Annotated in this window: 96 protein-coding genes and 1 riboswitch (2 of these 97 only partly in view); of the genes, 41 read left to right on the top strand and 55 right to left on the bottom strand. The window is 72.7% G+C overall.

Translation table 11 applies throughout. The annotated features are described in order from the left end of the window. The 3 genes in view from ACIOWN_RS19275 to ACIOWN_RS19265 are tightly spaced (at most 32 nt apart) and all read right to left on the bottom strand, a layout consistent with a single transcriptional unit that may run on beyond the window. Window positions 1-403, bottom strand: partial view of an N-acetylneuraminate synthase family protein gene (locus ACIOWN_RS19275; protein WP_362346428.1) — the beginning only. 536 nt of this gene lie to the left of the window's left edge; 403 of the gene's 939 nt are visible here — the first part of the coding sequence; the start codon lies at window positions 401-403; its stop codon lies off the left edge, out of view. 14 nt (window positions 404-417) lie between these two features. After that, the gene (locus ACIOWN_RS19270; RefSeq protein ID WP_401982864.1) at window positions 418-1,704 is read right to left on the bottom strand and encodes a cytidylyltransferase domain-containing protein; all 1,287 of its coding nucleotides are present in this window, start codon (window positions 1,702-1,704) and stop codon (window positions 418-420) included. A gap of 32 nt (window positions 1,705-1,736) precedes the next feature. Beyond that, on the bottom strand, window positions 1,737-3,080 hold the full coding sequence (locus tag ACIOWN_RS19265) for a DUF6716 putative glycosyltransferase (RefSeq protein WP_362346432.1): 1,344 nt from the start codon (window positions 3,078-3,080) through the stop codon (window positions 1,737-1,739). Between the two features lie 199 nt (window positions 3,081-3,279). Between ACIOWN_RS19265 and ACIOWN_RS19260 the strand changes: the two genes are divergently transcribed. The 7 genes from ACIOWN_RS19260 to ACIOWN_RS19230 all read left to right on the top strand — a co-directional run bounded on the left by ACIOWN_RS19260 (window position 3,280) and on the right by ACIOWN_RS19230 (window position 13,014). Next, on the top strand, window positions 3,280-4,257 hold the full coding sequence (locus ACIOWN_RS19260) for a glycosyltransferase family 2 protein (RefSeq protein ID WP_362346433.1): 978 nt from the start codon (window positions 3,280-3,282) through the stop codon (window positions 4,255-4,257). Next, window positions 4,257-5,600 (top strand): polysialyltransferase family glycosyltransferase, encoded by a 1,344-nt coding sequence (locus tag ACIOWN_RS19255; protein WP_401982863.1) that lies wholly within the window; start codon window positions 4,257-4,259, stop codon window positions 5,598-5,600. Before ACIOWN_RS19260 ends, ACIOWN_RS19255 begins: the two co-directional genes overlap by 1 nt. Window positions 5,601-5,814: 214 nt before the next feature. Then, window positions 5,815-7,071, top strand: a complete 1,257-nt coding sequence (locus ACIOWN_RS19250; RefSeq protein WP_401982862.1) for a hypothetical protein — start codon at window positions 5,815-5,817, stop codon at window positions 7,069-7,071. Continuing rightward, complete coding sequence (locus ACIOWN_RS19245) at window positions 7,068-9,317, top strand: polysaccharide pyruvyl transferase family protein (protein ID WP_401982860.1); 2,250 nt, start codon at window positions 7,068-7,070, stop codon at window positions 9,315-9,317. The genes ACIOWN_RS19250 and ACIOWN_RS19245 overlap by 4 nt, the downstream gene beginning before the upstream one ends. A gap of 90 nt (window positions 9,318-9,407) precedes the next feature. Then, a complete protein-coding gene (locus ACIOWN_RS19240) occupies window positions 9,408-10,373 on the top strand; it encodes a glycosyltransferase family 2 protein (RefSeq protein ID WP_362346440.1) in 966 nt (321 codons plus the stop codon). A 3-nt stretch (window positions 10,374-10,376) separates the two neighbouring features. Then, the gene (locus tag ACIOWN_RS19235; protein ID WP_401982859.1) at window positions 10,377-11,729 is read left to right on the top strand and encodes a polysialyltransferase family glycosyltransferase; all 1,353 of its coding nucleotides are present in this window, start codon (window positions 10,377-10,379) and stop codon (window positions 11,727-11,729) included. A gap of 202 nt (window positions 11,730-11,931) precedes the next feature. After that, window positions 11,932-13,014 carry an acyltransferase gene (locus tag ACIOWN_RS19230; RefSeq protein ID WP_401982858.1) on the top strand — a complete coding sequence of 361 codons (1,083 nt, stop codon included), beginning with the start codon at window positions 11,932-11,934 and terminating at the stop codon, window positions 13,012-13,014. 119 nt (window positions 13,015-13,133) lie between these two features. On the opposite strand, the gene leuE is transcribed toward ACIOWN_RS19230, so the two are convergent. Together leuE and ACIOWN_RS19220 are read right to left on the bottom strand one after the other, a co-directional pair. Then, window positions 13,134-13,787 (bottom strand): leucine efflux protein LeuE, encoded by a 654-nt coding sequence (gene leuE / locus ACIOWN_RS19225; RefSeq protein ID WP_362346446.1) that lies wholly within the window; start codon window positions 13,785-13,787, stop codon window positions 13,134-13,136. A 99-nt stretch (window positions 13,788-13,886) separates the two neighbouring features. Further along, entirely contained in the window at window positions 13,887-15,467 is a 1,581-nt protein-coding gene (locus ACIOWN_RS19220) for a methylmalonyl-CoA mutase (RefSeq protein ID WP_401982856.1), read from the bottom strand. A gap of 234 nt (window positions 15,468-15,701) precedes the next feature. On the opposite strand from ACIOWN_RS19220, the gene ACIOWN_RS19215 reads away from it, so the two are divergent. Then, a complete protein-coding gene (locus tag ACIOWN_RS19215) occupies window positions 15,702-16,553 on the top strand; it encodes a L,D-transpeptidase family protein (protein WP_401982855.1) in 852 nt (283 codons plus the stop codon). 236 nt (window positions 16,554-16,789) lie between these two features. Here ACIOWN_RS19215 and ACIOWN_RS19210 read toward each other — a convergent pair whose 3' ends face one another. The 6 genes from ACIOWN_RS19210 to ACIOWN_RS19185 all read right to left on the bottom strand — a co-directional run bounded on the left by ACIOWN_RS19210 (window position 16,790) and on the right by ACIOWN_RS19185 (window position 22,794). Continuing rightward, window positions 16,790-18,091, bottom strand: a complete 1,302-nt coding sequence (locus tag ACIOWN_RS19210; protein ID WP_401982854.1) for an extensin — start codon at window positions 18,089-18,091, stop codon at window positions 16,790-16,792. Continuing rightward, window positions 18,091-18,753 (bottom strand): RNA polymerase sigma factor, encoded by a 663-nt coding sequence (locus ACIOWN_RS19205; protein ID WP_362346452.1) that lies wholly within the window; start codon window positions 18,751-18,753, stop codon window positions 18,091-18,093. Before ACIOWN_RS19205 ends, ACIOWN_RS19210 begins: the two co-directional genes overlap by 1 nt. Before the next feature lie 331 nt (window positions 18,754-19,084). Beyond that, window positions 19,085-19,681 (bottom strand): RNA polymerase sigma factor, encoded by a 597-nt coding sequence (locus ACIOWN_RS19200; RefSeq protein WP_362346453.1) that lies wholly within the window; start codon window positions 19,679-19,681, stop codon window positions 19,085-19,087. A gap of 129 nt (window positions 19,682-19,810) precedes the next feature. After that, window positions 19,811-20,206, bottom strand: coding sequence for a hypothetical protein (locus ACIOWN_RS19195; RefSeq protein ID WP_362346455.1), 396 nt, complete (start codon window positions 20,204-20,206; stop codon window positions 19,811-19,813). Between the two features lie 154 nt (window positions 20,207-20,360). Beyond that, the gene (locus ACIOWN_RS19190) at window positions 20,361-20,963 is read right to left on the bottom strand and encodes a hypothetical protein (protein ID WP_401982853.1); all 603 of its coding nucleotides are present in this window, start codon (window positions 20,961-20,963) and stop codon (window positions 20,361-20,363) included. Between the two features lie 211 nt (window positions 20,964-21,174). Further along, window positions 21,175-22,794, bottom strand: coding sequence for a glycoside hydrolase family 20 protein (locus tag ACIOWN_RS19185; RefSeq protein WP_362346459.1), 1,620 nt, complete (start codon window positions 22,792-22,794; stop codon window positions 21,175-21,177). Between the two features lie 96 nt (window positions 22,795-22,890). Between ACIOWN_RS19185 and ACIOWN_RS19180 the strand changes: the two genes are divergently transcribed. From ACIOWN_RS19180 to ACIOWN_RS19160, 5 genes are all read left to right on the top strand, one after another. Further along, window positions 22,891-23,478, top strand: a complete 588-nt coding sequence (locus ACIOWN_RS19180) for a 2-oxo-4-hydroxy-4-carboxy-5-ureidoimidazoline decarboxylase (RefSeq protein WP_362346461.1) — start codon at window positions 22,891-22,893, stop codon at window positions 23,476-23,478. Between the two features lie 148 nt (window positions 23,479-23,626). Beyond that, window positions 23,627-24,007: a succinate dehydrogenase, cytochrome b556 subunit gene (sdhC, locus tag ACIOWN_RS19175; RefSeq protein ID WP_100569866.1), complete on the top strand. Its 381-nt coding sequence runs from the start codon at window positions 23,627-23,629 to the stop codon at window positions 24,005-24,007. A gap of 5 nt (window positions 24,008-24,012) precedes the next feature. Further along, window positions 24,013-24,492, top strand: a complete 480-nt coding sequence (locus ACIOWN_RS19170; protein ID WP_100569865.1) for a succinate dehydrogenase hydrophobic membrane anchor subunit — start codon at window positions 24,013-24,015, stop codon at window positions 24,490-24,492. Window positions 24,493-24,517: 25 nt separating this feature from the next. Continuing rightward, the gene (gene sdhA, locus ACIOWN_RS19165) at window positions 24,518-26,272 is read left to right on the top strand and encodes a succinate dehydrogenase flavoprotein subunit (RefSeq protein ID WP_362346462.1); all 1,755 of its coding nucleotides are present in this window, start codon (window positions 24,518-24,520) and stop codon (window positions 26,270-26,272) included. Further along, complete coding sequence (locus ACIOWN_RS19160) at window positions 26,272-27,033, top strand: succinate dehydrogenase iron-sulfur subunit (protein ID WP_141359142.1); 762 nt, start codon at window positions 26,272-26,274, stop codon at window positions 27,031-27,033. The genes sdhA and ACIOWN_RS19160 overlap by 1 nt, the downstream gene beginning before the upstream one ends. Before the next feature lie 93 nt (window positions 27,034-27,126). On the opposite strand, the gene ACIOWN_RS19155 is transcribed toward ACIOWN_RS19160, so the two are convergent. From ACIOWN_RS19155 to ACIOWN_RS19145, 3 genes are all read right to left on the bottom strand, one after another. Further along, entirely contained in the window at window positions 27,127-27,390 is a 264-nt protein-coding gene (locus ACIOWN_RS19155; protein ID WP_100569862.1) for a TM2 domain-containing protein, read from the bottom strand. Window positions 27,391-27,643: 253 nt separating this feature from the next. Next, complete coding sequence (locus ACIOWN_RS19150; RefSeq protein WP_362346464.1) at window positions 27,644-28,057, bottom strand: DUF2752 domain-containing protein; 414 nt, start codon at window positions 28,055-28,057, stop codon at window positions 27,644-27,646. Then, window positions 28,050-28,535, bottom strand: coding sequence for a TM2 domain-containing protein (locus tag ACIOWN_RS19145; RefSeq protein WP_401982851.1), 486 nt, complete (start codon window positions 28,533-28,535; stop codon window positions 28,050-28,052). Before ACIOWN_RS19145 ends, ACIOWN_RS19150 begins: the two co-directional genes overlap by 8 nt. A gap of 236 nt (window positions 28,536-28,771) precedes the next feature. Between ACIOWN_RS19145 and ACIOWN_RS19140 the strand changes: the two genes are divergently transcribed. The 5 genes from ACIOWN_RS19140 to ACIOWN_RS19120 all read left to right on the top strand — a co-directional run bounded on the left by ACIOWN_RS19140 (window position 28,772) and on the right by ACIOWN_RS19120 (window position 31,652). Further along, complete coding sequence (locus ACIOWN_RS19140) at window positions 28,772-29,179, top strand: VOC family protein (protein ID WP_362346468.1); 408 nt, start codon at window positions 28,772-28,774, stop codon at window positions 29,177-29,179. A 101-nt stretch (window positions 29,180-29,280) separates the two neighbouring features. Then, window positions 29,281-29,688 carry a hypothetical protein gene (locus ACIOWN_RS19135; protein WP_362346470.1) on the top strand — a complete coding sequence of 136 codons (408 nt, stop codon included), beginning with the start codon at window positions 29,281-29,283 and terminating at the stop codon, window positions 29,686-29,688. Between the two features lie 5 nt (window positions 29,689-29,693). Then, window positions 29,694-30,188, top strand: coding sequence for a DCC1-like thiol-disulfide oxidoreductase family protein (locus ACIOWN_RS19130; protein ID WP_362346666.1), 495 nt, complete (start codon window positions 29,694-29,696; stop codon window positions 30,186-30,188). Between the two features lie 9 nt (window positions 30,189-30,197). Further along, complete coding sequence (locus tag ACIOWN_RS19125) at window positions 30,198-30,953, top strand: TetR family transcriptional regulator (protein WP_362346471.1); 756 nt, start codon at window positions 30,198-30,200, stop codon at window positions 30,951-30,953. 90 nt (window positions 30,954-31,043) lie between these two features. Beyond that, a complete protein-coding gene (locus tag ACIOWN_RS19120) occupies window positions 31,044-31,652 on the top strand; it encodes a Uma2 family endonuclease (RefSeq protein WP_362346473.1) in 609 nt (202 codons plus the stop codon). Here ACIOWN_RS19120 and ACIOWN_RS19115 read toward each other — a convergent pair. Further along, complete coding sequence (locus ACIOWN_RS19115; protein ID WP_401982936.1) at window positions 31,624-34,056, bottom strand: MMPL family transporter; 2,433 nt, start codon at window positions 34,054-34,056, stop codon at window positions 31,624-31,626. The two genes, ACIOWN_RS19120 and ACIOWN_RS19115, sit on opposite strands and share 29 nt — an antisense overlap. 156 nt (window positions 34,057-34,212) lie before the next feature. Here ACIOWN_RS19115 and ACIOWN_RS19110 point away from each other — a divergent pair, with 156 nt between their 5' ends. Continuing rightward, on the top strand, window positions 34,213-34,917 hold the full coding sequence (locus ACIOWN_RS19110; RefSeq protein WP_401982848.1) for a response regulator transcription factor: 705 nt from the start codon (window positions 34,213-34,215) through the stop codon (window positions 34,915-34,917). Continuing rightward, complete coding sequence (locus ACIOWN_RS19105) at window positions 34,914-36,368, top strand: HAMP domain-containing sensor histidine kinase (protein WP_362346477.1); 1,455 nt, start codon at window positions 34,914-34,916, stop codon at window positions 36,366-36,368. Before ACIOWN_RS19110 ends, ACIOWN_RS19105 begins: the two co-directional genes overlap by 4 nt. Before the next feature lie 3 nt (window positions 36,369-36,371). Here the strand turns inward: ACIOWN_RS19105 and ACIOWN_RS19100 are convergent, their stop codons facing one another. The 3 genes from ACIOWN_RS19100 to ACIOWN_RS19090 all read right to left on the bottom strand — a co-directional run bounded on the left by ACIOWN_RS19100 (window position 36,372) and on the right by ACIOWN_RS19090 (window position 40,053). Further along, a complete protein-coding gene (locus ACIOWN_RS19100) occupies window positions 36,372-37,913 on the bottom strand; it encodes an ABC transporter substrate-binding protein (protein WP_362346479.1) in 1,542 nt (513 codons plus the stop codon). A 184-nt stretch (window positions 37,914-38,097) separates the two neighbouring features. After that, window positions 38,098-39,735 (bottom strand): metallophosphoesterase, encoded by a 1,638-nt coding sequence (locus ACIOWN_RS19095; protein WP_401982847.1) that lies wholly within the window; start codon window positions 39,733-39,735, stop codon window positions 38,098-38,100. 78 nt (window positions 39,736-39,813) lie between these two features. Continuing rightward, a complete protein-coding gene (locus ACIOWN_RS19090) occupies window positions 39,814-40,053 on the bottom strand; it encodes an SCO4848 family membrane protein (RefSeq protein WP_234375641.1) in 240 nt (79 codons plus the stop codon). Window positions 40,054-40,144: 91 nt separating this feature from the next. Here ACIOWN_RS19090 and ACIOWN_RS19085 point away from each other — a divergent pair, with 91 nt between their 5' ends. Next, window positions 40,145-41,404: a D-alanyl-D-alanine carboxypeptidase family protein gene (locus ACIOWN_RS19085; protein WP_401982846.1), complete on the top strand. Its 1,260-nt coding sequence runs from the start codon at window positions 40,145-40,147 to the stop codon at window positions 41,402-41,404. On the opposite strand, the gene ACIOWN_RS19080 is transcribed toward ACIOWN_RS19085, so the two are convergent. Beyond that, window positions 41,352-42,314, bottom strand: coding sequence for a YihY/virulence factor BrkB family protein (locus ACIOWN_RS19080; protein ID WP_362346484.1), 963 nt, complete (start codon window positions 42,312-42,314; stop codon window positions 41,352-41,354). The genes ACIOWN_RS19085 and ACIOWN_RS19080 overlap by 53 nt on opposite strands. A gap of 86 nt (window positions 42,315-42,400) precedes the next feature. Here ACIOWN_RS19080 and ACIOWN_RS19075 point away from each other — a divergent pair, with 86 nt between their 5' ends. Beyond that, on the top strand, window positions 42,401-43,165 hold the full coding sequence (locus tag ACIOWN_RS19075) for a decaprenylphospho-beta-D-erythro-pentofuranosid-2-ulose 2-reductase (protein WP_401982843.1): 765 nt from the start codon (window positions 42,401-42,403) through the stop codon (window positions 43,163-43,165). Between the two features lie 54 nt (window positions 43,166-43,219). Here the strand turns inward: ACIOWN_RS19075 and ACIOWN_RS19070 are convergent, their stop codons facing one another. The 3 genes from ACIOWN_RS19070 to ACIOWN_RS19060 form a co-directional block, all read right to left on the bottom strand. Continuing rightward, on the bottom strand, window positions 43,220-43,801 hold the full coding sequence (locus ACIOWN_RS19070) for a 2'-5' RNA ligase family protein (RefSeq protein WP_401982842.1): 582 nt from the start codon (window positions 43,799-43,801) through the stop codon (window positions 43,220-43,222). Window positions 43,802-43,964: 163 nt separating this feature from the next. Next, the gene (gene trpS, locus ACIOWN_RS19065; RefSeq protein ID WP_362346489.1) at window positions 43,965-44,978 is read right to left on the bottom strand and encodes a tryptophan--tRNA ligase; all 1,014 of its coding nucleotides are present in this window, start codon (window positions 44,976-44,978) and stop codon (window positions 43,965-43,967) included. Between the two features lie 300 nt (window positions 44,979-45,278). Beyond that, the gene (locus ACIOWN_RS19060; RefSeq protein ID WP_401982840.1) at window positions 45,279-46,733 is read right to left on the bottom strand and encodes a glycine hydroxymethyltransferase; all 1,455 of its coding nucleotides are present in this window, start codon (window positions 46,731-46,733) and stop codon (window positions 45,279-45,281) included. Between the two features lie 30 nt (window positions 46,734-46,763). Next, window positions 46,764-46,852: riboswitch (ZMP/ZTP riboswitch) on the bottom strand. Between the two features lie 136 nt (window positions 46,853-46,988). Here ACIOWN_RS19060 and ACIOWN_RS19055 point away from each other — a divergent pair. Beyond that, window positions 46,989-47,843 (top strand): hypothetical protein, encoded by an 855-nt coding sequence (locus tag ACIOWN_RS19055; RefSeq protein WP_362346670.1) that lies wholly within the window; start codon window positions 46,989-46,991, stop codon window positions 47,841-47,843. A gap of 30 nt (window positions 47,844-47,873) precedes the next feature. On the opposite strand, the gene ACIOWN_RS19050 is transcribed toward ACIOWN_RS19055, so the two are convergent. Then, window positions 47,874-49,292: a PLP-dependent aminotransferase family protein gene (locus ACIOWN_RS19050; protein WP_362346493.1), complete on the bottom strand. Its 1,419-nt coding sequence runs from the start codon at window positions 49,290-49,292 to the stop codon at window positions 47,874-47,876. A 47-nt stretch (window positions 49,293-49,339) separates the two neighbouring features. Between ACIOWN_RS19050 and ACIOWN_RS19045 the strand changes: the two genes are divergently transcribed. Next, complete coding sequence (locus tag ACIOWN_RS19045; RefSeq protein ID WP_401982839.1) at window positions 49,340-49,870, top strand: carboxymuconolactone decarboxylase family protein; 531 nt, start codon at window positions 49,340-49,342, stop codon at window positions 49,868-49,870. A gap of 40 nt (window positions 49,871-49,910) precedes the next feature. Here the strand turns inward: ACIOWN_RS19045 and ACIOWN_RS19040 are convergent, their stop codons facing one another. The 7 genes from ACIOWN_RS19040 to ACIOWN_RS19010 form a co-directional block, all read right to left on the bottom strand. Further along, the gene (locus tag ACIOWN_RS19040) at window positions 49,911-50,819 is read right to left on the bottom strand and encodes a hypothetical protein (protein ID WP_362346494.1); all 909 of its coding nucleotides are present in this window, start codon (window positions 50,817-50,819) and stop codon (window positions 49,911-49,913) included. 7 nt (window positions 50,820-50,826) lie between these two features. Then, window positions 50,827-51,180: a hypothetical protein gene (locus tag ACIOWN_RS19035; protein ID WP_362346496.1), complete on the bottom strand. Its 354-nt coding sequence runs from the start codon at window positions 51,178-51,180 to the stop codon at window positions 50,827-50,829. Then, complete coding sequence (locus ACIOWN_RS19030; protein ID WP_401982837.1) at window positions 51,164-52,888, bottom strand: hypothetical protein; 1,725 nt, start codon at window positions 52,886-52,888, stop codon at window positions 51,164-51,166. The genes ACIOWN_RS19035 and ACIOWN_RS19030 overlap by 17 nt, the downstream gene beginning before the upstream one ends. Window positions 52,889-53,099: 211 nt before the next feature. After that, window positions 53,100-54,089: a malate dehydrogenase gene (locus ACIOWN_RS19025; protein WP_362346500.1), complete on the bottom strand. Its 990-nt coding sequence runs from the start codon at window positions 54,087-54,089 to the stop codon at window positions 53,100-53,102. A gap of 443 nt (window positions 54,090-54,532) precedes the next feature. Beyond that, a complete protein-coding gene (locus ACIOWN_RS19020; RefSeq protein ID WP_401982836.1) occupies window positions 54,533-55,945 on the bottom strand; it encodes a DUF2690 domain-containing protein in 1,413 nt (470 codons plus the stop codon). Between the two features lie 462 nt (window positions 55,946-56,407). After that, window positions 56,408-56,905 carry a DUF3017 domain-containing protein gene (locus tag ACIOWN_RS19015; RefSeq protein WP_362346503.1) on the bottom strand — a complete coding sequence of 166 codons (498 nt, stop codon included), beginning with the start codon at window positions 56,903-56,905 and terminating at the stop codon, window positions 56,408-56,410. Then, entirely contained in the window at window positions 56,895-57,749 is an 855-nt protein-coding gene (locus ACIOWN_RS19010) for a bifunctional methylenetetrahydrofolate dehydrogenase/methenyltetrahydrofolate cyclohydrolase (protein WP_326803750.1), read from the bottom strand. The genes ACIOWN_RS19015 and ACIOWN_RS19010 overlap by 11 nt, the downstream gene beginning before the upstream one ends. 254 nt (window positions 57,750-58,003) lie before the next feature. Here ACIOWN_RS19010 and ACIOWN_RS19005 point away from each other — a divergent pair, with 254 nt between their 5' ends. From ACIOWN_RS19005 to ACIOWN_RS18990, 4 genes are all read left to right on the top strand, one after another. Continuing rightward, window positions 58,004-58,663 (top strand): RDD family protein, encoded by a 660-nt coding sequence (locus ACIOWN_RS19005; RefSeq protein WP_401982834.1) that lies wholly within the window; start codon window positions 58,004-58,006, stop codon window positions 58,661-58,663. A gap of 132 nt (window positions 58,664-58,795) precedes the next feature. Further along, entirely contained in the window at window positions 58,796-59,542 is a 747-nt protein-coding gene (locus ACIOWN_RS19000) for an FHA domain-containing protein (RefSeq protein WP_362346507.1), read from the top strand. Then, a complete protein-coding gene (locus tag ACIOWN_RS18995; RefSeq protein ID WP_401982833.1) occupies window positions 59,539-61,128 on the top strand; it encodes a serine/threonine protein kinase in 1,590 nt (529 codons plus the stop codon). Before ACIOWN_RS19000 ends, ACIOWN_RS18995 begins: the two co-directional genes overlap by 4 nt. A gap of 134 nt (window positions 61,129-61,262) precedes the next feature. Continuing rightward, window positions 61,263-61,619 carry a hypothetical protein gene (locus ACIOWN_RS18990; RefSeq protein WP_362346511.1) on the top strand — a complete coding sequence of 119 codons (357 nt, stop codon included), beginning with the start codon at window positions 61,263-61,265 and terminating at the stop codon, window positions 61,617-61,619. Between the two features lie 74 nt (window positions 61,620-61,693). Here the strand turns inward: ACIOWN_RS18990 and purH are convergent, their stop codons facing one another. Next, entirely contained in the window at window positions 61,694-63,256 is a 1,563-nt protein-coding gene (gene purH, locus ACIOWN_RS18985; protein WP_362346513.1) for a bifunctional phosphoribosylaminoimidazolecarboxamide formyltransferase/IMP cyclohydrolase, read from the bottom strand. Further along, complete coding sequence (purN, locus tag ACIOWN_RS18980) at window positions 63,253-63,882, bottom strand: phosphoribosylglycinamide formyltransferase (protein ID WP_401982831.1); 630 nt, start codon at window positions 63,880-63,882, stop codon at window positions 63,253-63,255. Before purN ends, purH begins: the two co-directional genes overlap by 4 nt. A 383-nt stretch (window positions 63,883-64,265) precedes the next feature. On the opposite strand from purN, the gene ACIOWN_RS18975 reads away from it, so the two are divergent. Further along, window positions 64,266-65,057 (top strand): hypothetical protein, encoded by a 792-nt coding sequence (locus tag ACIOWN_RS18975; protein ID WP_362346515.1) that lies wholly within the window; start codon window positions 64,266-64,268, stop codon window positions 65,055-65,057. Here the strand turns inward: ACIOWN_RS18975 and ACIOWN_RS18970 are convergent. Continuing rightward, complete coding sequence (locus ACIOWN_RS18970; protein ID WP_362346517.1) at window positions 65,047-66,876, bottom strand: DUF6350 family protein; 1,830 nt, start codon at window positions 66,874-66,876, stop codon at window positions 65,047-65,049. The two genes, ACIOWN_RS18975 and ACIOWN_RS18970, sit on opposite strands and share 11 nt — an antisense overlap. A gap of 96 nt (window positions 66,877-66,972) precedes the next feature. Here ACIOWN_RS18970 and ACIOWN_RS18965 point away from each other — a divergent pair, with 96 nt between their 5' ends. After that, window positions 66,973-67,872, top strand: a complete 900-nt coding sequence (locus ACIOWN_RS18965) for an RNA polymerase subunit sigma-70 (protein ID WP_362346518.1) — start codon at window positions 66,973-66,975, stop codon at window positions 67,870-67,872. A gap of 140 nt (window positions 67,873-68,012) precedes the next feature. Here ACIOWN_RS18965 and sucD read toward each other — a convergent pair whose 3' ends face one another. The 6 genes from sucD to ACIOWN_RS18935 all read right to left on the bottom strand — a co-directional run bounded on the left by sucD (window position 68,013) and on the right by ACIOWN_RS18935 (window position 76,559). Continuing rightward, window positions 68,013-68,897 carry a succinate--CoA ligase subunit alpha gene (gene sucD / locus ACIOWN_RS18960; protein WP_362346520.1) on the bottom strand — a complete coding sequence of 295 codons (885 nt, stop codon included), beginning with the start codon at window positions 68,895-68,897 and terminating at the stop codon, window positions 68,013-68,015. 21 nt (window positions 68,898-68,918) lie between these two features. Beyond that, the gene (gene sucC, locus ACIOWN_RS18955) at window positions 68,919-70,100 is read right to left on the bottom strand and encodes an ADP-forming succinate--CoA ligase subunit beta (RefSeq protein WP_100569831.1); all 1,182 of its coding nucleotides are present in this window, start codon (window positions 70,098-70,100) and stop codon (window positions 68,919-68,921) included. Between the two features lie 430 nt (window positions 70,101-70,530). Next, on the bottom strand, window positions 70,531-71,589 hold the full coding sequence (locus ACIOWN_RS18950) for a hypothetical protein (RefSeq protein ID WP_401982830.1): 1,059 nt from the start codon (window positions 71,587-71,589) through the stop codon (window positions 70,531-70,533). A gap of 105 nt (window positions 71,590-71,694) precedes the next feature. Then, window positions 71,695-72,879, bottom strand: a complete 1,185-nt coding sequence (locus tag ACIOWN_RS18945; RefSeq protein ID WP_401982829.1) for a VWA domain-containing protein — start codon at window positions 72,877-72,879, stop codon at window positions 71,695-71,697. Further along, complete coding sequence (locus ACIOWN_RS18940) at window positions 72,876-75,293, bottom strand: DUF5682 family protein (protein ID WP_362346526.1); 2,418 nt, start codon at window positions 75,291-75,293, stop codon at window positions 72,876-72,878. The genes ACIOWN_RS18945 and ACIOWN_RS18940 overlap by 4 nt, the downstream gene beginning before the upstream one ends. 114 nt (window positions 75,294-75,407) lie before the next feature. Further along, on the bottom strand, window positions 75,408-76,559 hold the full coding sequence (locus tag ACIOWN_RS18935; RefSeq protein WP_362346527.1) for an AAA family ATPase: 1,152 nt from the start codon (window positions 76,557-76,559) through the stop codon (window positions 75,408-75,410). A gap of 133 nt (window positions 76,560-76,692) precedes the next feature. Between ACIOWN_RS18935 and ACIOWN_RS18930 the strand changes: the two genes are divergently transcribed. After that, entirely contained in the window at window positions 76,693-78,048 is a 1,356-nt protein-coding gene (locus ACIOWN_RS18930; RefSeq protein ID WP_401982827.1) for an SWIM zinc finger family protein, read from the top strand. Between the two features lie 254 nt (window positions 78,049-78,302). Next, window positions 78,303-79,928, top strand: a complete 1,626-nt coding sequence (locus ACIOWN_RS18925) for a DUF5691 domain-containing protein (protein WP_401982825.1) — start codon at window positions 78,303-78,305, stop codon at window positions 79,926-79,928. Window positions 79,929-80,035: 107 nt separating this feature from the next. On the opposite strand, the gene ACIOWN_RS18920 is transcribed toward ACIOWN_RS18925, so the two are convergent. Then, entirely contained in the window at window positions 80,036-80,452 is a 417-nt protein-coding gene (locus tag ACIOWN_RS18920) for a cobalamin B12-binding domain-containing protein (RefSeq protein ID WP_100569825.1), read from the bottom strand. 491 nt (window positions 80,453-80,943) lie between these two features. On the opposite strand from ACIOWN_RS18920, the gene ACIOWN_RS18915 reads away from it, so the two are divergent. Both ACIOWN_RS18915 and ACIOWN_RS18910 read left to right on the top strand, forming a co-directional pair. Next, window positions 80,944-81,810 (top strand): alpha/beta fold hydrolase, encoded by an 867-nt coding sequence (locus ACIOWN_RS18915; RefSeq protein ID WP_362346532.1) that lies wholly within the window; start codon window positions 80,944-80,946, stop codon window positions 81,808-81,810. A 191-nt stretch (window positions 81,811-82,001) separates the two neighbouring features. Beyond that, a complete protein-coding gene (locus ACIOWN_RS18910) occupies window positions 82,002-83,453 on the top strand; it encodes a M23 family metallopeptidase (RefSeq protein WP_401982824.1) in 1,452 nt (483 codons plus the stop codon). 17 nt (window positions 83,454-83,470) lie between these two features. Here the strand turns inward: ACIOWN_RS18910 and pcrA are convergent, their stop codons facing one another. After that, window positions 83,471-85,960, bottom strand: a complete 2,490-nt coding sequence (gene pcrA, locus ACIOWN_RS18905; RefSeq protein WP_401982823.1) for a DNA helicase PcrA — start codon at window positions 85,958-85,960, stop codon at window positions 83,471-83,473. Between the two features lie 260 nt (window positions 85,961-86,220). Here pcrA and ACIOWN_RS18900 point away from each other — a divergent pair, with 260 nt between their 5' ends. Both ACIOWN_RS18900 and ACIOWN_RS18895 read left to right on the top strand, forming a co-directional pair. Further along, entirely contained in the window at window positions 86,221-87,603 is a 1,383-nt protein-coding gene (locus ACIOWN_RS18900) for a C40 family peptidase (protein WP_401982821.1), read from the top strand. 102 nt (window positions 87,604-87,705) lie between these two features. Then, window positions 87,706-88,668 carry a tellurite resistance/C4-dicarboxylate transporter family protein gene (locus tag ACIOWN_RS18895; RefSeq protein ID WP_401982820.1) on the top strand — a complete coding sequence of 321 codons (963 nt, stop codon included), beginning with the start codon at window positions 87,706-87,708 and terminating at the stop codon, window positions 88,666-88,668. A 3-nt stretch (window positions 88,669-88,671) separates the two neighbouring features. Here ACIOWN_RS18895 and ACIOWN_RS18890 read toward each other — a convergent pair whose 3' ends face one another. Beyond that, the gene (locus ACIOWN_RS18890) at window positions 88,672-89,025 is read right to left on the bottom strand and encodes a hypothetical protein (RefSeq protein ID WP_362346541.1); all 354 of its coding nucleotides are present in this window, start codon (window positions 89,023-89,025) and stop codon (window positions 88,672-88,674) included. 386 nt (window positions 89,026-89,411) lie between these two features. Between ACIOWN_RS18890 and ACIOWN_RS18885 the strand changes: the two genes are divergently transcribed. Beyond that, window positions 89,412-90,488 carry an NlpC/P60 family protein gene (locus ACIOWN_RS18885; RefSeq protein ID WP_401982818.1) on the top strand — a complete coding sequence of 359 codons (1,077 nt, stop codon included), beginning with the start codon at window positions 89,412-89,414 and terminating at the stop codon, window positions 90,486-90,488. Between the two features lie 90 nt (window positions 90,489-90,578). On the opposite strand, the gene ACIOWN_RS18880 is transcribed toward ACIOWN_RS18885, so the two are convergent. Both ACIOWN_RS18880 and ACIOWN_RS18875 read right to left on the bottom strand, forming a co-directional pair. Further along, window positions 90,579-91,298, bottom strand: coding sequence for a response regulator transcription factor (locus tag ACIOWN_RS18880; RefSeq protein ID WP_362346543.1), 720 nt, complete (start codon window positions 91,296-91,298; stop codon window positions 90,579-90,581). Then, the gene (locus ACIOWN_RS18875) at window positions 91,298-92,587 is read right to left on the bottom strand and encodes a PspC domain-containing protein (protein WP_362346544.1); all 1,290 of its coding nucleotides are present in this window, start codon (window positions 92,585-92,587) and stop codon (window positions 91,298-91,300) included. Before ACIOWN_RS18875 ends, ACIOWN_RS18880 begins: the two co-directional genes overlap by 1 nt. Window positions 92,588-92,809: 222 nt before the next feature. On the opposite strand from ACIOWN_RS18875, the gene ACIOWN_RS18870 reads away from it, so the two are divergent. Both ACIOWN_RS18870 and ACIOWN_RS18865 read left to right on the top strand, forming a co-directional pair. Continuing rightward, the gene (locus tag ACIOWN_RS18870; protein WP_362346546.1) at window positions 92,810-94,297 is read left to right on the top strand and encodes a PspC domain-containing protein; all 1,488 of its coding nucleotides are present in this window, start codon (window positions 92,810-92,812) and stop codon (window positions 94,295-94,297) included. Then, the gene (locus tag ACIOWN_RS18865) at window positions 94,284-94,523 is read left to right on the top strand and encodes a hypothetical protein (RefSeq protein WP_100569817.1); all 240 of its coding nucleotides are present in this window, start codon (window positions 94,284-94,286) and stop codon (window positions 94,521-94,523) included. The genes ACIOWN_RS18870 and ACIOWN_RS18865 overlap by 14 nt, the downstream gene beginning before the upstream one ends. Window position 94,524: 1 nt before the next feature. On the opposite strand, the gene ACIOWN_RS18860 is transcribed toward ACIOWN_RS18865, so the two are convergent. From ACIOWN_RS18860 to ACIOWN_RS18850, 3 genes are all read right to left on the bottom strand, one after another. Then, window positions 94,525-95,061, bottom strand: coding sequence for a DoxX family membrane protein (locus ACIOWN_RS18860; RefSeq protein WP_401982817.1), 537 nt, complete (start codon window positions 95,059-95,061; stop codon window positions 94,525-94,527). A gap of 210 nt (window positions 95,062-95,271) precedes the next feature. After that, window positions 95,272-96,543, bottom strand: a complete 1,272-nt coding sequence (locus ACIOWN_RS18855) for a hypothetical protein (protein WP_362346549.1) — start codon at window positions 96,541-96,543, stop codon at window positions 95,272-95,274. Between the two features lie 216 nt (window positions 96,544-96,759). Next, entirely contained in the window at window positions 96,760-97,560 is an 801-nt protein-coding gene (locus ACIOWN_RS18850; protein WP_401982816.1) for a class II aldolase/adducin family protein, read from the bottom strand. A 217-nt stretch (window positions 97,561-97,777) separates the two neighbouring features. Here ACIOWN_RS18850 and ACIOWN_RS18845 point away from each other — a divergent pair, with 217 nt between their 5' ends. Next, window positions 97,778-98,251 carry a pyridoxamine 5'-phosphate oxidase family protein gene (locus ACIOWN_RS18845; RefSeq protein WP_362346551.1) on the top strand — a complete coding sequence of 158 codons (474 nt, stop codon included), beginning with the start codon at window positions 97,778-97,780 and terminating at the stop codon, window positions 98,249-98,251. A 12-nt stretch (window positions 98,252-98,263) separates the two neighbouring features. On the opposite strand, the gene guaA is transcribed toward ACIOWN_RS18845, so the two are convergent. Continuing rightward, entirely contained in the window at window positions 98,264-99,844 is a 1,581-nt protein-coding gene (gene guaA / locus ACIOWN_RS18840; protein WP_362346553.1) for a glutamine-hydrolyzing GMP synthase, read from the bottom strand. Between the two features lie 376 nt (window positions 99,845-100,220). Between guaA and ACIOWN_RS18835 the strand changes: the two genes are divergently transcribed. After that, window positions 100,221-100,532 carry a chorismate mutase gene (locus ACIOWN_RS18835; RefSeq protein WP_362346555.1) on the top strand — a complete coding sequence of 104 codons (312 nt, stop codon included), beginning with the start codon at window positions 100,221-100,223 and terminating at the stop codon, window positions 100,530-100,532. Window positions 100,533-101,002: 470 nt separating this feature from the next. Here ACIOWN_RS18835 and ACIOWN_RS18830 read toward each other — a convergent pair whose 3' ends face one another. The 7 genes from ACIOWN_RS18830 to ACIOWN_RS18800 all read right to left on the bottom strand — a co-directional run. Further along, window positions 101,003-102,799 (bottom strand): GMC family oxidoreductase, encoded by a 1,797-nt coding sequence (locus ACIOWN_RS18830; RefSeq protein WP_362346557.1) that lies wholly within the window; start codon window positions 102,797-102,799, stop codon window positions 101,003-101,005. Window positions 102,800-102,892: 93 nt separating this feature from the next. Continuing rightward, complete coding sequence (locus ACIOWN_RS18825; protein ID WP_362346559.1) at window positions 102,893-104,506, bottom strand: succinic semialdehyde dehydrogenase; 1,614 nt, start codon at window positions 104,504-104,506, stop codon at window positions 102,893-102,895. A gap of 124 nt (window positions 104,507-104,630) precedes the next feature. Beyond that, entirely contained in the window at window positions 104,631-106,337 is a 1,707-nt protein-coding gene (locus ACIOWN_RS18820) for a serine/threonine-protein kinase (RefSeq protein ID WP_362346561.1), read from the bottom strand. Between the two features lie 54 nt (window positions 106,338-106,391). Beyond that, on the bottom strand, window positions 106,392-108,044 hold the full coding sequence (locus tag ACIOWN_RS18815; RefSeq protein ID WP_401982815.1) for a serine/threonine-protein kinase: 1,653 nt from the start codon (window positions 108,042-108,044) through the stop codon (window positions 106,392-106,394). An 84-nt stretch (window positions 108,045-108,128) separates the two neighbouring features. Beyond that, window positions 108,129-109,763, bottom strand: a complete 1,635-nt coding sequence (locus tag ACIOWN_RS18810) for a serine/threonine-protein kinase (RefSeq protein WP_362346675.1) — start codon at window positions 109,761-109,763, stop codon at window positions 108,129-108,131. Between the two features lie 162 nt (window positions 109,764-109,925). Then, complete coding sequence (locus ACIOWN_RS18805; protein ID WP_401982813.1) at window positions 109,926-112,556, bottom strand: protein kinase; 2,631 nt, start codon at window positions 112,554-112,556, stop codon at window positions 109,926-109,928. A gap of 177 nt (window positions 112,557-112,733) precedes the next feature. Next, window positions 112,734-114,006 carry the 3' portion of a serine/threonine-protein kinase gene (locus ACIOWN_RS18800; protein WP_401982811.1) on the bottom strand. Its footprint extends 851 nt past the window's final position, so the window shows 1,273 of its 2,124 coding nt (coding positions 852-2,124); the start codon falls outside the window, past its right edge — the gene reads right to left on this strand; its stop codon occupies window positions 112,734-112,736.

Raw genomic sequence — 114,006 nt, 5'->3', positions numbered from 1 at the left:
AGGCCACCTTGTGGGCGGGCACGTCGAACTTCTCCAGGAAGGCGACGGCCTCGGTGTCCCACGGGGAGGCGAACCAGGCGATGCCCTTCTCCCGGCAGTACTCGTCGATCCGGCGGTACTCGTCCTCACCGAACTCCACGCGGTGGCGGTAGTCGATGTAGGTCATCCGGCCCCAGGGGGTGTCGCGCTCGATGTCCCACTGGTCGCGCGGGGTGCAGATCTCGGGCGTGCGCTTCTGGAACTTGACGGCGTCGCAGCCGGCCTCGGCGGCGGCGTCGATCAGCTTGAAGGCGTTCTCGATGTCACCGTTGTGGTTGATGCCGATCTCACCGGTGACGTAGACCGGGCGGCCGGGGCCGGCCTCGCGCGAACCGAAGGCGCGGATGCGGGAGTTGGTGCTCATGGCAGGAGATGTCCTTACTTGGTGAGGGAATCGAGAGAGGGGCCGAGGATCCAGCTGGCGATCTCTCGGATCGCGCCGTCGCCACCGGGGACGGTGGTGACCGCGCGTGCGGCGCCGCGTACGACGTCGTGGGCGCTCGCGACCGCCACGGGCCAGCCCACGAGGGAGAAGCACGGGAGGTCGTTGACGTCGTTGCCGACGTAGAGCACGCGCTCGGGCGCGATGCCCTGCTCCTCGCACCACTGCTTCAGCGCGAGGTCCTTGCGGTCGATGCCGTGCAGTACCGGAAGCCTGAGCTTGCGGGCGCGGGCGGCGACGACCGGGTTCTGCTCCGTGGACAGGATCAGCATCCTCAGGCCGCCGTCGCGCAGCGCCGCGATGCCGAGGCCGTCCCCGCGGTGCACGGAGACGAACTCCCGTCCGTCGGAGTCGATCAGCACCCTGTCGTCGGTCTGGGTGCCGTCGAAGTCGAGTACGACCGCGTCCACGTCGGCGGCGGTCGGCAGCGTCCCCGGACGGCCGGCGTCGAACAGCGGGGCCAGCGCACGCGCCCGCGCCAGGTCGTGCGGGTCGTCGATCTCCAGCACCCGCGCCGGGTCGGTGCGGACCAGTTCGGTACGGCCGAAGAAGCGGTGCCGGTGCGTGCGGAACCCGGACGCCGCCATGGCGTAGGCGGCGCCGGTCTCCAGCAGGTCCTGGGGGCGGTCCTGGCGGCGCGGGCGGGAGGACTTGTCGTGGTTGACGCCGTAGCCGCCCTCGGTGGCCGGGGAACCGGCGGCAGCCTCGTCCGGCGGCGTGCCGTCGGTCACCGGGTCTTCGGCGGCGTCCCGCCACACGAAGCCGTGGAAGGGCGCCACGGTCACCGCGGTGTCGGCGCCGGCCTCGACGACCGCGCCCGCGACCCCGTCGACGTCCTCGCTCGTCAGGAACGGGCTGGTGCACTGCACGAGCAGCACCACGTCCACCGGGGCGCCGCGCAGTTCCTCGTACGCGTCCATGGCGTGCAGCACCGCGGCCTCGGAGGTGGCGGTGTCACCGGCGATGGCGGCGGGCCGCAGCACCACCTCGGCGCCGGCCTGGCGGGCGGCGGCCGCGATGGCCTGGTCGTCGGTGGAGACCACCACGTCGGTCACCAGCCGGGCCGCCCGGCACTCGCGCACGGCACGGGCGACCAGCGGGACACCGCCGACGGGGGCGAGGTTCTTCGCGGGTACGCCCTTGGAGCCGCCGCGCGCGGGTATCACCGCGAGCACGCGGCGCGCCGGGGCGCCGGGTCCCGCGTCCGGGTGGACGTCGGTCATGGGCTGCACTCCTTGGGGTGGGATGCGGTCGCTCACAGCTCCCCCATCCGCCGGATCACGGGCGCCACGCGCTGCACGCCGTGGCGGTAGGCGCCGCGGGCGGCCTGGCGGAAGATCCGCCGCACCGGGCCGGGCGCACGGTCGGCGGCCGGCGCGCCCGGCAACGGGCCGCCGTCGGGGGCGAGATGGTGGCGGGCGAGGATGCCGGGCAGATAGCCGGGGGCGGTGACGGGCGTGTAGTAGGGCTTCAGCGGCGGGAGTTCACCGGCGCCGAGCAGTTCGTCGACGCGCTGGCGGGCCCTGTCGAAGGCCGCCTCGTACGTGCCTCCGGTGGCGACGCCCTGGCGGGCCACCCACCGCGGGTCCGGTTCGGGCTCGTACCCGTCGTCGAGCTGGTCCCAGGAGGCCAGGCAGCCGGAGCCCACGAAGTGGTGGTTGCCGTACGCCTCCCGAACCCCGAGGTCGGTCAGGACGACGGTGGGGACGCGCCGGTGCAGGGACTCCAGGGCGGCGGTCGAACTCACCGTGACCAGCAGGTCGGTGCGGTCCAGGACCTCGCCCATGTTCCCGTACACCAGACGGAGGTTGGCGGGCAGGTCCTTGCGCTGGGCCAGCTTCTGGTACGGCAGTTCCTCGATGTGCGTGGTGTGCTCGCCCGGCTTGGAGCGGAGCTTGAGCAGCACCTCGCGCCCGGGGTGCCGGCGGGCGTGCCGGATCAGCCGGTCCAGCAGATAGGCACGGTCCTGGCGGCTCTGCGGCACAGAGGGCTGCGCGGCGAAGACGACCGTGTAGGGGGCGTCGTCCTCCTTACGGTCCGCGGAGTGCGCGGCGCCGCCGAGGAACGGCAGCGCCACCTCGGTCACCGACGAGGCGTCGGCGCCCACGCCCTCGTAGACGGCCCGGAAACGGTCCGCGTCCTGACGGGAGTTGGCCAGGACGAGGTCGGCGCCGTGGCGCAGCAGCAGGCCGTCGGTGAGCTTCTCGTAGACGACGCCGACGTAGCCGGTGACGACCACGGGCCGCTCGGTGCGCCCCTGCCAGGCGTGCGCCAGTCCGTGCAGCATGGCCTGGACCCCGCCGCCGACGAGGGCGAGCACGAGGACGTCGTACGGCTCCCGCGCCATCTCGCGCAGGAACTCGGCGGCGGTGACCTCGCTCAAGCGGTCGGCGCGGACGCCGACCTCCTCGAGCTGGCGGGGGGTGGGGGTGGCACGGCCCCGCAGCAGATAGCCGTCGAGGCGGATGTCCGGTTCACCCGAGTCGGGGGAGACACCGGCGGAAACCAAACGGTTCGCCGTGAGCGCACCCCATTTCCACCGGGTGTCGGAATCCGCGAGAACGGCGATTCGCCGGGACTTCTTCGCACTGGCTGGCACGCCGACGACCGTAGGAAGGCATTTCTAGGAACCGCCCAACCCGAACGCAACAAACGGTTAACAGCACATCGCCGAATGGCGAACCAGGCCGTCGGCAGCCCACGACAGCGACTGGTTAACGGCGCCGCCATACGTCGTTCACCCAAGCTCAAGGTGGAGGTAAAGATGGCGGGAGGGGCCGCGTCCTAACGTCACCTGCGTGGTCAAGCTCTCCGTCATCGTGCCGTTCTACAACGTCCGGCAATACGCGTCCGACACCTTGAAGAGCCTGCGCGCGAACGCCCGCGAGGACTTCGAATTCATTCTCGTGGACGACTGCTCGCGCGACGAGACGCCGGACATACTCGCCCGCGCGGAAAGCGAACTGCCGGGGGCGGTGTACGTCAGACACGAGAAGAACGGCGGGCTCGCGACCGCGCGCAACACCGGCATCGACCGGGCGCGCGGCGAGTACCTGACCTTCCTGGACGGCGACGACTGGCTGGCCCCCGGCCACTACCCGCGACTGGTCGCCGCGATCGAGGACCTGGGCTGCGACTTCCTCCGCACCGACCATGTGCGGTGCACCGCGCGGGCCCGCACGATCCAGCGTGTCCCGCACGGCCGGCGGGGCGAGGTGATGGACCCGCGGCGGGCGATCCTGCCCGCCGACCGCACCACCTCCGTCGACTACCCCTACGCCTGGGCGGGCGTCTACCACCGCCGGCTGGTCGACCGGGGGCTGCTGCACTTCACCGACGGTCTGCGCACCGCCGAGGACCGGCCGTGGATCTGGCGGCTGCACCGGGAGGCGGAGTCGTTCGCCGTGGTGGGCCTGCTGGGCGTCTTCTACCGGCGCGGTGTGGCCGGCTCCCTCACGCAGATCGGCGATGTGCGCCAGCTCGACTTCATCCGCGCCTTCGACCAGGTGATCGAGGAGACCGCGGCCGACCCCGAGGCCGGCCGGCTGCTGCCCAAGGCGGTGCGCACCTACTGCGCGATCATCGCCCACCACCTGTCGGAGATCGACAAGTTCGAGCCGCCGGTGGCCAGGCAGTTGCGGACCATGAGCGCCGCGGCGATCAAGCGGCTGCCGCAGGAGCTGCTCACCGACGTCCTCGACACCATGGACCTGAACCGTTCGTCCAGGCTGCGCCGACTCCGCCGCCGGGTCTCCGTAGCGAAGGCGGCCTCCTGATGCCCCGCACCACCCAGATCTTCTGCGCCTCGACGCTGTACGGCGCCGCCACCCTGGCCGCCGCGATCGAGTCCGACTGCTTCCCCGAGGCGGACCGCCGCCTGCTGCTGGTGTGCAACAACGCCGCGACGCCGGAGGTCACCCCGGCCGTCGACGAGATGCCGGGCTTCGCACCGCTGCGGGAGCACTTCGACGGCGTGCTGTCGTGGAACGAGGCCATCAGCCCCTACCACCCCGGGGCCTGGTCGCCGCGCCCCGACGACTGCCCGCTGTTCGAACGCCATCTGCGGCTGCTGTGGGACCTGGGCGACGACCGCGTGGCCCTGGTGCTGGAATCCCTCCAGGTCAGCCCGGCGCTGGCCATCGCCCAGTCGTTCGCCGAGGCGCCCATCGACGTCTACGCCGACGGGCTGATGAGCTACGGCCCCACGCGCAACAAGATCGACCCGCTGGTCGGCACGCGTGTACGGCGGCTGCTCCACCTGGACCTGGTCCCCGGTCTGACCCCGCTGCTGCTGACCGAGTTCGACGTGCCCGCGCAGGCCGTGGCGACCGACGCGTTCATGAAGGTGCTCAGCCGGATCGGCGACGCCGTGCCGCGGCTTCCGCCGCTGCCCCGGCACGCCGCCGTCCTGCTCGGCCAGTACCTGTCCGCGCTGGACATCCTCTCCGCCGAGCAGGAGGAGGACCTGCATGTGCGAATGCTGCGGGGCGCGGTGGCCCGCGGGCACCGCTCGGTCGTCTTCAAGCCGCACCCGACCGCTCCGGCCCGCTACAGCCGGGCGCTGGAGACCGAGGCCGAACGGCTCGGCGTGGACCTCACCGTCCTGGACCTGCCCGTCCTCGCCGAGGTGCTGTTCGAGAAGGCCCGGCCCGCGCTGGTCGTCGGTTGCTTCTCGACCGCCCTGTTCACCGCCTCCGCGTTCCACGGCCTGCCGGTGGCCCGGGTGGGGACGGGCCTCGTCCTGGATCGCCTGACGCCGTACCAGAACAGCAACCGCGTCCCCGTCGTCCTGGCCGACGCGCTGCTGCCGGACCTGGCGGACGGAAAGGAGGACGGGCAGGGGGAGGCCGCTCTCGCCGCCGACCTGCTGACCGGGCTGGTCACCACCGTCGGCTTCGTCATGCAGCCACAGATCCACCCGGGCCTGCGCCCGGCAGCCGGGCGCTTCCTCTCCCAGCACTTCGGACCGCGCACCCAGCGCTACTTCAAGCGCCGCAGGCTCACCTCGCTGGGCCTGCCGGGCGGCATCCCGGAGCGGCTGGCGTTCCTGCCCCGCAGCGCCACGGCGCGCCGGATGGTGCGGCGGGCGCGGGCGCTGAGGAACGCAGTACGGCGCTGAGGCCCGGATGCGCCGCCCGGTGCGGGCGGCGCATCCGGGCCGTGAGCCTGTTGCGGGTACGGCGGCCCGCCGGTGGACGACCCGTTCCTCGCCGGGCGACGTCATCCCGCCGACCGCCGAACCGGGACTGTTTACCGGCCGTCCACCAGGGAGACACTCCGCACCCGTCGCACTGGGGCACGATGCGTCCTTCGATCGGAGGACGGTGGAACGGATGACGAAGCCCCTGGCGGGATTGTTCAAGGCACGGCAGAAGGAGGCCGCCAGGCTGGAACTGTTCGCCCGGAGCGTGCGCCTGTGCGGTGAGTACCTCGCGGCGCGGAGCGAGACGCCCTCTCCCCGGCACGTCCGCCTCACCCGGGCGATCGGCGACTTCGCCACCTCCCTCGACACGCCGTCGGCCGATTCGTTCGACTCCCTGCTCAAGGTCGGCGAGCGCGCCCTGGAGGCCGGCGGGGACAGCGGGCTGGCCCTCGCCCTGGGCGTGGCCGAGGCCTCGACCCGGATCCGGCAGCGGTCCAGGGGGGCCTGGCGGCTGCACGGCCTGGCCCTCGACGGGCTCGGCCGCGAGGCGGAGGCACTGGAGTGCTACGAGCGCCACCTCACGCTGGCGCAGGACAACGGCGCGGCGAAGGAGGTCGTCCGCAGGATCGACACCCTGCGGCGCCGACGGGCGTGCCTGGAGGAAGCCGACGCGCTCTTCCCCCGGGCCGGTTCCCCGCTGCGCGGCCTGCTCGGACAGCCCACCGCGGTCACGGCCCCGCAGTTCGCCGCCTTCGTACAGGCGCGGGTGGCCGAGCACGGCGCCGGGGACCCCGCGGTGCGGCGTCTGCTGAAGCTGTACGGGACGTACCGGCGGCTGGTCGAGCGGTCCGCGCTGTCCGACCCGCTGCTCGGCGGGAGCACCCCGATCGGCGTCGGCGGGCTGCGCGGACTGATCGAGGGGCGGACGGTGTGCCTGGTCTCGGGTGCCGACGACGCAGCCGGGAGCGCGCCGGGCGCCGAGCTCGACGGCTACGACCTGGTGGTGCGCTGCGACTCGTTCGTGGTCCGCGCGGGGGCCACCGGCGAGCGCACCGGTCTGCACGCCGTCTCGTTGCGGGGCGAGACCCCGTGGAACGGACCCGCCTGGACGCAGCCGGCCGGCATCCGGCTGGTGTTCGGCGCCCCGGCCGCACCATGGCGCCGCGCCACGCGGCAGCGGCTCGTGCCCGGAGCGCAGGAGCACGTCGGTGACGCGTCCCTGCGCGCGCCCCTGGCCGACCCGGCGCTGATCGGCGAGGACGACTGGGAACCGGCCACCACCACCGCCTTCACCGTCCTGCGGCTCCTGGACTTCCTGGATGTCAGCCCCCGCCTGGACCTCATCGGCTTCGGCCTGCCCGGCTTGCTGCGGCCGAGGGAAGCCGAGTGGGTCATGGACCGCGCGACACACGCCGACAACAGCAAGATGAGGATCGCCCTGCGATGACCCACTCCTTGGCGGACGACCGCAGCACCGTCACCGGCAGACGCCGCATCGCCTTCGCCGTCCACACCGACAGCGACCGCCTGCCCGCTCTGGCCACGCTGCTGCGCAGTCTGGTACTGACCAACCCGGGCGTGTGCGAGGACTTCGTGGTCCTGCACGCGGAGCCGGACGACACCTCGTTCGACGCCCTGCACCGACTGCACCCGCGTGTCGTCACCCGCCGGGCGGAAAGCCGCACGGACCTCTTCCGGCTGGAGGGTTATGACACGGTCATCGCCCTCAGCCCGGACATGGTGGTGCTGGGGGACCTCGGTGAGCTGCTCAGGATGCGCCACGGTGTGGGCGCCGTCCCGCAGGCGCTGTACGACGGGGAGGGCGGGGAGCGGCACGCCGTCCTGCCCGGCGGCCTCCTGGTGATCCAGCGCGCCGACGTGGACGACGCCCTGGCGGCCCGGCTCTCCGGCGACGGCGGCCCGGGCCTCTCGTCGGCGGACGTCCTGGTTCCGGTGGACGCGCGGTACGACTTCCTCACCCACCGGCTCCCGGGCGACTCGCCGGTGCCCGCGAACGTCGCCGTCCTCCACTTCACCGGCCCCTCCGACGCGATCGGGGACGGTCCGGCCGCCGAGGCGCGGCGCCGCTTCGAGATGAGCGACGAGGAGTTCCGGGCGGCCTACTGCGCCCTGCCCGGCGACAAGCACATCGGCCTTCTGGCGCACTGCGCGCCGCCGCTGCTCGAGTCGCGTCCCTCCCTCGGTCTCGCCCGTACGGTGGCCGATGTGTACCGTCGGCAGGGCCGCTACGACGAGGCCGTCGACGTCCTCGCCCCGGTCGTGGGCGACCGGCTGGACGCGCCCCGCTGCCAGGAGACGCTGGGCGTCTGCCTGATGGCGCTGTCGCGCTACGCCGAGGCCGAGGCGCATCTGCTCCTGGCGGCGGCCTCACCCGATGTCGCCCCGCGCGCCTTCGCCCAGCTCGCCCGTCTGGCGTGGCTGTGCGGGCGGGAGGAGGACGCGCACGCGTACGCCCGCGAGGGCCTGGACGCCGATCCCACCGACGCCGGTTGCCACAGCTGGTATGTGCGCACCCGCCCCGAGGGACCGGAGCCGGAGCAGCCGGACGCCGCCGGACGGCAGCTCGCGCATGTCGCGTTGTTCGCCGAGGGCCAGGAGAACGCCGGGGACAAGGTCCTGCCCGAGGCCGTGCGCATGTGCTTCGGCACCGACACAGGCCCGCGCCGCTGGTACCCGCAGCCGGTGCACCGGCTGGTCGACGAGGCGGCGCTGGAGCAGCTGAACGCGCGGCGCGGAGTGATCGTGGGCGGCGGCGGGCTCTTCCTCCCGGACACCTCCCCCAACGGCAACAGCCACTGGCAGTGGAACGTCCCGGACGAGCTCCTGGCGCGGATCACCACGCCCCTGGCGGTGTTCGCGGTCGGCTACAACGTGTTCGACGGACAGCTCTACCGCCGGAGCCGGTTCGCCGAGAGCCTGCGGGTGCTCGTCGAACGGTCGGCGTTCTTCGGGCTGCGCAACCACGGCTCGATCGAGCGGGTCCGGGAGCTGCTCCCCGGGGAGCTGCGCGACCGGGTGCGCTACCAGCCCTGCCCGACCACCGTGGCGCGGTACCTCGCCCCGGGTCGGTTCGATCCGGCCGAGAGATCCGAGACCGTCCTGGTCAACTGCGCCTACGACCGCGCGGGGCTGCGCTTCGGCAACGACTACGGCCACTTCCTCGCCCAGATGGCCACCGCGCTCCGGGGACTGCGGGACCGGGCCGATGTGCGGTACGCGGCCCACATGCCCGCCGACGAAAGGTTCGTGCACGACCTGCGCCGGGAGCACGGCCTCACGCTGCCCGTCGAGCAGCTCTACGACATGTCGAACGACGGCATCCGTGAGCTGTACGGCCGGTCGCGGCTGGTGATCGGCATGCGCGGGCACGCGGGCATGATTCCCTTCGGCTGCGGCACCCCCATCCTCAGCCTCGTCTCCCACCCGAAGCTCGCCTATTTCCTGTCCGACATCGGACGCGAGGAATGGGGGCTGTCCGTGCACGACCGGGAACTCGGCTCCCGGCTCACGGAACGGGCCACGGCGATCCTCGACGACCACGCGACCGCCGTGGCGGAGGTGCGCGACGCGCAGAAGCTCCTCTGGGAAACGACCCGGTCGAACATCGACGAGCTCAGGAAAACCTTTGGCCAGGCGGAGAACATCGATCGTTCACCGATGATTCGAACATAATTCATCTCTCCCTACCTCGGGCGACACTGCACCCGTCGGGAGCATCGTTAGCCTGTTCCAATCCCCGACCTTCGAGCGTGAGAGGCCTCTGTGCCGAAACTGTCTGTTGTCGTCCCCATGCACAATGTGGGAGCGTTCGCCGAGAGCACGCTGCGAAGCCTCGCCAACAATGCGAATCCCGATGTCGAGTTCCTGCTCGTGGACGACTGCTCCACGGATTCCACCCCCACGGTCATCGACCGTTGGGCGGAGAGGCATCCGGGCGCCAAGGTGATCCGGCACGAGAAGAACATGGGCATAGCCCAGGCGCGCAACAGCGGTATCGACGCGGCGAGCGGTGAGTACATCACCTTCCTCGACGGCGACGACTGGTACGGGCCGGGTCACCTCGCCGAACTGGTGTCCGCCATGGACGAACTCGGCTGCGACTTCGCCCGTACCGATCATGTCCAGGCCACGGGCATCGAGCGGGTGGTCCGGCGGCCCCCGGCCCCCGTGCGCAACCTCGTGATGGATCCGCGCGACGGAATAGCGCCGGCCGAATCGGAGACGATGGTCGACTACCCCTTCGTCTGGGCGGGGATCTACCGTCGGCACCTCTTCGCCGACGGGGGCATGCGCTTCGCGACCGAACTCCGCACCGCCGAGGACCGGTTGTGGATCTGGCGCCTGCATCTGAAGGCCAGGACGTATGCCTCCCTCGGTGTGCACGGCGTGTTCTACCGGAGGGGCGTCGCGACCTCGCTCACGCAGATCAAGGACGCGCGTCAGCTGGACTTCATCCCGGCCTACGACGCGCTGCTGCAGGACGTGCTGCAGGACTCGGAGACCGAACGTTTCCTCCCCAAGGCCGTACGGACCTACTGCGCCATGATCGCCTTCCACATCGGCAAGGCGAACGAGTACGAGCCCTCGACGGCCCAGCGACTGCGGCGCGAGGCGAGAGCCGCACTCCACCGCATGCCCGAGCGAACGCTCGAGGAGACCCTCACCACTATGGACAGCACTCGGAGCAGGTTGCTCAGCCGCCTGCGTGACGGGCGGAAGGCTGCCTGAACCATGCCCCGAAAGACTCAGATCTTCCAGGTCTCGACCCTCTACGGAGCGGCCACTCTCGCCGCGGCGCTCGACGCGGGCCTGTTCGGCCCGCGCCACGAAGCCCGGCGCATCCTGCTGGTCTCCAACAACGCCGCCATACCGGAGACGGCCCTGCGCCTCGACGAGATGCACGGCTACGCACGCATAGCCGGCCGCTTCGACTCGGTGGTCAGCTGGAACGAGGCGATCAGCCCCCACCACCCCAGCGCCTGGGGTCCGCGGGGCAACGACACGGTGTTGTGGCAGCGGGCGCTCCGTCTGCTGTGGGGCATCGACGAGCGGGACCTGATCGAGCTCGCCGTCGAGTCGATCCAGGTCAACCCGGCCCAGGCCTTGGCGGCGATCTTCTCCGAGAGCGCCGTCCATGTGTACGCCGACGGCCTCATGAGCTACGGGCCGACCCGGGACAAGCTGCCGCTGACCATCGCGCGCCGCATCCGGCGGCTGCTCCACCTCGACCTGATTCCCGGTCTGAAGCCGATGCTGCTGTCCGAGTACGGCGTCGAGCCCGAGCTCGTCCCGGACGAGGCGTTCCGCGGCGTGCTCGACGAGATCTCCCGGGACGCGGCGGACGACCCGCGGCTGGCGCCCGTCCTGGAGGAGGCGCCGACGGCCGTGCTCCTGGGCCAGTATCTGGCGGCGATCAACATCCTGAGCGCGCAGGAGGAGGAGGACCTCCATGTCCGCATGCTCACCGGGGCCGTGCGCGCCGGGCACCGTTCCCTGGTCTTCAAGCCCCATCCGACGGCACCCGCCGACTACTCGACCGCGCTGAGCAAGGCGGCGGCGGACGCCGGCGTCCGCCTCACCGTGCTGGACGCACCGCTGCTGGCCGAGACGCTGTACCACCACTGCCGTCCCGCACTCGTCGTCGGCTGTTTCTCGACGGCCATGATGACCGCCTCCGCCTACTTCGACGTGCCCGTCGCACGGATCGGGACCGCGCTGGTGACGCGGCGCCTCCAGCCCTACCCGAACAGCAACCGCGTGCCCCTGGCCGTGGTCGACCACCTGGTGCCCGATCTGGAGCGCGAGGAGACCCCGGCTCTCGTCGGCACCGCGCCCGAAACCTTGTCACCGCTGGTCCGGGCGATCGGCTTCTGCATGCAGCCCAAGACGTACCCGCGGCTGCGGGAGTCGACGGCGGACTGGCTGCGGAGCAATCTGGCCGGCAGCCCCGGCCACTACTTCCCCGAACTGCGGCTGGCCGAGCTCGACCTTCCCGGCAGCCACCCGCGGTCGCGCGCGAAGATCCAGGTGCGGCGCGCGAAGCGCGTGGTGCGCAGGGCGGTGCGACGCGGCGTGAGGCGATGACGCGGGGGGCGGTGCGCCCAAGGCGACGGCGTCCCGCCCGGCCGGGCCGGCCGACGGGCGGGCCCGGGTCCGCCGAAGAACCCGTCTCCCCTGCGGCGACCTGCGCGTTCATCCGTCCCGGACGGCCAACCGAGGCCCAGCGGCCACGGGGGAGCCGCCGGCCCTTCAACTCCCGTACACCGAGCAGCAAGAGGGTTACCCGGTGCCGAATGACATAGCCGTACGCCTGCCGCAGCAGGGCAGCGTTCCGTCCGAACAGGCCGCCGCACCGCGGGAACACCGCCACGACATCGATCTGATGCGGCTGATGTGTTCCGCCACCGTGATGCTGGGGCATGTGGGCGCCCAGTTCATCCACGCCACCGGCAACAACCCGGCCAAGGGTTCAGGGTCGTACTGGGCGGGACACGTCGCCGAGGCGATCAATCCGTTCGCCGTTCCCATGTACTTCGCCATCGCCGGCTGGGCCGTGCTGGTCGGCGCGCCCCCGCGCGACAGCGCCCGGATGTGGCAGAGGATCGTACGCAACACGGTTCCGCTCTTCGCGTGGACGGCCATCTACCTGGCCTGGGCCTGGCTGCGGGACCGCAACGACCGGCCCATGACCGAGCTGGCGACGGACTCCCTCTTCGGCTCGGTACGGCCCGCCTACCACCTGTGGTTCATGTACAACTACATCCCGATCATCGCGCTGCTCGCCTTCGCGATGATGGTCAGGGCGGGGAAGCGGCCCTGGGGGCTCGGAGCGGCACTGTTCGGCATCGCGGTCCTGCCGAGCGTGCTGACCACTCTCGGGGAGGTCACGGATCACCGGATGCCGTCGGTCGCCTGGGGGTTCGGCACCTATTCGGTGGTGTACGCGGTCGGGGGCGCGATGCTGTTCGCCCTCCCCGCCGGCGTCGTACGGTGGCGTCGGCCGCTGTTCGTCCTGCTGCCGCTCACCATGGCCGGGTGTCTCTGGTACAACACGCAGATCCACTATGTGATCCCCAACGCGCACCTGTTCGTCGGCGTCATGTGCGTCTGCGTGCTGCTCCTCGTCAGCCGGATCCGGATTCCCGAGAAGTGGCGGCCCCTGCTGCAGAAGCTGGCCGGTGCGGCGCTCGGCGCGTACATGGTCCATGTGCTGTTCCTCGAGGAGGTCGTCGCACCGCTGGTGTCGGCGGACCTGAGCGGACCGATGGCGGGGCTGCTTCTGGCCGGTCTGGTGGTCACGGTCATGGCCCTCTCGTTCGCCGCCAGCCTGCTGTGGGGCAAGCTGAACCTGCGGCGGCTGCTCGGCTGACCCGCCGGACACGACGGCGCGACAAGCCCCTTGGGACAGAAGTGGGCCCCGGAACGGATACGTTCCGGGGCCCGTGCCGTCTGCGGTCCCTGGGCGAGGGGCGGCTGCCGGGCCGGTGACTACACGCTCGCCAGCGACAGCTTCACCGCGAAGCCCAGGAACAGCACGCCCGCCGCGGAGGTCGCCGACGCCGACAGGCGCTTGCGGCGGCGGAAGGCGGCGGCCAGCTTCATGCCTCCGAATATCAGCGCGCTGAGGTAGAGGACGCTCGCGAACTGGAGGAAGGCGCCGAGGATGACGAAGGACAGCGCCGGATAGGCGTAGGCCGGGTCGACGAACTGCACGAAGAAGGCGATGACGAACAGGATCGCCTTGGGATTGACGAGACTGACGACGAGAGCGCGGCGGAACGGCCGCTCGCCGGCGGCCACCGGGGCGGAGTCCTCCTCCAACGCGGCCTTCTCCCGCCGGGCCCGCCACATCCCCCAGCCGGTCCGCAGCATGCCGATCGCGATCCAGGTCAGATATCCGGCGCCGGCGTACTTGACGATCCCGAACAGCACGGGGTTCGCCTTCAGCAGGGAGGCGGCCCCGGCCGCTCCCAGCGTCATGAGCACGGTGTCCCCGCACCAGACACCCGCGGCGGCGGTGTACCCGGCGCGTATCCCGCGCCGGGCGGCGACGGACAGCACGTACAGCGAGTTGGGCCCGGGAAGCAGGACGATGAGGACGAGCCCTGCCAAGTAGGTGGGGAGGTGGATGACTCCGAACATGGCAAGGAGTGTCGCACGGCGGTACGACGCTCAGTCTCCGGGTTCCGGGGGACGAGACGGGCGGCCCGGCCGCCCTCTCGGCGCGGGGGCCGCCGTCGCTCAGAACACGTCGCTCGGCACGTAGTTGCCCCACACCTCGCGCAGCGCGTTGCAGACCTCGCCCACCGTCGCCCGCGCCCTCAGCGCCTCCTTCATCGGGTAGAGGACGTTGTCCTCGCCCTTGGCGGCCTTCCTCAGGGCGGACAGGGCCGTGTCCACCGCCGTCCGGTCGCGCTCGGCGCGCAGCCGGGCCAGGCGTTCGGCCTGCTGGGCCTCGATGGCGGGATCGACGCGGAGCGGCTCGTAGGGCTCCTCCTCGTCGAGTCCGAAGCGGTTGACGCCGACGACGACCCGCTCGCCGGAGTCGGTCTCCTGGGCGATGCGGTAGGCGCTGCGCTCGATCTCCTGCTTCTGGAAGCCGTGTTCGATCGCCGAGACCGCGCCGCCGAGGTCCTCGACCTTCCGCATCAGCGCGACGGCGGCCGCCTCCACGTCGTCCGTCATCCTCTCGATGACGTAGGAGCCGGCGAAGGGGTCCACCGTCGCGGTCACGTCCGTCTCGTACGCCAGGACCTGCTGGGTGCGCAGGGCCAGGCGCGCGCTCTTGTCGGTGGGCAGCGCGATCGCCTCGTCGAAGGCGTTGGTGTGCAGCGACTGGGTTCCGCCGAGGACCGCCGACAGGCCCTGGACGGCGACCCGGACCAGGTTCACCTCGGGCTGCTGCGCCGTGAGCTGGACCCCCGCCGTCTGCGTGTGGAAGCGCAGCATCAGCGACTTGGGGTTCTTCGCGCCGAACTCCTCCTTCATCACACGCGCCCAGATCCGGCGGGCCGCGCGGAACTTGGCGACCTCCTCCAGGATCGTCGTCCGGGCGACGAAGAAGAACGACAGGCGCGGGGCGAAGTCGTCGACGTCCATGCCGGCCGCGACCGCCGTGCGGACGTACTCGATGCCGTCGGCGAGGGTGAACGCGATCTCCTGCGCGGGGGACGCGCCCGCCTCGGCCATGTGGTAGCCCGAGATCGAGATGGTGTTCCACTTGGGGATCTCGGCCCTGCAGTACTTGAAGATGTCCGCGATCAGCCGCAGGGACGGCTTGGGCGGGAAGATGTACGTCCCGCGCGCGATGTACTCCTTCAGCACGTCGTTCTGGATCGTGCCCGTCAGGCTGTCGGCGCCGACCCCCTGCTCCTCCGCCACCAGTTGGTACAGCAGGAGCAGGAGTGCCGCTGGGGCGTTGATCGTCATCGACGTGGACACCTTGTCCAGCGGGATCCCTCCGAACAGCACCCGCATGTCGTCGACCGAGTCGATGGCCACGCCCACCTTGCCGACCTCGCCGTGCGCGATCGGCGCGTCGGAGTCGTGGCCCATCTGGGTGGGCAGGTCGAAGGCGACGGACAGGCCCGTCGTGCCGTTGGCGATCAACTGCTTGTAGCGGGCGTTGGACTCCACCGCCGTGCCGAAACCGGCGTACTGGCGCATGGTCCAGGGGCGGCCCGTGTACATGGTGGGGTACACACCGCGGGTGAAGGGGTAGGCCCCCGGCTCGCCCAGCTTCTCGGCCGGGTCCCAGTCCTTCAGGGCGTCCGGCCCGTAGACCGGCTCGATGGGCAGCCCCGACTCCGACTCGCGCGTCATGGTGTGTGCCTCCGCGTTCCTTGTCGCCCGCCAGTTGTCCGCCCGTGCGACCCGCTGTCGCCGCGGACCGCGGCGGCGGCCGAGGCGTCGGGCAGTGCCCGCCGCGGGGAGCTGTCCCACGGGCCGGACCGCTCGTTCATGTCCCCACCTTGCCCCGTGGTTCGCCGTCCGTCACTCGCGGGGAGACATTCCGGTGTACCGGCGACGGACGCCGGTGGGACAGCGGGGGGCGCCATGCGTACCGGGGCCATGAGGAAGGCGGGCGCCGCCGTCGCCGCGGCCGCGGCACTGGCCGCCCTGAGCGGCTGCACCGTGCAGCCCACGGGCCCGGACGGCCGGCCGCGCACGCCGGTGCACATCGAGATCCCGGACGGCACCCGGCAGCCCGGTGCCCGTACCGGCGACCCCGGCGACGCGAGACCGGGCGGGACCCCGCGCCCGGTCCGCACCACCGCCCAGGTCCTGTGGTCCCGCGGCGACAGCGGCCCCGCCGTACGGGAACTCCAGGCCCGGCTGCGCCAGATCGGCTGGCTGTTCGACGGGCCCACCGGCTCCTACGACGACCTGACCGAGCAGGCCGTCCAGGGCTTCCAGGGAAAGCGCGGGCTGCCGCGGACGGGGCGGACCGACACGGTCACCTGGCGGCGCCTGCTGGCGATGACGCACGAGCCGGGCCGCTGGGAGCTGTACCTGATGGGCGGGCAGCCGGCCGGACCGCCGGACGGGCGCTGCCTGACCGGCCGGGTGCTGTGCATCGACAAGACCAGCCGGACGCTGCGCTGGATGGTGGACGGACGAACGCTCTCGACGATGGCGGTGCGGTTCGGAAGCGAGTACACACCCACCCGAGAAGGTGTGTTCCAGGTCTACTGGAAGTCCCGGCACCATGTGTCGACGCTCTACGACTCTCCCATGCCCTACGCGCTGTTCTTCAGCGGCGGGCAGGCCGTGCACTTCTCCTACGACTTCGCGGCGCGCGGCTACGCGGGCGGCTCGCACGGGTGCGTCAACGTACGCGACGAGGCGGCGATCTCACGGCTGTTCGCGCAGGTGCGGGTCGGCGACCGGGTCGTCGTGCACTGGTGACCCGCGAGGAACGAGAAGGGCGAGGGAGAGGGAAGAAAAAGGGAGAGGACGGGGGCGCGGGCGGGACCGGGGGAACGTGTCCCGCCCGCGCCGAAATGCACGAGCCGTGGGTACGGGGGGAACCCCGGCTCTGTGCGGCGGCCGATGACCAGTCGGCTCACTCACTACTGCGCCACCGCCGCGGAAAACGTCACACCCCCGGGGGAACAGTCTTCCCTGTGCCACGAACCCGCAGGTCAGAGCGGTGGCAAGGGCGGGATCAGGAGGGGCCGCGGGTGGGGCCCGGCAGCCGGCGCCGAGGGCGAGGCGGGCCGTTCCGGGTCCGACGGGGAGACGTCCGGGAGCGGCGGGGCGAACATCGTCGGTGCGAGGCCCTTGCGGAGGCCGCGGCCGTTGCCGCCGCGGCCGTCTCTGTCCCCGTCTCCGTCCCCGTCTCCGTCCCCGGCTCTGTCGCCGCCCTGGTCGTCGCCCTGGCCGTCCTGCGAACCCTGGTCGCCCTGGCCGCCGCGGTTCTTCCCGCCGCTCTTGCCGTTCTGGCCGCCGCCCTCGCTCCCGCCCTGGTCGTCGCGGCCCGCGTCGCCGGAGCGGCCGTCGACCGTCTTCAGGACACCCCGGCAGTACGACCACACGCGCGCGGAGCCGCCGGCAGCCGTCTCCAGGTCCCGCCGGCGGTCGGAGTCCAGGCGCTTGCCGTCGCGCAGGTCGCGGCAGGACGACACCAGCCGGTCCCAGCTCTCGGGGGCGCCCTGGTCGTCGCCGGAACCGGCGGTGGCGGTGGCGGTGGCGTCGTCCCCGGGGGCGGCGCCGCCCTCGCGCGCGCTGCTCCCGGCGTCGCGTTCCGCGGCGGCGGTCGTGGCGCCGCCGGGCGCCGGCGTGCCCGGACCGCCGCCCGTGGTGCGGCCGGGCGAGGGCGTCACCAGCGGGTGCTCCGGGGTCGCCGGGACGGAGACGGAGGTGCCGGGCGCGGGCTCGTCGCGGCCGAACGGCGTCGGCAGCACGCCGGTGGTGGCCGCCGCCGCGACCCCGCCGACCGCGCCCACGGCCAGCGCGGCCGACAGCGCGAGGCGTACCGGCCGGCGCCGGCGCCCCGGCCCGGCATGCCGGGAACGCCCTCCCGTACCGCCACGCGCGTGCGTGCCGACCCGGACGAGCCCGACGTCGTCCAAGACCCCGGAACGCGGACGGGAGTGCGCCGCGAGGGCCGCGCCGAAGGCGTCGGTGCCCTCCGCGGCCCGCTCACCGGACCGTTCGGCGCGTGCCTTGCGGAAGGCGGCCAGCGCGGCCGCCTCACCGGGCAGTGCCTCGTCGGCCTCGCCGGGACACGCCGAGGCCGACGAGGAGGCGGAGAGGGCGGCCCGGTCCTGGAAGGCACGGACGGCCGGAGGAAGCGGGGACGACTCGGCGGACAGGGCGCCCAGCGCCTTGGCGAGCCGTTCGGCCTGATCACGGACGGTGATGTCGACGGTGTCCAGTGGCTCCCCGCGCAGCAAACGCTCCGCGGTGTCGTGGTCCAGCCACCTGTGCTGCTCCTCGGCCATCACATGTCCTTCTGCGTCCGGGCACGCATATGCGTCACACCGGCGGACGTCACCGCGCGTCCCCTCGGTTCTCGCGGAGGCGGCAGCGCGTCGAGCGCGTGGGGGGATTGCGGAGCGTCACCGAGGAGTTCCGCGAGCCGTTTCAGACCGCGGTGCGCGGCGGTGCGCACGGCACCGGGGCGCTTGCCGAGCGTCTCGGCCGCGGTCTTCGCGTCGAGACCCACGACCACCCGGAGCACCACGGCCTCGGCCTGGTCCTGCGGCAGCCTGGCGATGAGGGAGAACGTGCTTCCGGTGGCCAGGGCCTCCATGGCCTCGCCCGCGGTGTCGGACTCCGCGGCCCGGCCGGCCAGCTCCGTCTCGTCACCGCCGATCGCGGGGCGGCGGCCGCGCATGCGTATGTGGTCCAGGGCGCGGTTGCGGGCTATCCGGGCGGCCCAGCCGCGGAACCGGTCGGCGTCCCCGCTGAACCGCTGCAGGTCGCGGGCGATCTGGAGCCAGGCCTCGGACGCCACGTCCTCGGCGTCCGGCTCGCCGACCAGCGTGCGTACGTATCCGAGCAGCCGCGGCTGCACGGCACGGTACACAGTCCGGAACGCGGTCTCGTCCCCGTTCTGCGCCGCAAGCACCGCGGCGGTCAGCTCCGCGTCGTCCCCCAGCACCCGTGGTGCCCTTCCTTGCCACTGAACCGGCACCGCTGGCACGGACCGGGCTCTCGCCGTCGTGGTTCCTCAGTTGATGGTTGCGGTGTTCGAGGCGGCAGATCGTTGCGGTGTCCATGCCCGCCGCGCCTCGGCGCGAAAGGCACGTTACGGCCTGAAACCGCCTTCCGTCCATGACCGTACAACGCGCAACCAATCGGAGCGGGGGCGAGGTGTGACAGAAACCGCTCCCTCGGCGCTGTAATGAGTACGGGCCGCGCGGCCCGTGCCGCGCGACGGCCGGGGCCTCTCCTGTGGGGGGTGGCGGCCCCGGCCGTTGCCTCGGTGCCCCTCACTCTCCCGCCGCGCCCCGGGCCTCCTCCTCGAGCTGCCGCGCCAGCCGTTTCAGACCCCGGTAGGCCGCGGTGCGCACCGCGCCCGGCCGTTTGCCGAGGACGCGCGCGGCGGCGGGGCCGTCGAGACCGACCACGACCCGCAGCAGTACGGCCTCGGCCTGGTCGCGGGGCAGCCCGCGGACGAGGTCGAGAGCGCGCTCGGTGGTCATGGCCTCCAGGGCCTGGTCATGGGTGCTGTGCGGACCGGGCAGCTCCAGGACGTCCTGCTCCAGCGTGGTGCCGCGGGGCCGCACCCGTTTCCGGCGCAGATGGTCGAGCGCCCGGTGCCGGGCGATGGTCGCCGTCCAGCCGCGGAAGCCCGCCCCGTCGCCCCGGAACCGGCCGAGGTCGCGTGCGATCTCCAGCCAGGCCTCGGAGGCCACGTCCTCCGCGTCGTCGCCGACGAGACCGCGCAGATACCCGAGCAGCCCGGGCTGCACCAGCCGGTACGCGACGGCGAAGGACTCCTCGTCGCCCTCCTGGGCCCGCGCGACGGCCGCACCCAACTCCCCGTCGTACGCCTGCGCGCGGCGGGGTTCCCCTCCGTGGCCCAAGAACCGTCCTCGTCCGTAGCGAGTCCCCAGGCGTGCGCACCGCCCACCGGCCGTGTCCACGCCCCCACGGTCATCAGCGTCGGCTTCCACAGAAGTGTCACAGCTCGTCAGCGGCCCACCGGCCACGGCTCAGATCCGCTCGGCCCCCATCGCGTCCCGGCACAGCAGCCGCAGCGAGCCGTGGCCCGTGAAGCAGCGGCCGGCCTCCTCGATGGGGTCCCACAGCCGTCCGTCCGCGGTGCGCACCCAGTGCTCGCCGCCGCTCGCCCACCACTCGGCCCCGCCGCCGTGACGGACGATCACCTCGCCCGCGTACGCGCCGAAGCCGCGCAGCACGCTCCGCACGGCGGCGTGCGGCGTGCCCTCGCGCCGTATCTCCTCGATGGTCCGGTCGACGCGCCACAGGCTCTGCGCCGAGTAGTCCAGGCGCAGCCGAGCGCCCTCGCGCATCGCCGTCACGGTGTCCGCCGCCCACCGCACCGGTTTGGTGGCGGCCTGCGGCCTGCCCTGCTGCTGAGTCGTCACATGCTGGACTGTCACATAGGGAAGAGCGCGCTCAGCCCGCGGTTCGTCACCCGCCACCGCGGACTTCCCCACAACCGGCGCAGGACCACCGCACCGTGCCCGCAGGACGCTCACAGATGCCCGTCGCGCGCCCGGTCCGTCCGGGGCCCCGGGCTCACACCCGGCCGCGGGCCCGGCGGGACACCACCGCCCGCAGGACGCGGCGCCCCTCCGTGGAGACCTCCAGGGCCTGGCGGAGTCCGGCACGTCCGTGCCCGGCGACCAGTTCCAGGACGGTGATCTGGCGGCGCAGTTCACCGGCGACCAGCGGCGACATGCCCTCGGCGGGCCCCGGGGCGGGGCTTCCCCCGGCGCGCACGGAGTCGAGCGCCTCGGGGAGGGTGCCGGCGGGAGCGCCGTCCTCGGCCGGGTCGAGGAGCTGGTGGATCCGGAGCGAGGCGACCGAGCAGGCGTCCGCCCACTGCCGCACCTCGGCGGCGGACCGGGCGGCCGGCGCGGCGGACAGCATCCGGCGGGCCAGCAGCACGGCCTCGTCGTCCTCGTCGCCCATCGCCTCCAGCGCGCCGCGTGCCTTCTCGAGCCGCTCGGCCCAGTCGCCGTCCGAGGAGTGGTCGCCGTCCTCGGCGAGGCTCCCCCACAGCGGCCGCAGGACCTCGTCGTCGCCGCCGAGCAGGGGCACGCACCGGTCCAAACAAGCCAGCCCGCCGGCTGCCAGCCCGCGCTCGTCGGCCTGCGCGAGCAGTTCCACCAGACTCATCCACGCCTCCTCAAAGGGCGCCGACGTCCACGGAGCCCGCACTTGCCCGTACTGCGTGCGATCGGCCGGTAGTGTCACACGGGTCGCACACGGAGTCGAGCGAGTTGGCATAAGAAAGGTTTCGGCCAATGAGCGGGACGGAAGGCCGGCGGACGGGAAACGGGACCGGGCCGCGGTCGGCGGGGGGCCCGGCGCCCTTGCTGATCCGGCGTCAACCCAGCTTGCCGGCAAGCTCCTTGAACTCCGTCCAGGACATCTCCGGTTTCCGTGCGTCCCACAGTTTCTGGACGGTCGCCCGCAGCGGCATCCGGATACCGGCCGCCACCTGGTCCTGGGTCTGGGAGTTCGCCAGGTCGCACCATACGGCGAACGAGCCGCCGAGTATCTGCGCGTCGTACTTGCCGGGCACCGCCTCGGTGCCGCGCAGCACGCGCGGGGTCCACTGCTCGTAGATCCGCCGGCCGGTCGGGTAGACGAAGGTCTGCGGCTCGCCGAGGACGTAGTACAGGAACTCGTCGTTGTAGTTGAGCACCTTGCGGCCGGCGTCGAGGTACTCGAGCGGCTGCCGGGCGCCGTACTCCTTGCCCGTCCAGTAGGCGACCTCGATGTCCCGGGCGGGCGGCACCGACGAGCTCCGGAAGAATCCGTCGTTCCAGGCGCGCGGGGTGCGGTCGTGTGCGCGGACGGCGGCGGCGCGGTCGTTCAGCCAGCCCGTCGTCAGGTCGGCCACGTTGCCGCCGGAGCCGTGGGCCTTGCGCGCGGCGGCGGCCAGCTGAGGGTAGGCCGCCTGGGGGTCGCGCGCGGTCAGCGCCTGGTACTCGTCGCCGCCGAGGTGCCAGAAGCCACCGGGGAAGAGGCCCGCGTACTCGTCGAGCAGGTCGTCGAGGATCGCGGCCGACCGGGGCACGGAGATGTCGATGGCGCCGCGCGTCGGTACGCCCTGCCCGTTGCGCAGCTGCGTATCGGGGTGGGCGGCGATCACCGCGCTGAGGTGGCCGGGCGAGTCGATCTCGGGGACGACGGTGATGTGCCGGCTCGCGGCCAGGTCGACCATCCGCTTGACCTGGGCCTTGGTCAGGTGGTCCGAGGAGACGATCTCCGGGTGCGTGCCGGACTCGATGCGGAAGCCCTGGTCGTCGGAGAAGTGCAGGCCGAGCTCGTTGAACTTCAGGTCGCCGAGCTCCCGTATGCGGTCCTCCAGCCAGGCGGCCGTGAACGGCTTGCGGGCGATGTCCAGCATGAAACCGCGCCGCGGCTTGGCGGGCGCGTCCTCCACGACCCCCTCGGGGGCCGTGCCGCCGCCGTGCACCTCCTGCTTCAGGGTGCGGGTGCCGTAGAAGACCCCCGCGTCGGCCGGTCCGCTGATGAGCACGCGGCCGTCGCGCACGGTCATGGTGTACGACTCCGGATTGCCGCCCGTGCCGCCCTTGCCCAGCGCCAGCCGCAGGTCCCCCGGGCGGTCGTCGTCGCGCCGGCCGACGTAGGCCAGACCGAGTTCGCCCGCGATCAGCTTGCCCTCGTCGGCGAGGGACTCGTCGCTCACCACGACCCGGGAGCCGGACTCCGGGCGCCAGCCGGGGCCGTGGGCCGCGGTGTGGGAGCGCACGGCGGGGATGGTCCGCGGCGCCTGCGACAGCGGGTAGCTGCGGGTGGGGCCGGGAGTCGCCGGACCGGAGGACGCGTCCGAGCCGTCCGACGGGGAGCCGTCGCCCCCGAAGGACCACGCGGCCACTCCCACGCCCAGTACGGCGACGGTGACCAATGTGCCCACGACGGCGGCCCGCGTGCGTCGCGGCTTGCGTGCCGGAGCCCGGCGCCTGTGCTTGCTCACACGGCCAACCTAACGGCCCATGACCACCGCACGTGTCCACCGCACGTTCTCAAACTCTCCCGTCCGAGTGAAATTCAGTCACCCGTCGAACACGTCATGAGCACACCCGATAACGTACGGCACATCTCTCACGGATTTCCCCGCCGGCGTCCCCGTCGGCACCCTGCCGACCTCCCAGCAGACCTAGGACCCAAGCTGCCCGCGCAGACCCTGGAGCGCTTCAACACCGCCCCCGCCGCCGAGGCCCACAGGACCCTCCTGACCTGCCTGCACAGCCCCCGCTGGGCCCACCGCGTCGCCGCCCACCGCCCGTATCCGGACCTGCCGTCCCTGCTGGCCGCGGCGGACGAGGCGACGTACGACCTGGGCCCCGAGGAGCTGGCCGGGGCGCTGGCGGAAGAACCCCTGCCCAAGCTGCCCGCCCACACGTACGCGGCCGCCTCCACGGCCCTGAGCGCCGCCTACGCCGCCTATGAGGCGAGATTCGGCCACACCTTCGTCATCTGCCTGGACGGCACCGCACCGGACGAGGCCCTGGACCGGGTCCTGCCGGCGATCCGGTCACGGCTGACCAACGATCGGGAGGACGAGCGCGTCGTCGCCCGCGAGGAGCTGCGGGGGCTCGCGCACGGGCGGCTGCGGGGCCTGCTGGGCGCGGCCACTGAGCCGTCCGTGCACCTTTGAGAGCGGGCTCGATCACACGGGCGGACCCCCCGTAAGGCCCCCGTCAGCCTCTCGGTACGATACTGGGGGCCGGTGGACCGTACCCGGCCGGGCCCGACCGACAGTGAAGCCGGCGCGGCCCTAGTCCCCGCTCCCGGAGGGTTCTTCCGTGCCGGCTGGAACGCTGTACCGCGGCCGGGAAGGAATGTGGTCCTGGGTGGCTCACCGAGTCACCGGCGTCCTCATCTTCTTCTTCCTGTTCGTCCATGTGCTGGACACCGCACTCGTGCGTGTGTCTCCGGAGGCCTACGACAAGGTCGTGGCCACCTACAAGACGCCGATCGTCGCCCTGCTCGAGTACGGGCTGGTCGCCGCCATCCTCTTCCACGCTCTCAACGGCCTGCGTGTCATCGCCGTCGACTTCTGGGCCAAGGGCGCCCGGTACCAGAAGCAGATGCTCTGGACCGTGGTCGGCGTATGGGTCCTGCTCATGATCGGGGCGATCTACCCCGTCCTCGGCCACGCCGCTCGTGCAGTATTCGGGAGCTGACGCACATGTCCACTGAAACCACCGCTTCCGGCATCGGCCCGGTCGAGGGCGGCTCCGTCTACGGCGTGGACAACCCCGCCCCCCTCATCGAGGCCCCGCGTCAGCGCACCCGGAAGACCCCGAAGTCGACCCGCGGCAACTTCGAGATGTACGGCTGGCTGTTCATGCGGCTGTCCGGCATCGTCCTGGTCGTCCTCGTCATCGGCCACCTGCTGATCCAGCTCGTCCTGGACGGCGGCGTCTCCAAGATCGGCTTCGCCTTCGTGGCGGGCCGCTGGGCCTCCCCCTGGTGGCAGGTCTGGGACCTGCTCATGCTGTGGCTGGCGATGCTGCACGGCTGCAACGGCCTGCGCACGGTCATCAACGACTACGCGGAGCGCGCGAACACGCGCCTGTGGCTGAAGGGTCTGCTGTACACCGCCACGGTGTGGACCATCCTGCTGGGCACGCTGGTGATCTTCACCTTCGACCCGAACATCCGCTAGGCCCCGGGACCGAGGTATTTTCCTGATGAAGATCCACAAGTACGACACCGTCATCGTCGGCGCCGGTGGCGCCGGTATGCGGGCCGCCATCGAGGCGACCAAGCGCAGCCGCACCGCGGTCCTGACCAAGCTCTACCCGACCCGCTCCCACACGGGCGCCGCGCAGGGCGGCATGGCCGCCGCGCTGGCGAACGTGGAGGAGGACAACTGGGAGTGGCACACCTTCGACACGGTCAAGGGCGGTGACTACCTGGTCGACCAGGACGCCGCCGAGATCCTGGCGAAGGAGGCCATCGACTCCGTCCTCGACCTGGAGAAGATGGGCCTGCCGTTCAACCGGACGCCCAACGGGACGATCGACCAGCGGCGCTTCGGCGGGCACTCCCGCAACCACGGCGAGGCCCCGGTCCGCCGCTCCTGCTACGCGGCCGACCGCACCGGCCACATGATCCTCCAGACGCTGTACCAGAACTGCGTCAAGGAGGGCGTGGAGTTCTTCAACGAGTTCTACGTCCTGGACCAGCTGCTCACCGAGGTCGACGGCGTCAAGAAGTCGGCCGGCGTGGTGGCCTACGAGCTGGCGACCGGCGAGATCCACGTCTTCCAGGCGAAGTCCGTGATCTACGCCTCCGGCGGCACCGGCAAGTTCTTCAAGGTGACGTCGAACGCGCACACCCTGACCGGCGACGGCCAGGCCGCCGTCTACCGGCGCGGGCTGCCGCTGGAGGACATGGAGTTCTTCCAGTTCCACCCGACCGGCATCTGGCGCATGGGCATCCTGCTCACGGAGGGCGCCCGCGGTGAGGGCGGCATCCTGCGCAACAAGGACGGCGAGCGCTTCATGGAGAAGTACGCGCCGGTCATGAAGGACCTCGCCTCCCGCGACGTCGTCTCCCGCTCCATCTACACGGAGATCCGCGAGGGCCGCGGCTGCGGTCCCGAGGGCGACCACGTCTACCTGGACCTGACCCACCTGCCGCCGGAGCAGCTCGACGCCAAGCTGCCGGACATCACCGAGTTCGCGCGGACCTACCTGGGCATCGAGCCGTACACCGACCCGATCCCGATCCAGCCGACCGCGCACTACGCCATGGGCGGCATCCCGACCAACGTCCAGGGCGAGGTGCTCGCGGACAACAGCACGGTCGTGCCGGGCCTGTACGCGGCCGGCGAGGTCGCCTGCGTGTCCGTGCACGGCGCCAACCGCCTGGGCACCAACTCGCTGCTGGACATCAACGTGTTCGGCAAGCGGGCCGGCATCGCCGCCGCGGAGTACGCCGAGAAGGCCGACTTCGTGGAGCTGCCGGAGGACCCCGAGTCCCTCGTGGTCGAGCAGATCGAGCGGCTGCGGACCTCCACCGGCACCGAGCGGGTGGCGATCATCCGCCGGGAGCTGCAGGAGACCATGGACGCCAACGTCATGGTGTTCCGCACCGAGCAGACGATCAAGACGGCGGTCGAGAAGATCGCCGAGCTCCGGGAGCGCTACAAGAACGTGGCGATCCAGGACAAGGGCAAGCGGTTCAACACGGACCTCCTGGAGGCCGTCGAACTGGGCAACCTGCTGGACCTGGCCGAGGTCATGGCGGTTTCCGCCCTGGCCCGCAAGGAGTCCCGCGGTGGTCACTACCGCGAGGACTACCCCAACCGCGACGACGTCAACTTCATGCGCCACACCATGGCGTACCGCGAGGTCGGCGCCGACGGGTCCGAAACCGTCCGTCTCGACTACAAGCCGGTCGTCCAGACCCGCTACCAGCCGATGGAGCGTAAGTACTGATGGCAACCCCCGTTCTGGACAAGGTGGAGGCGGAGTCCGCCGCCTCCCCCTACATCACCGTCACTTTCCGCGTCCGCCGGTTCAACCCGGAGGTCTCGGCCGAGGCGACCTGGGAAGACTTCCAGCTGGAGATCGACCCCAAGGAGCGCGTCCTCGACGGTCTGCACAAGATCAAGTGGGACCTCGACGGCACCCTGACCTTCCGTCGGTCCTGCGCGCACGGCATCTGCGGCTCGGACGCCATGCGGATCAACGGCAAGAACCGTCTGGCCTGCAAGACGCTGATCAAGGACATCAACCCCGAGAAGCCGATCACGGTCGAGCCCATCAAGGGCCTCACGGTCCTGAAGGACCTGGTCGTGGACATGGAGCCGTTCTTCCAGGCGTACCGGGACGTCATGCCGTTCCTGGTCACCAAGGAGACCAACGAGCCGACGCGGGAGCGCCTGCAGTCCGCGGAGGACCGGGCCCGCTTCGACGACACGACGAAGTGCATCCTGTGCGCGGCCTGCACCTCGTCCTGCCCGGTCTTCTGGAACGACGGCCAGTACTTCGGCCCGGCGGCCATCGTCAACGCCCACCGGTTCATCTTCGACAGCCGTGACGAGGCCGGTGAGCAGCGCCTGGAGATCCTCAACGACAAGGACGGCGTCTGGCGCTGCCGCACCACCTTCAACTGCACCGACGCCTGCCCGCGCGGCATCGAGGTGACGAAGGCGATCGCGGAGGTGAAGCGGGCGCTGATCACGCGCCGCTTCTGACCTTCCCTCGCACGCGACGACGAGGGCCCCGTTCCGTCCGGAACGGGGCCCTCGTCGTGCTGTGCCCGGCGTCGTCGCCGGATGCGCGGACGGTCAGCCGCGCAGGACGCGACCCTGCGAGTCCGTGCGGTCGTTGCTCGTGAAGAAGAGGATGGCGTCGATCAGGGCCCAGAAGCCCAGACCGCCGCAGGTCAGCAGCTGGGCGATGCCCACACCCACGGAGCCGACGTAGAAGCGGCCGATGCCCAGGCCTCCGAGGAAGAGCTGGAGGATGCCGGCGACGATCTTCGACTTGTCGGAGTACGGGCGGCCCTGCGGGTCGTAGCCGTAGGGGGCGTCAGGGGTGGGGACAGTCATGGCTGGTGCTCCTGGGGAGTGGTGACAACAACCGGAGTGGGAACCTCCGGCGCCAGGGAGCCCGACTGCCCGGTCACCCGGCATCCGTGCGCGACCGCGTGAGCGTCGACGCGCGTCGACCGGATGCGGCCGTCCCCCCTGCGCCCTGGGAGCATAAAGATCCTGTAGGTCGGCACGGGAGGGGGTTCGAAGGAAAGTTCCCGTTCCGTGATCAAATTCGGCCAACTTGCAAGCATTTGAGTCCGGAACGGCGCTAGACGATATTGCGGACCACGGTCCACGCCACCGCCACCAGCAGCACCGCCGCCTGCGTCCGGGTGCTCGGCCGGGGGTGCCAGCGGCGCCCGCGCAGCCCCTCCAGGGCCCAGGTGCCGAGCATCGCCAGCGCGAACGGTGCGGCGAGCAGCAGCATCCTGTTGTCCAGCCAGGCCTGGGTGAAGCGGCCGTGCATCAGGTCGTACACCATGCGCGTGCCGCCGCAGGCGGGGCAGAGCAGCCCGGTGACGTACCGGAAGGGGCACTGGGGCAGCAGGTGACCGGGCTGGTGCGGGTCGGTGACGTAGAGGTACGCGGCGCCCGTAACCCCGGCACACAGCACCGCGAGCGGAGCCGTGGCCGGATGCCGCAGCAGCCGGCCGCGCACCGCGCCGGGCGCCGTGTCAGCCACGCAGGATCCGGCCCTCGGCGTCGGTGTTGTCGTTGCCCGTCAGCAGCATGATGCCGTCGATCAGGGCCCAGATGCCGAAGCCGCCGCAGGTGAGGAGCTGGGCGATGCCGATCCCGACGTGGCCCATGTAGAAGCGGCCGATGCCGAGGGTGCCCAGGCTGAGCTGGAGGACACCGGCGACGATCTTCGACTTGTCGGAGTAGGGGCGGCCGTAGGGGTCGTAGCCGTAGGGGGCGTTGGGGTCGTACTGCATCCCCGGCGGCGGGTAGCCACCGGGGGGCGCGTAGCCACCGGGAGGCGGCGGGTACGCGCCGGGAGGCGGCGGGTACGCGCCGGGGGGCGGCGGGTACGCGCCGGGGGGCGGCGGGTACGCGCCGGGGGGCGGGTAGCCACCGGGGGGCGGCGGGTAGGCGCCGGGCTGCTGGTTGGGATATCCGTATCCCGGGGCCTGGTTGGGCTGCTGCGGCTGCTCGGACACGGTGGCTCCACTCATCGACTGCCTGTGAACTGACGGTCATATTGCAGGAAGACCGGCCGAAACGAAACATCGGGGTGCCGCCCGGCGTCCGGCCCGTCCAGCCCTCCAACCCTCCGGCCCTCCCTCCAACCCTCCAGCCCTCCAACCCTCCAGCCCTCCGGCCCGAACGAGTGACCCGGCGACCGCTCCGCGCTCGGCCTCCCGGTCCCGGCGGATCGCCCACCTAATCTGATGGCATGTCAGATGACGAGTCGTACGAGCTGCTCGGGTTCGACAACGTGCTGCTGCCCGTCGGGAATCTGAGCGAGGCCGTGGGGTTCTACGAGCGGGCCGGGTTCGCGGTGGCGTTCCACCTCCAGGAGGCCGGCATCGCACTGCTGAAGGTCGGGGGCGAGACGCCGGGGATCCTGCTGCGCGAGGAGGAGTCCGGGCACCGTCCGCCGCCGTGGCCCTCGCCGCGGGTGTGGCTGGAGGTGCCGGACGCGCGGACGGCGGCGCGCGCCCTCATGAGGGCAGGGATCGACCTGCTCGACGAGCCCTTCGCCGTGGCGACCGGCTGGACCGTCGAGATCGCCGACCCCTGGGGCAACGTCCTCGGCTTCACCGACTACGGCAAGCGGCCCGAGCTGGGCCGCAGACCGTAGGCGGAACCCTTCTGCGCCGAGTGTGTTGAACGCGTTCAAAAACAGGTCTAGAGTCTGTCACGCCAGCATTTTGAACGCGTTCAAAAGAAGGGGTGGGGGGCATGGACCGCACGGTCATCGCCTACGTCATCTATCTGCTCGTCAGCATCGGCCTGACCGTCTGGGTGGCCCGCACGCTCAGCAGCAACGGGCGGATCTTCCTCGCCGACGTGCTGCACGGCGACGACAGGCTCGCCGACGCCGTCAACCACCTGCTGGTGGTCGGCTTCTACCTCGTGAACCTCGGCTTCGTCGCGCTGTACCTGAGCGGCGACCAGCACATCGACGACACGCGCGGCGTCTTCGAGGCACTGTCGACGAAGCTCGGCGTGGTGCTGCTGGTGCTCGGCGCGATGCACCTGGGCAACGTGTACGTGCTCAACCGGATTCGCCGCCGCGGGGTGCTGGAGCGCGAGCAGGTGCCGCCGGTCGCGCCGCAGGACTGGGCCGCCCCCTCGGCCGGGGCGTGAGCGCGATGCCGGCCGCCGCCGGCCGGGACCGGGACGCCTCGGTGGGCGTCCCGGTCCGCGGGCTCACCGTCCTGTACGACGCCGAGTGCGCACTGTGCGCGTCCGTGCGCGACTGGCTCGTCAGGCAGCCGCAGTTGGTACCGCTGGAACTGGTCCCGGCCGGCTCCGAGCAGGCCGCGCGGCGTTTCCCGGCCCTCGACCACGGCTCCACCCTGGACGAGGTCACGGTCGTCGGCGACTCGGGCCAGGTCTACCGGGGCGCCGCCGCCTGGATCGTCGTCCTGTGGGCGCTGCGCGAGCACCGGCCGCTCGCCCACCGGCTCAGCACCCCGGCGGGCGCACGGCTCGCCCGGGGCGCGGTGCTGGCCGCCGCCAAGTGGCGCGGCGGGCAGTGGGGCGGGGCCGCGTACCGGCGCGGGGACGGGTGGACCTACGACCCCCGCCTCGGCTGGACCTACGACCCACCCGGCTGCGACGGCGGCGCGTGCGCCACTGGCTAGGCTCTGTGCGTGCCCCCGAAGAACGACGACGACGGCCCCGGTGAGGGCGTGCCCGCCAGCAAGTCCGAGCAGACCCGCGCGCTCATCCTGGAGACGGCCATGCGGCTGTTCCAGGAGCGCGGCTACGACAAGACGACCATGCGGGCCATCGCCAAGGAGGCCGGGGTCTCCGTCGGCAACGCGTACTACTACTTCGAGGGCAAGGAACACCTGATCCAGGGGTTCTACGACCGGATCGCCGCCGAGCACCGGGAGGCGGTCCGGGAGGTCCTGGCCCGGGAGAGCGACCTGGAGGCACGGCTGGCGGGCGTGCTCACGGCGTGGCTGGACATCGCCACGCCGTACCACGAGTTCGCGGTGCAGTTCTTCAAGAACGCCGCCGACCCCGACAGTCCGCTCAGCCCCTTCTCCGCCGAGTCGGAGCACGCGCGCGCGGAGGCCATCGACATCCACAAGGAGGTGCTGTACGGCGCGCGGACCAAGGTCCCGGCGGACCTGCGGGAAGTACTGCCCGAGCTGATGTGGCTCTCCCAGATGGGGCTCGTCCTGTACTGGATCTTCGACCGCACGGAGGGCCGCGAACGCAGCTACCGGCTGGCCGAACGAGGCGCCCGGCTCACCGCCCGCGGGGTGTCCCTGGCCCGCTTCCGCGTCCTGCGCCCCCTGGTGCACGAGGTGCACGACCTGTTCAAGGACTTCCTGCCGGGCATGACGAGGACGATGCCGGATCCGGCGGGCAGGGGCCGGAACACTGCGGCCGAGTGATCACCTTCGGGTGAACGGGCGCGAAGGGGACACCCGGCGCGCGGCCTGCCTACGATGATGCTCTCGACACCAGCCCCTGGGAGGCACGCGATGTCCGCCGCATCCGTCGAGCAGTCCCATGGCGACCGTCCGTTGATCGCGGAGGCCAACCGGCTCATGGACCGCAATCCGGGGTACCGCGTCGAGATCATCGGAGGCCAGATCCTCGCGTCCCCGCCGCGCAACGCCGCTCATGCCCGTGCTCTGTCGAGGTTGAGGGCGGTCTTCATCGCCTCCGGTCTGGGCGACGGTGAGAGCGAGGTTTTCGAAGGCATCGGGCTATGGCTTCCCACGGGAACCGAGGACTACGCGATCCCCGACCTGGTGGTCGTCGATGCCGATATCGACGACCACCTCGTCGAGAACAACTGCTACGCCCCCGTCTGCTTCCGCCTGGTCCTCGAAGTCACCTCCAGCAACTGGAAGACCGACCTGCGGAACAAGGTCAAGGCCTATGCAGGCGCCAAGATCCCGGTCTATGTGATCGTCGACCGCAAACACCAGCGCCTCCATGTCCTGACCGACCCCGTCGGCGACGGCTACGAGAACCACCGCCCGTACTCCCCCGGCGAGGACGCCACCCTGCCCGCCGTCATCGGCGCCGAGGTCACTCTGAGTGTCGACGAGATCCTCAAGGCCGGCCAAGTGCGGATGGGTTGACCGCGTCGGCCTCCTCCTCCGTCAGTTCCACGTCGTGGACCAGGGGGCCGTCGGTCACGACGACGTGGTGGGCGCGGGAGCCGTGGGGGGAGGCCGTGGCCGCCAGCAGGTAGGTGCCCGGGGCCGGGACCGCGACGATGTACGAGCCGTCGGCCAGGGACGTCACGCGGTCCAGTTGGCGGCCGCCCTTGGACAGCAGGGTCACGGCCGCGCCGTGGACCGGCTCGCCGTCCTCGGTCCGGATGAAGCCGTGGACCACCGAAGCGGGGCCCGGACGCGTCACAGGTGCCTCCTCGGGCTCCTCCGCCGGCTCCACCGCCAGATGCGGCAGACGGCGTTCGAGCCACGCCGGCAGCCACCAGTTGGCCCGGCCGAACAGATGCATCGCCGCCGGCACCAGCGCGGTCCGCAGCACGAACGCGTCCAGCGCGACCGCCGCCGCGAGGCCCACGCCGGCCATCGCCGCGCCCTGGTTCCCGCTCAGGACGAAGGCGAGGAAGACGCAGACCATGATCAGGGCCGCGGAGTTGATGACCCGGCTGGTCTCCGCGAGGCCCACCCGGACCGCGCGGGCGTTGTCCCGCGTGTGCACCCATTCCTCGTGCATCCGGCTCACCAGGAAGACCTGGTAGTCCATCGACAGGCCGAACAGCAGGGACAGCATGATGACCGGCAGGAACGCCTGGATCGGCCCCTCCTTGCCGAGGCCCAGCAACTCCAGGCCCCAGCCCCACTGGTAGATCGCCACCAGGACGCCGAACGACGCGGCGGCGGCGACCAGGTTCATCACGGCCGCCGTCAACGGCACCAGCAGCGACCGGAAGGCGACCAGCAGGAGCAGGAAGCCGAGGCCGACGATGGTCGCGACGAAGTACGGCAGCCGGTCGCCCGTGACGGACGCGAAGTCCTTCGAGACCGCCGTGACACCGCCGACGTGCGCCCGCACGCCGGCCCCGGGGATCACCTCGTCGCGCAGGGTGTCGATGAGCCGGTCCGTCTGCTCGGACTGCGGCAAGGTGGTCGGGACGACCTGGATGACGGTGACGCCGTGCGCGGGCGGCAGCGGTACCACCCGGGCCACCCCGCGGGTCCCGGCGATGCCCTTGACCAGCGCGGTGGTGTCACCGTCGGCCGAGACCACCTGGAGCGGCCCGTTGAAGCCCGGTCCGAATCCCTCGGCCAGCAGGTCGTACGCCCTGCGGGTCGTCGTCGAGGCGTCGTCGTTGCCCTGGTCCGTGGCGCCCAGACGCAGCGACAGCACCGGCAGCGCGAGAAGGACCATGACGACCAGCGCCAGGCCGGCGATCCAGGCGGGACGCCTCTGCACCGTGCCCGACCAGCGGGCCGCGAGCGAACTCGCCCGCTCCTCCCGCGCGGGGCCCTCGGCCGCGAGCCGCCGCCGCTGGCGCCGGCTGAGCACCCGCGGCCCGAGGAACCCGAGCAGCGCCGGCAGCAGCGTGACGGCCGCGAGCACGCTCAGCACCACCGTGAGCGAGGTGCCGATGACCACACCGTCCAGGAAGCGCAGGTTCGTCACCAGCATCCCGGCGAGCGCGATGCACACCGTGCCGCCCGCGAACAGCACCGCACGGCCTGAGGTGTTGAGGGCGACCGCCGCCGACTCCTCCGGTTCCAGACCGCGCAGCAGGCCCCGCCGGTGCCGGGTGACGATGAACAGCGCGTAGTCGATGCCGACCCCGAGGCCGATCAGCGAGGCCAGCAGCGGCGCGATGTCGGGCACGTCCGTGACATGGCTGATCAACTGGGTGGAGAACAGGCCGATTCCGACGCCGAAGACCGCAACCGCGATCGGCAGGAGCATCGCGAAGAGCGAACCGAAGGCGAGGAACAGCACGAGCGCCGCCGCCGCGAGACCGACCAGCTCGGACAGGCCCGTCGGCGGCCCCTGGATACGGGTGATCGCCTGGCCGCCCAACTCGACCCGCAGATCGCTGCGTTCGGCTGCCCGAGCGGTGTCGACCACATCCTGCACGAGCTGCTTGGGCACCTCGTTCGCCCGCTGGGTGAAGGTGAGCTGCGCGTACGCGATCGTCCCGTCCCGGCTGATCTGCGTCGCGCCCCGGGCGCCCGCGTAGGGGCTGCTGACCGCGCCGACCCCCGGCATCCGGCCGATCTCCTCCAGGGCGGGCTCGATCCGGGCACGCACCGACGCGTCCCGGACCGATCCCCCGTCGACCTTCCACACCACCGTGTCGGTGTCGCCCGCGGCCTTCGGGAACGCCTTCTCCATCAGGTCGAACGCGGACTTGGAGTCCGTGTCCGGCAGGGAGAAGACGTTCGAGTAGGCCGTCCCCCCGGCGGACGCCCCCGCGCCCACCCCGATCAGCGCCACCACCCACAGCAGCAGGACCAGCAGCCGGTGCCGGTAGCACCACCGCGCCAATGTCGTCACTCTCTCCGCTCCTTCATCCGGGTCCCCCGGGTCCTGGACACCAGCATCCGCAGCGGCGGGCGCGGACGGGCACGTGCGGCCACGACTCTCAGGGAACTCCAAAGCTCCGGCGGCCCCGCCGCCGGTCCCGCCGCGGATACTGGGGACATGACCGTCAACGAGGCAGCGCACGAAGCGGCGACGGTCCTCGTCGTCGAGGACGAGGAGTCCATCGCGGACGTCCTCGCCATCGCCCTGCGCTACCACCGCTTCCAGGTGATGACCGCGGGCACCGTCCGCGAGGCGTGCGCGCTCGCCGAGCGCACCCGGCCCGACGTGGCCCTGCTGGACGTGATGCTGCCGGACGGGGACGGCCGGGCGCTGGGCCGCGAGCTGCGCGCCCGCTGCCCCGGCCTGGCGCTGGTCTTCGTCACCGCGCGGGACGCGCCCGCGGAGATCGTCGGCGCGCTCGGCTTCGGCGACGACTACATCACCAAGCCGTTCAACATCGACGAGGTGGTCGCCCGGGTCCGCGCCGTGCTGCGCCGCACCGGCTCCGCCGACGTCCTCCCGCAGCGCCCACGGCTGCGTTACGGCGACCTGGAGCTGGACGAGACGACGTACTCGGCGCACCGCGCGGGCCGTACGGTCGAACTCACCCCCACCGAGTACGCGCTGCTGCGCTTCCTGGTGCGCAACGGCGGCCGGATCGTGCCCAAGGACCAACTCCTCAGGCACGTCTGGCAGTACGAGCACGCACCGTCCGAGTCGACCGTCGTCGAGACCTACATCAGCTATCTGCGCCGCAAACTGGACGCGCTCGGACCGCCGTTGATCACGACCCGGCGGGGCGTGGGATACGGGCTGGCATGAGGCCGCGCAGACCGCTTTCGCGGCGCCGCCGGCACGGGCTCCACTCCCTGCGCGGCAAGCTCACCCTGACCAACGTCGGGCTGCTCGCCGTGGGGATCGTGGTGGCGACCGCCGCGAGCCTGGTGGGCATGCGGCACTACCTGCTCGGCCAGATCGACAACCAGCTGATCAAGACCCGTGACTCCGTGGTGGACTCCCGGCTCACCATGCGGCAGATCGACTCGCTGGCCGCGCTGACCCTCATCCGGGACCACTTCGTACAGCCCACCGTCAACAGGCCACGCCCGGAATCCGTGTTCACCGCCGTCGGCGGCGGGGGCGAGGCCATGCCCATCGCCGGTTTCGTGCCGACCGACGCCCAGCGGTCGCTGGCCGCCGCGATCGGCGACCCGCGCGCGCTCGCCGCCGGCCGCGCACCGCACGAGGTGACGCTGCACGGCGCCACCTACCGGGCGACCGCCGCCCGTCTGACCGACGGCAACTACCTTCTGTTCGCCACCTCCACCGACGCGCTGCACCAGGGCATCGCCAAGGCCCTCAGACTGGACCTGGGCGTCGGCACGCTGCTGCTGGCGCTCCTGGCCTGCCTGACGATGTTCAGCGTGCGGCTCCGGATGCGCCCGCTGGAGGACATGGTGGAGACCTCATCGGCCATCGCCGAGGGCGACCTGACCCGGCGCGTGCCCTCGAGTCACCATCCCACCCAGGAGGTGGAACAGCTGCGCGTCGCGCTGAACTCCATGCTGCACCAGGTGGAGTCGGCGTACCGCACGCGCGAGCGCAGCGCCGCCCAGCTGCGCCGCTTCGTCGCCGACGCCTCGCACGAGCTGCGCACCCCGCTGTCGGCGATACGCGGCTACCTCCAGCTCTACGACAAGGGGATGCTGACCGAGCCCGGCGAACGCAGGCGCGCCTGGGACCGGATGAACGCCGAGGCGGACCGCATGGGGCGGCTCGTCGACGAACTGCTCACCCTGGCCCGCCTGGACCAGCGGCCCCAGCTGCGGCTGCGGAACGTCGACGTCGTCCGGCTGGTGCGGGACGCCGCCCAGGACCTGCGCGCACAGCAGCCGGAGCGGCCCTTGACGGTCGGCGCCGAGGGCGTACTGCTCGTGCACGCCGACGAGTCGGGGCTGCGGCAGGTGCTCGGCAACCTGGTGGCCAACGTGCGCGTCCACACGCCCGCCGACGTCCCGGTACGGCTCACCGCGGAGCGCGCCGACGGTGCCGTACGGCTGTGTGTCCAGGACAAGGGGCCCGGGCTGGCGGAGGAGGACGCGGCACGCGTCTTCGACCGCTTCTTCCGTGCGGGCGGCGGTGCGGGCAGCGGACTCGGCATGGCCATCGTCCAGGGGGTGGCCGAAGCACACGGCGGGCAGGTGGCCGTCCGCACCGACCCCGGGGAGGGGTTCGCGGTGACGGTCACGCTGCCCGCGCAGGCCCGTTCGTAGCGGTCAGATCCAGTCGAGCTTCCAGAGCCGGAAGCTGCCCGTGCCGTCCGACAGGTACTGGCCGCCGCCGACGTCCTCGTTGCTGACCACGTACTCCTTGCGCTGCCACAGCGGGATCAGCGGCACATCGGCGGCGACGTTCGCCTGGAGGCTGCGGAAGTCCCCGGCGATCCGGCCCCGATCGGCGTACTGCTGGGTGTCCCGGATGAGGCCGTCGACGGCCTTGCTGCTGTAGCCGGTCCTCATCGTGCTGCCGGTGCCGACGAGGGCGCCGCCGAACGTGTCGGGGTCCGGGTAGTCGGGCACCCAGCCGACCGCGTACGCGTCGAGCTTGCCGCCCGCCCAGAGCTTCTGGAACTCGGACCACTCGTAGCCCTTGAGGTCGACCTTGAACAGGCCGCTCGCCTCGAGCTGCCGCTTGAGCTCCGCGGCCTCCTCGCCGGCGGCGCCGCGCCCCTGGCCGTAGCCGTAGGTGAAGCGCACCGGGACGGACACGCCGGCCTCGGTCAGCAGCTCGCTGGCCTTCTGGGCGTTCTGCGTCGGGTAGGCGTCGAAGAAGGACGTGTTGTGGCCCGTGATGCCGGCCGGGATCAGCGAGTACAGCGCGTCCACGGTTCCGTCGTACACGCCGCCGGCCAGCTTCTCGCGGTTGATCAGCCAGGCGATGGCCTGCCGGACGCGGACGTCGTGCAGCGGCGAGGAGGCACGGGTGTTGAGGTACAGGTTGCGGGTCTCGGAGCTGTCGGACACCGACAAGCGCATCTTGGGGTCGCTGGGGTTGAGTCCGGCGAGGAGCTTCGGGGGCAGGTTGCGCGTGGCGACGTCGACCTGCTTGCCCGTCCAAGCCTTCTCCAGCTCGGCCGGGCTCTCGAAGTAGCGCAGCGCGACCGGTCGTCCGATGCTGCTGATGGCGCCCTTGTAGGCGTCGTTCGGCTCCAGGTCGGCGCGCTTGTCCTTGGCGTACCCCTTGAGCCGGTACGGCCCAGTGCCGTCGGCCGCGGTGCCGGTGCGCAGCCCGCTGGCCGGGTAGCGGGTGCGGTCGACGATGGAGCCGGCGCCCGTGGCCACCTTCAGCGGGAAGGTGGCGTCCGGGGTCGACAGGTGGAATGTGACGGTCATGCCGTCGGCCTCCACCGAGCGGAGGGTCGACATCAGCGCGGAGGGGCCGACGTCGGCGTTGATCTTCTTGATCCGGTCGAAGGAGAACTTCACGTCCTCGCCGGTCATCGTGCGCCCGCTGGGGAACTCGATGCCCTCGCGCAGTTCGCAGCGGTAGGTGCGCAGTCCACCGCCGGTGAAGTTGCAGTCCTTGGCCGCGTCCGGCACGGGTGTGACACCACCCGGCTCGAAGGTCAGCAGGGACTGGAACACGTTGCTGTACAGCGCCCAGGAGCCGGCGTCGTACGCTCCCGCCGGATCCAGCGACGTGACCGCGTCCGTCGTGCCCACGACGATCGCGTTGCCCTTGTCGTCCTTCGACGGCAGCAACTGCCAGCCGCCCACCCCCACGACCGCCAGCACGACCAGCGTCGTGAGGATCCGCATGCGAACCGACCGCATCCGTACCCTCCCCAGACCCCTTTTGGGCCCTTATGCACAAACCACACACCTGAGTGGCGCCCGTTACCTAATCACACGCATTTCGGCAGGCGGAAACCGGGTCTGGGGAGAATGCGAAGAAGTTACGAAGACTTGTTGTTCGAGCGTTTCGGGGAGGGTTACGCGGTCTCTACGCCTGCCTGGAGGCGAGCTGGACGACGGTGATGTCGGAGGGGGCGCCGACCCGTGTGGGCGGGCCCCAGGCGCCCGCGCCGCGGCTGACGTACAGCTGGGTGTCGCCGTAGCGCTCCAGGCCCGCGACGGTCGGGTTGGCGGCGGCCGCGAGGATGCTGCCGGGCCAGAGCTGGCCGCCGTGGGTGTGGCCGGAGAGCTGGAGGTCCACACCGTGCCGGACGGCCTCGTGGATCTGCACCGGCTGGTGGGCGAGCAGTACACACGCGCGTGCTGTGTCCCGGTCGCCGAGCGCCCGCTCGAAGTCGGGGCCCTGCCCCTCGCTCTCGCCCCGTACGTCGTTGACTCCGGCCAGGTCGAAGGCGGGCAGCTCGGTGCGCGCGTTCTCCAGAGGGAGCAGGCCGAGACGGCGCACCTCCCGCACCCACTGCTCGGCGCCGGAGAAGTACTCGTGGTTGCCGGTGACGAAGTACGCGCCGTGCCGCGCCCGGAGCCCGGCCAGCGGTGCCGCCGCCGGTCCGAGGTCCTTCACGCTGCCGTCCACCAGGTCCCCGACGACGGCGATGAGGTCGGGCTGGGTCGCGTTGACCGTGTCGACGACCTTCTGCGCGAAGCCGCGCCCGAGGACGGGTCCGAGGTGGACGTCGCTGACGACGGCGATCCGGTACCCGTGCGCCGCCCGCGGCAGCTTCGCCAGCGGCACGGTCACCCGCTTCACCCGCGGCCCGCGCAGCACCCCGTAGGTCCCGTACCCGACGGTCCCGAGAGCCACCGCCGCGGCGCCTCCCCCGACGACCCGTGACACGAACAGCCGCCGGCCGGGAAGGCCGCGCGGAGCCGACGAGGCGGCCACCGGGGCCCGGCCCGGACGGCCGGGGGCCGAAGGGGCATCGGTCGCGGCGGGATCAGCGGCTCCCGGCGGCACCTCGGTCGCGACGGCGGCCGCCTTCGCCGCGGGCTCCGCCTCGCCCCCGGGCACGAGCGCCCGGCCGGAGGCCGAAGGTGCCTCAGGTGCGGACCGATCGCCCGCCCCGGCCCCGGAACGGGGCACCGACGGGCCGCCGAGCATCGGCTCGGCGGCGGACGACGCCTCCACGGCGGTGGCCGGCTCGCGGACGGAAGCCGGCACATGGGCGGACACCGGCCCGTCGGCGGACCGCCGGACGGCGGCGGATGTCTGCACGGTGGCGGGTTCCTGCACGGTGGCGGGTTCCTGCGCGGTGGCGGGTTCCTGCGCGGTGGCGGGTTCCTGTGCGGTGGCGGGTTCCTGTGCGGCAGGCCCCGGGGTGCCCGGGTCCGGTGCGGCCGTCCGCGGCCCGGTGGGCAGGAGGCGGCGCAGGAGGGGGCGGAGGGGCTCCGCCGCCAGGGTGGCCAGGAGCAGGTACAGCACCAGGGCGAGCCAGAGGAAGCCGGGCCAGGCCAGGGTGCGCTGGAGCCAGAAGGGGGCGCCGGCCTGCTCGGTGACGAGGGCCCCGACGGCCAGCACCCAGCCGCCCGCGATCAGGACCGCGCCCGCGCGGCGTACCGGACCGGGTCCGCGGGTGGTGTCGCGGAACAGGCGGCGCCACAGATACCAGTTGGCCGCCACCACCCCGCTGAGCACGAGCAGCGCCACGAGCACGAAGACGACCACCATGCCGTCCGTTCCTTCCGCCTGATGCCTGGTGTGCCGGCCCCCGCCCCCGCGCAAGGCCCCGTGGAGCTGTCCGGAACGCTATGACGTCCGGCGCAGTGCGCGCAGTCCCCGCAACCCGATGCCCCCGATGACCGTCCCCAATACGAAGGAGACGACGGCCAGCGCCAGATGCACCCAGAAGTACGCCGTCGGGTGCCCGTGGTCGAACGCCAGACCGCTGCCGTCCTTGATGAGATTTTTAACGAAAGTGACCCAAATGACCCAACTCCACACCCCGAAGGCGAGCAGGAACCAGGAGACGGGGCGGCTGAGCTTCATACCTTCAGTATCGCCGTCCGGAACCGGGCTCCGCGTCCGGGGTGGGAGGGCGGACGGCACGCCACTGCCCGCGCCCGGTACGTTTCCGACCGTGCCCGCACCCAATAAGATCATCAGCCGATCACTGGTGATCACCTCCGCCGCCCTGCTGTCCGCCTCGCTGGCCGCGCCCGCCGCTCTCGCCGCGCCTGTCCCCTCGGCCACTCCCCCGGCCCGGATGTCCGCCGTCGGCGGCGCCCGCCTGGGCCTGCCCGGCACACAGGTCGATCTCGGCAACGGCGCCCCCGTGCTGCCCAAGGACCTCACCGCCCGCTCCTGGATCGTGGCCGACGCAGAGTCCGGCGCGGTGCTCGCCGCGCACAACGCGCACTGGCGGCTGCCTCCGGCCAGCACGCTGAAGATGCTGTTCGCGGACACCGTGCTGCCGAAGTTCCCCCGGACGCAGACGCACAAGGTCACCCCGGCCGACCTGGCCGGCGTGGGCGCCGGTTCCAGCCTGGTCGGCATCAAGGAGAACGAGACCTACACGGTCCACGACCTGTGGCTGGGCGTGTTCCTCCGCTCCGGCAACGACGCCGTGCACGTGCTGTCCGCGATGAACGGCGGCACAAAGCCGACCGTGGAGGACATGAACGCGCACGCGCAGGAACTCCAGGCGCTCGACACCAACGTGGTGAGCCCGGACGGCTACGACGCCGACCACCAGGTCTCGTCGGCGTACGACCTCACACTGTTCGCCCGTTCGGGGATGCAGAAGAAGGACTTCCGCGAGTACTGCTCGACCGTGCGGGCGTCGTTCCCGGGCGAAACCAGGAAGAACAAGAAGGGCAAGACCTCCCGCGGCTCCTTCGAGATCCAGAACACCAACCGGCTGCTGAGCGGTGACTACGACATCCCGGTCTACCAGGGCATAGCCGGGGTGAAGAACGGCAACACCACCCACGCGGGAGCCACCTTCACCGGCGTCGCCGAGCGCGACGGCCGCGTGCTGCTGGTGACGGTGATGAACCCGAGCAAGCCGGACCACAACGAGGTCTACAAGGAGACCGCCAAGCTCTTCGACTGGGGCTTCGCCGCCCTGGGCAAGGCGCGCCCGGTGGGCGAGCTCGTGCCGCCCAGGAGCGCCGCCGAGGCGAAGGCGGAGCCGGGCGCCGAGCCCTCCGCGAGCCGGACCGACGACGGCTCGTCCTCCGCGGCCATGGCGCACGCGTCCGTCCAGAACGGCTCCCGCGGGGCGGGGATCGCCCTGGGAGTCGCCGGTGGCGTGCTGGTGCTGCTCGCGGCCGGGGCCTTCCTGGTCAACCGCCGCTGGCCGCTGCCGGACCTGATGCGCCGGCGGAACCGCCCCTGAGATCGACGGCCCGGCCGCCGTCGCCGCCCCCGTCCTCGTCGGGCGCACCGCTCCCGTCGTCCGCACCGCTCTGCGTCGCCGTCCAGGCGGCGCAGTACAGGACCAGCTTGGACGTGAAGTTGATCCACAGCAGCAGGGCGACGGGGACCCCGAAGGCGCCGTACATGCTCTTCGCCGCCACGCCCTGGATGTAGCCGCTCAGCAGCAGCTTCAGCAGTTCGAAGCCGACCGCGCCGAGCAGCGCGGCGACCAGCAGCCGGTGGCGCGGCGGCTCGACGCCGGGCAGCAGGGTGAGGACGTACAGCAGGACCAGGAAGTCGGCCAGCACGGCGACCGCGAACGCGACGATCCGCAACACGACGCTGCCCCAGCCGTGTTCGGCCAGCCCGATCTCCCGGGAGACGTAGCCGACGGCGGCCGAGGCGATGGTGGACACGACGAGCGTGACCAGCATCGCGCCGCCGAGGCCGATCAGGACGCCCGCGTCCTTCACCTTGCTCATCAGCGGGTTCTCCTCCGGGTCGGGCAGCTCCCAGACGGCGCGCAGGCAGTCCCGCGTCTGGGCGACCCAGTTGACGCCGGTCAGCAGCAGGGCGGCACCGGCGATGAGCCCGACCGTGCCGGCGTTCTGCACCAGGGCACTGATGTCCAACTGCTGCCCCAGGCCCGGGAACTGCTGGACGATCTTGTTCTGGAGCGTGTGCTGCCGCTGCGGACTGAGCGTGGCCGCGCCGACCGCGGCGGCCACCGTCAGCAGCGGGAACAGCGCGATGAAGCTGATGAACGTCATGGCGGCGGCCAGTCGCGACCACTTGACCCGGTCCAGACGTTCGTACGACCGCCACGCGTGCGTGGTCATCAGGCGGGCCACCCACGGCCCGACGACGGGAAGCTTCTTCAGCCAGTCCATGATTCGCACTGTGCCCGCTCCGCGGCAACGTGAACACCGCGTTTCTGCGTCAAAACACGCATAACCGGACGATACAGTCGTCTGCCGTGAAGGATGCCCCCGGTCTCTCGCGTCTTCCCCGGTCACTGCTCGTCCTCGGCGGCACATCCGAGATCGCCCTGGCCACCGTGCGCCGCCTGATCGCCCGCCGCACCCGGACCGTCTGGCTGGCGGGCCGCCCCTCACCGGCCCTCATGGAGGCCGCCGCGCATCTGCGCACCCTGGGGGTGGAGGTGCGCACCGTGCCCTTCGACGCACTGGACTGCGCCTCGCACGAGACGGTCCTCGGCAAGGTCTTCGCCGAGGGCCGTATCGACATGGTCCTGCTGGCCTTCGGCGTCCTCGGCGACCAGGCGTACGACGAGCGGGTGCCGCTGAACGCGGTCCGGGTCGCGCAGACGAACTACACCGGGGCGGTGTCCGTGGGCCTGGTGGCCGGGCTGGGGCTGCAGAACCAGGGGCACGGCTCGCTGGTGGTGCTCTCCTCGGCCGCGGGCGAACGCGCCCGCCGCGCGGACTTCATCTACGGCTCCAGCAAGGCCGGCCTCGACACCTTCACCCAGGGCCTGGGCGACGCGCTGTACGGCACCGGGGTGCACGTCATGGTCGTACGGCCCGGATTCGTGCGCTCCTGGGCGACCGCCGGCCGCGAGGCCGAACCCTTCACCGTCACCCCCGAGCAGGTCGCCACCGCCGTCGAACTCGGCCTGCGCAGGCGCTCGGAGACGGTGTGGGTGCCCGGTGTGCTCCGGGTGGTGACGACCGTGCTGCGGCATCTGCCGCGCGCGGTCTACCGGCGGCTGCCGCTGTAGCGGTCCGGGCGGTGTCCGTTCGCAGCCGTGCGGCAAGGCCCCGGGGGGAGGTGCCTACCGGGCGGGCAGCGTGCGGCGGTCCACGGGGGCCGCCTGCGAAGGCACCACCGCACTGCCGCCGAAGCCGAACTCCCGCAGCTTGCGCCACACCCCGTCGGGACCCTGTTCGTGCAGGGCGAACCCGGTGCACGCCCACTCGGCCTCGTACCCGGCCAGCTCCTCGAAGGCGCGGTCCATCGCCGCGTCGTCGATGCCGTGCGCCACCGTCACGTGCGGGTGGTAGGGGAACTGGAGTTCGCGCGCCACCGGCCCGGAGGGGTCGCGGACCTGCTTCTGCAGCCCTGCGCACGCCTCGGCGCCCTCGACGACGCGCACATAGACCACCGGGGACAGCGGCCGGAAGGTGTCCGTGCCGGACAGCCGCATGGTGAAGGGACGCCCGGCCGCGGCCACCTCCGTCAGATGGGCCTCCACGGCCGGCAGCTCCGCGGAGTCGACCTCCGTCGGCGGGAGCAGGGTGACGTGCGTGGGGATGCCGTGAGCCGCGGCGTCGCCGAAGCCCGCGCGCCGCTGCTGGAGCAGGCTGCCGTGGGGCTCCGGGACCGCGATCGACACGCCGATCGTTACGGTCCCCACGTCGTCTCCTTCGTCGTGCCGGATGTGTTCTTCTGTTTCGTTCTCAGCCGTTTCATCACCGCCGTCCGGCTATGACTGTACGACCACCGCACCGTTGTGGGCAGGCGCAGCCGCAGTGATGTACAGCGCTATGCCCCGCGGTGCGCGTGTGCGGTGGTGCGCCTCAGTGCTTGGCGGGCAGGAAACCCACCCGGTCGTACGCCTGGGAAAGGGTCTCCGCCGCGACCGCGCGCGCCTTCTCCGCGCCCTTGGCCAGGATCGCGTCCAAGGTCTCCGGGTCGTCCAGGTACTGCTGGGTCCGCTCCCGGAACGGCGTCACGAACTCCACCATGACCTCGGCGAGGTCCGTCTTGAGCGCACCGTAGCCCTTGCCGGCGTACTTCTCCTCCAGTTCGCCGATACCCGCCCCGGTTAGCGTCGAATAGATCGTCAGGAGGTTGCTGACGCCCGCCTTGGTCTCCGGGTCGTAGCGGATGACGGTGTCGGTGTCCGTCACCGCGCTCTTGACCTTCTTGGCGGTGGCCTTCGGGTCGTCCAGGAGATTGATGAGGCCCTTCGGCGTCGACGCCGACTTGCTCATCTTGATCGTCGGGTCCTGGAGGTCGTAGATCTTCGCCGTCTCCTTGAGGATGTACGCGTCCGGGACGGTGAAGGTCTGGCCGAAGCGGCCGTTGAAGCGCTCGGCGAGGTCGCGGGTGAGCTCGATGTGCTGGCGCTGGTCCTCGCCGACCGGCACCTCGTTGGCCTGGTAGAGCAGGATGTCGGCGACCTGGAGGATCGGGTACGTGAACAGGCCGACGGAGGTCCGGTCGGTGCCCTGCTTGAGGGACTTGTCCTTGAACTGGGTCATGCGGCCGGCCTCGCCGAAGCCGGTGAGGCAGTTCATGACCCAGGCGAGCTGGGCGTGCTCGGGGACGTGGCTCTGGACGAACAGTGTGCAGCGGGCCGGGTCCAGACCGGCGGCCAGCAGCTGGGCGGCGGCGAGCCGGGTGTTGGCCCGCAGCTCGGCCGGGTCCTGCTGGACCGTGATCGCGTGCAGGTCGACGACCATGTAGAAGGCGTCGTGGGTCTCTTGAAGGGCCACCCACTGGCGTACGGCGCCGAGGTAGTTGCCGAGGTGGAACGATCCGGCGGTGGGCTGGATTCCTGAGAGCACGCGGGGTCGGTCAGTCGCCATGCTCACCATTCTCTCAGGTAAGGGGGCCCGATCCGGAACCGGCCGGAAACTGGTGGGAACCGGATCCCGGCGCGCGGTGCGGCAAGGCTGTGACAACGCGGGACGGGGCCGCGGCGTCGGTGAGGCCGCGGTGACCGCCCGCAGGGATGAGACGGGGAACACTGTGCACGCCGCGGATATGCCGCGCGGCGGCCCGGCGCTGTGCCGGACCGCCGCGGGAGGAACCACGACAGGAGCCGATCGAGCTGTGAGCCCCGTGATCCGCGGATCCCGTGATCCTTCGTCCCCCGTGGGCGCGGGTCAGCCGAGGTCGATCTCCGGGTAGAGCGGGAAGCCCGCCACGAGGTCCGTGGCCCGGTGGGAGATCTCGTCCGCGATCTTGGGGTCGAGGACGTGCTGGGCCTTGGAGGGGGTGCCCTTGCCGGTGGTGCCGGGCTCGGTGGCCGTCAGGACACGGTCGATCAGGCCTGCGACCTCGTCCATCTCGGCGGTGCCCAGACCGCGGGTGGTCAGCGCGGGGGTGCCGATACGGATGCCGGAGGTGTACCAGGCGCCGTTGGGGTCGGCCGGGATCGCGTTGCGGTTGGTGACGATGCCGGACTCGAGCAGCGCGGCCTCGGCCTGGCGGCCGGTGAGTCCGTAGGAGGAGGCGACGTCGATCAGGTTGAGGTGGTTGTCGGTGCCGCCGGTGACGAGGGTGGCACCACGGCGCGTCAGGCCCTCGGCGAGCGCGCGGGAGTTGTCGACGATGCGCTGGGCGTAGTCCTGGAAGGAGGGCTGCCGGGCCTCGGCCAGGGCGACGGCCTTGGCGGCCATGACGTGCGGGAGGGGACCGCCGAGGACCATCGGGCAGCCCCGGTCGACCTGGTCCTTGAGGGAGTCGTCGCACAGGACCGTGCCGCCGCGCGGGCCGCGCAGGGACTTGTGGGTGGTGGTGGTGACGATCTGGGCGTGCGGGACCGGGTCGAAGTCGCCGGTGAGGACCTTGCCGGCGACCAGGCCCGCGAAGTGGGCCATGTCGACCATGAGCGTGGCGCCGACCTCGTCGGCGATCTCACGCATGATCCGGAAGTTCACCAGGCGCGGGTAGGCGGAGTAGCCGGCGACGATGATCAGCGGCTTGAACTCGCGGGCGGAGGCGCGCAGGGCCTCGTAGTCGAGGAGGCCGGTGGCCGGGTCGGTGCCGTAGGAGCGCTGGTCGAACATCTTCCCGGAGATGTTCGGGCGGAAGCCGTGGGTGAGGTGCCCGCCGGCGTCCAGGGACATGCCGAGCATGCGCTGGTTGCCGAAGGCCCGGCGCAGTTCGGCCCAGTCCGCGTCGGAGAGGTCGTTGACCTGGCGGACCCCGGCCTTCTCCAGGGCGGGTGCCTCCACGCGCTGGGCGAGGACGGCCCAGAAGGCGACGAGGTTGGCGTCGATGCCGGAGTGCGGCTGGACGTAGGCGTGGCGGGCGCCGAAGAGTTCCCTGGCGTGCTCTGCGGCCAGCGACTCGACGGTGTCGACGTTGCGGCAGCCGGCGTAGAAGCGGCGGCCGACGGTGCCCTCGGCGTACTTGTCGCTGAACCAGTTGCCCATGGTCAGCAGGGTGGCCGGGGAGGCGTAGTTCTCGGAGGCGATCAGCTTGAGCATCTCGCGCTGGTCGGCGAGCTCCTGGCCGATGGCGTCGGCCACGCGCGGCTCGACGGCGCGGATCACGTCGAGGGCGGCACGGAAGGCGGTGGACTCGTTGGACAGGGGCGCGGTGTTCTCAGGCATCGGGACCTCCGGACGTGGCATCGGCGTTCACGTTACGGCCCAGGCGCACGGCACACTTTCCGTTCGGGCCGCTCCCCGATGGTCGGTCCCATCCCAGCGCGCCAGTCACGGCCCGTCGTCAGCCTACCGGGCCCACCTCACGGCACCGTTCCCGTGTCCGCCATGCGAGCGAGGAACGGCTGCTGGACCGCGGGGTCCTGGATCGGGCGACGCCCGGACACCCTGCTCCCCTAGAGTCGCCTCGTGTTCTTCGGAATGGTGTGCGCGCTCGGCGCGGCGGTGTGTTTCGGGACGGCGACGGTGCTCCAGGCCATCGCCGCGCGCGCCGCGGCGGACACCGGCGGGGGCGGGGAGGCGGCGCTGCTGCTGCGGGCGGTGCGGCAGTGGCGGTATGTGGCGGGCCTGGGCCTGGACGGCCTCGGGTTCCTGCTCCAGATCGCGGCCCTGCGCTCACTGCCCATCTACGTGGTCGGCGCGGCCCTCGCCGCCAGCCTCGCGGTGACGGCGGTGACCGCGTCCCGGCTGCTGCGGGTGCGGCTCAGTTCGCTGGAGTGGTCGGCGGTGGGCGTCGTCTGCGCCGGTCTGGCCATGCTGGGCCTGGCCTCGGGCACGGAGGGCCACGAGGACGGCTCGGCGGCGCTGAAGTGGGCGATGCTCGGCGCGGCGCTGGCCGTGCTGCTGCTCGGGGCGGTCGGCGGCCGTCTGCCCGAGCGCGTGCGTGCCCTGCTGCTCGGCCTGGGAGCGGGCTTCGGCTTCGGCGTGGTCGAGGTGACGGTGCGGCTGATCGACTCGCTCGCCCCGTCGGTGCTGTTCACCAACCCGGCGGCCTACGCGCTGCTCATCGGCGGTGGAGCCGCCTTCCTGCTGCTGACCTCGGCCCTCCAGCGCGGTTCGGTGACCACGGCCACCGCGGGCATGGTCATCGGCGAGACGATCGGCCCCGCGGCTGTCGGAGTGGTGTGGCTGGGCGACCGCACCCGCGAGGGCCTGGCCTGGCTCGCGGTGCTCGGCTTCGCGGTGGCGGTGGCGGGCGCCCTGGCGCTGGCGCGGTTCGGGGAGGCACCGGTCGAGCAGGGGCCGGTCGAGGAGCTGCCTGCCACGAAGGCGTGAGCACCGCCCGACGGGCCGTCCGACGGGCCGTCAGGGCAGCACCCGGCACAGGGCGTCCAGGGCGGCCGCCCACGCGTGGTCCGGTGGGGTGCCGTACCCGACGACCAGCGCGTCCAGCGGTGCCACGGCGGCCTGCTCGTGGCGGAAGCGGGACAGTCCGTGCAGGGCGAGGCCCTGCCAGGCGGCTGCCTGGACCACCGCCGGTTCGGTGCCGGGCGGCAGGCGCAGCACGGCGTGCAGACCGGCGGCGATGCCGGTGGGGCGGACGTCGGGCGCGCGGGTGGCGAGGGCCCCGACCAGGGCGTCACGGCGGCGCCGGTAGCGCAGCCGGGCCGAGCGCACATGACGGTCGTAGGCGCCGGAGGTGATGAACTCCGCGAGCGTCAGCTGGTCCAGCACCCCGCAGGTGTCGGAGGGGCCCTTGGCCGCGGTGGCCTCCTCCATGAGGGACGGGGGCAGGGCCATCCAGGCCAGGCGCAGTCCGGGGGCCAGGGACTTGCTCGCCGTGCCCAGGTAGACCACACGGTCGGGGTCAAGGCCCTGGAGCGCGCCGACGGGCTGGCGGTCGTAGCGGAACTCGCCGTCGTAGTCGTCCTCCAGGATCAGGCCGCCGGTGCGCCGGGCCCAGTCGGTCACGGCCGCGCGCCGGCCGGGGTGCAGGGGCACGCCCATCGGGAACTGGTGGGCGGGGGTGAGCAGGACCGCCCCGGGTCCGGCCAAGTCGCCGGTGACGGTGCCGAGTCCGTCGAAGGGCAGGGGACGGGTACGCAGGCCCGCGCGGGCGAGGATGTCCCAGTGCACGTCGAGGCCGTACGACTCGACGGCGACCGTGGTGACGCCGCGGGCCCGCAGCACCGTGCCGAGGATCCGCAGTCCGTGCGAGAAGCCCGCGCAGACCAGCAGGTGGTCGGGGTCGGTGCGGACGCCCCGGACCCGGGCGAGATGCCCGGCCAGGGCGGTGCGCAGTTCCGGGCGGCCGCGCGGGTCGCCGTAGCCGAGGGCGTGGTGGGGCGCGGTGGCCAGGGCGCGGCGGGCGGCCTTGAGCCACTGCGTGCGGGGGAAGGAGGCGAGGTCCGGGGTGCCGGGGACGAGGTCGTGGACGGGGCGGGGGCGTTCGCGGGGCTGCCGGGCCGCGCCGGCCCGCCGGGCGTCCGCGCTCGGCGACGGCCCGAACGGCGAGGAGGGTGCCACTCTGGCCACGCGGGTGCCGGAGCCCTGGCGGGCGGTGAGCCAGCCCTCGGCGACCAGGTCGGCGTAGGCATCGGCGACCGTGTTTCGGGCGATGCCCAGGTCGGCGGCGAGGCTCCGGGAGGAGGGCAGCCGGGTTCCGGGGGCCAGACGGCCGCCGCGGACCGCCTCGCGCAGCGCGTCGGTGAGGCCGCGGCGCACGCCGGGACCGGCCGGTTCCAGATGCAGGTCCAGGCCCGTAGTGGCCCATGATTCCGCCATGGAAATGGACCATACTCCTGGGCTGCTTCGCTCATAGGGTCGGACGTATGGCTACGACGACGAACACCGGCGAACCCACGAACACCGCCGAAGGCGCCCCCGCGTACGCGCCCGAGCACGAGCCCCGTATGCAGTGGGCCAAGCACGCCCCCGAGGTCTACAAGGCAATGGTCCGGCTGGACGCGGCCGCGGGCCAGGGCCTCGATTCGCGGCTGCGGGAGCTGGTCAAGATCCGTGCCTCGCAGCTCAACCACTGCGCGTTCTGCCTGGACATGCACACGAAGGACGCGCTCGCGGCCGGCGAGAGCGTGGAGCGGATCGTGCAGCTGGCCGCCTGGGAGGAGTCGCGGCACTTCTATTCGGAGAAGGAGCTCGCCGCGATCGAGCTGACGGAGGCCGTCACCGTCCTCACCGACGGCTTCGTGCCGGACGAGGTGTACGAGAGGGCCGCCGCGCACTTCGACGAGGCCGAGCTGGCGCAGTTGATCGCCTCGATCACGGTGATCAACGCCTGGAACCGGTTCGGTGTGACGACCCGCGCGGTCCCGGGCCACTACACCCCCGGCCAGTACAAGTGACCGCTCCGCCCCGGGGGCCGGCCCCCGGGGCGGCGGTGGGTCAGTCCTCGCAGGCGGCGGAGGAGGGGCAGAACCAGTCCAGCGCCGTGCCGAGGACCTCCTGCTCGTCGTGGCGGCCGTCGGATTCGGGCCCGTAGGAGGCGAGCGCGTACAGCCTGCCGTCGGCGGCCTCGAAGCGTTCGTCCACGACGTACCAGGTGCCGATGTCCGGCTCGCCCTTGAGGGAGTCGGCCAGGTACTCCAGCCGGGAGCCGGTGAAGTCGCCGCTGTCCAGGTTCACCCGGGAAAGTTTCCGGAACCCCGGGGGCTTGGGCACCTTCGCGGACAGGTACAGGTCGAACGACTCGTCCGGGGAGGACTCCTGCACCTCGTACACCTGGAGCCGGTGACGGCCCGTGGCATCACGGTAGTTGACGATGTCCATGCCGTACTGGGAGGGCACGGTGGACCGCTGGTGCTGCCAGCCGTCGGGCACGGCGATGCGGAACCCCTCCGGATCGTCGTAGGCGGTGTAGCCGTCCGGCGGCTCGTGGGCCGACGGCGACGGCGTCCCGGTATCCGGTTCCGGTGCGGCGTACGTGGTGGGGGGCGGTTCGGACACGCCCGGCGTGCCGCTCGTCGTGGTGGCCACCCGGTTGCCGTCGTTCCCTCCGCCGCCCAGGCCGAGGGTCACCACCAGAGCGACGGCGACTCCCGTGGCGGCGGCCGCGCCGATCACCGTCCAGGCGGTGCGGCGGCTGTGCCCGCCGGGCACGGGGGGCGGCGGCGGGGCCGCCGCGGGCCAGGTGCCGGTGGGTGCGCCGGCGTCGGGATCCCGGACCTCGCCCGGCGGCCATGCCGGCGTGTGCGCCGGCCGGGCGGGCGGTGGCGGGCTCGCCCGCGCCACGTCCCGGGCGCCGTCCTCCCAGCGCTGGGTCTCCTCGTTCCAGTGGCGCTGTCCCCCGCTCATCGCGCTCTCACCCCAGCAGTCCCGCCACGGCACCCGCGGAGGCGAGGACGTTCAGCAACGACTGGGAGTCGGCGAGCAGCGCGCGCAGTCGCTCACGCCGGGACGGGCCGGCCTGGCCGGTCGTGTTGATGTCTTCCTCCGTATCGGCCAGTTCGGCGTCCAGCGCGGCGGTCTGCTCGGTGCCGCGCACCCGGGTCAGGTCGGCGCGCAGCTCGCGCACCGCGGCCAGCAGCTGCTCGGTGGCCTCGTCGCGCTGCGGTCCCGCGCCGTGGTGGCCGACCGCGCTGGCGTGGCTGCCGATGGCGAAGGTGCTGCCCGAGACGTTCCCCATGGTCACGTTCGGCTCATGCCGGTCGGTCATCGCTGCCCGTTCCCTTCCGCGGCTCGGTGCCGCTGCTCGCGGTCGCGTGCGAACCGACGGCGAAGGTGGAGCCCTCCACCGAGTCGATGTTCACGCCGCCGTTGCTGATGTTGACGATCTTCTGGACGAACTCGCCGGTCTGGTAGCCGGCGTCGGCGAGCGCGGCGCGCACGCCGTGCGCGATCCGGTCCTGGATCGTGCGCAGATAGCGGTCCACGTCCATCTGCTGGAACAGCGACCCGTCCGGCGCCGACCCCAGTTCACGCACCGACAGGGCGGGGCCCTCCGGCAGCGCGCCGGCGTTGCCGGACGTCAGCAGCCGCCAGCCGAGCCGGATCATCCGTCCCAGGCCGAACAGGGCGATGCCCGGGGACACCGGTACCCGTGGCACGGCGTAGGCGGCCTTGCCCAGCAGGTTGTTGCGGTTGTAGCGGTGAGCGGTGCGGTCGGCGTCCTTGAACTCCTGGCGCACCGGGTTCAGTACGTGCGGGGCGACTTCCAGCATGAGCATCCGGCCCTGGGTGTGCACGCGGACGAAGACGGTGACGACCAGCTCCCCCTCCCAGCCGTCGACCCGCGCGCACAGGAAGTGCCTCCGTTTCTCGGCGCCTTCCTCGGCCGCGCGCATCCGGTGGGTCTCGAAGGCCTGCGGATCGTACGGGGCGTCCTCGCGGCGCAGCATTCCCTCGACGGGTAGGAAGACGCACTCGCCGATCTCCAGGCGGCGCAGCCGGTCGCGCACGGGGAACGCGGCGGTCGTCGCCGATTCGCGGAGCTGTTCCAGCAGGGGGCGGACGGTCTCCAGGACCGCCCTGTTGCTCAGCGGTCGCTGCTTCTTCATGCCGTCGGGGCGCAGTTCGACGGCGAGCACCCAGGTGTCGTGCGCGGTTCCGGCCCCGCAGAAGGGGCGGGCCTCGTGATACATGGTCAACTGCTGGTGCTGTTCCGCGCGGACGCGCCCGGCCAGCCGCTGGAACCGTCCGCCCTCGGCCCGCAGCGCCGGATCGCTCGCGGCGTCCGGGAAGCGCTGAGGGGAGAGTTCCGCCGTCAACGCCCGGGTGACCTGGCCGCGACGGGCGGCGAGGCAGAGGGCGATGAGCGCGAGGACGGCGATCGAGAACCATGCCTGCGGACGGCCGACCCCGGCCTCGACCGGGGAGAGCAGGTCGGTCGGTGAGCCGCTCGACGTCCCGTACTCGCTGTAGTACCGCGACGATCTCGAGGAGGCGCCACCACCGAACAACGCGACGCCCAAGGTCAGCAGAGAGAACCAGGCCAGACCGATACGGCTGTACCACCGCAGGAACCAGGCCGGTACGCGCCGGTAGAGCGGCGGGTTGTCGCTCCTGCCCCTGACCAGGGTGGCGACGGCCAGTTGGACGCCCAGGCCGAGGAAGATCAGCAGCCAGTACCCGCTGAGCACGGCGCCCACCACCCACAGCCCGAGAATGGCTCCGTCCCAGGCCAGTTCCAGACGTCGCGCGCGCAGGGCGTGGGCCAGGACCCGCGCGGCGTCGAAGCCGAACGAAGGAGCACAGAGCCGCTGCTCGTTGAGGTACAGCTCGTCGATGACCCGGTCCCGGTACTCGCTGTCCAGGTAGGTACCCGCGCACAGCAGCCGGGTGGCCTCACTGGCGTACGGCGGCACGGGCGGGGACGCGTCCGGGGGCGTCGGCTGCGATTGCTGCGGCACGGATAAGGTGCTCACGCGACTCCCCCGAGGTGTGAACGGTCCCCAGTTCGACAGAACTGATGGCCCATCAGCATAGGGGCGCGGGAAGCCGCGCGGGAAGCGGTTTGTCAGGTGGGCACCACGGTGACACGAGCCGCACCGGCGGCACCGGCGTACGCGGGCACGAACGCGCAGGGCCCCGCTCCGGCCGGAACCGGAACGGGGCCCTGCGGACGGGCGCGGTGACTCAGATGAGGCCGAGGGAGCGGACCGCGTCGCGCTCCTCCTCCAGCTCCTTGACGGAGGCCTCGATGCGGGCGCGGGAGAAGTCGTTGATCTCCAGGCCCTGGACGATCTCGTACGCGCCGTCCTTGCAGGTGACCGGGAAGGACGAGATGAGGCCCTCGGGGACGCCGTAGGAGCCGTCCGACGGGATGCCCATGGAGACCCAGTCGCCGTCGGCGGTGCCGTTGACCCAGGTGTGCACGTGGTCGATGGCGGCGTTGGCGGCGGAGGCGGCCGACGAGGCGCCGCGGGCCTCGATGATGGCCGCGCCGCGCTTGGCGACGGTCGGGATGAAGTCCTCGGCCAGCCACTTCTCGTCGTTCACGACCTCGGCGGCGTTCTTGCCGGCGACCGTGGCGTGGAAGATGTCCGGGTACTGGGTCGCGGAGTGGTTGCCCCAGATGGTCAGGCGCTTGATGTCGGCGACCGTCGAACCCGTCTTCTTGGCGAGCTGGGTCAGCGCGCGGTTGTGGTCCAGGCGGGTCATCGCGGTGAAGCGCTCGGCGGGCACGTCCGGGGCGGCGGCCTGGGCGATCAGCGCGTTGGTGTTCGCGGGGTTGCCGACGACCAGGACCCTGACGTCGTCCGCGGCGTGGTCGTTGATGGCCTTGCCCTGCGGCTTGAAGATGCCGCCGTTGGCCTCCAGGAGGTCGCCGCGCTCCATGCCCTTGGTGCGCGGGCGGGCGCCGACGAGGAGGGCGACGTTGGCACCGTCGAAGGCGACGTTCGGGTCGTCGCTGATGTCGATGCCCTGAAGCAGCGGGAACGCGCAGTCGTCGAGCTCCATGGCCGTGCCCTCGGCGGCCTTCAGCGCCGGCGTGATCTCCAGGAGGCGCAGTTTGACCGGCACGTCCGCGCCGAGCAGCTGGCCGGAGGCGATGCGGAAGAGCAGGGCGTAACCGATCTGGCCGGCCGCGCCGGTGACGGTGACGTTCACGGGAGTGCGAGTCATGGCGTTCTCCGTAGGACAGCTGGCGGTGGGGCGTCCCTGCCCCGGGGTGCGGGATCCCGCCGCCGGCCGCTGACCGGCGGCGCCGCGATGACCGATCACTCAACGGATGATCGATCTCTTGGCGTCAAGAGAGATCCAGCCGTCAGGCTATCGCCTCTCCGGGATCTCGGACGGCCGGGCCCCTGTGGCCCGGCCCACAGAGCGGCCCGGTGACGTGGGAGAGGCGGCCGCCCGTCCGGGAGAGGAGGGACGAGGGCGGCCGCCGTATGGGGGTTGCCGGAAAACCGGACTCCCGTGGGGGTACTGTCCGCGTGCCCGGTTCGGCGGCCCCCACACCTGTCCCGTACGACTTGCCATCCGGACGGCCTCCACCGCCACTGCGGTCTCCCTGGTGCTGCGACCGGAAAGGTTCACTGGCTCGGCAAACCTTTCCGGTCACAGCACTAGCCGGTGCACCCCGTCAGTCCCGACGCCAGCGTCACGCACGCCTTGGCCTGCGTCGCGTCCCGCACCGCGACCATGGGCGTGTACGCGATCGTCTCGCCGTCCGCCGCGAGGGTGCCGCGCTCCGTGCGCGAGCCGACCGTGACCCGGACCTCGTCCCCCTGGACGGCCCGGGTGATGCGGGCCCAGGCGGCGCCGCAGGTCTTGCTGTAGCGGACCTCGACCAGGGTCGCGCCGACGGTGACGCTCTCGGCCGTGCTCACCAGGTTGCCGCTGCACCCCATGGCCTCGGCGTCCTTGCCGGTGCAGCCGTCCGCGACGCACTTGACGCCGGGCGGCAGGCTGACGTCGGCGGAGGGGGAGGGCGACTTGGTCGCGTCCGCGGCCTTCTTGCCGTCCCCACCGCCGGTGAGGAAGAAGACGGCGCCGACCACGGCCAGGGAGCTGACCGCGCCCGCGAGGAACATCAGCGCCTGCCGCTTCCGCCCCCCGCCGCCGGAGGCAGCGGGGCGCTGAGAGCGCGGGGGCTCGCCGTACGGGCCCGGTGAAGCCGGGGTGTACGGGCCGCCGGGGTCGCTCGGGGCGTGGGAGCCGGAGGAGACCACGGGCTGCGGGCTCGTGAGTCCGGCGGCCGGCCCGGCGCCGCCGACGGCGGGCGCCTTGGCCTCGGAGGCGCGGCCGCCCGTGCGGGACGGGCCGCGGTAACCGGCCAGCCCCCAGGAGTTGCCGCCCGTCGACGCCAGGGAGCCGGAGGCGGAGCCGGAACCGGCTCCGGTGGCCTTGCCGGCTCCCGCGGCCGAGTCGGGGCGGGCGTCGGAGACGTCCGGACCCGCGCCGGGAGCGGCGGGCCCCGGCGCCGTGGCCGGGAGGTAAGCCGTCGGCACGGCGTCCTCCGGGGCCGGCGGCGCCTTTCTCGCCGTGCCCTCACGGGCGTCGGCGTCGGACGCCGTCGGCTGCACGGGTACCGCGGGGGACGCGCCCGCCGGGCCCGCGCTCCCCGGGACCGCCGTGGCGGTGCCGTTCCTGCGGGCGGCCTTGCCCCCGCCCGCCTCGGCGCCGGACGCCTCCGCGCCGGCCTCCCCGAGCGCGACCCGCGCCTGGGCTATGCGGACGGCCTCCATGGTCCGGTCGTGGCGCATCTCCGCACGGCTCCAGGCCCGTTCGGCCAGCTCCCACATGGTGGTGAGGTGGACCGGATTGGTGCCGGTGACCTCGGCGAGCGCGACGACCGCGCCCTTGGGCGCCAGGAGCCGTCCGTTGAGATACCGCTCCCAGGACGTCTTGCTGTAACCCGTGCGATCGGCAAGCGCGGCGATGCTCAGACCGCCGCGGTCCACGAGCCTGCGCAGCTGACTCGCGAACTCCCTGATCTGCGGATCGAGTTCATCGGGCAAGGCCTTCCAACGAGGCATCGCTTCCCCTTCCCCCCGGTACGTGCTGGTTGTTCCCCGCGCGTGACGCCTGTGCCGATTCCCTGTTCACACTGCCCAGTTCTCGCTACCCACAGGAGCGCGCCCCGTCAGGATCTCAGGTCCCGCCCCCAGGGGCGCACGGAAGCACTCGGGCCGACGCTCGCGCCCGGTGCGACTGCCCACGCTAGCCCGACGGGCGGACGGTCTCAGCCGCGCGGCGGGATCTGTCGACACTTCGCCACATCCCGGATCCCGGCGTGACCTCGCGCGTCGCAGCGGCCCCCGGCTCCTCGGCCGGGGCCGGGTCCGAGGTCCTGTGGCAGAGCGCGGACAGCGTGGCGGAACGGTCACTTCCGTGCCACAGCGCACGGACAGGCGTTGAACAGCCCGCTCACCGTGCAGGAGGGTTGGTCCCGGCGGCGGCCCGTCCTGACTCGGGGGAGAGGACGGGCCGCCGCGTGCTCAGCCGTTGCGGACCGTGAAGTGCAGCGCGTCGTCCAGGAACGGGATCTCCAGCCAGGGCCTCGGCTGGGCCATCAGCGCCAGCAGGACGATGGCGCAGCCCAGTACGGCGAAGGTGACGATGTCCGTGAAACGGGAGCGGACCGCGAGCATGCCGACCCGGGGCAGGAACCAGCGCAGCGCGGCCCCGCCGAGCAGCGCGAGGCCGATCAGCAGCAGACCGACCCTGAAGGCGTCGAGGGCGGTCACCAGCAATCCGAGCCCCACCGTGCCCAGCACGGCCAGCAGCGGCCACTGCCGGGCGGGCGCCGGGGCGCCGCCGGCCGCGGCCCGGCCGCCGCCCTCCGGCCGGGCGGTGTCCCGGGTGAACAGCGGAAAGCGCCGTGTCCCCCGGCGCGCCCTGCCCGTGGCGTCCACCACGCCGACCGGGTCACGCACCTCTGTCTCCGGCTCCGCGGGAGCGGCCTCCCGCCCGGTGCCCTCCACGTCAGCCGACACTGCGCTCCGCCGCCTCGACCACGTTCACCAGCAGCTGGGCGCGGGTCATCGGGCCGACCCCGCCCGGGTTCGGGGACAGCCAGCCGGCCACCTGGGCCACGTCCGGGTGGACGTCGCCCACGATCCGGCCCTCGGCGTTGCGGGAGACACCGACGTCGAGGACGGCCGCGCCGGGCTTGACGTCCTCGGCGCGGACCAGGTGCGGGGAGCCGGCCGCGGCGACGATGATGTCCGCCCGGCGCAGGTGCGCGGACAGGTCGCGGGTACCGGTGTGGCACTGGGTCACCGTGGCGTTCTCGCTGCGCCGGGTGAGCAGCAGCGGCATCGGACGGCCGATGGTCACGCCGCGTCCGACGACCACGACCTCGGCGCCCTTGATCTCCACGCCGTGGCGGCGCAGCAGCGTCAGCACGCCGTTGGGGGTGCAGGGCAGCGGAGCGGGCTCGTTGAGGACGAGCCGGCCGAGGTTCATCGGGTGCAGGCCGTCCGCGTCCTTGTCCGGGTCCATCAGCTCCAGGACGCGGTTCTCGTCGATGCCCTTGGGCAGCGGCAGCTGGACGATGTAGCCGGTGCAGGTCGGGTCCTCGTTCAGCTCCCGGACGACCGCCTCGATCTCCTCCTGGGTCGCCGTGGCCGGCAGTTCCCGCTGGATGGAGGCGATGCCGACCTGGGCGCAGTCACGGTGCTTGCCGGCGACGTACTTCCGGCTGCCGGGGTCGTCCCCGACCAGGATCGTGCCGAGGCCGGGCGTGACGCCCTTCTCCTTCAGCGCCGCCACGCGGGCGGTCAGATCGGTTTTGATCTCGGCTGCGGTGGCCTTGCCATCGAGAATCTGGGCGGTCATGTCCTTATCCTCGCGGATGACCGGCTCCGGGTTCCAATCCGGGAGGCCCGTGGGCTCTTCCGGGCGTCCGCACACATGATCGGCGATGTTGCACTTGCACAACACATGGCTCCCCGGGCTGGACAAAATCTCGCCCCGCCTAGAACGATGAACGCCGCAACATCGCGGGTCGGGTTCGGGGGGCAAACCGCTCAGATCGTGTCGTTCCTCCGCGCAGTCCGCGTCGTCCCCGCAGTTCAACGGAGGAACCGGCCATGAGTTTCGGCTCGCCCAACGATCCTTACGGAGCGCCGCAGAACCCGCAGCAGGGCTACGGCCAGCCCCAGCCGCAAGGCCAGCCCGGCTACGGCTACCCGCAGGCGCCCCCCATCCCGCCCCAGCAGGGTTACGGCTACCCGCAGCAGCCCAGCCACCCGGGCGGCGCCGGCCCCCGCGTCGCGTCCATGGGGCGCCGCTTCGGTGCCCGTCTGATCGACGGCGTCATCTACGGCGTCATCTACGGCATCCTCATCGCCGCGGGTGCCTCCAGCTTCATCGGTGCGGCCAAGGACTGCGATCCGAACGCCGCCGACTACAACACCTGCATCGACAACGCGAGCGCCGACTTCGTATCCAAGTTCGGCGCCATCATCGGCACTCTGATGCTCGTCGTCCTGCTCTACGAGTGGCTCATGGTCGGCCTGGTGGGCCGCACCCTGGGCAAGATGGCCGTCGGCCTGTACGTGGTGAACGCCGAGACGGGCGGCAAGCCGGGACTGGGCAAGGCGTTCATCCGCTGGATCATCCCGGCGGTGGGCAGCGTCGCGTGCGGTATCGGCCAGCTGCTGGTCTATCTGTCCCCGTTCTGGGACAAGTCGGGCCGCCAGCAGGGTTGGCACGACAAGGCCGCCGGCACCATGGTCGTACAGAACTGACACACGCCGCGCAAGAGAACACTTCGCGCCATTCATTCTCAAGGGCCGTGTCCCATCCCGTAAGGGGGGACACGGCCCTGGTGCGTCGCCCTAGTCTGGATTCCGTAGCCGTCAGGCACGGGGAGACTCACCTTGTACAGCATCATCGTGGTACCTCCGCCGTCCACGGGGGACGGACGACACAGCACCCAGTTCCGGCTCGCGCCCTGCGAGCGCCTCGCCTTCGGGCGCTCCGCCCCGGACAACGACCTGGTGATCGCGCACGACGGGGTGTCCCGCCGCGCCGGTGAGATCACCGCGCACGGGGCGTTCTGGATATTGAGCAACCTCTCCGCCCGCCACACGTACGTCGTGGAGAACCCGGAGGGCGCGGGCGAGCACATCAAGGTCGCACCGGGGCGGCTGGACGCGCCGGTTCCCTTCGAGTTCTCCCGGATCGTGCTGCCCGCGGCCGGGGACCTGCTGCCCATCGAGGTGTGGGCGCCCCGGCACGACTATCTGAGCGGCGCGGACGGAACCGACGGCGACCCCACGACGCCCGCCTTCTCCGTGGACCGCAGCAAGCGCTACTTCGCGGTGCTCGCCGCCCTGTGCGAGCCGCGGCTGCGCGGGGACCCGCACGCCGCGGCGCCGACCGTCGACCAGGTGGTCGAGCGGCTGCGCCCGGCCTGGCCGGCCGCGTCGCGCACCTCGGTGCAGTGGAACATCGACTACCTGGCCGTGAAGCTGCGGCTCAAGCCCGGCCCGGAGACCGCCGAGACCGGTCCCCGGCTCAACGGGAAGAAGGAGTCGCTGGTCTCCCTGGCCCTGCGCTTCGACCTGGTGCGCGAGGACGACCTGGCCGTCCTCGCGGGCCGGCCGAGCCGGGTGCCGCGGTGACCGAGCCGTACGCCGTGCCGGTGCCCCGCGGGTACCGGGTCGGCGTCTGGGAGGTGCGCAGTCCCATCGCCACGGGCGCCTTCGGCAGCGTCTACGAGGGGCGCCGCACCGGAGGCGACGGGACGCTGCCGCGCACGGCCGCCCTGAAGTTCCTGCCCACCGGCACCGGCACCCCGCGCCGGCTCACCCATCTGCGGGAACTCGTGGAGCGCGAGGTCGCGTTGCACCGCAGGCTGCGCCGCCCGCGGCTGATCAGGATGTACGAGACCCTCACCGTCGACGACCCGGCCCACCCGGACCTGGACGGTGCCACCGTGCTCGTCCTGGAGAAGGCCCGGGGCTCGCTGGCCGCCCTGCTCGACGCCGGGCCCGCACCCGCCACGGGACCCGTGCTGCTGGCGCAGATCTGCGAAGGGCTCGCCCAGCTGCACCGGGCGGGCTGGGTGCACGGGGACCTGAAACCGGCCAACGTGCTGCTGATGCCGGACGGTTCGGTGCGCCTGGCCGACTTCAACATGGCCGCCGAGCTGGAGGGCACCCACGCCTACACCCCGGCCTTCTGCACCCCCGACTACACCCCGCCCGAACTGCTGTGGTCCGAGATCGGCGAGCGCGGGCGCCGGATCCGCCCGTCCACCGACGTATGGGCCTACGGCGTCCTCGCCCATCTGGTCCTCACCGGCGCCTTCCCGCTGCCCGGCGCCACCCCGAGACTGCGCCGGGACGCGGCCGCCGCCTACGCCGGCGGAGCGCAGGAACTGCGTCTGTCCCCTGGACTCCCGGAAGCCTGGCGGGAAATCGTCGGCGGCTGCCTCGCCCGTACGCACGAGGACCGCATCGGCACCGAGGCCCTGCTGCGCCGGGTCGCGGCAGTGGCCGGGACGGCCCGCCCGCCCCGCATTCCGAAGGCCCCCCGGCTTCCCCGGCTTCCCCGGATGGTCCGGCTTCCCGGAGCCCGTCGCCGGCGTCGCGCGGTCGTCCTGGGCGCGGCGCTCACCGCGGCGGCCACGCTCATGCTCGTCCACACCTTCGGCACCCGCGCGGACCGCACGCCCGACGCCGAGGAAGCCGCACAGGCGGCGACGCCCGCCGCATACGGTTACGGCGCCGCCGAACTCCGCACCGACCGGGGCGTCCCCGTCGTCTACCGGCGGCTGATCATCGACGCCGCGCACCACTGCGCGCAGCCGGACGTCACGCCCGCGCTGATCGCCGCCATGCTGAAGGTGGAGAGCGACTTCGACCCGGGCCTGTCCGACCCTGCCGAGGACGAGTACGGCATCGCGCGCTGGACACCGGCGGTGCTGCGCTGGTGGCTGCGGTCCGACGGGGAGCCGGTGCGCTCGATCCCCCGCCCTCCCTTCTCCCCCGACGTCTCCGTCCCGGCCATGGGCCGTTACCTGTGCTTCATCGAGCCGCGGCTGGCGGCCGGACTCGCCGGCGACCGGCGGGTGCTGATCGCCGTCGCCTACCGGACGTCGTACCGGAAGGTGAACGGGGCGGGCGGAGTCCCCCCGGAGTACCGCGACTACGGCGACCGTGTCGCGCACTACCTCAAGGAGTACACGCCGCCGGGCGGGAAGTGACCCTGGGACGTCCGAGGTACCGCGGCCGCCCTGCCCGCGGCACGGTGGAGCCGTCCACCCCACGGGGTGGCAGGACCTCGACGAGGTCCTCGACCCGGACAGGAACATCAGGCAGGAACAAGGGGGAAACAGTCATGACCATCATCCGCAGGGCACTCGCCGTGTGCGCCGCCACCGTCACCGCCGGCGCAGCTCTCGCCCTCGGCGTCGCGGGCAGCGCCCAGGCGGCGTCGCCGTGCTGGAAGAGCGGCTCCGTCTGGTACTGCAACAACGCCAGTGGCGCCAACGTCTACAAGAGCACCAACACGGGGACCGTCGTGGGCCGCATGTACTCCAACCCGTCCTGGTTCGTCTGCAAGTTCGACGGCGGGCAGAACCACGGCGGCCCGCACCCCACCCGCTGGGTCTGGACCCAGGCGGACAACGGGGCCTGGGGCTGGATGAGCGACAACAACATCGCCTCGGAGACCAACCCGCTGCCCACGTGCTGACGCCGGCGTGAGCGCGGCCTCCGGCTCTCTCGTGGAGAGGGCCGGAGGCCGCGGTCGTCAGGGGCGTCCGCCGATCAGTGGAAGAAGTGGCGGGTCCCGGTGAAGTACATCGTCACGCCCGCCTTCTGCGCGGCCTCGACGACCTGCTCGTCGCGGATCGAGCCGCCCGGCTGGACGATCGCGCGGACACCGGCGGCGATGAGGATCTCGGGGCCGTCCGGGAACGGGAAGAACGCGTCCGAGGCGGCGTAGGAGCCGTCGGCCCGCTCGGCGCCGGCCCGCTCGACCGCCAGCTTGCAGGAGTCGACACGGTTGACCTGGCCCATGCCGACGCCGACCGAGGCGCCGTTCTTGGCGAGCAGGATCGCGTTGGACTTGACCGCCCGGCAGGCCCGCCAGGCGAAGGCGAGCTCGGCCAGCTCGTCGGCCGGCAGCGCCTCGCCGCTGGCGAGGGTCCAGTGGGCCGGGTCGTCGCCGTCGGCCTGGAGCCGGTCGGTGGCCTGGAGCAGCACGCCGCCGTCGATGTGCTTGGCCTCCACCCGGCCGCACGGGCCGTTCGGGGCCTTCAGCACCCGGATGTTCTTCTTCTTGGCCAGGGCCTCCAGCGCGCCGTCCTCGTAGTCCGGCGCGACGATGACCTCGGTGAAGATCTCCGCGACCTGCTCGGCCATCTCCTTGCTGACCGGGCGGTTGACCGCGATCACCCCGCCGAACGCGGACAGCGGGTCGCAGGCGTGCGCCTTGCGGTGCGCCTCGGCGACGTCCGCGCCGACCGCGATGCCGCACGGGTTGGCGTGCTTGATGATCGCCACGCAGGGCTCGTCGTGGTCGTACGCGGCACGGCGGGCGGCGTCCGTGTCCGTGTAGTTGTTGTACGACATCTCCTTGCCGTGCAACTGCTCGGCCTCGGCGAGTCCGCCGACCGGGCCGCCGGTGTAGAGGGCGGCGGGCTGGTGCGGGTTCTCGCCGTAGCGGAGGGTGTTCTTTCGCGCGTAGGTGGCGCCGAGGAAGTCGGGGAAGGAGGACTCGTCGGCGGGCGCGTAGGAGGAGGCGAACCAGGAGGCGACGGCCACGTCGTAGGCGGCCGTGTGCTGGAAGGCCTCGGCGGCCAGCCGCTTGCGGGTGGCGAGGTCGAAGCCGCCGTCCCGCACCGCGGCGAGGACGTCGGCGTAGCGGTCCGGGCTGGTGACGACGGCCACGGACGGGTGGTTCTTGGCGGCGGCGCGGACCATCGAGGGGCCGCCGATGTCGATCTGCTCGACGCACTCGTCGGGCGAGGCGCCGGAGGCGACGGTCTCGCGGAACGGATAGAGGTTGACCACGACGAGGTCGAAGGGCTCGACACCCAGCTCGCCCAGCTGCCGCCGGTGGTCCTCCAGGCGCAGGTCGGCGAGGATGCCGGCGTGCACCTTCGGGTGCAGGGTCTTGACCCGGCCGTCCAGGCACTCGGGGAAGCCGGTGAGGTCTTCGACCTTGGTGACGGGCACGCCGGTCGCGGCGATCCGGGCGGCGGTCGAGCCGGTGGAGACGAGTTCGACGCCGGCTTCGTGCAGCCCGCGCGCGAGCTCCTCCAGGCCGGTCTTGTCGTAGACGCTGACGAGCGCGCGCCGGATGGGCCGCTTGTTCTCGGCGGTCACTGGATAACTACCTTTCGTCCCTCGATGCGATAGCCGTTGCGGGCGAGCCGCCCCACGACCTCGACGAGCAGCCTTCGCTCGACTTCCTTGATGCGCTCGTGCAGCGCGCTCTCGTCGTCCTCGTCCCGGACCTCGACCACGCCCTGGGCGATGATCGGGCCGGTGTCGACGCCGTCGTCGACGAAGTGGACGGTGCAGCCGGTGACCCTGGCGCCGTACGCGAGCGCGTCCCGCACACCGTGGGCCCCGGGAAAGCTGGGCAGCAGGGCGGGGTGCGTGTTGACGAACCGCTCGCCGAACCGCGTGAGGAACTCCTTCCCCACGATCTTCATGAACCCGGCGGAGACGACGAGGTCGGGCGCGTGGGCGGCGACGGCCTCGGCCAGCGCCGCGTCCCACTCCTCGCGCGTGCCGTAGTCCTTGACCCTCCGCACGAAGGTCGGCACCCCGGCACGCTCCGCGCGCGTCAGCCCCTCGATGCCGTCGCGGTCGGCACCCACGGCGACGATCTCGGCGCCGTAGGCCTCGACTCCCGTCTCGGCGATCGCGTCGAGGAGCGCCTGAAGATTGGTGCCGGATCCGGAGACCAGCACGACGAGGCGCTTGGCCACGGGCTTGGCGGCCACGATGGGGCCCTTTCTCGGGAAGCTGTTTTGTACGGTCGTACGAATGCTTCGCGCTTCCGGATACGGGGAAGCCTACGAAGCGGCCGACCGTCAGCAACGATACCGGCACATCGGACGGCCCCCATGGGACGGGGGCGTGGCCGGAAGGTAGCGTCTGGGGGGAGCTGGTACGGGAACGCACCGCACGCACCGCACGTTGACGCGGTGAGAGACCCCGGACCGTGGGCACCCAGCGCACTCGGGGGGACGCTCAGCACCGGAAGGATCCGTGCCCGCGCGGTCGTGCCGGACCATCCGTGCCCGATCGGACGTGCCGGACCTGTCGTGCCAGATCATTTCGTGCCAGACCATTCGTGACTCACCAAGGGGAAGACGCTCACTTGATGCCGCACCGCAGCCTGCGACTCTCCACGCTCCCTCCGCAGCCGGCGGGAGGGCGGCGCGGTGCCGTATTGCTGCGGGAGCGCCCGTCCTCGCCTCCGGACGCGTCCTCGGAAGGACGGTCCCCGGACGGGCGGGACGGCGCCGGGCGCGGCAGCGCCACCCCGGACGACAACCCCTTCGCACCGCCGCCGGAGGGCACCCCCGACCGCCCGTGGCAGCCCCGCCCCCAGTCCGGCGGTGACGGCTCGTCCGAGGGCGGGTCCGACGGGTCCGGCGACGGCGGCCACTGGGGCAGCCAGTGGAGCGACCGCCAGCCCGGGCGCTCCCCCAACGGCTTCGGCGAGCGCCCGCAGCGGCCCGGCGGCCCGCAGAACCCGGGCGGCGGCCCCGGCCCGCGCTGGGACCCCACCGACCCCGCCCAGCGCCGCGCGCGGTACGCCCTGCTGTGCGGCATGTGGGCCTTCTTCTTCGCCCTGTTCAGCTGGCCGTACGTGGCCCTGCTGCTGGGCGCGCTCTCCCTGCACTGGGGCATCAGCTCGCTGCGCGCCAGGCCCCGCGGGCAGGACCCCGACAGCCCGGCCACCGGGGGCCGCCCGCAGACGACGGCCGCGGTCAGCGGTCTGGTCACCGCGTCCCTGGCGCTCGCGCTGGTCGCCGTGAACTTCACGGCGCAGATCGTCTACCGCGACTACTACTCGTGCGTGAACGACGCCCTCACCAACGAGGGCAAGCAGTCCTGCGACCAGCATCTGCCGCAGGAGTTGCGGGGCGTGCTGGGGATCAGCGACTGACGGGGGCGTCCGGCGCGGGGGGTTCCTCCGCGCCGGGGTCCTGTGCGCAAGGCTCCCACCGGGCGGGCGGAGCGACCGGGTTGCCCTGACCTGGGGCCGGAGGTGGATCCACCGGCGTCGCGGTTCCCCTCGGCCTGGTGCTCTCTTCCCCCTCCGCGGCCTCCCCCGGTGCCACCGCGCCCGCCGCCGTCTCCTTCGGAGAGGTCAAGCGGGCCTGCCGGGCTGCTTCCTCGTGCCGGGAGGGGGCTCCCGGCACCGGCGGGTCGAGGTGCAGGACGTCGTACGGCTCGAGGAGGTCGTCAAAGGGAACGGGCACCGGTGCGGGCTGCGGGGACCGGGGCTTCGGGGTCTTCGCCCGCAGGAGCAGGCCCCACCTGCTCACCCGCGCGCGCACGGCTTCGGCGGCCGACGGCCGCGGCACCGTGACGGCGGCGCCCGCCCCGGCCCCGCCGGTCTTCGGCCGGGGCGCGCCGCCCGCCTGCACCCGGACCGAGCGGCAGCGCCACGCCCACAGCGCCACCGCCGTCGGAACGGCCCCCAGCGAGGTCCACACCAGTGCCGCCGCGCCCACCTGCCACCCCACCGGCCCGAACCGGGCGAGCGCGGCGTCCCCGAGCGGGCCGCCGGCCAGCGCCGCGAGTGCCCCGAGGACCGTCGCGCACAGCAGGCAGGCCAGCCCGGCACCGGCCACCGTCCGCCGCCACGACCAGGCCCGCAGGCCGGTGCGTGCCTCCCCGCCGTCCCGCTCCCGGTCGCCCCGCTCCTCCCGTACCGCCGCCCCGGCCACGAACCAGCCCATCGTCAGCCCCGCCGCCACCGGCACCGACGCCGTCGCCCAGTTCAGCTCGGTGCCGGGTCCGGGGTCCGGTACCGCGGCGAGCAGCGGGAAGGACGGCAGCAGCGGGGCCGGAGCGGAGGACAGCGGGCCGACGACATGACCGGCGCCGAGCACGAACCCGGGCCCGGCGCAGTACGCCGCCGCCCACAGCACCGCGTTCGGCAGCAGCGCCAGGCACAGCAGCAGCACGGCGAACCGCCCCGACCAGCCCTCGGTCAGCTCCAGGAAGGCCCGCTGGACCGTCCCGGCGTGCGCCACCAGTGACACCGCGAGCACCACGGCCCCGCCGCCGGCGAACACCATGGCCCCGGCGCCCGCCGCCCGTGCCGCGGCACCGAGGCGCGCCCGCGGGCCGGGTCCGAGGAGCAGCCGCCGAGCACCGCCCGGCAGCAGGCGCAGCGCCCGCTCCAGGGGCGCCCGGGGGCAGCCGTACGCCGTCCACACACCACTGCCCGCGGCCGCCGCGGTGACCAGCGGTACGCACACCGCCGCCCATGCCCAGGAGGGCCGCAGCGCACCGCCGGCCGCGTACGCGGCGCCACCGGATCCGACGGCGAGGTAGCCGAGGACGACGCCCGCCCAGGCGGTGTGCGGGGGGACGAGCGGCCCGCCGTCGCCCCCGTCGGTCGTGTCCCGGGCCGCCCGGTGCACCAGCAGCACGGGCAGCGCGAGCAGCAGCAGCGGGATCACGCCGACGGGCGCGGGAACCCCGGTGAGGGTTTCGGTGCGGACCAGTTCGGAGCCGTGTGCCAGCAGCCACAACGCGGCAGCGACGTGCAGCGCGCCGCCGGGTCCGCTGTCCGGATACGGCGAGCTGATCCACAGGACGATGACGAGCACGGCGAACGAGCCGAGGCCGAGGCCCGCCGCGACCGCACCGCTGAGGAACCCGGCTCCGAGGCCGGGTGAGCGGTCCCTCAGGCGGGTGCGGAGACGCGACAGCGGGGAACGTCGGCGGGTCGTCTGGATCACGGCCTCCATGCTCCCAACGGCACACGCTTTCCGGGCGCAACAGGCGAACCTCCGCCGTGTCACCCAATATACGATTATGTGCCTATTTACACGGAGGGACGCATCATGACGCACAGTCATGCGAACCCGCTGCCATCCCCCACGGAGGACCGGCGCTCCGGCGCGAACGCCTCCCTGACGCGGGATCAGGCCGTCGACGAGACGGGCACCCCGCTGACGCCCGCTCAGGCCTTCGACGCGCTGTACGCGTTCTGCGCCCCCGCCCTCGTCCGGCAGGCCTATCTGCTCACGGGCCGGCACGAGCGGGCCCGTGAGTCCGTGGAACAGGCCTTCCAACTGGCCTGGCAGCGCTGGCCGGAGGTCGCGCACGACCGGGACCCGGCGGGCTGGATGCGGGCGACGGTGTACGAGTGCGCGCTGTCCCCCTGGCACCGCTTCCGCCGGCGGGGCCGCACCCCCGACCCGCCGTCCGACCCCGCGGACCGCGCGCTGCAGAGCGCCCTGCTGCTGATCCCGCCGTCGTACCGGCGCACCCTCGTGCTCTACGACGGTGTCGGTCTCGATCTGCCCGAGACGGCGGCGGAGACGGAGGCGAGCACTCCGGCCGCGGCGAACCGGCTGATGCACGCGCGCGAGGCGCTCGCCGCGCAGCTCCCCGAGCTGGCCGACCCCGCGGAGCTGCACCGGCGGCTGGTCCGCCTGGCCTCGACGGAACGTCTCGGGGCGGGCGAGCCGGCGGGCGTGCGCGCGACCGGGGAACGCCGGACCCGGTTCTGGACCCGGTCCGCCATCGCCTTCACGGCCACCATCATCGGTGCGACGACGCTCACCCTGCGCACCGCGCCCACGCACTACCTGGCCCCGGTGTCCCCCGGACACGCGATCCACGGGCTGCCGGTGCAGGGCATGCTCGGCCCGCTCCCGCCGGAGGCGCTCAAGCTGCGCGCCGAGCTGAGGAAGGTGGCGGCGGGCGGACCGGAGCGGCTGACTCCGGGCGCCAGATGACCCGGCCCTCCACCCGTGCGGCCGGTCCGTGCACGGAAACGCCGGTGGGCCCGCCGGAAACGCCGGTGGGCCCGCCCCCATCCGGGGACGGGCCCACCGGGCCGGCTCAGGAGAACTGAGCCGCCGAGGGCGGCCGGTGCTCAGCTGCCGAGGATGGCGCGGGCCAGCTTGGCCGTCTCGGTCGGGGTCTTGCCGACCTTGACGCCCGCGGCCTCCAGGGCCTCCTTCTTCGCCTGCGCGGTGCCGGAGGAACCCGAGACGATGGCGCCCGCGTGGCCCATGGTCTTGCCCTCCGGCGCGGTGAAGCCCGCGACGTAGCCGACGACCGGCTTGGTCACGTTCTCCTTGATGAACGCCGCCGCCCGCTCCTCCGCGTCGCCGCCGATCTCGCCGATCATCACGATCAGGTCGGTGTCGGGGTCGTCCTGGAACGCCTTCAGCGCGTCGATGTGCGTGGTCCCGATGATCGGGTCACCGCCGATGCCGACGCAGGTGGAGAAGCCGATGTCCCGCAGCTCGTACATCATCTGGTACGTCAGCGTGCCCGACTTCGACACCAGACCGATGCGGCCCGGCTTGGTGATGTCGGCCGGGATGATGCCCGCGTTCGACTGACCCGGCGTGATCAGACCCGGGCAGTTCGGGCCGATGATCCGCGTCTTGTTGCCCTTCTTCCCGGCGTACGCCCAGAAGGAGGCCGTGTCGTGCACCGCGATGCCCTCGGTGATGACCACCGCGAGGGGGATCTCGGCGTCGATCGCCTCGATCACCGCGTCCTTGGTGAACTTCTCCGGCACGAAGATGACCGTGACGTCGGCGCCGGTCTTGTCGATGGCGTCCTTGACGGTGCCGAAGACCGGTACCTCGGTGCCGTCGAAGTCCACGCTCTGGCCCGCCTTGCGCGGGTTCACGCCACCGACGATGTTCGTGCCCGAGGCCAGCATGCGACGCGTGTGCTTCTGGCCCTCGGAGCCGGTCATGCCCTGGACGATGACCTTGGATTCCTTGGTGAGGAAGATAGCCATGGTGTTGTGTGACCTCGTCCCTTACTTCGCGGCAGCAGCCAGCTCGGCGGCCTTGTCGGCCGCGCCGTCCATGGTGTCCACCCGCTGCACCAGCGGGTGGTTGCGGTCGTCCAGGATCTGGCGACCCAGCTCGGCGTTGTTGCCGTCCAGACGCACCACCAGCGGCTTGGTGACTTCCTCGCCCTTGGACTCGAGCAGCTCCAGAGCCTGCACGATGCCGTTGGCGACCGCGTCGCACGCGGTGATCCCGCCGAACACGTTGACGAACACGGACTTCACGTCCGGGTCGCCCAGGATGATCTCCAGGCCGTTCGCCATCACCTCGGCGGAGGCACCGCCACCGATGTCGAGGAAGTTGGCCGGCTTGACGCCCTTGTGGGCCTCACCGGCGTAGGCGACGACGTCCAGGGTCGACATGACCAGACCCGCGCCGTTGCCGATGATGCCGACCTCACCGTCGAGCTTGACGTAGTTGAGGTTCTTCTCCTTGGCAGCCGCCTCCAGCGGGTTCGCGGCGGCCTTGTCGTGCAGCTCGTCGAACTCGGGGTGACGGAACTCCGCGTTCTCGTCCAGCGACACCTTGCCGTCGAGGGCGATGACGTCACCGGAGGCGACCTTCGCGAGCGGGTTGACCTCGACCAGGAGGGCGTCCTCCTTGACGAAGACCTCCCAGAGGCTGACCAGGACGTCGGCGACCTTGTCGGCGACCTCGGCCGGGAACTTGGCCGCGGCCACGATCTCCTCGGCCTTCGCCCGGTCCACACCGTCGATGGCGTCGATCGCGATCTGCGCGACGGCCTCGGGGCGGGTGGCCGCCACCTCCTCGATCTCCATGCCGCCCTCGACGGAGGCGATGGAGAGGAAGGTGCGGTTGGCACGGTCGAGGAGGAAGGAGACGTAGTACTCCTCGAGGATCTCCGGGGCGGTCTCGGCGAGCATGACCTTGTGGACCGTGTGGCCCTTGATGTCCATGCCGAGGATGTCCGTCGCGCGCGCGACGGCCTCGTCCGGAGTGGCGGCCAGCTTGACACCACCGGCCTTGCCGCGGCCACCGACCTTCACCTGGGCCTTGACGACCGACTTGCCGCCCAGCCGCTCGGTGATCTCGCGCGCCGCCTCAGGCGTGTCGATGACTTCACCGGCCAGCACCGGTACACCGTGCTTGGCGAAGAGGTCCCTCGCCTGGTACTCGAACAGGTCCACGCGCTTCCGTCCCTATCAGTGATCTCGCGGTTCGTTGGATGCGTGGGCGTGCCGCGAAGGGCAACGTGACGTCCGCTCTGGGTCACAGGGAAGGCGCACACGGTGTCCGAGCGCGCGGCATGTCCGTCTCGCAGGTTATCCCCGCTTACGGGGGTGTCCTAAATCGAGGGTCACACCTGAGCGGTGATACCTGTCACATGATGCCGCACTCTGTGGCACGGCGTGCCGTTTGAGCGGGGGCCTCACCGGCTGGGGTTCACCGGGTGAGGCCCCCTCGTACAGCCCCGAAGGGCCCGGGCGGGTGATCCCCACCCCAATGGGAACCGGCCTGCCCTTCCGCGAGGTCCCGTGCGGCACGGCCGGACGGACCGACGGCTTTCAGCCGTCCGGGTCCACCGGGCCCGCGGAGTCGGGTGCTCTCCGTGTCCGGTCAGCCGGGGAAGACGGGGACGGCCTGGTACCGGTCCCGGGTGCCGGCCTCGGCGGTCCGGGCGGCGGCGCCGGGCACCAGCCGCAGCGGAGCCCGCTCGGGCAGCGTGACGGCGTGCGCGTCGCCGTGCCGCGAGCTGCCGGAGCCGGCCGCCGCGTGGTCGCCGAGCACCCCGTCCGCGCCACCGGCGGGGCCGTGCCGCGCGGGGAGCCGGGTGGGCGGGGCGACGTGGCCGGCCCTGGGTGCGGAGTGGGTCTGTACGCGCACGGTGGCGCCGCCGAGCCCGGCAGTCGCGCCGGCGCAGCGGGGGCCGTAGGGGGTGGACGGCGCGGTGACGCCATGCCCCGTACGGGCGTTGGGCGTTCCGGTGTGCACCTTGGCCGTGGTCGGGCCCGGGCTCCCGGTCGGCTGCCGCGACTGAACCTCCCGAGCCGGGGCAACGGGCCCCGACTGCGGCTCCGACGGCAACGGCGACGGCGCCGGAAGGCCGGGCACCACGGGCACGCCAGGCACGGCAGGCACGGCAGGCACGGCAGGCACCACCGGTACCTCGGGCCCCGCCCCGGCCGCCCCGCCCACCACAGCACCGACCACGTCCCCGACCGGCTGCACAACCGGCCGGACGGCAGACCCGGTCACCACGCCCACGACGGGCTCGACGACGGGCTTCACGACGGGCCGAACGACCGAGTCGACGACCGGCTCGGCCACCGGCCGCACGACACCTTCGACGACGGGCTGAGCGATGGGCTCGGCAACCGGCTTCACGACACGCTCGACGACGGACCCGGCAACCGGCGCGGCAACCGGCCGCATCACGCGCTCGACGACGGGCTGGACGCCGGACGAAGGCGAGGACGCGGGTGCCCGCACCGCCGCGGTCACCGTCTCGGTCAACCGTGCTGCCGGTCCGCCCTCCACCGCACTCGCCTGCTGCCCGCAGACGAGTCCGAGGGCGAACAACAGCCCCACCAGTAGCCCCAGTTGCAACGCATGCCGTCCGGCCGCCGTACGCGTCGCGCGTAGAGCGGCACCGGGCAGGGGTGCTGGCCAGGTCAAGAGGGGGCGGTTCTTCCCGTACGGCGACAAGGATGTTGGGGCGTCGATCCTCGCACGGCGCTCCCGAGGGTGCGCAAGCCCTCTCCCACCGGTGGGCGGCCAATGTCACACGGCGTCCGGTATCGGAAGCGGACGCTTCTCGATCGCCGCCGCCATCACCTCCGGGAACAGGTCGGGCGTGCAGGCGAACGCCGGTGCCCCGAGCGCCGCGAGAGCAGCCGCGTGCTCACGGTCGTAGGCGGGCGCGCCCTCGTCGGAGAGCGCGAGCAGCGTCACGAACTGCGCTCCGGACGCCTTCATCGCGGCGACCCGCTTCAGCATCTCGTCGCGTATGCCTCCCTCGTACAGGTCGCTGATCAGCACGACCACCGTCTCAGCGGGCCGGGTGATCCGCGACTGGCAGTACGCCAGCGCCCGGTTGATGTCCGTGCCGCCGCCCAACTGGGTGCCGAAGAGCACGTCCACCGGGTCGTCGAGCTGGTCGGTGAGGTCGACGACGGCCGTGTCGAAGACGACCAGCCGAGTGCTGACGGACCGCATGGACGCCAGCACCGCTCCGAACACGGAGGCGTACACGACGGACGCCGTCATCGACCCCGACTGGTCGACGCAGAGGACGACCTCCTTCTTCACCGACTGCGACGCGCGGCCGTAGCCGATCAGCCGCTCGGGCACGACCGTCCGGTACTCCGGAAGGTAGTTCTTGAGGTTGGCCGCGATCGTGCGGTTCCAGTCGATGTCGTGGTGGCGCGGCCGGCTGACCCGCGCGCTGCGGTCGAGGGCGCCGGTGAGCGTGGCCCGGGTGCGGGTCGCCAGCCGCTTCTCCAGGTCCTCGACGACCTTGCGCACCACGGCCCGGGCCGTCTCCCTCGTCGTCTCCGGCATCGCCTTGTTGAGCGAGAGCAGGGTGCCGACGAGGTGCACGTCCGCCTCCACCGCCTCCAGCATCTCCGGCTCAAGGAGCAGCGAGGCCAGCCCGAGCCGGTCGATGGCGTCCCGCTGCATGACCTGCACCACGGAGGAGGGGAAGTACTTCCGGATGTCCCCGAGCCACCGCGCCACCGAGGGCGCCGAGCCTCCCAGTCCCGCCGAGCGGTCCCGCCCCGTCCGTCCCGCCGGCGGCTTGTCCCCCTTTCCGTAGAGCGCGGCGAGCGCCCCGTCCATCGCCGCGTCCCGCCCCGACAGCGCGCATCCGGTGCCGTCGGCCGGGCCGCCGCCGAGCACGAGCCGCCAGCGCCGCAGCCGCTCCTGGCCCGCGTCCGTCACGTCGTATCCCTCTCCCACGGTCATCCCGCCACCTCCGCGAGCTCGTTGCCGGGCTTCTCCCCGCCGGAGCCGGGTCCGTCGAGGCCCAACAGCAGCCGCAGCACGGGTAGTACGGCGTCCGCGCGCTCCTGGTCGGGTTCCTCGGCGAACCCGGGCACACCGCCCGTCGGACCCCCGGCCCCGCCGCCGCCCTGCCCCGGACCGCGCCGGACCAGCTCGCCGAGCGTTCTGCGCACACCCGGTTCGTACGCCGAGAAGGTGCGCCGCAGCAGCGGCAGCACGTCCGTGAACGCCTGCGCCGGCACGCCGGTGAGCCAGTCGTCGACCAGTTGGAGCAGCCGCTCGTCGTGCACGAGCAGCGTCCCGCCCCCACCGCCGACGAAGCCCTCGATCCACGCGGCCGCGTCGGCCGGCGGCGTGCCCGGCGACAGCGCGAGGCCCATGAGGCGCGCCGCCTGCTCCTGCTCGACCTCCCCGTCGTCAAGCAGCAGCCGCACCGCGCGTCCCCGCAGCACCCCGGCGACGGTGTCCCGTCCGGAAAGGGTCCGGAGCACGGTGTGCCAGCGGGCGCGCAGGCCGCCGTGTCCACCCTCGGGGGTGTCGTCGAGCAGGGCGACCGCGCCGTGCACCGCGTCCACATGGCGCCGTATCTCCTCGGCCGCGTCCGCCTCCAGTGCGACGCAGGCCGGGGGCAGGCCGACGAAGATCCGCTCGGCCAGGCCGGCCGCCACCCCGGCCAGCGCCTCGGTGTCCGTGCCGCGCACGTCCCCGTAACGCAGGGAGCGGACCAGGGCCGGCAGCGCCTGGGCGAGGTGTCCGACGTCCGCGTCGAGCGCCGCCCGGTCGGCGAGCGCGCGCATGACCACGGGCAGCGCGTCGGGCAGTTCGGCGAGCAGGCAGCGCTCCGCGAGCGCGGTGACCTCGGCGAGGGCCTGTGCGGCCGCGGCGTCCGCCTCCGCCCTGGCGGTCGCGGCGGCCAGTACGGTCGTCCCCCACACCCCGGCCTCGGCGACGCGCACCGACAGCTCCGGCTCCCAGCGCAGCCGCCAGGTCTCGCGGAACGTACCGGTGCTGCCCCGCGAGGCCGTGGACTCCCCCCAGCCCACGCCCAGCAGCCGCAGCCGGTGGAGCAGCCTGCTGCGCCCGGCGTCGGTCTCCTTGCGCAGGTCGAGCTCCAGCTCCCGCTCCGGCGCCTCCGGTTTGAGCCGCAACCGCCGTTGCAGCCGGGCCAGATCACGCTGCAACGGCACCGCGGGCGCCGCCTCCGGCACCGCGCCCAGCACGTCCCCGACCACCAGCCGGTCGTGCACCAGGGCGAGCGGCACGTCGGAGCCGTCGCACATCACGGCGCGCACCGCGTCCGTCGTCTCGCCCAGGCCCGGCAGCGGGCGGCCGCGCATCGCGGCGAGCGTCCCCGCCAGCCGCACCGCCTCGATGACGTGCGCGGAGGAGACGATCCGGTCCTCCTCACGCAGCAGTCCGGCCACCTTGGTCAGCCACCGCTCGACGGGCCGGTCGGGCGCGTCGAACAGATGGGCGTACCAGCCGGGCGAGTCGATGCCCGCGCCGTAGCCGGAGACCCGGGACAGCCGGCGGTGGGTCCAGGGCACCCAGGTCATGTCCGCCTTGACCTTGGGCAGGCCCTTCAGCAGGGCCCGGTCGGCGGCGACGGTCGCCTTCCGCCGGAGCTCGGGGACGTGCCAGGCCCCGCACACCACGGCGACACCGTCCCCGAACTCGCGCTGTGCGGCGCGCACTTGGAGGCGCATGTACGCCTCACGGGCAAGATCCCGGTGGTCCTCCCCGCCGGCGTACGCCTCCCGCAGCGCGTCCATGGCCTCCTCCAGCACCAGGAACGGGGCGAACGTGTCGCCCTCACCGGCGCCCCGGTGCTCGACCACGTCCTCCCACCAGCGCTCGGGATCGCCGTACCCGGCGGCCTCGGCGAGCGCGGCGAGCGGGTCGACGCGCACCGGGGCCTCGGCCGCGCACGCCTCCGCCGGGGGCTCCGCGGTCCCCTCCACCGCGGAGCCCTCCGCGTCGGCGCCGCCGTCCGCGGGCGGGCCGGCGTCGCCCCTGCCCCACGCGAGGGTGTGCGCGGCCGGCAGGTCGATGAAGCGGGCGGGGACGTCGTGCTCCAGTGCCCAGCGGATGGCGACCCACTCGGGCGAGAAACCGGCCAGCGGCCAGAACGCCGAACGGCCGGGCTCGTCCACCGCGTGGGCGAGGAGCGCGACGGGCGGCCGCATGTCGTGATCGGCGGCGAGCCGGATCAGCGCGTCCGCCTCCGGCGGGCCCTCGATCAGCACCACCCGCGGCCGTGCCGCCTCCAGCGCGGCCCGCACCGCACGTGCGGATCCCGGCCCGTGGTGCCGGACCCCGAGCAGCAGCGGCCCCGCGCCGTGCGGCCGTCCCCCGGCTTCCTCAACTCCCCTCACGCCGTCCCCTCCTCGTCCTCCGTCGTCCTCGCCCCCCGGTCCAGCTGGGCTCGTCGTCGGCGCGGGCCGTGCCGGCCGGCGGGAGTCCGGCGTGGGCCGGCCGTCCGGTGGCGCTCACGCGCTCACCTCCCGGCAGGCGCGGTAGAAGTCCTTCCAGCCGTCGCGCTCGCGGACGACGGTCTCCAGGTACTCCTGCCAGACGACGCGGTCGGCCGCCGGGTCGCGGACGACGGCGCCGAGGATGCCGGCGGCCACGTCACCGGCCCGCAGCACGCCGTCGCCGAAGTGGGCCGCCAGCGCGAGGCCGCCGGTGACCACCGAGATCGCCTCGGCGGTGGACAGGGTGCCGCTGGGCGACTTCAGCTTCGTCCGGCCGTCGGTGGTGACGCCGTCGCGCAGTTCACGGAAGACGGTCACGACGCGGCGGATCTCGTCGGCCCCGTCCGGGACGCCCGGCAGGTCGAGGGAGCGGCCGATCTGGTCGACGCGGCGCGCGACGATGTCGACCTCGGCCTCGGCGCTCTCCGGCAGCGGCAGCACCACCGTGTTGAACCGGCGGCGCAGGGCGCTGGACAGGTCGTTGACCCCGCGGTCGCGGTCGTTGGCGGTGGCGATCAGGTTGAACCCGCTGACCGCCTGCACCTCCTCGCCCAGCTCCGGTATCGGCAGCGTCTTCTCGGACAGGATCGTGATCAGCGTGTCCTGCACGTCGGCCGGGACGCGGGTCAGCTCCTCGACCCGGGCGGTCATGCCCTGCGCCATGGCCCGCATGACCGGGCTCGGCACGAGGGCGTCGCGGCTCGGGCCGTGCGCCAGCAGCCGCGCGTAGTCCCAGCCGTAGCGGATCGCCTCCTCCGGGGTGCCGGCCGTGCCCTGGACCAGCAGGGTCGAGTCGCCGCTGACCGCGGCGGCCAGGTGCTCGGACACCCACGTCTTCGCCGTACCCGGCACGCCGAGCAGGAGCAGGGCGCGGTCGGTGGCGAGGGTCGTGACCGCGACCTCGACGATGCGGCGGGGGCCCACGTACTTCGGTGTGATCGCCGTGCCGTCCGGCAGCGTGCCGCCGAGGAGGTAGGTGGCGACGGCCCAGGGCGACAGCTTCCAGCGGGCGGGGCGCGGACGGTCGTCGTGTGCGGCGAGCGCCGCCAGTTCGGCCGCGAAGGCGTGCTCGGCGTGCGGGCGCAGCGCCTGCGCCTCCGGTGCGTTCGCGGGCGCGGAGTGGTTCTTGCGCGGTGCGACGGGTGTCGGTTCGACGGACACAGACATGGCTGAGGCCCCCTCCAGCTCGGCCGGTTCGGATCTGTCACCAACCGTGCACCACGGCACTGACAACGCGTTCTGACCTGCGCAAACCAGCTCGCCAGGTCGGCTGTCAGTGGCAGCGTCTACCTTCGACGGCATGACTCAGCAGGGGGTGCGCTGGAGCGCGGACCAGGTGCTGTCACTGGCGCCTGACGCCGCGTCGCGCAAAGCGGGAAGCAAACTCGGCGCGGCCGGGCCGTGGTTGGAGGCGGGGTGTTCCGACAAGGGGGCGGTGTGGGGACTGTGCAAGGGCAGCGGCGGCAGGCCGTATCAGACGGTCGTCGACCTCGCGGGCGGTGCCGGGCCGGCGTACAAGTGCAGTTGCCCGAGCCGGAAGTTCCCGTGCAAACACGCGCTCGGCCTGCTGCTGTTGTGGACGGGCGACGACGGCGCGGTGCCGTCCGGGCGGGCGCCCGACTGGGCCGGGCAGTGGCTGGCGGCCCGCGGGGAGCGGACGGCGCGCAAGCGGTCGGAGGGGGCCGCGGGCCCGGCCTCCGGTTCCGCTGATCCGTGGGCGGCGCTGCGCAGGGCGGAGCGCCGGGCCGAGCGGATCACCGCGGGGGTGACGGAGCTGGAGCAGCGCCTGGCCGACCTGCTGCGCGGTGGTCTGGCCCCGGCCGAACAGGCGGGGTACGGACTGTGGGAGGAGACGGCGGCCCGCATGGTCGACGCGCAGGCTCCCGGGCTGGCGGGCCGGGTGCGGGAGCTGGGGGCCGTGCCGTCGTCGGGGCCGGGCTGGCCGGTGCGGCTGCTGGAGGAGTGCGCACTGCTGCACCTGCTGGGCCGGGGCTGGCTGGGCCGCGAGCGGCTGCCCGAGGCGTTGTCGGCGACGGTCCGTTCCCGGGTGGGCCTGCCCGTCTCCGCGGAGGGGCCCGCGGTGCGGGACCGCTGGCTCGTCCTCGCCCAGTACGACACCGCGGACGCCAGGCTGACCACGCGCAGGATCTGGCTGCACGGCACCGACTCCGGGCGTACGGCTCTGCTGCTCTCCTACGGCGCGGCGGGCCGGGCCCCGGAGCTCGCACTGCCGGTGGGTCTGGCCCTGGAGGCCGAGGTGTCCTCCCAGCCGGGCTCGGGACAGCCGCGGGCGGTCCTGGGCGAGCGGTTCGCGTCCCCGGCGCCCACCCCGATCCGTCCACCCGGTGTGACGACGGCGGAGGCGGCGGCCCGCTACGGCGCGGCGCTGCGGGACGATCCGTGGCTGGAGTCGGTTCCGGCGACACTGCGGGAGGTCGTTCCGGTCCCGGACGGAGAGTCCTGGCAGCTGGCCGACGCCGCCTCCGACTCCGCGCTGCCCCTCACGCGCGCGGCCCGGACGCGTCCGGGCCTGTGGCGGCTGGTCGCCCTGTCGGGCGGCGCGCCGGTCACGGTCTTCGGCGAGTGCGGCCACCGGGGCTTCACCCCGTTGACCGCCTGGCCGCACAGCGAAGAAAAGATGGTGACTCTGTGCTGATACCTCGACAACCATCCGTGACATCAGCCCTGGCAGCGGCCTCGGAATGTCCGGCAAAGGAGTGACGTCACCGCGCTACGCGGGGCACTGCCGGCGCAGCGGGAACCTCTCACCCAAAAGGCGCAAAATATCAGAGAGTATCCCATCTGAATATCTTTTCTCTTTCGCATCACGCATTTGTTCCACCCCAGGGGAAACCCGGTCCATGTGACCCTTCAACCACTCCCGGGCAGCCGGCGACGGAAAGGAAGCTCATGATCAGGAACTCCACCCCGCCGGAGGCGCCCGCCACGGGCGCCTGGGAGGAGTTGGTCACCACCGCCCTGCTCGGCACGGACCGGCGCACGCCCCCGGCCGGCGCGCCCGGACGGACGGCGCCGGTGGCGCTGCTCGACGCGGCGGCCGTGCAGACCGTGCGGCGGCGTGCGGGGCTGCGCCCCGCTCCGGCGGCCCGGCGCCCGGAGCCCGCACCGGAGGATCCGCGTCCGCCGCTGCCCGCGGCTGCGGGCCGCAGGCTCGCCATGCTGCTGGCCGACCGGCCCGGTGCGTCGGGCGGCCGCAGGGGCACGGCACCGGACCTGATGGAACTGCTGCCCCAGTGGCTCGCGGCGGCGAACACTCACGGGTACGCCCCGCCCCCGGAAGCGCTGCCCGCCCTGCTGGACGCCGCGCGAAGCCGTACGGACCTGCGCCCGGCCGCACTGGCCTTCGGCGGCCCGCGCGCACGGTGGCTGGCGGGACTGAACCCGGACTGGCGGTTCGCCCTGCGCGCGGCCCCGGGCGCCGCCGCGCCGGCCGGCTCCGAGGAAGCCGGCCGCGTCCGGAGGCTGTGGGAGGAGGGCCTGTTCGCGGAGCGGGTCGCGCTGCTGGCATCGATACGTTCGCGCACGCCCGCGGCCGCACGCGAACTGCTCGCCGGCTCCTGGGCCACCGAGCGGGCCGAGGACCGGCTGATGTTCCTCGACTCCCTGCGGACGGGGCTCGGACCGGACGACGAGGCGTTCCTGGAAGAGGCCCTGGCCGACCGCAGCCGCAATGTACGGTCCACGGCCGCGGAGCTGCTCTCGGCGCTGCCCGGATCCGCGCTCGCCTCACGGATGGCCGGCCGGGCCCGCTCCTGCGTGGCCGTCGACCACACACGCGGGGCACCGACGCTCGTCGTCGAGGCACCGCACGAATGCGACGCGGCCATGGAGCGCGACGGCATCGCCCCCAAGGCTCCGGCAGGGCGGGGCGAACGATCTTGGTGGCTGGGCCAGTTGGTGGAGGCGGCACCGCTCGCGACCTGGCCCGGACGGCTGGGCGGGCGCACACCGCGGGAGATCGTGGCCCTTCCGGTCGCGGACGGATGGCAGGGCGAGCTGCACGCCGCCTGGTGCCGGGCGGCGGTGCGGCAGCGGGACGCACAGTGGGCGCGGGCGCTCCTCGGACCGCCCGCCGCCTCCGACGCCGGCGGTCCCGGCGCGGTGTCCCTGGCCGAGCGCGCCAAACTGCTCGGCACGCTGGACGCCGCCGAGCGGGCCGACTGGGTGGCCGGATTCATCGCGGCACACGGACTGCCCGAGGCGTTTCAACTGCTCGGGGTGTGCGCGGTGCCGTGGGCGGCACCGCTCGGACGGGCGGTGGTCGACGCGCTCAACATCGCGCGGGACGCAGGGAGTTACCCATGGAGTTTCAGTGGAGTGATGGGGCTTGCCGAGCGGTGCCTGGATCCCGCGGAGGCGAGCCGGCTCGACGGACTGCTGGCGGTTCCGGACGAGGCGGAGGACGCGTCGCCGGGGGCCGGAGGCTACTGGGCGGAGGCATTCCAGCGGCTCGTGACGACCTTGCGGCTGCGCTCCGCCATGGCCGGCGAACTGGAGGCGGCGCGGGCCGGCTGAGTCCCGCTCCGGGTGAGGGCGGGTCTCCCTGGGGGCCGCGCCCCCAGGCCGAGCCGCTCGCACCCGGCCGGCGCCGCGTGACCCCGCGGGAGCCGCCGGTGGCGCCCCTACGCCTCGGCGGGCTGGCGGACGTTCGCCCTGACCCAGTCGACGATCGACTGGGTGGTCGCGCCCGGGGTGAAGATCTCCGCGACACCCTTCTCCTTGAGCGGCGGAATGTCCGCCTCCGGGATGATGCCGCCGCCGAATACGACGATGTCCTCCGCCTCGCGCGCCCTGAGCAGTTCGATCACCGCGGCGAACAGGGTGTTGTGCGCGCCCGAGAGGATGGACAGGCCGATCGCGTCGGCGTCCTCCTGGATCGCCGTGTCCACGATCTGCTCCGGGGTCTGGTGGAGCCCGGTGTAGATGACCTCCATACCGGCGTCGCGCAGGGCCCGCGCGATCACCTTGGCGCCCCGATCGTGGCCGTCGAGCCCCGGCTTGGCCACCACCACGCGGATCGGACCGGCTGCCACACCCATCACTGCCTCCATGAAGCGACTGCATCCATCCGTACCGACAAGTACCGCACACGCGGCACGGACACCCCGCACCACACCGGCCGGGTAAGTGAACGAACGTTATCGCCAGCATCCCGCACCCGGCAGTTTCACGACGCAGAGGGAGGGGGAAATCACATGGTGGGACATTCCCCCGAGTTCACCGGGCAGGGGGGACCCGCAGGCCGCGCACCGTTCCCCGTCCGTGCGGCCCGAGCGCCGCACTCCTGTGCCGCGGCGCGCGGAGCACTGCGGGAGCAGACACGACGGGAGCCGCGACGAGGTCGCCGCACCACCGCGCCGCAGGCCGCGCGCCGCGGTGGTGCGACGTATCGGCGAGGGCAGGAAGGGCACCCGGGACCGGTGGGGCACGGCAGCGCGAAACCCGCCCGGCCGGCCGCCCCCACCGCGACTGCCCACGAGGGCACACGGGGGACAGGGCCGTCCTCCAGCGTGCCGACAGGAGGTCGGCCATGAAGGTCACCAGGGTCGCGGACCCCATTCTCCCGCTCTGCCGGTGCCTGCTGCCGTGCAGGCTGGCGGGGCTCTCACTGGCTCTGCTGAAGGCGACCGCCCTGGAGCTCGCGATCCTCGCGGGCCATCTCCTGCTCTATCCCTCGGGCATCGTCCAGGAGCGCCGCGGCGCCTCCGGCGCGCTCCCGGAGCCCGGTGGCGCCGCCCAGCTGCCGGCCGAGGCCAAGCCACCGGTCGTGCTGCTGCACGGGTTCATCGACAACCGCTCGGTGTTCGTCCTGCTGCGCCGCAGCCTCGCCCAGCACGGCAGGCAGCGCGTGGAGTCCCTGAACTACTCACCGCTGACCTGCGACATCCGCACCGCGGCCGAACTGCTCGGCCGCCACATAGAGGAGATCTGCGAGCGCACCGGCAGCAGGCAGATCGACGTCGTCGGGCACAGCCTCGGCGGGCTGATCGCCCGCTACTACGTGCAACGGCTCGGCGGCGACCTGCGGGTCCGCACCCTCGTCACCCTCGGCACCCCCCACTCCGGCACCCGGGTCGCGCCGCTGGCCAACGCCCATCCGATCGTGCGGCAGATGCGCCCCGGTTCCGAGCTGATCGAGGAGCTGTCACGCCCCGCGCCGGGCTGCAGCACCCACTTCGTCAGCTTCTGGAGCGACCTCGACCACCTGATGGATCCGCTGGAGTCGGCCTGCATCGACCACCCCGACCTGAAGGTGGAGAACATCCAGGTGAGCGGAATCGGGCATCTCGCCCTGCCACTGCACCCCGCCGTGGCGACCGGGATACGAGAGGTCCTCGACACCGCACGGCCCGGGGACCCGACCGCCAAGCGCGCCGGCGGAGTGACCGTCGCCTGACAGCCGGCCCCTTGAGATCGAACGCAGCTCGAACACAAAGTTAAAGCCGTCTCCACACACCGGCGAAACACGGCTGAATGCCCGTTTCCCGCATCGGGGAAACCTGCGGAAGATTGTCGCGCCCTCATACCGCCGGGTACAGTCACCGCACTGCTCTGCCAGCCCCTGTTGTCGAGGCGAAAGAGAAGTTGGTGAACGACCGTCACCCGTCGGGGAGCGCGACCGCCCCGGCTCCGGCCTCCGATGCCGCCTCGACGCCCTACGCGTCGTACGACGGTCAGGAAGCCGCGTACGGCGACTTCACCGCCTACGGCGACTACGGCGCCACCGGTTTCCACACCGGCACGTACGCCCCGGCCGACTACGCCGCCGACCACCTCCACGAAGGCTTCACGGGCGCCGAGGCGCACACCACGGGTACGTACGACACCGCCGGCTGGGCCGCGAACGGCCACCAGAGCCCGGACTACGACCCGTACGCGGCCCAGCACCACACCGCCTACGACACCGGCGCGTACGACACCACCGCCTGGGCGACGGGCTACCAGCAGCAACTGGCCTCCGTCCCGGCGCAGTCCGCCCCGGTCGACACCAGCGGCCAGTGGGACGCGCACACCTGGCTCCAGCCGGACCAGCCGGCCGTCGCCGAAGCCACCCAGCAGTGGGACTGGAACACGCAGGCCTTCGACACCGGCGCGTACGACGCCACGCAGTGGAACGGGGACGCGACCACCACGGTCGCCGAGAACCTCGACGCGGCCGAGCCGCACGAGCCTCACGGCGACCTGGCGGAAGAGGAACCGGCCGCCACCGTCGAGCCGGACGCGGCACCGCCGCTGCTCGACGACGAGGAAGAAGTCACCCCCGCCCCGCCTCCCGCTCCGCGAGCGGCCTCCCGGGCCGCGGGCCGCTCCCGGCGCCGCCCCCCGGCCAAGCGCTCCGCACTGCTCACGGTGGCCGTGCCCTCGGTCTGCGTGATGGGTGTCGCCGGAATCGCCGCGGCCTCCGTGGGCGGACTGACCGAGGACGGCAAGGACAGCGCGGCGGCCACGCCTGACGCGCACCCGGTCAAGGCGTCCACCGCCAACAACAAGCTGGACACCCAGCTGCAGAGCGTGTCCGCAGGGGCGAACGACTTCGCCGACCGTGCCAGCCGGTACCAGGAGCGCATCGACCTCAAGGCGCAGCAGGAGTCCGAGAAGAGGAAGGCGGCGGAGGAGGCGGCCCGGCTGGAGCGGCTGCGGCCCAAGTTCGCCGTCCCCGTCCTGCAGAGGGGCCTCAGCGCCTACTTCGGCCAGGCCGGCGTGAACTGGATGTCCGTGCACACCGGCATCGACTTCCCCGTGTCGTACGGGACCTCGGTGCTGGCCGCCACCGACGGCACGGTCCGCACACAGTGGAACAGCGCCTACGGCAACATGATGATCGTGACCGCGATGGACGGCACGGAGACGTGGTACTGCCACCTCTCCAGCTACCAGGTCCCCTCCGGTACGACGGTGAAGGCCGGACAGCCCATCGCGTACTCCGGGAACTCCGGCAACTCGACGGGCCCGCACCTGCACTTCGAGGTCAGGCCCGCGGGCGGGTCGCCCATCGACCCGCTGTCGTGGCTGCGCAGCCACGGCCTCGACCCGACGTAGGCCCCGCCCCGCCCTCGCTACAGCTTCTCCACCGGCGCGTACCGCAGCAGCAGCCGCTTGGCCTTGCCGTCGCCGAAGTCGATCGTCGCCTGTGCCTTGTCGCCCGTGCCCGCGACAGCCACCACCGTGCCGAGGCCGAACTGGTCGTGCGTGACCCGGTCTCCGACGGCGAGGGCCGCCACCGGCTTCTCCGAGGTGCGGCGGGTGGCGAAGCCCGAGGCGCCGGACGCTGACGAGCGGGAGCGGGACGAGGACAGCGAGGCCGCCACCGAGGACGCCGGACCGGAGGACGCGAAGCCCGAGCCGCCCGTACGCTTCCAGTCCACGTGTGCCGTCGGGATCTCCTCCAGGAACCGGGAGGGCGGGTTGTACGACGGCTGGCCCCAGGCGCTGCGCATCGCCGAGCGGGTCAGGTACAGCCGCTCCCGCGCGCGGGTGATGCCGACGTAGGCCAGGCGCCGCTCCTCCTCCAGCTCCTTGGTCTGGCCGAGGGCCCGCATGTGCGGGAAGACGCCGTCCTCCATGCCGGTCAGGAAGACCACCGGGAACTCCAGGCCCTTGGCGGTGTGCAGGGTCATCAGGGTGATGACGCCGTCGCCGTCCTCCTCGTCCGGGATCTGGTCGGAGTCGGCGACCAGGGCGACCTGCTCCAGGAAGTCGGAGAGCGCGACCGGCTCCCCCTCACCACGCTCCTGCTCGAACTCCAGGGCGACGGCGGCGAGTTCCTGGAGGTTCTCGATACGGGTCTCGTCCTGCGGGTCGGTGGAGGCCTGCAACTCACCCAGGTAGCCGGTGCGTTCCAGGACCGCCTCCAGGACCGTGGCCGGTCCGGCGCCCGACTCGACGATCGTGCGGAGGTCCTCCATCAGCGTGTTGAACCGCTTGACCGCGTTCGTGGAGCGCGCGGCCATGCCGTAGGCCTCGTCGACGCGGCGCAGCGCCTGCGGGAAGCTGATCCTCTCCCGCTGGGCGAGGGCGTCGATCATCGCCTCGGCGCGCTCGCCGATGCCCCGCTTGGGCACGTTGAGGATGCGGCGCAGCGGGACGGAGTCCTCCGGATTGGCCAGGACCCGCAGGTAGGCCAGGACGTCCCGGACCTCCTTGCGCTCGTAGAAGCGGACGCCGCCGACGACCTTGTAGGGCAGGCCGACGCGGATGAAGATCTCTTCGAAGACACGGGACTGGGCGTTGGTGCGGTAGAAGACGGCGACGTCGCCGGCCTTGGCCTCGCCCGCGTCCGTGAGCCGGTCTATCTCCTCGGCGACGAAGTGCGCCTCGTCGTGCTCGGTGTCGGCGACGTAGCCCGTGATGCGGGCGCCCGCGCCGGCGTTGGTCCACAGGTTCTTGGGGCGGCGGGACTCGTTGCGCTCGATGACCGCGTTGGCGGCGGACAGGATCGTCTGCGTGGAGCGGTAGTTCTGCTCCAGCAGGATCGTCGTCGCGTCCGGGTAGTCCTCCTCGAACTGGAGGATGTTGCGGATGGTCGCGCCGCGGAAGGCGTAGATCGACTGGTCGGCGTCACCGACGACGCACAGCTCGGCCGGTCGCAGGTCGTCCTCGGCGGGCGGCACGCCGGCCACGTCCGGGGAGGGCTCGCCGGTGCCGACCAGCTCCCGTACCAGGGCGTACTGCGCGTGGTTGGTGTCCTGGTACTCGTCGACCAGGACGTGCCGGAAGCGGCGGCGGTAGTGCTCGGCCACGTCCGGGAAGGCGCGGAGCAGGTTGACCGTCGTCATGATCAGGTCGTCGAAGTCGAGGGCGTTGGCCTCGCGCAGCCGCGACTGGTAGAGGGCGTAGGCCTGGGCGAGGGTCTTCTCGAAGCCGTCGGTGGCCTGGGCTGCGAAGTCCTCCTCGTCGATCAGCTCGTTCTTGAGGTTGCTGATCTTGGCGCTGAACGACTTGGGCGGGTAGCGCTTGGGGTCGAGGTCCAGGTCGCGGCAGACCAGGGCCATCAGGCGCTTGGAGTCGGCGGCGTCGTAGATCGAGAAGGAGGACGTGAAGCCGAGCTTCTTGCTCTCCCGGCGCAGGATGCGCACGCACGCGCTGTGGAAGGTCATCACCCACATCGCGCCCGCGCGCGGTCCGACGAGCTGCTCGACGCGCTCCTTCATCTCGCCGGCGGCCTTGTTGGTGAAGGTGATCGCCAGGATCTGGCCGGGGTGGGCGCCCCGCTCGGCCAGCAGGTGCGCGATCCGGTGCGTGAGCACACGGGTCTTGCCGGAGCCGGCGCCGGCCACGATGAGCAGCGGGGAGCCGGAGTGCACCACGGCGGCACGCTGGTTGTCGTTCAGCCCCTCCAGGAGCGCGGCCGCGTCCACGACCGGCCGGTGGGCGCCGTCGCGGTAGTAGGCGTCCCGGTCCGGGGGCACGTCGAACTTCCCGCCGAACAGGTCGTCCGGAACCGGCTCCGGAGCGTGATCGTCCTCGGGCGGCGGCGGGGGCTCTTCCTCGTGGCCGCGGGGGGCCTGGAGATCCGCCAGGAAGCTGTCGTCAAAGAGGCTGCTCATCGCTCTACGAGTCTAGGGCGCCCCACCGACAACCCGTGGCCGCCCCGGAAAGATGACCGTTCGACGGGGCCGAGACGAAGGTCACGAAAACGTATCGGACATACCTCGCATCAACCTTCACACACGCCACACAAGTTGGTTAGCGTGCGGTCTGACCGCATGATCGTCACCGGGGGACTCGCCTGACGACGCGGCCTCCACGCAATCCACCCGCCCTCGACGGCCAACCGGCAGGCGGACGATGGAAGGAGTCGCCTCCCTTGGCGTCGCACAGCAGCACGCGGCCCGCCGCGACGCCCGGACCGGGCACGCGCGGGTCGGACGGCGCCGGGCCGAGCCCGGAGGAGATCGAGAGGAAGCTCGACTACCTGTACGGCCGGGCGGGGTCGTCCACCGCGCGGAGGGACACCGCGGAGAAGGACGGCGCCCAGAAGAGGGGGGCGAGGCAGCGCGGGCTGGTCGCCGCGCTCCTCGACGACGTCGCCAAGCGCACCGACATGCTCGGCAGGGCGCGCGAGATGCTCGGGTCCTTCGCGGCGGCCCCGAACCGCAGCGGTGACGGCACCCCCGAGACCGCCGCCCTGCTGCTCACCGAGACCCCGCAGGGCTACTTCGACCAGGCCCAGCTGATCGGCCGGCTGAACGCACGCCGCGAAAGCCTGGCCGACGGTCCCGGCACGCGTCCGCCCGCGCCCGGGGCCGCGGCACCTGTTCTTCCCGAGCCTTCGGACGAGCAGCAGCACGACATCGGCGCGTCCAAGGCGGCCGTCCAGCGGAAGCTGGCACACGCGCGCGTACTGCTGTCCGCACACCACGCGCACGAGGCAACCCCCACGACCGAGCCCGCCCCGCGGCCGCAGACGGCGGAGAACGCGCAGAACACCACCACCTCGACTCGGCAGACCGACAGCACGACCTCCGGGACCCCGACCGGCATGTCCCCGGAGCACGCGGCGGGCGAGTTTCCGGAGGAGACGCCCGGCGTGTTCCCGGAACAGGCGACCGGCGCGTTCCCGGGGCAGACGGCCGGCATGACCCTGGAGCACGCGGCCGGCGGGTTTCCGGAACAGGCGACTGGCGGGTTCCCGGTGCAGACGCCCAACCTGGCCCCGGAGCAGGCGGCTGCCGTGTCCCCAGGGCACGCGCCCGGCATGTCCGAGCAGACGGCCGGCATGACCCCGGAGCACGCGGCCGGCGGGTTTCCCGAGCAGGCATCCGGCGTGTTCCCGGAGCAGGCATCCGGCGTGTTCCCGGGGTGGGCGCCCGGTTCCACGGCTGCGACCAGGGCGGATCAGGCCCTCGCCTTCGCTCGTGAACAGATCGGAAAGCCGTACGTGTGGGGGGCGGCGGGTCCGGGGTCGTACGACTGCTCCGGTCTCACCCAGGCCGCCTGGAAGGCCGCGGGTGTCACGCTGCCCCGAGCGGCCCGCGACCAGGCCCAGGCCGGTACGGCGGTTCCGCTCTCCGAGGCCCGGCCCGGCGACCTCGTCTTCTTCGCCTTCCTCGACGACGCGGAGCACGTCGGCCTCTACGCCGGTGACGGCGTGCTGATCCACGCGCCGAGGCCCGGCGACCGCGTCCGCGAGGAGTCCGTCCACCACGACGGCGCATCGGCGGCGCACCGCGTGGTCCGGCCGGCCTGAGGGCGGCCCGTCCCGTCCGGCAGGCCGCCGGCGGACCGGTTTTCGCAGGCACCCGCGCGCGTGCCCCGCGCGTGGGCGGGCGAAGCTCCTTAGCATCGGGCCATGCCCGGCACCTCACCCTTGCGCGCCTGGTTGGCGCAGCGCCCTCCGGCGGCCGGCGCCGCCGTGATGGCCACCGGCATCGTGTCGGTCGCCCTGCATCTGGCGGGCTACGAGCTGCTGTCCCGCGTGATCCTCGCGCCGGCGTGCTTCGCCTGGCTGACGCTGGCGGCGGACTTCGTCCTGCGGCTGCTGGGCGACCGGTCGCGGTGGATCAAGGACGCGGGGACGCCGGGCGCCCTCACCGCCGTCGCGGCGACGACCGTGCTCGGGACCCGTTTTGCGTCGCTGGGGTGGCAGACGCTCGCGGAGGCGCTGCTCGCGCTGGCCTTCGTACTGTGGCCGGGGCTGCTGGTGCTGGTGGTCCGCAACTCCCGGCGGCCGATGCCCGGAGCGGTGTTCCTGAGCTGCGTGGCGACCGAGGGCCTGGCCGTGCTCGCCGCCACGCTGGCCAGGACGCAGGGGGTGGCCTGGCCGGCGTACGCCGCGCTGGTGCTGTTCTGGATCGGGCTCGCGCTGTACGTCTTCGCGCTGTGCTGCTTCGACCCGCGGCAGTTGCTCGAAGGGCACGGGGACCACTGGATCGCGGGCGGCGCCCTGGCGATCTCGGCACTCGCCGGCGCACGGCTGGTCACCGTCGGCTCGGGCAGGTACCTGTGGGACGGCGACGACAGCGATGTCCTGCGGACGGTGACCCTGGCGCTCCTCGTACTCGACCTGTGCTGGTACGCCGTCCTGGTCGTCGCCGAACTGGTACGGCCCCGGCCGCGCTACGACGTGCGCCGCTGGTCGACCGTGTTCCCGATGGGCATGACGGCGGCGGCGAGCATGTCCGTCGCGACCGCCGCGAACCTCCCGTCGTGGGGGCTCGGGGAGGTGCTGCTGTGGATCGCGGTGGCGGCGTGGCTGGCCGTCGCCGCGGGCGCGGTCCTGGAGGCGCGCAAGGAACTCAGGGCGCTGCGCTGACCGTCACGTCCACAGCACGGCGATGAAGATGTTCGCCATGGTGAGCCCGCCCACCAGGCCGAACAGGCTCTTGTCCACCTTCTCGTCGTCCCGCTTGACGTAGACGAGGCCGAGGATCACGATCAGCAGCGCCAGCTTCACGCCGATCTTGATGTTGTCGACGTGGTGGCCCTGGGCCTGGTTGAGGCCGACCAGGACCACGCCGGTGACCAGCATGGTCAGCGCGCCGTGCAGCATCGCCGGCACGAACCGGGCCGTGCCCCGGCCCATCGCCTTCATCTGGGTGAGGAAGCCGCCGAGCAGTGCGGCGATACCGATGATGTGCAGACCGACGAAGAGATGGATGAGTACGTCCATGACTCGGCAGCCTAACCAGCGGTCTGCCCGCCCCGGGCACCGGCCCGTCCCAAGCGATCCGCATATATGCGAGCCATAGCACCTCGTCCGGCCCGAATGCCCCGGAAACCCCCGCATCGGTCATCGCAGCACGCGAAGGCGGCGTCCCAGGAACCGATTCGCGGTCACATACGGTCAGCCCGCGATCCGCTGGCGCCACTTCCGTACATGACCTCACCAAGCGGTCACCGAGCGGCTTAGCTCCTCCCCCAGGTGACCGGCTTCACCGCCGCCCGGGCCAGGGGCGGCGGCCGGACACCACCGCCGAGAGGTCCGGCGGCGGGCCGCTCCCCTGTGCGGCCCGCCGCCGGACCAGGACCCCGCCTCAGCAGGCCGGCAGAAAGGACGTGACGCTCCAGGTGGCAGCGCACCGCAGGCTCCGACAGCGCAAGCTCGGAGGGAGCACCGTCCGTACGGCCGCCACGATCGCCCTCGCGGGCGCCGCGACGGCGACCGGCTTCGACGGCACCGGGCACGCCGCTCCGCGGCCGGCGCCGGAGCAGATCAAGGCCACGGTGGACAGGCTCTACCGGGAGGCGGAGACCGCCACCGAGAAGTACGACGGGGCGAAGGAGAAGGCGGACACGGCCGAGAAGCGGCTGAGGGAACTGGGCGACGAAGCCGCCCGCAGGCAGCAGAAGCTGAACACCGCCCGCGACGCGCTGGGCACGATCGCCGCGGCGCAGTACCGGGACGGCGGGATCGACCCCGTGGTGCAGCTGCTCCTGTCCGACGACCCCCGGCAGTACCTGGACGGGGCCGAGTTCGCCGAGCGGGCCGGTGTCCGGCAGACGGCCGCCGTGTCCGACGTGCGCCGGCAGCTACGGGAGATCGGCCGGCTGCGGGGGGACGCGCGGATCGAGCTGACCTCACTCCGCTCGCGGCAGGCGGAACTGCGACGGCAGAAGAAGACGGTCACCACCAAACTGGACGAGGCCCGGCGGCTGCTGGCGGGACTGCCCCCGCAGCAGCGCGCCGCGATCGCCCAGGGCGGGGGCACGGGGCACGCGACCCGCCACGGCTCCGGTGGCCGGGATCCACTCGTCGGTGACCCGGCGGCGGTCACCGCCCCCGGTGCCCGCGCGGCGACGGCCGTCGCCTACGCCTTCCGGAAGCTCGGCAGCCCCTATGTGTGGGGCGCGACCGGGCCCGACGCCTTCGACTGCTCGGGCCTGATCCAGGCCGCCTACCGCTCGGCCGGGGTGGCGCTGCCCCGCACCACCTACGCCCAGATCAACGCGGGCCGCCGTGTCCCGCGCTCCGCTCTGCGCCCCGGCGACCTGGTCTTCTTCTACTCCGGTGTCAGCCACGTCGGCCTCTACGTCGGCAACGGCCAGATGATCCACGCCCCCAACCCCTCGGCCCCGGTCCGCCTGGCCCCGATCGACCAGATGCCTTTCGCGGGGGCGACCCGGGTGGCATGAGGGGCGCCGGGTATGAGGGGCCGCCGGGCCGGGATGCGCGCCGGCGGTCGGCGGCATCCACTCGCAAGGCGTGCCTACCGGCGGCGAAGGTCACACCAGCCGGCGTGCCGTCGCCCAGCGGGTCAGCTCGTGGCGGTTGGAGAGCTGAAGCTTCCTCAGCACCGCGGAGACGTGGGACTCCACCGTCTTGACGGAGATGAAGAGCTGCTTGGCGATCTCCTTGTACGCGTAGCCGCGGGCGATGAGCCGCAGCACCTCGCGCTCACGCTGGGTGAGGCGGTCGAGGTCCTCGTCGACCGGCGGGGCGTCGGTGGAGGCGAAGGCGTCGAGGACGAAGCCGGCCAGGCGCGGGGAGAAGACGGCGTCGCCCTCCTGGACCCTGAAGATCGAGTCGATCAGGTCGGTGCCCGTGATCGTCTTCGTCACGTAGCCACGCGCTCCGCCGCGGATCACGCCGATCACGTCCTCCGCGGCGTCCGACACGGACAGCGCGAGGAAGCGCACGGGCCGCTCGGTGTCGGCGGTCAGCGCGGCGCAGCGCCGCAGCACCTCCACTCCGCCGCCCCCGGGCAGGTGGACGTCGAGCAGGACCACCTCGGGCCGGGTGGCGGTGATGACCGTGACCGCCTGGTCGACGTCCGCGGCCTCGCCGACGACCTCCACGCCCGTCTCCTCGGTCTGGCCGATCTCGGCCTGGACCCCGGTGCGGAACATGCGGTGGTCGTCGACGAGGACCACGCGCACATGCCGCCCGCCGGTCCCCGCCGTCTCCGCTCCCGCCGTACCGTTCGCCTCGGTCGGGTCGCTCATCACGTGTTCTCCGCCCTCTCCATCTCCAGCTCGACCTCCGTGCCGCCGTCCGGCACGGCCCGCAGCCGGGCCGTCCCCCCGTTGCGCTCCATGCGGCCGATGATCGATTCTCTGACGCCCATCCGGTCGGCGGGTATCGCGTCCAGGTCGAAGCCGGGTCCGCGGTCCCGGACGGACACGAAGACGGTCCTGCCCTCGACCTCGGCGTAGACCTGGACGGCGCCGCCCTCGCCACCGTACTTGGCGGCGTTCACCATGGCTTCCCTCGCGGCCTGCATCTGGGCACCGATCCGGTCGTCGAGCGGGCAGTCGCCGACCACGACCACCTCTATGGGGACGCCGTGCTTGTCCTCGACCTCGGCGGCGTTGCGCTTGACCGCCTCGGCGAGGGTGGCCGGTTCGTCGGCCTCGTCCTTGCCGTTGCCCTCCGGCTTGTAGAGCCACGCGCGCAGGTCGCGCTCCTGGGCGCGGGCGAGGCGGCGCACCTCGCCCGCGTTCTCCGCGTTGCGCTGGATCAGGGTCAGGGTGTGCAGCACCGAGTCGTGGACGTGGGCGGCGACCTCGGCCCGCTCCTGGGCCCGGATGCGCATCAGGCGCTCCTCGGAGAGGTCCTGGGTCATGCGCACGAGGTAGGGGCCGGCGAGCAGGGTTATGCCGACCAGGACGGCGAGCGCCGCCTGGAGGACCGAGCCGAGGTGGGCGGCGGACCCCTGCATCACGAATATGGCGGAGACGCCGGCCGTGACCAGCAGGACGCCCGCGCCGGCGCGGGCCAGGGTGAGCGTACGGCGGCGTCGGCCGACCTCGACCCAGCGGGCCCGGCGGGCGTTGTCCGCCTGGCGCCAGACCAGGGCGACACCCGCGGCGACGAGGACGGCCGGCAGGAGGTAGGCCTTCGCCCCGTTGCCCGGATTGATGCTGCCGACGAAGACCATCGCCACGACGACCATGAGGAGCAGGGCGACGATCTGGCCCTTGTCCGGCTTGCGGGCGACGATCCTGCGGCGGCCGTCCGGCGAGGTCTCGGTGGTGACGAGGGACGGCGGCTTCTGGTCGCCGACGCCGCCGACGCCGAGGGGCACGAAGAACCAGAAGGCCGCGTACACCAGCGCGCCGAGGCCATCGGCCATGAACAGGCCGACGAAGACCAGCCGCACCCAGACGACGGGCAGCCCGAGGTGCCCGGCGAGGCCCCGCGCCACTCCGCCGAGCCAGCGTCCGTCGCTGCTGCGGTAGAGCTTGCGCGGCGGCCGCGGGTCGTCGAGGGGCGCTGCTGCGGCTTCCGGCATGCCACTGATGGTCACACGCCCGGCGGTGCGGGAGCATCAGGGTCCGCCCCCTAGACTCCCCTGATCTTCGAACCTGCCCTTCCGGCCCGCTCTTCGCGGGCACCCTGATCGCGGCCCGGAAGCCGGTCGAACGCACCCCCGGCCGCGGCTCAGGGGCGAATCAGGGTTCGCCCAGGGTCGTCCCGGCTCCCGCCACGACCGCGCGCCCGTCACCATGGACGCATGACGAATCACCAGCACGCCGCGCAGAGGCCGGAGCCCGGCTCTTGCCCGGGCCCGTCCCCGGGCAACGGAGAAGGGGACGCCGTGCCCGGCGCGGGTGCGGGTGCGGAGCGCGACCGGGGGGCGACGCCGGGAACGCGCCTCGAGGCCGATACCGGGCCGGACGGCACCGAGGGCGTGCCGAGGTTCCGGCGGCACCGGGCGCACCGGATGATCGGCGGCGTCTGCGCCGGTCTGGGCCGGCAGTGCGACATGGACCCGGTGATCTTCCGGATCACGCTGGCCGTGCTGGCGGCGACCGGCGGCATAGGCCTCATCTTCTACGGCTTCGCCTGGCTCTTCGTGCCGTACGACGACGAGGACGAGAACGAGGTGCGCAAGCTCCTCACCGGCCGGGTGGACGGACCGGCGCTCGCGGCCGTGCTGTTCGCGCTGGTCGGCTGCGGGGTCTTCCTGTCCATGCTGGGCAACGGCAGCGTGCTGACCTTCGGCGTCGTCCTGTCCCTGCTGCTCGCCGGCGCCGGGTACTGGTCGCAGCACCGCGGGGCCCCCAGCCCCGATCCGCTCGCCGCCCAGGCCGTCGCCGACGCCCCGCCGGAGGCGCAGGCGCCGCCGGTGCCCGCCATCCACGCCTCCTGGTGGCGCGACCCGATAGTCAAGGACGGCACCCACGTCGGCGGCACGGGCTATCTGTGGGGTCCACAGGACGCGCGCGACCGGAACGACCGGGGTGGCCGGGACCGCTGGGACCTTCGGGACGTCTCCGCTGCCGTCAGCATCGGCCTCGGCGCACGCGCCGGCACGCACGGCGGCGCGTGCACGCGTCCCGTACGCACCGAGCCGCTCCGCCCCCGCGGCCCGCGCGGGATCGGCGGCTGGGTGTTCCTGCTGGCCCTGACCGCCGGCGTTCTCGGCACCCGCCTGACCTGGGACAACCACGCCCTGAACACCAGCCTCCAGACCGGTCTCGCCTGCGCGCTCGCGGTCCTCGGCCTGGGCATGGCGGTGAGCGCGTTCCTGGGGCGGACGGGCTTCGGTTCGATACTGCTGGCCCTGGTCACCGCGGCGCTGCTCGCCGCTTCCACGGCACTTCCGAAGGACGTCACCACGCAGTGGGGGCACCGCACCTGGCAGCCCGCGGCGACGGCGGACGTCCGGCCCGAGTACCGCCTCGGCACCGGGGAGGGCACCTTGGACCTGACCCGGATACGCCTCGGCAAGGGAGCGACGGTGACGACGAAGGCACAGGTGGGAGCGGGCCGGCTGCGAGTGATCGTGCCCGCGGGTATGACCGTGCGGGCGAACATCGAGGTGGGGCTCGGCGACATCCAGCTGCCGGGCGACTCCTCACAGGACGTGGACGTCGCTCCGGGCCGGCGCCAGCAGGTCACGCTGCCCGCGACCGCGGGCGGCAAGGACGCCGGGACCGTGGACCTCAGGCTCCACGTCGGCATGGGACAGGTGGAGGTGAACCGTGCTGCGCCATGAGTTCCAGCCGGGGAAGCTGGTGTCCGGTGTCTTCCTCACCGGCGCGGGCGTGGTCTACGCGGGAGACGCGGCCGGCGCCTGGCACGTCCCGTCGTTCCTGCTGGTCCCGATGGTCGTCGGCGGCCTCTGCCTGGGCGGTGCGGCGGCGGTGGTGAACAGGGCCGTGCGCAGGGACCGCGACGCCCGCCGGACTCCCGGCGGAGCGGGAACGGGAGGGACGGGCTGAGCTACTGGTACTCCCCCGCCCGTCGTCGGCGCCGTGCCCGCAGCGCGGCGTCGGCGGAGAGCATCGGGGCGCCGGCGAGGACGAGGGGCAGCCAGGCCATCAGATAGGCGAGGTCGTTGCCGTAGTAGTAGGGGGTGGTGGGCCAGCTGACCGTGAGCCACAGGCTGAGGGAGATCAGCGCGCCGCCGAGCGCGGCCAGGCGGCCCAGCAGACCGATCAGCGTTCCGAGGCCGACGGCCAGTTCGGCGAAGGCGATGGTGTAGCCGAAGCCGACCGGGTTCTTCAGGGCCAGGTCGACCAGGGCCGGGACGGCGGCGGTGTCGCGGACCGCGCGCATCGTCTCGCCGATCGACCCGGGGCCGGTGGCCTGCATGAAGCCGCTGGAGGTGAGCTTGTCGAGGCCGGCGTAGATGAAGGTGACGCCGAGGAAGACGCGGAGAGGCAGGAGGGCGTAGCGGGCCGCTGTGTCCCGCCAGTCCCGCCAGGTTCGGTTCGGTTCAGCTTGCATGGTCCGGGTCTCCGTACGAACGTGGGTCATCGCTGCGAGCCGCCTCTCACCGCCGTCGTATGCGCCCCTCAATCGACCATACGTATGCGAGGCAGGGCCCGCTCAATCCCACGGGGAGGTTTTTCCGGCTTACGCGTGACTTCAACTCATGCGTCCCAAGGAGTCGGAGTGCTGACGGCCCCTCCACAAAACCATCGCGCCCGATCCGCCGGAGGTGTCGCCCGTCATTCCGCTGCCCCGTCACTCCGTCACGTCGATCGTGTACCGGTTCGTCTCCACGCCCGCCGCCGTGACCACCTGTACCTCGACCCGGCCCGGTTCCACGTCCGCCGGGACGGGCACGGTCAGTGCCGTGTCCGTGGGGTTGCTGAAGCCGCCCGCGACCGGGACCAGGGGTACGTGCACGTTGACCGGGCCGATGCGGACCCTCATACGGGCCAGCCTGTCGGCTCCCTGGGCACCCGGCGGGACGAACCCGGCGCCCCGGATCTCGATGTCGTCGCCGGTCCGGATCGGCGCGTCCAGGTCCCCGGCCTCCCGGGCCCGCACCACCGACAGGACGACCGGCCGGCCGCCGTCCGCGTACTTGCCCGCCAGGTAGGTCGCCGCGGACACCAGCACCACCACCGCCAGCCCCCACGGCAGGTCGGGCAGCTGGTCGGGGCGCCGGGCCAGCCGCACCGCCGCGAACACCAGCGCGACGGCACTGATGACCACGTACTGGATGTCCGTGAAGGCGCCGCGTCCCGCGTCGTCGGTCAGCAGGTCGGCCGCCCGCGGCCGGTCCGCGCGCACCTTCTGGAGCCGCTGCCCCAGCACCCGCAGCCCGACCACCCGCCGCACCAGGACCGCGATTCCGCACACCACGGCGAGCACGGTGACCACACCGGCGCCGCGGGCCAGGTCCAGCCCGGCGATCAGGGCGTCGCGCTCGGTGTGGTCCGAGGCCGCGGCGAGCCGGCCCGCCAGCACCAGCACCGCGTACGCGACGAAGAGCACCCAGCCGGCGGCCACCGCTCGGGAGGTGGACAGCCGGTTGTCCTCGCCGATGACCGGGGCGAGCGCCCCGCCGCGCGCCCGGTGGAGCCAGGAGGCGGCCGTCAGCGCCCCGGCCACCAGGACGGCCGCCAACAGTCCCGCCGTCCGTGCGGTGCTCCAGCCCGCGCCGACCGCCGTCAGCGCCTGCACCAGAAGCAGCAGGACGACCACCGCCCACACCGTGTACGCCGTCCAGCGCCACAGTCGCGCCAGCCAGGCCCCTCCCTCGGCCCGCCCCCGCTCGGCGACGAGTTCCGCGGACTGCGTCAGCTCCTCCGAGACCCACTGCCGGGAGGCCGACGCCGAGTGCGCCACGGCCGCCGGCAGGCCGTGGCCCGCGGCGAACTCGTCCCGCTTGAGAAGGAACGCGGCAACAGCCTGCCGGTGTCCCGCACGCGCCCCGTGCGGGCAGTCCCCGCAGGTGCAGCCGCCCCCGTGGGCGCCCACGCCGCCTCTCGCCTCCTGCACCGCCACGCCCGACGCCCGCCTTCCCCGGATCCCGCGGCCCGGCCGCGGCAACAACACCCCTATGCAGAAAGCGAATTGTGCCCTATACCGCCCCGCTCGCGTTCGTCAGGTCCAGTCGGCGCGGGTGAAGCCGGGAACGCCGTGTTGACCCGGCCGCGCCCGGCTGCGCTGTTCTCCGCGGGGGCGGCGGGATGTCCGGAGATGTCCCGCACGCCGAGGGGCTCAGGTCAGCAGGCCGGGTTCGCTGCGGCTGATGTCCTGCCACAGGGGCTGGTAGTTGATCCACGCCACCAGGTCGCCACCGAGCTGCTCCCGGGTCGCGACCGCCGGTTCGTGGTCGATCAGGACCGGCCGGCCCGCCGCCCGGGCGGTCAGCTGCACCTGGCAGGAGCGTTCCATGGCCAGGAACCACCAGGCGGCGGCGTCCACCGAGTCGCCGACCGTCAGCAGTCCGTGGTTGCGCAGCACCAGCGCCTTGCGCGAGCCCAGCGCGGCCGCGATCCGGCGGCCCTCCTCCGCGTCGACGGTGACGCCGGTGTAGGAGCCGTAGACGGCGTGGTCCTCGTAGAAGGCGCAGCTCTCCTGGGTGATCGGGTCCAGGAGGTCGCCGAGCGCCGCCAGGGCGCGGCCGTGCACGGAGTGGCAGTGGGCGACGGCGACGACGTCCGGGCGGGCGGCGTGCACCTGGGCGTGCACGGTGAACGCGGCCTGGTTGACGTGGTGGCGGCCCTGGAGCACCTGCCCGTCCTGGTTGGCGAGCACCAGGTCGCTCACGGTGACGTGCTTGAACGGCATCCCGAAGGGATTGACCCAGAAGCAGTCGCTGAAATCGGGGTCGCGGGCGGTGATGTGGCCGGAGACGCCGTCCTCGAAGCCGTACCGGGCGAAGATCCGCAGTGCGCCCGCGAGCCGCTCCTTGCGGTACCGGCGTTCGTCGTCCGCCGACTCGTGCCTCGGCGGCATCGCGAACTGCAGCTTCTCGGTGGGCAGGGGCGGGGGCGGGGTGGGCGTGGGGCCGTGCATGGGACCTCCGTCGCTGGATCGACGACGTACGGGCCGGAAGCTACCGCCCGACGGGCCCGGATACGAGCGCCGTGCGGTGAAGATGCCGCGCGGTACACCGGCTCCGTGGCCGAAGGCCGCCGAACACCACCGGCTGCCCCCGCCTGCGTGCCGGCCGCCCCCGCCTGCCACCCAAAACCCGACAGGAGATGTCGGGTATCCGCGCCACACTCGGGGCATGGCGACGAACTGGGCGGCCTTCGCCGCCGCGGAACCCGAACTGTCCGCGACCGTCGCGCGGCGGTTCGGGGCGTTCCCGCACCACGTCCTGGTGACCCTGCGCGTGGACGGCTCCCCGCGCACCACGGGACTCGAGGTGCGCTTCCTGAACGGCGAGCTGTGGCTCGGCATGATGCCGGGCTCGCTCAAGGCGCTCGACCTGCGCCGGGATCCGAGGTTCGCGCTGCAGGCGAACCCGGGGCCGGACACCGCGATGGCCGGCGGTGACGCGCGGATCGCCGGGCGGGCGGTCGAGGTGGAGGATCCCGAGATGAAGGGCGCGTACGTGAAAGAGGTGGAACCGCCGCAGCCGTTCCACCTCTTCCGCACCGAGTTGACGGAGGTCGTACGGACCAGCGTCGAGGACGACACTCATCTGGTCGTCCGGGTCTGGAAGCCAGGAGAGCCGGTGCGGACTCTCAGGCGGACGTAGACCGGAGCGGGGTCACTCCCACTCGATGGTGCCCGGCGGCTTCGACGTCACGTCGAGGACCACGCGGTTGACGTCCCGGACCTCGTTGGTGATGCGGGTCGAGATCTTCGACAGCACGTCGTAGGGCAGCCGCGACCAGTCGGCGGTCATGGCGTCCTCGCTGGAGACCGGGCGCAGCACGATCGGGTGACCGTAGGTGCGGCCGTCGCCCTGGACACCGACGCTGCGCACGTCCGCGAGCAGGACCACCGGGCACTGCCAGATGTCACGGTCGAGACCGGCCGCCGTCAGCTCCTCGCGGGCGATGGCGTCGGCCTCGCGCAGCAGGTCCAGGCGCTCCTTGGTGACCTCGCCGACGATCCGGATGCCGAGGCCGGGGCCCGGGAAGGGCTGGCGCTGGACGATCTCGTCCGGCAGGCCGAGCTCCTGGCCGACCATGCGGACCTCGTCCTTGAACAGCTTGCGCAGCGGCTCGATCAGCTTGAACTCGAGGTCCTCCGGCAGACCGCCGACGTTGTGGTGCGACTTGATGTTCGCGGTGCCGGTGCCGCCGCCGGACTCGACGACGTCCGGGTAGAGGGTGCCCTGGACGAGGAACTCCACCGCCGGGCCCTCGTCCGCGATGATCTCCGCCTGGGCCTGCTCGAAGACGCGGATGAACTCGCGGCCGATGATCTTCCGCTTCTCCTCGGGGTCGCTGACTCCCTTGAGGGCGGTGAGGAAGCGCTCCTCGGCGTCGACGACCTTCAGCTGCACGCCGGTCGCGGCCACGAAGTCCTTCTCGACCTGCTCGGTCTCGCCCTTGCGCATCAGGCCGTGGTCGACGTAGACGCAGGTCAGCTGGGAGCCGATGGCCTTCTGCACGAGTGCGGCGGCGACCGCGGAGTCCACGCCCCCGGACAGTCCGCAGATCGCCCGCCTGTCGCCGACCTGCTCGCGGATGACGGCGACCTGCTCGTCGATGACGTTGCCGGTGGTCCAGTCCGGCTTGAGGCCCGCACCGCGGTAGAGGAAGTGCTCGAGGACCTGCTGGCCGTGCGTGGAGTGCATGACCTCCGGGTGGTACTGGACGCCGTACAGCTTCTTCTCGTCGTTCTCGAACGCGGCGACCGGGACGACGTCCGTGGAGGCGGTGACCGAGAAGCCCTCGGGGGCGGCGGAGCAGGCGTCGCCGTGCGACATCCACACGTCCTGCTCGGCCGGGGTGCCCTCGAAGAGGGTGGAGGAGGGCTTGGAGACGGCCAGTCCGGTGCGGCCGTACTCGCGGGCCCCGGAGTTGTCCACGGTGCCGCCGAGGACCTGTGCCATCAGCTGGAAGCCGTAGCACATGCCGAAGACGGGGACGCCGGACTCGAAGATCGCGCGGTCGAGGCGCGGGGCGCCCTCTTCGTACACCGAGGAGGGGCCGCCGGAGAGGATGATCGCCGCCGGGTTCTTGGCGAGCATCTCCGAAACCGGCATGGAGCTCGGCACGATCTCGCTGTAGACCCGTGCCTCACGGACGCGACGGGCGATGAGCTGGGCGTACTGCGCGCCGAAGTCGACGACCAGGACGGTGTCGGGGGCGGCGGCAGCGGGAGTCGCTGATGACACGGGGTGCCTTCCGGCGTCGGGGGGTCCTTGTGCGTATCGATTCTACCGAGGTGGCCGTGGGTGCCTCCCCGCGCCCGGAGACCGCCGTCCTGGGCCGCCCCGTCCTGGACCCGCGCCCGGCGACCCGTCCACCGCCCGTCTCATCATGCGAACCGTGTTGGACGCCGCGCCCGGGCGCGGCATACTGGCAGCATGCTCGCGCAGACGACCTTCACCTTTACCTATGGCGACCGGCCCACCGGCTGCCATGGTCGTGCTGCTTGAGCCACTGACAAGCACTTCCCAGGCGCCCCGGGCCGACAAGGTCCGGGGCGCCTGGCGTTGTGGTCCTTGTCCACCGGGGCACCGCGTCCGACATCACCGAGGAGCCCCCGCGATGACCGCCACCGCAGCGCAGACCCAGACCCCAGCCGCCACCGCCGCGAGCGGTGCCCGCACCGACGAGGCCGCGCACGTGATCACCGGCGCCCGGGAGCGCATCGACGCCCTCGACGACCGGATCATCGGCCTGATCCAGGAACGGATGGCCGTCTCCGCGGTGATCCAGCAGACCCGTATCGCCTCCGGGGGCCGGCGGGTGAACCTCTCCCGCGAGATGGAGATCCTCGGCCACTACAGGGACGCCCTGGGCAAGCCGGGCACGACCCTGGCGATGACCCTGCTGGAGCTGTGCCGGGGCAGGGCCTGAACCCTGCCGCACGGCACTCTCACCCGTACGGCGCGTGACCGCCGCGCGGGCCGCCTCGTTGTCCCGGTGTCCGTGCCAGCCAGGGGCGGGCCCGCAAGAACCACGCGTGGATCTCTCCGGAGCGATGAGGCGTGCGGATCGTGCCGTGCGTCGTGGGACCTCGCTCCAGGAAGTGACCGGACGGCAGGGGACAGCAGCCCGGTCACCCGGATGAGCGGCCGGCTCCGGGGACGCCCGGGGCCGGCCGCCCGGAACAGAAAGAAGGGCCCCCGCAGCCCAAGGCCGCGGGGGCCCTTCTCCTACGTGCGCACGGACACGGACCCCCGGAGATGTGATGCAGGACACACAGGAAACCCACCGACTCGCGCGCAACCTTTCCCGCCCTCCCCTTGTCACATCAGCAGACGGAGGAGGACCTGCGCCAGGAGGGGGGTGCAGGTCTTCTTTCTTTCCCGCTCCCTCCCGAGCCTTCAGACGGTCCGGGACTTCTTCGGCGGCACCGGCGGCATCCCCAGGAACGGCAGCCTCAGCGCGCCGAAGGCGTCCGCCGGAACCGCCGGATTCCGTGGCTCCACCGGCCGCAGACGCTCGTAGGCCGCCCCCTGCGCCGGACGCGGGTCGGCTTCGCCCTTGTTGGGCCAGTAGGACATCGCCCGCTCGGCCTGCGCGGTGATGGTCAGCGACGGGTTCACCCCCAGGTTCGCCGAGACCGCGGCGCCGTCGACGACCGAGATGCCGGAGTGGCCGTAGAGGCGGTGGTACGGGTCGATGACACCGGTCTCGGAGGAGGCGCCGATCGGGCAGCCGCCGAGGAAGTGGGCGGTGAGCGGAGTGCCCATCAGCTCGCCCACGTTGGACCCGGCGAAGCCGTTGATCTCGGCGGCGAGCGCACTGGCGCCCTCCGTGGCGGCCCTGATCTGCTGGGGGTTGGGCGTGCCGTGCCCCTGGCGGGCCGTGAGCAGTCCCCTGCCGACGCCGTCCGGTTTCAGGTACGTGGTCAGGGAGTTGTCCAGGGACTGCATCACCAGGCCGATGATGGTCCGCTCCGACCAGCGGCGGTTGGACAGGGAGCGCAGCACGAGCAGGGGGTGGCGGGCGGCGTTGGCCAGCCAGGCCGCCACCCTGGACGACCCCTCGGCGTAGGGGACCTGGAGGATCGACAGGCCGCCCATCGCGTTGGAGCCCTTGCCGTAGCGGACCGGCTCGATGTGGGTGTTCTCGTCGGGGTGGACGGAGGACGTGATGGCGACTCCGCGTGTGAAGTCCGCCCTCGGCTGCCCGGTCGCCTTGCGGTAGCGCCGGTCGCCGGTCTGGGCACCCACCAGCGCCTCGGAGTTGGTGCGGGTCAACTCGCCTAGGCGCGCGGACAGATGGGGCAGCCGGCCGCTAGCCCTCATCCGGTGCAGCAGCGTCTGGGTGCCGTAGGTGCCGGCCGCCATGACCACCCTGGGCGCGGTGAACAGGCGGCCGGTGCCCTTCTTCTTGTCGCCGGTGGGAAGCGTGGCGACCGCGTAGCCGCCGCGGGAGTCGTCCGTGACCGACACGACCGTCGTCATGGGGTGGACCACCGCGCCCGCCTTCTCGGCGAGGTACAGGTAGTTCTCGTTCAGGGTGTTCTTGGCGCCGTGCCGGCAGCCCGTCATGCACTCGCCGCACTCGGTGCAGGCCCTGCGGTCCGGCCCGGCCCCGCCGAAATAGGGGTCGGCGACCCGTTCGCCCGCCTTCGCCGTCGCCGTGCCGTCGGCGTCCTCGCCGTCGCCGAAGAACACCCCGACCGGCGCCATGTGGAAGGTGTCGCCGAAGCCCAACCGCTCTGCCGCGGCCTTCAGATGAACGTCGGAGGGAGTCGTCGTCGGGTTGAGCCGCACACCGAGCATGCGCCGCGCCTGGTCGTAGTACGGCTTCAGCTCGTCCTGCCAGTCGGTGATGTCCCGCCACTGGGGGTCGTCGAAGAAGGGTTTCGGCGGAACGTAGAGAGTGTTGGCGTAGTTCAGGGAGCCGCCGCCGACGCCCGCCCCGGCCAGCACCATGACGTTGCCGAGCAGGTGGATGCGCTGGATGCCGTACATGCCGAGCTTCGGGGCCCACAGGTAGTTCCTCAGGTCCCAGGAGTTCTTCGGCAGGGTCGCGCGGGTGAAGCGGCGTCCCGCCTCCAGGACACCGACGCGGTAGCCCTTCTCGGTCAGGCGGAGCGCGGAGACCGATCCGCCGAACCCCGAGCCCACGACGATGACGTCGTAGTCGTAGCCATGGCCGTCTTGAGACACGTGCTCTCCTCGTCGGAAACGGGTGCCGTCAGGGGCTCTGTCCAGGACTGCTGTCCAGGTGTGCTGTTCAGGGGTGCTGTCCAAGGGTGCGTTCTAGCGGAAGCGGAACGCCTTCATCAGCCTGAGGCTGCGGGTCATGAACGCCGCGTACCCCTCGTCGTCCATGCCGAGCGACGGGGCCATGGGCAGCAGCCGCTGGTGGGCCACGGTCTGGGCCTCGGTGTACTTGAGGACGCCCTCGGAGCCGTGCCGGCGGCCGAGACCCGAGTCCTTCATGCCGCCCATGGGCGACTGGACACTGCCGTAGGCGGGGGCGTAGCCCTCGTTGATGTTGACCGTGCCGGTACGCAGCCGGGCGGCGACCTCGCGGCCGCGGCGGGCGTCCTTCGTCCAGACGGACGAGTTCAGGCCGTACGGCGTGGAGTTGGCGCGCTCGACCGCCTCGTCGTCGCTCGTGAAGCGGTAGACGGAGACGACCGGGCCGAAGGTCTCCTCCGTGCACACGGCCATCGCGTCCTCGACGCCGTCGAGGATGGTGGGCTCGAAGAAGTACGGGCCGATGTCCGGGCGGGCGACGCCACCCGCCACCACCTTGGCGCCCTTGGCGACGGCCTCCTCCACGTGCCGGGTGACGGTGGCCAGTTGCCGCTCGCCGACCAGCGAGCCCATGTCGGCGCCGTACGCCAGGGACGTGCCGAGCCGCATCGCCCGCGTACGGGCGGCGAACCGTTCGAGGAACGCGTCCGCGACCGCCTCGTGGACGTACAACCGCTCGATGGAGATGCACAGTTGGCCGGCGGAGGAGAAGCAGGCGCGGACCGCTCCGGCCGCCGCCTTCTCGATGTCGGCGTCCGCGAGCACCAGCATGGCGTTCTTGCCGCCGAGTTCGAGGGAGACGCCGACCAGGCGGGCGGCGGCGCTCCGGGCGACCTCGCGTCCGGTGCGGGTGGAGCCGGTGAAGGAGACGTAGTCGGCGTGCTTGACCACCTCGGGGCCGACGACCGGGCCGTCGCCGATGACGACCTGGAACACCTCCGCGGGCAGCCCGGCCTCGATGAGCAGGTCGCGGGCCCACAGCGCGGTCAGGCAGGTCTCGGTGTCGGGCTTCATCACCACCGCGTTGCCCGCGACGAAGGCGGGCAGCGCGTCGCCGACGGACAGCTCCAGGGGGTAGTTCCAGGGGGCGATCTGGCCCACCACCCCGCGCGGGTGGCGCAGTTCGGTGACACGCGTGAGGGTGGGGATGGCGCCCGTGTGCCGTCTGGGCCTGAGGTAGGCGGCGGCGCGGCGGCCGTAGTGCCGGGCGGCGACGGCGACGGCCTGCACCTCCTCGTGCGCGTGCAGGCGGGCCTTGCCGGTCTCCAACTGGATCAGGTCGAGGACCTCGGCCTGGCGGGCGAGCACCAGGTCGTGGAAGTCGAGCAGGACGGCCGCGCGCCGCCGTACCGGCACCCGCGCCCACACCGCCTGGGCGGCGCGGGCGCGTTCGTAGGCGCGGGCCACGTCCTCGGGAGTGGACTCGGGCAGGTCGGCGAGCTTGTCGCCGGTGAACGGCGTGTGGTTGGCGGTCCGGCCGGATCCGGCGACGCCCTTGGTGAGCCGGGCGACCAGTTCGGGGGTCACCACGTCGTCGGCGGTGCGGACCCCCGCGGGGGCGGGGGCCTGGGGATTGGTGCCGGTCTTCGCCGGGGCCTGCGCGTCCGTCATGACGCGCAGGGTATGCCGGTCGGGCGGCTTTGTGTACCCGTCAGTAATAGGGATTCACGGGATTCACCGAGTGCTCACAGCGCGCCAGTGATCACTGGCAACGAACGCGCTGATCAGGGCCTTGTCACAGATCGTCGAGGTCCAGATTGGCGATCGCCGCACGCGCCACCTCGCGGCCGCGTTCGGTGAAGTCCCCCTTGCCGGGGTAGCCGACGGTGAGCTTGTACAGGTCGCCCTCGGAGGTCTTGTAGTAGAAGATCCGCAGCTCGCGCGGCGTCGGGTGCGTGCTGTCGTCGGTGGTGTAGACGACCGTGTTCTCGGCGGCCTGCCTGCCGCGGTACGTGGACTCCTTCGGGTGGGTCACCGGGTTCTGGGGCATGCCGAGTTCGTAGCTGCCGGACTGCTTGAAGGTGCCGAGGTCGTCGTACATCTGGGCGGCGGCGGAGTCCTTGATGGTGCGCTCCGGTTCCTCGGACTTCCTCAGCAGGCGCAGCCCGACCGTGATGCTGCCGCTCCAGTCGCTGTAGGTCACCCAGTGCTTCTTGTCGTTCTTCCCGTCCGGCACCTGCCGCTGGTAGTCCTTCGGCACGGCGATCGTCGCGGCGACGTCCTGCTCGTGATGGGTCGCCCAGTCCTCGGGCAGTGGGCCGGCGAACGGGTGGGCGATCAGGACGTACGCCGTCACCGCGGCCGCGACGACCGCCGCGCCGAGCCCGAGCCACACCCCGCGCCCGAGCCGGAGGCCGCGCGGCCCACCGGGGGCGCCCCCGGCGTACCGCACCACCCGCGTGGGTGTCGGGGCGGGCGGCGCGGCGGCCGCCTCCAGCAGGGCGCGCACCCGGGCGGCGGGCGGCCGGTGCGCCGGGTCCTTGTGCAGCAGGCCGGTGACGGCCTCGGCGAGCGGGCCCTGCGCGGCGGCCGGCGGGGCGGGAGTGGCGTTGAGGACCGACTGGAGGGTGGCCGGGGTGTTGCTGCGGCGGAACGGGGAGACGCCCTCCGTGGCCGCGTAGAGGACCACGCCGAGCGACCACAGGTCGGAGGCCGGGCCGGGGCGCTGCCCCAGCACGCGTTCCGGCGCGATGTACTCGGGTGAGCCGACGAAGCCGCCGGTGTCGGTCAGGTTGGTCTCGCCCTCGATCTGGGCGATGCCGAAGTCGGTGAGGACGATCCGGCCGTGCCGGCCGAGCAGGATGTTGTCCGGCTTGACGTCCCGGTGCAGGACGCCCGCGGCGTGCGCGGCCTCCAGCGCGCCGAGCACCTCCAGGCCGATCCGGGCCGCCTCGCGGGCGTCCAGGGTGCCCTCCTGGAGCGCGTCGCCGAGCGAGCGGCCCCGCACCAGCTCCATCACGATCCACGGCTGCCCGTCGAGGACGGCCACGTCGTGGACGTTCACGACCGCGGGGTGGTCGAGCCGGGCGGCGGCGCGGGCCTCGCGGCGCATGCGCTCGAAGGCGTTGGCCCGCTCCCGGTCGGGAAGGTGGTCGGGGACCCGGGGCTCCTTTACGGCGACCTCGCGGTCCACCGTCTCGTCCTTGGCCCGCCACACGGTCCCCATGCCGCCGTGCCCGAGCTTGGCGAGCAGCCGGTATCGTCCGCCGATCAGCCGGCCGGCGCCGGGCTCCGGCGGCTGCGCGGAGTCGGTGCCCCGCGGCCCGGGGGCGGTGCCCTGCGGCTCCACGCGCGTGGCCTGCGGCTGCCCGTCCCCACCGCCCGGTGCGGGGGCGGCGTACGGGCTCTGCGGGTGGGGCACCCGCGCCTGCGGGTCCGGCGGTTGCAGGGCGAAGGTCGTCGGATCGTCGGCCCCGTACTGGGCGCCCCCGTGGTTGCTCATGCGTCCATCCATATCGCGACCGCCTCCGCCGGCTCCAGCAGGCAGCGTATCCGGTCACCGACCCGTGACCTGTGCGTCGAAACCGCCGACCGCGGCGTCGAAGTGCTCCTTGGCCTCGCGCACCCTGCCGGCCGGCGCGGACACCCACACGTCGTACATCCGCCCGTTTTGCTCCCAGCACAGGTCGTACGTGTGCCGCGGGCCCTCCGCCGTGCTGAAGCCGTTCCAGGTGAACTCCCAGAGGGCGGCCGGGTGTCCGCGGTGGGTGGTGGCGGTGACGCGGCCGTCGCGGTAACCGGGGTTGGTGTCCGGTCCCGCGGCGTCGGCGCGGCGCATCACCGCGAGCGGGCCTCCGCTCTCCGGCCGGGCCACCTTGATGCCGAGGCGGAAGGTCTCCCCGGGCGACACGTAGAAGACCCGCTCGCCCTGCGGCTCACGGGTGAAGCCGTCCGGTACGGCGACAAAGAAGCCGGCCGGGTCGCGCACCAGGTGGTGGCCCGAGGGCACGGCGCCCTCGGCGGCGGGCGTGACGGGGGCCGTGGAGACCGGGACGGGGAGCGAACCCGGCGGCGAACCGGGCGGTGGTGACGGCGTGTTCGGCCGCGAGGCGGTGCCGTCCGTGGCATGCGTGGCGTCCGCGGGCATGTGCGGGCCCGAACTCGTCGGCGTCCCGCCGTCACTGCCGCCGCCCCGCATCAGCAGTGCCACGGCGGACGCGCCCGCCCCGGCCGTCGCGGCCACCAGCAGCGCGGCGACCAGCACGTTCCGGGTGGGGTACCGGGCGGCGGGGCCGGTCGGCGCCGGGCCGGGCGCATCGGAGGTGACGGGCACGCCGCGCTGCGTCGGCGCGATCCGGACCGGCGGCCCGGGCGTGCGGCCCGACTCCAGGAAGGCGTGCAGCATCCGCTCCGCCTCGGCCGCCGTCAGCCGCAGGTCCGGATCGCGCTCCAGCAGCCCGCGTACGACGGGCAGGATCGGCGCGGCCTGCGCGGGCGGCCGGATCTCGTCGAAGACGACCGCGTGCAGGATGCCGCCGAGCGAGTCGCGCCGAAACGGCGACTCGCCGCTCAGGACGGTGCACAGCAGCGCTCCGAGCGACCACAGATCCGACTCCGGCCCGGTCCCGGCCCCGGACATCCGCTCCGGAGCGGTGTACTCCGGTGAGCCGACGAAGGACCCCGTCTCGGTGAGCGTCGTCGCGCCGGCCATCCGCGCGATGCCGAAGTCGGTGAGCACGATCCGGTCGGTGCCCGACTCCACCAGGACGTTGGCCGGCTTGATGTCCCGGTGCAGGACACCGGCGGCGTGCGCGGTGCGCAGCGCGCTCAGCAGGGCGACGCCGATGCGGGCGCCCTCGGCGGCGTCCACCGGGCCGCGCGCGGCGATCCGGTCGGCCAGGGAGCCGCCGTCGATCAGCTCCATGACGATGTACGGGCGCTCGTCCTGCACGACGACGTCGTACACGACGACGAGATGGGGATGCCGCAACCGGGCGATCGCGCGGGCCTCGCGCAGGGTGCGCTCCCGCTGGAGCGCGGTCTCCTCGGCGGACAGGGTCTCGTCCAGCGGGAGTTCCTTGACCGCGACCCGCCGCTCGAGGAGCTGGTCGGTGGCCCGCCACACGATGCCCATCCCCCCGCGGCCGAGCCTCGCCTCCAGGCGGTAACGGCCCGCGATGACACGGAAGTCGTCCCCCTCGGTCCCCATACGCGCCATCATGCCGCAGGAACCACCCGCCCCTTGGGGCGTCGACCGGCCAACGACGCGGCCCGGCCAGGGGCCGGCGGGGAGTCAGCCGGCGGCCGGCTGCCAGCTCTGGAGCACGGTCTGGAACTGCTGCCGCGTCCGCGCCCAGTCCTCCTCCGGCGAGGACATGTAGATCGCGTACTCCACGCCCTCACGTGAGAAGTACGTCTCCTCAATGGCGTGGCGCGGGCCGGGGAACGGCATGTCCTTCGCCAGGGCCGTCCAGCTGTACTCCCACCGGGAGCCCGGGCAGTCGCGGTAGGTGTTCGCCTCCAGGGTCACCCTCCGGTAGTCGACCAGTCGCTGGAGCAGCTGCTCCAGGTCGAGTTGGTGCTCGTGGCCGGTGGCGAAGTCCGGCGTGTCGTCCACGGCGACGCGGATGAAGTGCTTGCCGCCGTCGGGGGTGTAGTCGACCTGGTGGGTCGCCTCGTCGAACACCTGCCGCTGCCAGCTCCTGTCGGGCACGGCGAGGCTGAATCCGTAGGGGTCGCGCACGCGCACCCAGCCGTCCGGGAGACCGCCGGCGGCGCCGGTGGTCCGGGAGGGCGTGGACGGCGTGCTGGTCTCCGGCGGCGAGGTCGACGGGGAGGTGGCGGAGTCCTGCCGCCTGTCCTGGTCCCACTTCTGCAGCATCAGGGCGCTGCCGCCGCCGACGAGCGCGGCGAGGGCCACGACCAGGATCAGGGTGCGGCGGCGCCTGGGCACCCGGACCGCGGGGTGCTGCGGCACGGGTCCCGTGGCGGCCGGCGCGGGCACCGGGTACGGGGGCGTGGCCGGCGGCCAGGACCCCGACGCGGGGTACGCGGCGGTCTCCGGGGGGAGTCCGGCCGCCCGCGTGGGCACGTACGCCTGCGCGCTGCTCGGTCTGCGGCCCTCGGCGGCCTCGGCGAGCATCTGCTCCGCCTCCGCCGCCTGCGGCCGGTCGGCCGGGTCCTTGCGCAGCAGGGCGGTGATGACCGGGGCGAGCGGGCCGGCGTGCCGCGGCTCGCGCGGCTCCTCGTCGACGACCGCCTGCATGGTGCTCAGCGGCGAGGTGCGGCGGAACGGCGACAGGCCCTCGACCGCCGTGTAGAGGGTGGCGCCCAGCGCCCACAGGTCGGAGGCCGGTCCCGGATCGTGGCCGCGGACGCGCTCGGGGGCCAGGTAGTCGACCGAGCCGACGACCTCGCCGGTGCGGGTGATGGTGGTGTCGCCCTCTATCTGGGCTATGCCGAAGTCGGTCAGCAGGACGCGGCCGTCCTCGCCGAGCAGCACGTTGCCGGGCTTGACGTCGCGGTGCAGCACCCCGGCGGCGTGCGCGGCGCGCAGCGCGCGCAGGACCCACAGGCCGATCCGGGCGGCCTCCGCCGGGTCCATGCGGTCCCGCTCCTTGAGCGCGTCCGCCAGCGAGCGGCCCTCGACCAGCTCCATCACGATCCACGGGCGGCCGTCGTGCTCCAGCACGTCGTGCACCGTCACGACGGCGGAGTGGTTGATCCGTGCCGCCGCGCGTGCCTCCGCCCGGGTGCGCGCCAGCAGCACCTCCTGGTCGCTCTCGGCGACGTAGAGCGCGGCGGTCAACTCCTTGATGGCTACGGTCCGGTGCAGCACCTCGTCGTGCGCGCGCCACACCCGGCCCATACCGCCGCTGCCGATGGCGTCGGCGAGCCGGTAGCGGCCCGAGAGGAGCAGGCCCTGCATCTGATTCACGTTTCCCCGCAGTGGTCTTGACAGGCTCAGCGTAGGGACCGGCCCCCCGGCTGGGAACCAGCGGGGTCCCAAGAGAGCCTCACTGTGACGGTTGTCGCTCCCCCAACAGTGTGCGGTTCCGGCAGTTCGGGCGGTTCCGGCGGTTGCTGCGGTTCAGCCGGTGTACCGGTACATCGCCGAGGCCTGCTCGTACAGCGTGGTCACCCGGTCCCGCTGGGACTCGGGCCCCCGTACCTGCACCACGTGGTACTTGCCGTCGATCAGGGCGGCCAGGTTGCGCACGTACAGCTGCCGCCCGCTCCCGTCCGTCCAGGTGAACTGCCCCTCGGCCGTGGTCCGTCCGCCGACCTGGGTGGTCCGCAGACCCGTGGAGGTGGCCCAGCTCGAGTCGCGGTAGGCCTGCAACTCGCGCTCCTTCTCCCGCTGGTACGCCATCGGGTCGCTGCCGAACCCGGCCGCGGCGTCCCGACCGGGCACGACGATCAGCTCGAACGAGCCCTGGGAGTAGACCACTTGCCCCTGGTTGTTGCCGGGCGTACGGGTCCAGCCCTTGGCGACGGCGACCTGGAAGCCAGCGGGGTCCTTGCGCAGCGTGAAGCCGTCGGCGGCGTCCGGCGCGGTCGTCTGCGTCTCGGCCTCGGCCGAGCCGGCCGTCTTCGAGGGGCCGTCGTCCGCCGCGGAGGAATCGCCGGGCTGCGGGGCACCGCTCCCGCCGCCGTCCGACTGCGCCGGGGCGGGGCTAGCCCCGCCGGCGGTTCCGGTGCGGTCACCGTTGGCCGCGCCGTCGCGGCCGGCCTTCGGCATGAACAGCACGGCGTAGGCGACGGCGGCGGCCATCAGCAGCAGGATGAGCAGGAGCAGGGTGCGGCCCAGGCGCCGCGGCGAACCCGTCTGCCGTCTGTGCCGTGCGTGTGTGGCGGGCAGCCCTGCGCGCCGCCTGCGCACCAGCTCGCCGCGGCGCCGTACGACGGGCAGCCTGCTGGGGTCCGCGGGCGGGGCGGCGATGACGTGCACGCCGGCCTCCGGCTCGGGGGCTGAGCGCACCAGTGAGCGCAGCCAGCCGCGCAGCTCCTCGAAGTCGAGGCGTTCGGTGGGATCCTGGCGCAGCAGCGACTCCACGACCGGGCGCAGCGGCCCGCACTCCTCCGCGTACGCGGGCGGCTCGGCGCACACCATCTGCACCAGCTCGGCGGTGGACTCCTCCGGGTACGGCGCGTGTCCCTGCACCGCCCGGAAAAGCAGCGCCCCGAGGGCCCACAGGTCGGTCGCCGGGCCGATGGGCGCGGCGAGCTGCCAGTTCTCGTGCACGGGCCCGGCCTGTTCCGGCGCCCAACGCTCGGTCACCGGCCCCACCACGGCCATCCGGGCCTGCCGCGCACGCTCGGCGGCCAGCGCGGTGGCGGGCCCCCGCCGCGCGGGACGGCCGGCCACGACGTCACCCCAACGGGCCGGTACGCCCCCGGCGTCGTCCGCCGTGCCCGCGCCGGGCTCACCGCGCCCTTGCGCGGGCACCATGTGGGCGGGGGTGGTTCCGGGTCCTGTGGCGAGCGCCGGGCGCGGGCCGCGGGCGTCGCCGGCGGGTGCGGACGGGAGGGGTGCGGTCGCTCCCGGGTGGGCGGCGGTGCCGTTGTGGGTGGGGGGCCGGACTCCGTAGGGGTCGGCGATCTGGCCCGGCGGAGGGGTGGCGCTCCCGGCGGGCCGTGGCTCGCCCTCGACGGGCGTACGGGCGCCGGGCAGTTCGGCGCGTGCGCTCTGCTGCGCCTCCTGCACCCGGGCGGCCGCCCGCGCGCCGGCGCGGTACGCGGCGATCGCTCCGGCCCGTGCCGCCCTGATGTCCCCGCCGGTCTGAGGCGTTCGCCGCGCGGGCGCGCCCGGCTCGCCGGGGCTCGCGTCCGGGCCGGGCAGCGGCAACGGCCCGGCCGCCCGCGCCTCGATCGCGGCCCGCCGCGCGGCCTCGGGGTCCACCGGCGGGGTGCCCGCGCCGGCCCCGCCGCCGAAGCCCGGACCGCCGGTGACCTCGGTGAGTTTGCCGAAGCCGGTCGCACCCGCGCCGCCGGCCCTGCCGCCGGGGCCCATGGGACCGCCCGGCGTGCCGGACGCGCCGGGCGGAGCGCTCTCGTCCCCGTCGTCCTCGGGCGGGACCGGGTCGTACCCGCACAGGGCCTCCTCCGCCGCGCCGACCGCGAGGCCGGTCAGCATCACGCGGCCGTCGTCGCAGACGAGGACCGTGCGAGCGGTGATGTTGCGGTGCACCCAGCCGTGGGCGTGCAGCACCCGCAGCGCCATGAGGATGTCGGAGGCGACCTCGGCCGCCCGGTACGGCGACAGCGGACTCTCGGCGAGCAGTGCGGCCAGGGGCCGGGCGGCGACCAGTTCGCTGACGACCCACAGCGAGCCGCCCTCCGCGAAGACGTCGAAGACCTGGTCGAGCCGGGGATGGTCGGGTATCCGCGCCGCGGCCTGCGCGGCCTCGACCGCCCGCCGCACCGCCGGATCGGCGGGCCGCCGCGTCGCCGAACGCGCGCCCCGGGCCTCGCCCGCCGAACGCCCCGTACGGACCGGCCCGCGCCGCAAGGCTCCGTCGCGCGCGGTGAAGCCGTCGGGCAGGCCGTCCGCGTCGAGCACCTCCGCCTCGACCACCTCGGGCAACGGCACCTGCCTCAGCAGGACTTCCTGCCCGCTGTAGGTGTCGAAGGCCCGGGTCTCGGTCAGCTCGTACTCGTCGGACGGGGGCAGCGGCAGCCGGTAGCGGTCGGCGAGAACCCGGCCCGCATAGTCGTCCACGTTGCCTCCCCCGGCCGCACGGTCGGTCAATTCCGTTCGCCACGCGTCCCGTTCCCGATGCTTACGGTCCGCAACCACTCACGATACGTGCCGGAGGCAATCCGCAATGACGGGATGCCAGATCTCGCCGCGCCGAACCCGGAACCCCGGGGACGGGCGGCGGGACCGGTCCGCTCACTACTTCTTCGGCTTGAAGGTCTCCGTCAGCGTCTTCCAGGTGCTCTTGCGCAGGTCGCCGTCCCACGTCGCGGCCTTCGCGCTGTACATCAGCGCGTGCCCGAGGTGGTCGTTCACCACGAAACCGCGGTCTATGCTGCGGTACTTGGTCCCGCCCTCGACGTAGGTGAACTCCCAGTCGGCGGTGTTCCAGCCGCGGTACTCCACCGCCTCTATGCGCACCCGCTGGTACTGGGAGCGCACCATGTACCTCTCCTGGTTGGTCCAGTCGGCCACCGGGTCGCCCTTGGGCGTGGTCGTCCAGGCGACGAGCAGCCGCTGCCCGTCGGGACCGGTGAAGCGGACCCCCGCGGAGTCGGTGCTCGCGTACTTCCAGCCCTCGGGCAGCCCGATGGAGAAGCCCTGAGCGCCCTTGTACGTCCTCGCCACGGCGGCGCCGTCGTCACCGGAGCGGTCGCCTCCGGAGCCGGAATCGGAATCAGAACCGGAGCCGGAACCGGAACCGGACTCCGCGCCGGAGCCCTTGCCCGATGTCCCGGCGTCGGCGTCGTTGCCGGTGGCCGGTGCGCCGCCGGAGCCGTCGGCCTCCGCCGCGGAGCCGGACCCGTCCTGGCCGGTGGCGGCCTCGCCGCTCTCGTCCTTCTTGGTGGAGGGGCCCGCGGACGAGCCCGCGGTGGCGGCCGGGCGGTCGGCCGCGCTCTTGCCGTCGTCGCCCTTGTCGTCGCCGCCGAGCGTGAAGGCGAGCACGGCGCCGGCCACGGCGAGCACCACGACCACCGCGACGATCACGAGCGTGCGCCGCGGCACCACGTCGGTGAGCGACGCCCTGGGCGCCGGGCGCGGCGGCAGGTCCAGGTCCGGCGGGGTCATCACGGGCCAGCCCGAACCGGACCGGCCCGCCTGCGCGCCACCGGCGCCGCTCCCCGAGGCGGACCCGCTCTGTGTCCGGTCCGCCCCCGGCCGCGCTCCGGAACCGCTCGGGGAGCCGGGGCCCGCCGGAGCCGTGCTGCCGGACGCCGACTCGGCACCGGCCCCCGCCGCTGCCGCGGGTCTCGCCACCACGGACGCCTTGCGCACCGAGCGCAGCGCCCCGCGAAGGCGGTCGCCCGGCTCCTCGCCCTGCCCGTCCGCGGAACCGGAACCGGAAGATCCCGAACCGCCTTTGCGGGAACGCCTGTCCGACTGCGCGGGCAGCGGGACCACCTTGGTCGCGTCCGCGGGCGGCTCCGGCTCGGCGTCCTCCGGTTCGGGCGCGTCGATGACGGCCTTGAGC

The sequence above is a fragment of the Streptomyces sp. NPDC087787 genome (assembly GCF_044743035.1).
Taxonomy (GTDB): Bacteria; Actinomycetota; Actinomycetes; order Streptomycetales; family Streptomycetaceae; genus Streptomyces.
Note: the sequence above shows the minus strand (reverse complement) of the source record. Positions and strands in the feature narration are given on the sequence as shown.

What these genes read in the sequence shown, in the direction of transcription:
- ACIOWN_RS18875 (WP_362346544.1), bottom strand. Translation starts at nt 92,587, where the DNA reads ATGCCGGAAGCCGCAGCAGCGCCCCTCGACGACCCGCGGCCGCCGCGC.
- ACIOWN_RS18920 (WP_100569825.1), bottom strand. Translation starts at nt 80,452, where the DNA reads ATGGGTGTGGCAGCCGGTCCGATCCGCGTGGTGGTGGCCAAGCCGGGG.
- ACIOWN_RS18970 (WP_362346517.1), bottom strand. Translation starts at nt 66,876, where the DNA reads ATGGAGGCCGTGATCCAGACGACCCGCCGACGTTCCCCGCTGTCGCGT.
- ACIOWN_RS18820 (WP_362346561.1), bottom strand. Translation starts at nt 106,337, where the DNA reads ATGAGCAACCACGGGGGCGCCCAGTACGGGGCCGACGATCCGACGACC.
- ACIOWN_RS18860 (WP_401982817.1), bottom strand. Translation starts at nt 95,061, where the DNA reads ATGACCCACGTTCGTACGGAGACCCGGACCATGCAAGCTGAACCGAAC.
- ACIOWN_RS19090 (WP_234375641.1), bottom strand. Translation starts at nt 40,053, where the DNA reads ATGAAGCTCAGCCGCCCCGTCTCCTGGTTCCTGCTCGCCTTCGGGGTG.
- ACIOWN_RS19050 (WP_362346493.1), bottom strand. Translation starts at nt 49,292, where the DNA reads ATGGCGGAATCATGGGCCACTACGGGCCTGGACCTGCATCTGGAACCG.
- ACIOWN_RS18915 (WP_362346532.1), top strand. Translation starts at nt 80,944, where the DNA reads ATGAAGGTCACCAGGGTCGCGGACCCCATTCTCCCGCTCTGCCGGTGC.
- leuE (WP_362346446.1), bottom strand. Translation starts at nt 13,787, where the DNA reads ATGTTCGGAGTCATCCACCTCCCCACCTACTTGGCAGGGCTCGTCCTC.
- ACIOWN_RS19270 (WP_401982864.1), bottom strand. Translation starts at nt 1,704, where the DNA reads ATGACCGACGTCCACCCGGACGCGGGACCCGGCGCCCCGGCGCGCCGC.
- ACIOWN_RS19190 (WP_401982853.1), bottom strand. Translation starts at nt 20,963, where the DNA reads ATGAGTCTGGTGGAACTGCTCGCGCAGGCCGACGAGCGCGGGCTGGCA.
- ACIOWN_RS18925 (WP_401982825.1), top strand. Translation starts at nt 78,303, where the DNA reads ATGATCAGGAACTCCACCCCGCCGGAGGCGCCCGCCACGGGCGCCTGG.
- ACIOWN_RS19250 (WP_401982862.1), top strand. Translation starts at nt 5,815, where the DNA reads ATGACGAAGCCCCTGGCGGGATTGTTCAAGGCACGGCAGAAGGAGGCC.
- trpS (WP_362346489.1), bottom strand. Translation starts at nt 44,978, where the DNA reads ATGGCGACTGACCGACCCCGCGTGCTCTCAGGAATCCAGCCCACCGCC.
- ACIOWN_RS18880 (WP_362346543.1), bottom strand. Translation starts at nt 91,298, where the DNA reads ATGAGCGACCCGACCGAGGCGAACGGTACGGCGGGAGCGGAGACGGCG.
- ACIOWN_RS19180 (WP_362346461.1), top strand. Translation starts at nt 22,891, where the DNA reads ATGAGCACACCCGATAACGTACGGCACATCTCTCACGGATTTCCCCGC.
- ACIOWN_RS19255 (WP_401982863.1), top strand. Translation starts at nt 4,257, where the DNA reads ATGCCCCGCACCACCCAGATCTTCTGCGCCTCGACGCTGTACGGCGCC.
- ACIOWN_RS18890 (WP_362346541.1), bottom strand. Translation starts at nt 89,025, where the DNA reads ATGGACGTACTCATCCATCTCTTCGTCGGTCTGCACATCATCGGTATC.
- ACIOWN_RS19170 (WP_100569865.1), top strand. Translation starts at nt 24,013, where the DNA reads ATGTCCACTGAAACCACCGCTTCCGGCATCGGCCCGGTCGAGGGCGGC.
- ACIOWN_RS19080 (WP_362346484.1), bottom strand. Translation starts at nt 42,314, where the DNA reads ATGGACTGGCTGAAGAAGCTTCCCGTCGTCGGGCCGTGGGTGGCCCGC.
- ACIOWN_RS19005 (WP_401982834.1), top strand. Translation starts at nt 58,004, where the DNA reads ATGAGTTTCGGCTCGCCCAACGATCCTTACGGAGCGCCGCAGAACCCG.
- ACIOWN_RS19215 (WP_401982855.1), top strand. Translation starts at nt 15,702, where the DNA reads ATGCGTACCGGGGCCATGAGGAAGGCGGGCGCCGCCGTCGCCGCGGCC.
- ACIOWN_RS18850 (WP_401982816.1), bottom strand. Translation starts at nt 97,560, where the DNA reads ATGCACGGCCCCACGCCCACCCCGCCCCCGCCCCTGCCCACCGAGAAG.
- ACIOWN_RS18815 (WP_401982815.1), bottom strand. Translation starts at nt 108,044, where the DNA reads ATGGGGACCGAGGGGGACGACTTCCGTGTCATCGCGGGCCGTTACCGC.
- ACIOWN_RS19155 (WP_100569862.1), bottom strand. Translation starts at nt 27,390, where the DNA reads ATGACTGTCCCCACCCCTGACGCCCCCTACGGCTACGACCCGCAGGGC.
- ACIOWN_RS19035 (WP_362346496.1), bottom strand. Translation starts at nt 51,180, where the DNA reads ATGACCGACCGGCATGAGCCGAACGTGACCATGGGGAACGTCTCGGGC.
- ACIOWN_RS18990 (WP_362346511.1), top strand. Translation starts at nt 61,263, where the DNA reads ATGACCATCATCCGCAGGGCACTCGCCGTGTGCGCCGCCACCGTCACC.
- ACIOWN_RS19235 (WP_401982859.1), top strand. Translation starts at nt 10,377, where the DNA reads ATGCCCCGAAAGACTCAGATCTTCCAGGTCTCGACCCTCTACGGAGCG.
- ACIOWN_RS19105 (WP_362346477.1), top strand. Translation starts at nt 34,914, where the DNA reads ATGAGGCCGCGCAGACCGCTTTCGCGGCGCCGCCGGCACGGGCTCCAC.
- ACIOWN_RS18895 (WP_401982820.1), top strand. Translation starts at nt 87,706, where the DNA reads ATGCCCGGCACCTCACCCTTGCGCGCCTGGTTGGCGCAGCGCCCTCCG.
- ACIOWN_RS19130 (WP_362346666.1), top strand. Translation starts at nt 29,694, where the DNA reads ATGCCGGCCGCCGCCGGCCGGGACCGGGACGCCTCGGTGGGCGTCCCG.
- ACIOWN_RS19095 (WP_401982847.1), bottom strand. Translation starts at nt 39,735, where the DNA reads ATGGTGGTCGTCTTCGTGCTCGTGGCGCTGCTCGTGCTCAGCGGGGTG.
- ACIOWN_RS19045 (WP_401982839.1), top strand. Translation starts at nt 49,340, where the DNA reads ATGGCTACGACGACGAACACCGGCGAACCCACGAACACCGCCGAAGGC.
- ACIOWN_RS18935 (WP_362346527.1), bottom strand. Translation starts at nt 76,559, where the DNA reads ATGTCTGTGTCCGTCGAACCGACACCCGTCGCACCGCGCAAGAACCAC.
- ACIOWN_RS18835 (WP_362346555.1), top strand. Translation starts at nt 100,221, where the DNA reads ATGACCGCCACCGCAGCGCAGACCCAGACCCCAGCCGCCACCGCCGCG.
- pcrA (WP_401982823.1), bottom strand. Translation starts at nt 85,960, where the DNA reads ATGAGCAGCCTCTTTGACGACAGCTTCCTGGCGGATCTCCAGGCCCCC.
- ACIOWN_RS18825 (WP_362346559.1), bottom strand. Translation starts at nt 104,506, where the DNA reads ATGACGGACGCGCAGGCCCCGGCGAAGACCGGCACCAATCCCCAGGCC.
- ACIOWN_RS19210 (WP_401982854.1), bottom strand. Translation starts at nt 18,091, where the DNA reads ATGGCCGAGGAGCAGCACAGGTGGCTGGACCACGACACCGCGGAGCGT.
- ACIOWN_RS19110 (WP_401982848.1), top strand. Translation starts at nt 34,213, where the DNA reads ATGACCGTCAACGAGGCAGCGCACGAAGCGGCGACGGTCCTCGTCGTC.
- ACIOWN_RS19020 (WP_401982836.1), bottom strand. Translation starts at nt 55,945, where the DNA reads ATGCCTCGTTGGAAGGCCTTGCCCGATGAACTCGATCCGCAGATCAGG.
- ACIOWN_RS19135 (WP_362346470.1), top strand. Translation starts at nt 29,281, where the DNA reads ATGGACCGCACGGTCATCGCCTACGTCATCTATCTGCTCGTCAGCATC.
- sdhA (WP_362346462.1), top strand. Translation starts at nt 24,518, where the DNA reads ATGAAGATCCACAAGTACGACACCGTCATCGTCGGCGCCGGTGGCGCC.
- ACIOWN_RS19220 (WP_401982856.1), bottom strand. Translation starts at nt 15,467, where the DNA reads ATGACGCGCGAGTCGGAGTCGGGGCTGCCCATCGAGCCGGTCTACGGG.
- ACIOWN_RS19025 (WP_362346500.1), bottom strand. Translation starts at nt 54,089, where the DNA reads ATGACTCGCACTCCCGTGAACGTCACCGTCACCGGCGCGGCCGGCCAG.
- sucD (WP_362346520.1), bottom strand. Translation starts at nt 68,897, where the DNA reads ATGGCTATCTTCCTCACCAAGGAATCCAAGGTCATCGTCCAGGGCATG.
- ACIOWN_RS19055 (WP_362346670.1), top strand. Translation starts at nt 46,989, where the DNA reads ATGGTGTGCGCGCTCGGCGCGGCGGTGTGTTTCGGGACGGCGACGGTG.
- ACIOWN_RS18845 (WP_362346551.1), top strand. Translation starts at nt 97,778, where the DNA reads ATGGCGACGAACTGGGCGGCCTTCGCCGCCGCGGAACCCGAACTGTCC.
- ACIOWN_RS18930 (WP_401982827.1), top strand. Translation starts at nt 76,693, where the DNA reads ATGACTCAGCAGGGGGTGCGCTGGAGCGCGGACCAGGTGCTGTCACTG.
- ACIOWN_RS18965 (WP_362346518.1), top strand. Translation starts at nt 66,973, where the DNA reads ATGACGCACAGTCATGCGAACCCGCTGCCATCCCCCACGGAGGACCGG.
- ACIOWN_RS19160 (WP_141359142.1), top strand. Translation starts at nt 26,272, where the DNA reads ATGGCAACCCCCGTTCTGGACAAGGTGGAGGCGGAGTCCGCCGCCTCC.
- ACIOWN_RS19010 (WP_326803750.1), bottom strand. Translation starts at nt 57,749, where the DNA reads ATGACCGCCCAGATTCTCGATGGCAAGGCCACCGCAGCCGAGATCAAA.
- ACIOWN_RS19060 (WP_401982840.1), bottom strand. Translation starts at nt 46,733, where the DNA reads ATGCCTGAGAACACCGCGCCCCTGTCCAACGAGTCCACCGCCTTCCGT.
- ACIOWN_RS18975 (WP_362346515.1), top strand. Translation starts at nt 64,266, where the DNA reads ATGCCGCACCGCAGCCTGCGACTCTCCACGCTCCCTCCGCAGCCGGCG.
- ACIOWN_RS18945 (WP_401982829.1), bottom strand. Translation starts at nt 72,879, where the DNA reads ATGACCGTGGGAGAGGGATACGACGTGACGGACGCGGGCCAGGAGCGG.
- ACIOWN_RS18810 (WP_362346675.1), bottom strand. Translation starts at nt 109,763, where the DNA reads ATGCAGGGCCTGCTCCTCTCGGGCCGCTACCGGCTCGCCGACGCCATC.
- ACIOWN_RS18870 (WP_362346546.1), top strand. Translation starts at nt 92,810, where the DNA reads ATGACGAATCACCAGCACGCCGCGCAGAGGCCGGAGCCCGGCTCTTGC.
- ACIOWN_RS19120 (WP_362346473.1), top strand. Translation starts at nt 31,044, where the DNA reads ATGTCCGCCGCATCCGTCGAGCAGTCCCATGGCGACCGTCCGTTGATC.
- ACIOWN_RS19040 (WP_362346494.1), bottom strand. Translation starts at nt 50,819, where the DNA reads ATGAGCGGGGGACAGCGCCACTGGAACGAGGAGACCCAGCGCTGGGAG.
- ACIOWN_RS19100 (WP_362346479.1), bottom strand. Translation starts at nt 37,913, where the DNA reads ATGCGGATCCTCACGACGCTGGTCGTGCTGGCGGTCGTGGGGGTGGGC.
- ACIOWN_RS19245 (WP_401982860.1), top strand. Translation starts at nt 7,068, where the DNA reads ATGACCCACTCCTTGGCGGACGACCGCAGCACCGTCACCGGCAGACGC.
- ACIOWN_RS19140 (WP_362346468.1), top strand. Translation starts at nt 28,772, where the DNA reads ATGTCAGATGACGAGTCGTACGAGCTGCTCGGGTTCGACAACGTGCTG.